111 protein-coding genes (2 of these 111 running past the window's edge) are annotated in these 113,949 nt (G+C 67.6%); 29 read left to right on the forward strand and 82 right to left on the reverse strand.

What is annotated here, in order from left to right:
- From SLQ33_RS18350 to SLQ33_RS18360, 3 genes are all read right to left on the reverse strand, one after another.
- Positions 1-498, reverse strand: the 5' portion of a protein-coding gene (locus SLQ33_RS18350) for a polyribonucleotide nucleotidyltransferase (RefSeq protein WP_319455291.1). Its footprint begins 1,797 nt before the window's first position; 498 of the gene's 2,295 nt are visible here — the first part of the coding sequence; the start codon lies at positions 496-498; its stop codon lies off the left edge, out of view.
- 329 nt (positions 499-827) lie between these two features.
- Complete coding sequence (gene rpsO, locus SLQ33_RS18355; protein ID WP_319455292.1) at positions 828-1,097, reverse strand: 30S ribosomal protein S15; 270 nt, start codon at positions 1,095-1,097, stop codon at positions 828-830.
- 97 nt (positions 1,098-1,194) lie between these two features.
- Positions 1,195-2,169 carry a bifunctional riboflavin kinase/FAD synthetase gene (locus tag SLQ33_RS18360; RefSeq protein ID WP_319455293.1) on the reverse strand — a complete coding sequence of 325 codons (975 nt, stop codon included), beginning with the start codon at positions 2,167-2,169 and terminating at the stop codon, positions 1,195-1,197.
- 81 nt (positions 2,170-2,250) lie between these two features.
- Between SLQ33_RS18360 and mntR the strand changes: the two genes are divergently transcribed.
- Complete coding sequence (mntR, locus tag SLQ33_RS18365; protein ID WP_319455294.1) at positions 2,251-2,958, forward strand: manganese-binding transcriptional regulator MntR; 708 nt, start codon at positions 2,251-2,253, stop codon at positions 2,956-2,958.
- A 10-nt stretch (positions 2,959-2,968) separates the two neighbouring features.
- Here the strand turns inward: mntR and SLQ33_RS18370 are convergent, their stop codons facing one another.
- The 5 genes from SLQ33_RS18370 to SLQ33_RS18390 form a co-directional block, all read right to left on the reverse strand.
- Complete coding sequence (locus SLQ33_RS18370; RefSeq protein ID WP_319455295.1) at positions 2,969-3,523, reverse strand: helix-turn-helix domain-containing protein; 555 nt, start codon at positions 3,521-3,523, stop codon at positions 2,969-2,971.
- Positions 3,524-3,754: 231 nt separating this feature from the next.
- Positions 3,755-4,414: a TetR/AcrR family transcriptional regulator gene (locus tag SLQ33_RS18375; RefSeq protein WP_319455296.1), complete on the reverse strand. Its 660-nt coding sequence runs from the start codon at positions 4,412-4,414 to the stop codon at positions 3,755-3,757.
- Positions 4,415-4,506: 92 nt separating this feature from the next.
- Positions 4,507-5,397, reverse strand: a complete 891-nt coding sequence (gene truB / locus SLQ33_RS18380) for a tRNA pseudouridine(55) synthase TruB (RefSeq protein WP_319455297.1) — start codon at positions 5,395-5,397, stop codon at positions 4,507-4,509.
- A complete protein-coding gene (locus SLQ33_RS18385; RefSeq protein ID WP_319455298.1) occupies positions 5,394-6,056 on the reverse strand; it encodes a 4'-phosphopantetheinyl transferase in 663 nt (220 codons plus the stop codon). The genes truB and SLQ33_RS18385 overlap by 4 nt, the downstream gene beginning before the upstream one ends.
- A gap of 31 nt (positions 6,057-6,087) precedes the next feature.
- Positions 6,088-7,044 carry a metallophosphoesterase gene (locus SLQ33_RS18390; protein WP_319455299.1) on the reverse strand — a complete coding sequence of 319 codons (957 nt, stop codon included), beginning with the start codon at positions 7,042-7,044 and terminating at the stop codon, positions 6,088-6,090.
- A 154-nt stretch (positions 7,045-7,198) separates the two neighbouring features.
- On the opposite strand from SLQ33_RS18390, the gene SLQ33_RS18395 reads away from it, so the two are divergent.
- Positions 7,199-7,783 carry a DUF3558 domain-containing protein gene (locus SLQ33_RS18395; protein WP_319455300.1) on the forward strand — a complete coding sequence of 195 codons (585 nt, stop codon included), beginning with the start codon at positions 7,199-7,201 and terminating at the stop codon, positions 7,781-7,783.
- Here the strand turns inward: SLQ33_RS18395 and SLQ33_RS18400 are convergent.
- Positions 7,780-8,844 carry a hypothetical protein gene (locus tag SLQ33_RS18400; protein ID WP_319455301.1) on the reverse strand — a complete coding sequence of 355 codons (1,065 nt, stop codon included), beginning with the start codon at positions 8,842-8,844 and terminating at the stop codon, positions 7,780-7,782. The genes SLQ33_RS18395 and SLQ33_RS18400 overlap by 4 nt on opposite strands.
- An 8-nt stretch (positions 8,845-8,852) precedes the next feature.
- Complete coding sequence (locus SLQ33_RS18405; RefSeq protein ID WP_319455302.1) at positions 8,853-9,995, reverse strand: sulfotransferase; 1,143 nt, start codon at positions 9,993-9,995, stop codon at positions 8,853-8,855.
- A 113-nt stretch (positions 9,996-10,108) separates the two neighbouring features.
- On the opposite strand from SLQ33_RS18405, the gene SLQ33_RS18410 reads away from it, so the two are divergent.
- On the forward strand, positions 10,109-11,749 hold the full coding sequence (locus tag SLQ33_RS18410; protein ID WP_319455303.1) for a CocE/NonD family hydrolase: 1,641 nt from the start codon (positions 10,109-10,111) through the stop codon (positions 11,747-11,749).
- On the opposite strand, the gene SLQ33_RS18415 is transcribed toward SLQ33_RS18410, so the two are convergent.
- Together SLQ33_RS18415 and SLQ33_RS18420 are read right to left on the reverse strand one after the other, a co-directional pair.
- A complete protein-coding gene (locus SLQ33_RS18415; protein WP_319455304.1) occupies positions 11,738-12,286 on the reverse strand; it encodes a DUF1802 family protein in 549 nt (182 codons plus the stop codon). The two genes, SLQ33_RS18410 and SLQ33_RS18415, sit on opposite strands and share 12 nt — an antisense overlap.
- Positions 12,287-12,322: 36 nt before the next feature.
- Positions 12,323-12,592 carry a DUF2277 domain-containing protein gene (locus SLQ33_RS18420; RefSeq protein WP_319455305.1) on the reverse strand — a complete coding sequence of 90 codons (270 nt, stop codon included), beginning with the start codon at positions 12,590-12,592 and terminating at the stop codon, positions 12,323-12,325.
- Between the two features lie 30 nt (positions 12,593-12,622).
- Here SLQ33_RS18420 and SLQ33_RS18425 point away from each other — a divergent pair, with 30 nt between their 5' ends.
- The 5 genes from SLQ33_RS18425 (at position 12,623) to SLQ33_RS18445 (ending at position 17,037) form a co-directional block, all read left to right on the forward strand.
- A complete protein-coding gene (locus SLQ33_RS18425) occupies positions 12,623-13,390 on the forward strand; it encodes an enoyl-CoA hydratase (protein ID WP_319455306.1) in 768 nt (255 codons plus the stop codon).
- Positions 13,390-13,953, forward strand: coding sequence for a class I SAM-dependent methyltransferase (locus tag SLQ33_RS18430; protein ID WP_319455307.1), 564 nt, complete (start codon positions 13,390-13,392; stop codon positions 13,951-13,953). The genes SLQ33_RS18425 and SLQ33_RS18430 overlap by 1 nt, the downstream gene beginning before the upstream one ends.
- A gap of 227 nt (positions 13,954-14,180) precedes the next feature.
- Complete coding sequence (locus SLQ33_RS18435; RefSeq protein WP_319455308.1) at positions 14,181-14,873, forward strand: hypothetical protein; 693 nt, start codon at positions 14,181-14,183, stop codon at positions 14,871-14,873.
- 109 nt (positions 14,874-14,982) lie between these two features.
- On the forward strand, positions 14,983-15,618 hold the full coding sequence (locus SLQ33_RS18440; protein ID WP_319455309.1) for a hypothetical protein: 636 nt from the start codon (positions 14,983-14,985) through the stop codon (positions 15,616-15,618).
- A 66-nt stretch (positions 15,619-15,684) separates the two neighbouring features.
- Positions 15,685-17,037: a sigma-70 family RNA polymerase sigma factor gene (locus SLQ33_RS18445; RefSeq protein WP_319455310.1), complete on the forward strand. Its 1,353-nt coding sequence runs from the start codon at positions 15,685-15,687 to the stop codon at positions 17,035-17,037.
- 5 nt (positions 17,038-17,042) lie between these two features.
- On the opposite strand, the gene SLQ33_RS18450 is transcribed toward SLQ33_RS18445, so the two are convergent.
- The 7 genes from SLQ33_RS18450 to rimP all read right to left on the reverse strand — a co-directional run bounded on the left by SLQ33_RS18450 (position 17,043) and on the right by rimP (position 24,695).
- Complete coding sequence (locus tag SLQ33_RS18450) at positions 17,043-18,341, reverse strand: MATE family efflux transporter (protein WP_319455548.1); 1,299 nt, start codon at positions 18,339-18,341, stop codon at positions 17,043-17,045.
- A 47-nt stretch (positions 18,342-18,388) separates the two neighbouring features.
- Positions 18,389-19,396 carry a bifunctional oligoribonuclease/PAP phosphatase NrnA gene (locus SLQ33_RS18455; protein WP_319455311.1) on the reverse strand — a complete coding sequence of 336 codons (1,008 nt, stop codon included), beginning with the start codon at positions 19,394-19,396 and terminating at the stop codon, positions 18,389-18,391.
- On the reverse strand, positions 19,371-19,874 hold the full coding sequence (gene rbfA / locus SLQ33_RS18460; RefSeq protein ID WP_319455312.1) for a 30S ribosome-binding factor RbfA: 504 nt from the start codon (positions 19,872-19,874) through the stop codon (positions 19,371-19,373). The genes SLQ33_RS18455 and rbfA overlap by 26 nt, the downstream gene beginning before the upstream one ends.
- Positions 19,875-22,637, reverse strand: a complete 2,763-nt coding sequence (gene infB, locus SLQ33_RS18465; protein WP_319455313.1) for a translation initiation factor IF-2 — start codon at positions 22,635-22,637, stop codon at positions 19,875-19,877.
- A gap of 75 nt (positions 22,638-22,712) precedes the next feature.
- Complete coding sequence (locus SLQ33_RS18470) at positions 22,713-22,946, reverse strand: DUF448 domain-containing protein (protein WP_413467659.1); 234 nt, start codon at positions 22,944-22,946, stop codon at positions 22,713-22,715.
- A 172-nt stretch (positions 22,947-23,118) separates the two neighbouring features.
- Entirely contained in the window at positions 23,119-24,150 is a 1,032-nt protein-coding gene (gene nusA, locus SLQ33_RS18475) for a transcription termination factor NusA (RefSeq protein ID WP_319455315.1), read from the reverse strand.
- Positions 24,147-24,695: a ribosome maturation factor RimP gene (gene rimP / locus SLQ33_RS18480; RefSeq protein WP_319455316.1), complete on the reverse strand. Its 549-nt coding sequence runs from the start codon at positions 24,693-24,695 to the stop codon at positions 24,147-24,149. The genes nusA and rimP overlap by 4 nt, the downstream gene beginning before the upstream one ends.
- A 191-nt stretch (positions 24,696-24,886) precedes the next feature.
- Here rimP and SLQ33_RS18485 point away from each other — a divergent pair, with 191 nt between their 5' ends.
- The gene (locus SLQ33_RS18485; protein WP_319455549.1) at positions 24,887-25,345 is read left to right on the forward strand and encodes a hypothetical protein; all 459 of its coding nucleotides are present in this window, start codon (positions 24,887-24,889) and stop codon (positions 25,343-25,345) included.
- The gene (locus SLQ33_RS18490) at positions 25,342-25,821 is read left to right on the forward strand and encodes a ferritin-like domain-containing protein (protein WP_319455317.1); all 480 of its coding nucleotides are present in this window, start codon (positions 25,342-25,344) and stop codon (positions 25,819-25,821) included. Before SLQ33_RS18485 ends, SLQ33_RS18490 begins: the two co-directional genes overlap by 4 nt.
- Positions 25,822-25,826: 5 nt before the next feature.
- On the opposite strand, the gene SLQ33_RS18495 is transcribed toward SLQ33_RS18490, so the two are convergent.
- From SLQ33_RS18495 to mqo, 10 genes are all read right to left on the reverse strand, one after another.
- Positions 25,827-27,572, reverse strand: a complete 1,746-nt coding sequence (locus tag SLQ33_RS18495; RefSeq protein ID WP_319455318.1) for a proline--tRNA ligase — start codon at positions 27,570-27,572, stop codon at positions 25,827-25,829.
- A gap of 33 nt (positions 27,573-27,605) precedes the next feature.
- Positions 27,606-28,340 (reverse strand): VOC family protein, encoded by a 735-nt coding sequence (locus SLQ33_RS18500; RefSeq protein ID WP_319455319.1) that lies wholly within the window; start codon positions 28,338-28,340, stop codon positions 27,606-27,608.
- The gene (locus SLQ33_RS18505; protein ID WP_319455320.1) at positions 28,337-29,818 is read right to left on the reverse strand and encodes an MFS transporter; all 1,482 of its coding nucleotides are present in this window, start codon (positions 29,816-29,818) and stop codon (positions 28,337-28,339) included. The genes SLQ33_RS18500 and SLQ33_RS18505 overlap by 4 nt, the downstream gene beginning before the upstream one ends.
- A gap of 67 nt (positions 29,819-29,885) precedes the next feature.
- Positions 29,886-31,403 (reverse strand): MFS transporter, encoded by a 1,518-nt coding sequence (locus SLQ33_RS18510; protein WP_319455550.1) that lies wholly within the window; start codon positions 31,401-31,403, stop codon positions 29,886-29,888.
- 117 nt (positions 31,404-31,520) lie between these two features.
- A complete protein-coding gene (gene cobA, locus SLQ33_RS18515) occupies positions 31,521-32,717 on the reverse strand; it encodes a uroporphyrinogen-III C-methyltransferase (protein ID WP_319455321.1) in 1,197 nt (398 codons plus the stop codon).
- Positions 32,714-34,081, reverse strand: a complete 1,368-nt coding sequence (locus tag SLQ33_RS18520) for a cobyrinate a,c-diamide synthase (protein ID WP_319455322.1) — start codon at positions 34,079-34,081, stop codon at positions 32,714-32,716. The genes cobA and SLQ33_RS18520 overlap by 4 nt, the downstream gene beginning before the upstream one ends.
- A 217-nt stretch (positions 34,082-34,298) precedes the next feature.
- Positions 34,299-34,913, reverse strand: a complete 615-nt coding sequence (gene cobO / locus SLQ33_RS18525) for a cob(I)yrinic acid a,c-diamide adenosyltransferase (protein ID WP_319455323.1) — start codon at positions 34,911-34,913, stop codon at positions 34,299-34,301.
- Complete coding sequence (locus SLQ33_RS18530; protein ID WP_319455324.1) at positions 34,914-36,746, reverse strand: magnesium chelatase subunit D family protein; 1,833 nt, start codon at positions 36,744-36,746, stop codon at positions 34,914-34,916.
- Entirely contained in the window at positions 36,743-37,201 is a 459-nt protein-coding gene (locus tag SLQ33_RS18535) for a GNAT family N-acetyltransferase (RefSeq protein ID WP_319455325.1), read from the reverse strand. The genes SLQ33_RS18530 and SLQ33_RS18535 overlap by 4 nt, the downstream gene beginning before the upstream one ends.
- 10 nt (positions 37,202-37,211) lie before the next feature.
- Positions 37,212-38,714 (reverse strand): malate dehydrogenase (quinone), encoded by a 1,503-nt coding sequence (mqo, locus tag SLQ33_RS18540; RefSeq protein ID WP_319455326.1) that lies wholly within the window; start codon positions 38,712-38,714, stop codon positions 37,212-37,214.
- Positions 38,715-38,857: 143 nt separating this feature from the next.
- Between mqo and SLQ33_RS18545 the strand changes: the two genes are divergently transcribed.
- Together SLQ33_RS18545 and mtr are read left to right on the forward strand one after the other, a co-directional pair.
- Positions 38,858-39,886: an alpha/beta hydrolase gene (locus tag SLQ33_RS18545; RefSeq protein ID WP_319455327.1), complete on the forward strand. Its 1,029-nt coding sequence runs from the start codon at positions 38,858-38,860 to the stop codon at positions 39,884-39,886.
- A 5-nt stretch (positions 39,887-39,891) separates the two neighbouring features.
- Positions 39,892-41,289: a mycothione reductase gene (gene mtr / locus SLQ33_RS18550; RefSeq protein ID WP_319455328.1), complete on the forward strand. Its 1,398-nt coding sequence runs from the start codon at positions 39,892-39,894 to the stop codon at positions 41,287-41,289.
- Between the two features lie 30 nt (positions 41,290-41,319).
- Here the strand turns inward: mtr and SLQ33_RS18555 are convergent, their stop codons facing one another.
- From SLQ33_RS18555 to SLQ33_RS18605, 11 genes are read right to left on the reverse strand one after another with little or no spacing between them, the layout of a single operon-like run.
- Positions 41,320-42,423, reverse strand: a complete 1,104-nt coding sequence (locus SLQ33_RS18555) for a HoxN/HupN/NixA family nickel/cobalt transporter (RefSeq protein ID WP_319455329.1) — start codon at positions 42,421-42,423, stop codon at positions 41,320-41,322.
- Positions 42,424-42,482: 59 nt separating this feature from the next.
- Positions 42,483-42,809: a metalloregulator ArsR/SmtB family transcription factor gene (locus tag SLQ33_RS18560; protein WP_319455330.1), complete on the reverse strand. Its 327-nt coding sequence runs from the start codon at positions 42,807-42,809 to the stop codon at positions 42,483-42,485.
- 9 nt (positions 42,810-42,818) lie between these two features.
- Positions 42,819-43,988, reverse strand: coding sequence for an imidazolonepropionase (hutI, locus tag SLQ33_RS18565; RefSeq protein ID WP_319455331.1), 1,170 nt, complete (start codon positions 43,986-43,988; stop codon positions 42,819-42,821).
- Positions 43,985-45,376: a formimidoylglutamate deiminase gene (locus SLQ33_RS18570; RefSeq protein ID WP_319455332.1), complete on the reverse strand. Its 1,392-nt coding sequence runs from the start codon at positions 45,374-45,376 to the stop codon at positions 43,985-43,987. The genes hutI and SLQ33_RS18570 overlap by 4 nt, the downstream gene beginning before the upstream one ends.
- The gene (locus SLQ33_RS18575; protein WP_319455333.1) at positions 45,373-46,599 is read right to left on the reverse strand and encodes an allantoate amidohydrolase; all 1,227 of its coding nucleotides are present in this window, start codon (positions 46,597-46,599) and stop codon (positions 45,373-45,375) included. The genes SLQ33_RS18570 and SLQ33_RS18575 overlap by 4 nt, the downstream gene beginning before the upstream one ends.
- A complete protein-coding gene (gene hutU, locus SLQ33_RS18580; RefSeq protein ID WP_319455334.1) occupies positions 46,596-48,263 on the reverse strand; it encodes a urocanate hydratase in 1,668 nt (555 codons plus the stop codon). The genes SLQ33_RS18575 and hutU overlap by 4 nt, the downstream gene beginning before the upstream one ends.
- A gap of 28 nt (positions 48,264-48,291) precedes the next feature.
- The gene (locus tag SLQ33_RS18585) at positions 48,292-49,215 is read right to left on the reverse strand and encodes an ABC transporter substrate-binding protein (RefSeq protein ID WP_319455335.1); all 924 of its coding nucleotides are present in this window, start codon (positions 49,213-49,215) and stop codon (positions 48,292-48,294) included.
- Positions 49,212-49,946, reverse strand: a complete 735-nt coding sequence (locus tag SLQ33_RS18590; RefSeq protein WP_319455336.1) for an ABC transporter permease — start codon at positions 49,944-49,946, stop codon at positions 49,212-49,214. Before SLQ33_RS18590 ends, SLQ33_RS18585 begins: the two co-directional genes overlap by 4 nt.
- Complete coding sequence (locus tag SLQ33_RS18595) at positions 49,943-50,587, reverse strand: ABC transporter permease (RefSeq protein ID WP_319455337.1); 645 nt, start codon at positions 50,585-50,587, stop codon at positions 49,943-49,945. The genes SLQ33_RS18590 and SLQ33_RS18595 overlap by 4 nt, the downstream gene beginning before the upstream one ends.
- The gene (locus SLQ33_RS18600) at positions 50,584-51,708 is read right to left on the reverse strand and encodes an ABC transporter ATP-binding protein (protein WP_319455338.1); all 1,125 of its coding nucleotides are present in this window, start codon (positions 51,706-51,708) and stop codon (positions 50,584-50,586) included. The genes SLQ33_RS18595 and SLQ33_RS18600 overlap by 4 nt, the downstream gene beginning before the upstream one ends.
- Positions 51,705-52,385: an IclR family transcriptional regulator gene (locus SLQ33_RS18605; RefSeq protein ID WP_319455339.1), complete on the reverse strand. Its 681-nt coding sequence runs from the start codon at positions 52,383-52,385 to the stop codon at positions 51,705-51,707. The genes SLQ33_RS18600 and SLQ33_RS18605 overlap by 4 nt, the downstream gene beginning before the upstream one ends.
- A gap of 165 nt (positions 52,386-52,550) precedes the next feature.
- Here SLQ33_RS18605 and SLQ33_RS18610 point away from each other — a divergent pair, with 165 nt between their 5' ends.
- A complete protein-coding gene (locus SLQ33_RS18610) occupies positions 52,551-53,996 on the forward strand; it encodes an aromatic amino acid lyase (protein ID WP_319455340.1) in 1,446 nt (481 codons plus the stop codon).
- A 5-nt stretch (positions 53,997-54,001) separates the two neighbouring features.
- Here the strand turns inward: SLQ33_RS18610 and hutH are convergent, their stop codons facing one another.
- From hutH to SLQ33_RS18640, 6 genes are read right to left on the reverse strand one after another with little or no spacing between them, the layout of a single operon-like run.
- Positions 54,002-55,546 (reverse strand): histidine ammonia-lyase, encoded by a 1,545-nt coding sequence (hutH, locus tag SLQ33_RS18615; protein WP_319455341.1) that lies wholly within the window; start codon positions 55,544-55,546, stop codon positions 54,002-54,004.
- A gap of 29 nt (positions 55,547-55,575) precedes the next feature.
- Positions 55,576-56,295, reverse strand: coding sequence for a FadR/GntR family transcriptional regulator (locus SLQ33_RS18620; RefSeq protein ID WP_319455342.1), 720 nt, complete (start codon positions 56,293-56,295; stop codon positions 55,576-55,578).
- Between the two features lie 4 nt (positions 56,296-56,299).
- Entirely contained in the window at positions 56,300-57,073 is a 774-nt protein-coding gene (locus tag SLQ33_RS18625) for a 3-oxoacyl-ACP reductase (protein WP_319455343.1), read from the reverse strand.
- Positions 57,074-57,075: 2 nt separating this feature from the next.
- Complete coding sequence (locus SLQ33_RS18630) at positions 57,076-58,434, reverse strand: aldehyde dehydrogenase family protein (protein WP_413467667.1); 1,359 nt, start codon at positions 58,432-58,434, stop codon at positions 57,076-57,078.
- A 2-nt stretch (positions 58,435-58,436) separates the two neighbouring features.
- Positions 58,437-59,183, reverse strand: coding sequence for a gamma-glutamyl-gamma-aminobutyrate hydrolase family protein (locus SLQ33_RS18635; RefSeq protein ID WP_319455345.1), 747 nt, complete (start codon positions 59,181-59,183; stop codon positions 58,437-58,439).
- Complete coding sequence (locus tag SLQ33_RS18640) at positions 59,164-60,525, reverse strand: glutamine synthetase family protein (protein WP_319455551.1); 1,362 nt, start codon at positions 60,523-60,525, stop codon at positions 59,164-59,166. Before SLQ33_RS18640 ends, SLQ33_RS18635 begins: the two co-directional genes overlap by 20 nt.
- Before the next feature lie 194 nt (positions 60,526-60,719).
- On the opposite strand from SLQ33_RS18640, the gene SLQ33_RS18645 reads away from it, so the two are divergent.
- Positions 60,720-62,297, forward strand: a complete 1,578-nt coding sequence (locus SLQ33_RS18645; RefSeq protein WP_319455346.1) for an amino acid permease — start codon at positions 60,720-60,722, stop codon at positions 62,295-62,297.
- A 24-nt stretch (positions 62,298-62,321) separates the two neighbouring features.
- On the opposite strand, the gene SLQ33_RS18650 is transcribed toward SLQ33_RS18645, so the two are convergent.
- From SLQ33_RS18650 to SLQ33_RS18670, 5 genes are all read right to left on the reverse strand, one after another.
- Positions 62,322-62,885 (reverse strand): alpha/beta hydrolase, encoded by a 564-nt coding sequence (locus SLQ33_RS18650; protein ID WP_319455347.1) that lies wholly within the window; start codon positions 62,883-62,885, stop codon positions 62,322-62,324.
- A gap of 65 nt (positions 62,886-62,950) precedes the next feature.
- Positions 62,951-63,607 carry a hypothetical protein gene (locus tag SLQ33_RS18655; protein WP_319455348.1) on the reverse strand — a complete coding sequence of 219 codons (657 nt, stop codon included), beginning with the start codon at positions 63,605-63,607 and terminating at the stop codon, positions 62,951-62,953.
- Entirely contained in the window at positions 63,600-65,096 is a 1,497-nt protein-coding gene (locus SLQ33_RS18660; protein WP_319455349.1) for a cobyric acid synthase, read from the reverse strand. Before SLQ33_RS18660 ends, SLQ33_RS18655 begins: the two co-directional genes overlap by 8 nt.
- Before the next feature lie 25 nt (positions 65,097-65,121).
- Positions 65,122-65,979 (reverse strand): type I methionyl aminopeptidase, encoded by an 858-nt coding sequence (gene map / locus SLQ33_RS18665; RefSeq protein ID WP_319455350.1) that lies wholly within the window; start codon positions 65,977-65,979, stop codon positions 65,122-65,124.
- A 16-nt stretch (positions 65,980-65,995) separates the two neighbouring features.
- A complete protein-coding gene (locus tag SLQ33_RS18670) occupies positions 65,996-66,580 on the reverse strand; it encodes a TetR family transcriptional regulator (protein ID WP_319455351.1) in 585 nt (194 codons plus the stop codon).
- A gap of 41 nt (positions 66,581-66,621) precedes the next feature.
- On the opposite strand from SLQ33_RS18670, the gene SLQ33_RS18675 reads away from it, so the two are divergent.
- From SLQ33_RS18675 to SLQ33_RS18690, 4 genes are read left to right on the forward strand one after another with little or no spacing between them, the layout of a single operon-like run.
- Complete coding sequence (locus SLQ33_RS18675) at positions 66,622-67,692, forward strand: DUF1214 domain-containing protein (protein WP_319455352.1); 1,071 nt, start codon at positions 66,622-66,624, stop codon at positions 67,690-67,692.
- Positions 67,689-68,861, forward strand: a complete 1,173-nt coding sequence (locus SLQ33_RS18680; RefSeq protein WP_319455353.1) for a sulfotransferase — start codon at positions 67,689-67,691, stop codon at positions 68,859-68,861. The genes SLQ33_RS18675 and SLQ33_RS18680 overlap by 4 nt, the downstream gene beginning before the upstream one ends.
- Positions 68,862-68,907: 46 nt before the next feature.
- On the forward strand, positions 68,908-69,291 hold the full coding sequence (locus tag SLQ33_RS18685) for a PaaI family thioesterase (protein WP_319455354.1): 384 nt from the start codon (positions 68,908-68,910) through the stop codon (positions 69,289-69,291).
- Between the two features lie 34 nt (positions 69,292-69,325).
- Entirely contained in the window at positions 69,326-69,772 is a 447-nt protein-coding gene (locus SLQ33_RS18690) for a nuclear transport factor 2 family protein (protein ID WP_319455355.1), read from the forward strand.
- Here the strand turns inward: SLQ33_RS18690 and SLQ33_RS18695 are convergent.
- The 9 genes from SLQ33_RS18695 to dxr all read right to left on the reverse strand — a co-directional run bounded on the left by SLQ33_RS18695 (position 69,769) and on the right by dxr (position 81,745).
- Positions 69,769-70,371, reverse strand: a complete 603-nt coding sequence (locus SLQ33_RS18695) for a DUF1707 domain-containing protein (RefSeq protein ID WP_319455356.1) — start codon at positions 70,369-70,371, stop codon at positions 69,769-69,771. The genes SLQ33_RS18690 and SLQ33_RS18695 overlap by 4 nt on opposite strands.
- Before the next feature lie 39 nt (positions 70,372-70,410).
- Complete coding sequence (locus SLQ33_RS18700) at positions 70,411-72,234, reverse strand: penicillin-binding transpeptidase domain-containing protein (protein ID WP_319455357.1); 1,824 nt, start codon at positions 72,232-72,234, stop codon at positions 70,411-70,413.
- A 202-nt stretch (positions 72,235-72,436) separates the two neighbouring features.
- Positions 72,437-74,224: a PE family protein gene (locus SLQ33_RS18705; RefSeq protein ID WP_319455358.1), complete on the reverse strand. Its 1,788-nt coding sequence runs from the start codon at positions 74,222-74,224 to the stop codon at positions 72,437-72,439.
- 227 nt (positions 74,225-74,451) lie between these two features.
- Positions 74,452-75,699 carry a DUF1501 domain-containing protein gene (locus SLQ33_RS18710; RefSeq protein WP_319455359.1) on the reverse strand — a complete coding sequence of 416 codons (1,248 nt, stop codon included), beginning with the start codon at positions 75,697-75,699 and terminating at the stop codon, positions 74,452-74,454.
- A gap of 11 nt (positions 75,700-75,710) precedes the next feature.
- Positions 75,711-77,024: a DUF1800 domain-containing protein gene (locus SLQ33_RS18715; RefSeq protein ID WP_319455360.1), complete on the reverse strand. Its 1,314-nt coding sequence runs from the start codon at positions 77,022-77,024 to the stop codon at positions 75,711-75,713.
- 250 nt (positions 77,025-77,274) lie between these two features.
- Positions 77,275-78,129, reverse strand: coding sequence for a GNAT family N-acetyltransferase (locus SLQ33_RS18720; protein ID WP_319455361.1), 855 nt, complete (start codon positions 78,127-78,129; stop codon positions 77,275-77,277).
- A 51-nt stretch (positions 78,130-78,180) separates the two neighbouring features.
- A complete protein-coding gene (ispG, locus tag SLQ33_RS18725) occupies positions 78,181-79,353 on the reverse strand; it encodes a flavodoxin-dependent (E)-4-hydroxy-3-methylbut-2-enyl-diphosphate synthase (RefSeq protein WP_319455362.1) in 1,173 nt (390 codons plus the stop codon).
- Positions 79,354-79,361: 8 nt separating this feature from the next.
- Positions 79,362-80,585 (reverse strand): M50 family metallopeptidase, encoded by a 1,224-nt coding sequence (locus tag SLQ33_RS18730; RefSeq protein ID WP_319455363.1) that lies wholly within the window; start codon positions 80,583-80,585, stop codon positions 79,362-79,364.
- Positions 80,582-81,745 (reverse strand): 1-deoxy-D-xylulose-5-phosphate reductoisomerase, encoded by a 1,164-nt coding sequence (gene dxr / locus SLQ33_RS18735; protein WP_319455364.1) that lies wholly within the window; start codon positions 81,743-81,745, stop codon positions 80,582-80,584. The genes SLQ33_RS18730 and dxr overlap by 4 nt, the downstream gene beginning before the upstream one ends.
- 201 nt (positions 81,746-81,946) lie before the next feature.
- On the opposite strand from dxr, the gene SLQ33_RS18740 reads away from it, so the two are divergent.
- Positions 81,947-82,630, forward strand: a complete 684-nt coding sequence (locus SLQ33_RS18740; RefSeq protein ID WP_319455365.1) for a fasciclin domain-containing protein — start codon at positions 81,947-81,949, stop codon at positions 82,628-82,630.
- A gap of 112 nt (positions 82,631-82,742) precedes the next feature.
- Positions 82,743-84,488 (forward strand): cytochrome c biogenesis protein DipZ, encoded by a 1,746-nt coding sequence (locus SLQ33_RS18745; protein ID WP_319455366.1) that lies wholly within the window; start codon positions 82,743-82,745, stop codon positions 84,486-84,488.
- On the opposite strand, the gene sigI is transcribed toward SLQ33_RS18745, so the two are convergent.
- A complete protein-coding gene (gene sigI, locus SLQ33_RS18750; RefSeq protein ID WP_319455367.1) occupies positions 84,479-85,321 on the reverse strand; it encodes an RNA polymerase sigma factor SigI in 843 nt (280 codons plus the stop codon). The genes SLQ33_RS18745 and sigI overlap by 10 nt on opposite strands.
- Positions 85,322-85,402: 81 nt before the next feature.
- On the opposite strand from sigI, the gene SLQ33_RS18755 reads away from it, so the two are divergent.
- The 4 genes from SLQ33_RS18755 (at position 85,403) to SLQ33_RS18770 (ending at position 90,334) form a co-directional block, all read left to right on the forward strand.
- Positions 85,403-86,242, forward strand: a complete 840-nt coding sequence (locus SLQ33_RS18755) for an NAD(P)H-binding protein (protein WP_319455368.1) — start codon at positions 85,403-85,405, stop codon at positions 86,240-86,242.
- Positions 86,243-86,257: 15 nt separating this feature from the next.
- Positions 86,258-86,719, forward strand: a complete 462-nt coding sequence (locus SLQ33_RS18760) for a nitroreductase family deazaflavin-dependent oxidoreductase (RefSeq protein WP_319455369.1) — start codon at positions 86,258-86,260, stop codon at positions 86,717-86,719.
- An 18-nt stretch (positions 86,720-86,737) separates the two neighbouring features.
- Positions 86,738-88,888 carry an Rv1355c family protein gene (locus SLQ33_RS18765; protein ID WP_319455370.1) on the forward strand — a complete coding sequence of 717 codons (2,151 nt, stop codon included), beginning with the start codon at positions 86,738-86,740 and terminating at the stop codon, positions 88,886-88,888.
- Positions 88,889-89,023: 135 nt separating this feature from the next.
- Entirely contained in the window at positions 89,024-90,334 is a 1,311-nt protein-coding gene (locus SLQ33_RS18770; RefSeq protein ID WP_319455552.1) for a cytochrome P450, read from the forward strand.
- An 18-nt stretch (positions 90,335-90,352) separates the two neighbouring features.
- On the opposite strand, the gene SLQ33_RS18775 is transcribed toward SLQ33_RS18770, so the two are convergent.
- From SLQ33_RS18775 to SLQ33_RS18820, 10 genes are all read right to left on the reverse strand, one after another.
- On the reverse strand, positions 90,353-91,096 hold the full coding sequence (locus SLQ33_RS18775) for a dienelactone hydrolase family protein (RefSeq protein WP_319455371.1): 744 nt from the start codon (positions 91,094-91,096) through the stop codon (positions 90,353-90,355).
- Between the two features lie 409 nt (positions 91,097-91,505).
- Positions 91,506-91,808: a DivIVA domain-containing protein gene (locus tag SLQ33_RS18780; protein ID WP_319455372.1), complete on the reverse strand. Its 303-nt coding sequence runs from the start codon at positions 91,806-91,808 to the stop codon at positions 91,506-91,508.
- 58 nt (positions 91,809-91,866) lie between these two features.
- On the reverse strand, positions 91,867-92,631 hold the full coding sequence (locus SLQ33_RS18785) for an SDR family oxidoreductase (RefSeq protein WP_319455373.1): 765 nt from the start codon (positions 92,629-92,631) through the stop codon (positions 91,867-91,869).
- Complete coding sequence (locus SLQ33_RS18790) at positions 92,628-93,449, reverse strand: MerR family transcriptional regulator (RefSeq protein WP_319455374.1); 822 nt, start codon at positions 93,447-93,449, stop codon at positions 92,628-92,630. Before SLQ33_RS18790 ends, SLQ33_RS18785 begins: the two co-directional genes overlap by 4 nt.
- Before the next feature lie 40 nt (positions 93,450-93,489).
- Positions 93,490-94,218, reverse strand: a complete 729-nt coding sequence (locus SLQ33_RS18795; protein ID WP_319455375.1) for an Rv3717 family N-acetylmuramoyl-L-alanine amidase — start codon at positions 94,216-94,218, stop codon at positions 93,490-93,492.
- Between the two features lie 24 nt (positions 94,219-94,242).
- Positions 94,243-95,046 carry a DUF4097 family beta strand repeat-containing protein gene (locus SLQ33_RS18800; protein ID WP_319455376.1) on the reverse strand — a complete coding sequence of 268 codons (804 nt, stop codon included), beginning with the start codon at positions 95,044-95,046 and terminating at the stop codon, positions 94,243-94,245.
- Between the two features lie 36 nt (positions 95,047-95,082).
- Complete coding sequence (locus tag SLQ33_RS18805; RefSeq protein ID WP_319455377.1) at positions 95,083-95,565, reverse strand: histidine kinase; 483 nt, start codon at positions 95,563-95,565, stop codon at positions 95,083-95,085.
- Positions 95,566-95,623: 58 nt separating this feature from the next.
- Entirely contained in the window at positions 95,624-96,520 is an 897-nt protein-coding gene (puuE, locus tag SLQ33_RS18810; protein WP_319455553.1) for an allantoinase PuuE, read from the reverse strand.
- A gap of 48 nt (positions 96,521-96,568) precedes the next feature.
- Positions 96,569-97,438 (reverse strand): TIGR03619 family F420-dependent LLM class oxidoreductase, encoded by an 870-nt coding sequence (locus SLQ33_RS18815; RefSeq protein ID WP_319455378.1) that lies wholly within the window; start codon positions 97,436-97,438, stop codon positions 96,569-96,571.
- 41 nt (positions 97,439-97,479) lie between these two features.
- The gene (locus tag SLQ33_RS18820; protein ID WP_319455379.1) at positions 97,480-98,313 is read right to left on the reverse strand and encodes a mycofactocin-coupled SDR family oxidoreductase; all 834 of its coding nucleotides are present in this window, start codon (positions 98,311-98,313) and stop codon (positions 97,480-97,482) included.
- 103 nt (positions 98,314-98,416) lie between these two features.
- Between SLQ33_RS18820 and SLQ33_RS18825 the strand changes: the two genes are divergently transcribed.
- Positions 98,417-98,671 (forward strand): DUF2631 domain-containing protein, encoded by a 255-nt coding sequence (locus SLQ33_RS18825; RefSeq protein WP_319455380.1) that lies wholly within the window; start codon positions 98,417-98,419, stop codon positions 98,669-98,671.
- On the opposite strand, the gene SLQ33_RS18830 is transcribed toward SLQ33_RS18825, so the two are convergent.
- Entirely contained in the window at positions 98,672-100,102 is a 1,431-nt protein-coding gene (locus SLQ33_RS18830) for a wax ester/triacylglycerol synthase family O-acyltransferase (protein WP_319455381.1), read from the reverse strand.
- Positions 100,103-100,249: 147 nt separating this feature from the next.
- On the opposite strand from SLQ33_RS18830, the gene SLQ33_RS18835 reads away from it, so the two are divergent.
- Positions 100,250-100,957 (forward strand): DUF427 domain-containing protein, encoded by a 708-nt coding sequence (locus SLQ33_RS18835; protein ID WP_319455382.1) that lies wholly within the window; start codon positions 100,250-100,252, stop codon positions 100,955-100,957.
- A 69-nt stretch (positions 100,958-101,026) separates the two neighbouring features.
- Here SLQ33_RS18835 and SLQ33_RS18840 read toward each other — a convergent pair whose 3' ends face one another.
- Positions 101,027-101,200, reverse strand: coding sequence for a hypothetical protein (locus tag SLQ33_RS18840; protein WP_319455383.1), 174 nt, complete (start codon positions 101,198-101,200; stop codon positions 101,027-101,029).
- Positions 101,201-101,326: 126 nt separating this feature from the next.
- On the opposite strand from SLQ33_RS18840, the gene SLQ33_RS18845 reads away from it, so the two are divergent.
- The gene (locus tag SLQ33_RS18845; RefSeq protein ID WP_319455554.1) at positions 101,327-103,963 is read left to right on the forward strand and encodes an AAA family ATPase; all 2,637 of its coding nucleotides are present in this window, start codon (positions 101,327-101,329) and stop codon (positions 103,961-103,963) included.
- A 90-nt stretch (positions 103,964-104,053) separates the two neighbouring features.
- Here SLQ33_RS18845 and SLQ33_RS18850 read toward each other — a convergent pair whose 3' ends face one another.
- The 4 genes from SLQ33_RS18850 to SLQ33_RS18865 are packed head-to-tail and all read right to left on the reverse strand — an operon-like array spanning position 104,054 to position 108,408.
- On the reverse strand, positions 104,054-105,238 hold the full coding sequence (locus SLQ33_RS18850) for an acyl-CoA dehydrogenase family protein (RefSeq protein WP_319455384.1): 1,185 nt from the start codon (positions 105,236-105,238) through the stop codon (positions 104,054-104,056).
- 1 nt (position 105,239) lies between these two features.
- Positions 105,240-106,307 (reverse strand): acyl-CoA dehydrogenase family protein, encoded by a 1,068-nt coding sequence (locus tag SLQ33_RS18855; RefSeq protein ID WP_319455385.1) that lies wholly within the window; start codon positions 106,305-106,307, stop codon positions 105,240-105,242.
- A 39-nt stretch (positions 106,308-106,346) separates the two neighbouring features.
- Positions 106,347-107,480: a hypothetical protein gene (locus tag SLQ33_RS18860; protein WP_319455386.1), complete on the reverse strand. Its 1,134-nt coding sequence runs from the start codon at positions 107,478-107,480 to the stop codon at positions 106,347-106,349.
- A gap of 10 nt (positions 107,481-107,490) precedes the next feature.
- The gene (locus SLQ33_RS18865) at positions 107,491-108,408 is read right to left on the reverse strand and encodes a metal-dependent hydrolase (protein ID WP_319455387.1); all 918 of its coding nucleotides are present in this window, start codon (positions 108,406-108,408) and stop codon (positions 107,491-107,493) included.
- Between the two features lie 88 nt (positions 108,409-108,496).
- Between SLQ33_RS18865 and SLQ33_RS18870 the strand changes: the two genes are divergently transcribed.
- The gene (locus tag SLQ33_RS18870; protein ID WP_319455388.1) at positions 108,497-109,087 is read left to right on the forward strand and encodes a TetR/AcrR family transcriptional regulator; all 591 of its coding nucleotides are present in this window, start codon (positions 108,497-108,499) and stop codon (positions 109,085-109,087) included.
- On the opposite strand, the gene SLQ33_RS18875 is transcribed toward SLQ33_RS18870, so the two are convergent.
- Positions 109,068-109,532, reverse strand: coding sequence for a nuclear transport factor 2 family protein (locus tag SLQ33_RS18875; protein WP_319455555.1), 465 nt, complete (start codon positions 109,530-109,532; stop codon positions 109,068-109,070). The genes SLQ33_RS18870 and SLQ33_RS18875 overlap by 20 nt on opposite strands.
- Before the next feature lie 65 nt (positions 109,533-109,597).
- Between SLQ33_RS18875 and SLQ33_RS18880 the strand changes: the two genes are divergently transcribed.
- Positions 109,598-110,077, forward strand: coding sequence for an SRPBCC family protein (locus tag SLQ33_RS18880; RefSeq protein WP_319455389.1), 480 nt, complete (start codon positions 109,598-109,600; stop codon positions 110,075-110,077).
- Here SLQ33_RS18880 and SLQ33_RS18885 read toward each other — a convergent pair.
- The 4 genes in view from SLQ33_RS18885 to SLQ33_RS18900 are tightly spaced (each overlapping or abutting the next) and all read right to left on the reverse strand, a layout consistent with a single transcriptional unit that may run on beyond the window.
- Positions 110,070-110,984, reverse strand: coding sequence for an alpha/beta hydrolase (locus tag SLQ33_RS18885; protein WP_319455390.1), 915 nt, complete (start codon positions 110,982-110,984; stop codon positions 110,070-110,072). The genes SLQ33_RS18880 and SLQ33_RS18885 overlap by 8 nt on opposite strands.
- On the reverse strand, positions 110,981-112,450 hold the full coding sequence (locus tag SLQ33_RS18890; RefSeq protein WP_319455391.1) for an NAD(P)/FAD-dependent oxidoreductase: 1,470 nt from the start codon (positions 112,448-112,450) through the stop codon (positions 110,981-110,983). Before SLQ33_RS18890 ends, SLQ33_RS18885 begins: the two co-directional genes overlap by 4 nt.
- Positions 112,447-113,172, reverse strand: a complete 726-nt coding sequence (locus SLQ33_RS18895; RefSeq protein ID WP_319455392.1) for an SDR family oxidoreductase — start codon at positions 113,170-113,172, stop codon at positions 112,447-112,449. Before SLQ33_RS18895 ends, SLQ33_RS18890 begins: the two co-directional genes overlap by 4 nt.
- Positions 113,172-113,949, reverse strand: the 3' portion of a protein-coding gene (locus tag SLQ33_RS18900; protein WP_319455393.1) for an HpcH/HpaI aldolase family protein. The gene runs 17 nt beyond the window's last position; only the last 778 of its 795 coding nucleotides appear in the window; its start codon lies beyond the right edge, outside the window; it ends in the stop codon at positions 113,172-113,174. The genes SLQ33_RS18895 and SLQ33_RS18900 overlap by 1 nt, the downstream gene beginning before the upstream one ends.

The following is a 113,949-nucleotide window of genomic DNA, read 5'->3' on the forward strand; positions in this document are numbered from 1 at the left end:
GACGCGCACGCCACCGACGGGACCGTTGAACGGCAGCCCGGAGATCTGCGTGGACGCCGACGCGGCGTTGATGGCCAGCACGTCGTACAGGTCCTTCGGATCCAGGCTCAGGATCGTCACGACGACCTGGATCTCGTTGCGCAGCCCACTGACGAACGTGGGACGCAGCGGCCGGTCGATCAGGCGACAGGTCAGGACGGCGTCGGTGGACGGCCTGCCCTCGCGGCGGAAGAACGAGCCGGGAATGCGGCCCGCGGCGTACATCCGCTCCTCGACGTCGATCGTCAAGGGGAAGAAGTCGAAGTGATCCTTGGGGGTCTTGCTGGCCGAGGTGGCCGACAGCAGCATGGTCTCGTCGTCGAGGTACGCGGCGACCGCGCCCGCAGCCTGCTGCGCCAGCCGGCCGGTCTCGAAGCGAATGGTGCGGGTGCCGAAGCTCCCGTTGTCGATGACGGCGGTTACTTCGAACGCGCCGTCGTCATTGCGTGTTGCAGACATGACGTACGTCAGGCCTTTCTGAGATCTCTATGGTTCTCGTTTGTACTTTTTTGCGTCGTCACGCGAGCACCCGAGAAATCCCGACGGCCGTCGATCGAAGCGGCCGGAATCCAATACTCCGACCGCCACTACCGAAGACCGCCCAAGCGAAGGCCGAGTCTCCTGGTGACGCACTGGAACGGTGCACGCGGATGTGCGCAGACCGCACCCGATGTTCGAGCCGAACAGGCTCAAAACAAGTTCACTTTACACGGACGCCGACGAACGATTACCGACGCCCCGTCCTACGACAAGTCCTCCACACACACCGTGAACTGGCGTTCGTGGTGTCAGCGACGCAGCCCAAGCCGGCCGATGAGCGTGCGGTAGCGCGCGACGTCAACCTGCTCGATGTACTTCAGCAGCCGCTTGCGGCGCCCCACCAGGAGCAGCAGCCCGCGACGCGAGTGGTGGTCGTGCCGGTGCACCTTGAGGTGCTCGGTCAGGTCGGAGATCCGCTTGCTCAGCATGGCGATCTGCGCCTCCGGAGAACCGGTGTCAGTGTCATGCAGGCCGTACTGGCCGAGGATTTCCTTCTTCTGGGCGGTAGTGAGCGCCACGAAACAACTCCATCTATTTCAGTCCGCGAGGATGAATGAACGCACGGCCGCCGCGAACTGCAGCACGCGCTTGGTCGTCGGAGAGTCTAACAGTGCACTAGTGCGCAGACAGAATCGTGCGGGCCTTGTCGGTGTCCCCGCCCATCGCGGTGACCAGATCGTCCACCGAGTTGAACCGCTCCTGGCCCCTGATGCGGGCGACGAAGTCGACGGCGACGTGCTGACCGTAGAGGTCGGCGTCGGTGTCCAGCACGAATGCCTCGACGGTCCGCGTGCGGCCCGAGAACGTCGGGTTGGTGCCCACCGAAACGGCGGACTGATAACGCTCCCCAGGGATGACGGTGCCCATTACGGGTCCGTGGCCCAGCACCGTGAACCAGGCCGCGTACACGCCGTCGGCCGGAATGGCCGAGTACCCCGGCGGCGCGACGTTGGCGGTCGGGAAGCCCAGCCCCTTGCCGCGACCGTCGCCACGGACCACCACGCCCTCGACGCGATGCGGACGGCCGAGCGCCTCGGTGGCGGCCACCATGTCACCGGCGTCCACGCACGAACGGATGTAGGTCGACGAGAACGTGACGCTCTCGTCGCGGTGATGTTCGGCCACCAGCGACATGCCCTCGACGGCGAAGCCGAACCGCTCGCCGGCCTTGCGCAGCATCGCGACGGTGCCAGCGGCCTTCTTGCCGAAGGTGAAGTTCTCCCCCACCACGACCTCGACGACGTGCAGGCGCTCGACGAGCAGTTCGTGGATGTAGCGCTCCGGGGTCAACTTCATGAAGTCCGGGGTGAACGGCACGACCAGGAAGACGTCGATGCCCATCTCCTCGACGAGCTCGGCCCGGCGTGTCAGCGTGGTCAGCTGCGCGGGGTGACTGCCCGGGAAGACGACCTCCATGGGATGGGGGTCGAACGTCATCAGCACCGTCGGTACCCCGCGTGAGCGACCAGCCTTGACGGCGTGGTTGATCAACTCCGCATGTCCACGGTGAACCCCGTCGAACACACCGATGGTGACGACACATCTGCCCCAGTCCGTGGGGATCTCATCCCGGCCCCGCCAGCGCTGCACGACCGCTAGCCTACGGCGCGGCCGTCGCCGCGGCGGCGCGAGATCCCCAGATCAAGTGATGATTGCCTAAACTTTGTGAGCGTGAGTCCTGACGGTAACCAGCGCGACCTCTCGACGGTGGCCCAGGACTATCTGAAAGTCATCTGGACCGCCCAGGAATGGTCACTCGAGAAGGTCAGCACCAAGATGCTCGCCGAGCGCATCGGGGTGTCGGCGAGCACGGCCTCGGAATCCATTCGCAAGCTCGCCGACCAGGGCCTGGTCGACCATGAGAAGTACGGCGCGGTGACGCTGACCGACGCGGGCCGCGATGCGGCGTTGGCGATGGTGCGCCGCCACCGGCTGATGGAGACGTTCCTGGTGCGCGAACTCGGCTACAGCTGGGACGAGGTGCACGACGAAGCCGAGGTGCTTGAGCACGCGGTCTCCGATCGGATGCTGATGCGCATCGACGCGAAGCTGGGCTTTCCCACCCGCGACCCGCACGGCGACCCGATCCCGGCCGCCGACGGGAGGGTGCCCACCCCGGACGCCCGGCAGCTGTCGGTGTGTTCGGACGGTGAGGTGGGCGTCGTCGCCCGGATCTCGGACGCCGACCCCGAGATGCTGCGGTATTTCGACAGCGTGGGCATCAGCCTGGACTCGCGGCTACGGGTGCTGGCGCGCCGCGACTTCGCGGGCATGATCTCGGTGGCCGTCGAAAACAAGGCGGCACAGGGCAACGTCACGGTGTCGACCGTCGACCTGGGAAGCCCTGCCGCACAAGCGATCTGGGTGGTAGCAAGCTAGCGAGTGGCAGTCAGCCCCGACGGGCGACCAGGCCGTCGACCAGCAGGTCGAGCAGCCGGGAAGACTGTTCGCGCGAACCGCTGGCCAGGAAGATGCCCAGCAGGCTCGCCACCACGTCGTCGGCCCGCACGTCGGCACGCAGGCTTCCGTCCGCATGGCCGGCCCGCAGGAGTTCGTCGGCGGCGCCGAGCACGCTCGCCCGGGTCTCCGCGGGTTCCACCGCACCCGACTCGAAGACCGCCCGCAACGACTCGGCCATCCCGCGCTTGGCGGCGACGAACTCTGCGCAGCGGTCCATCCAGCGGCGTAGCGCCGCCGCGGGCGGATGGTCGCCGAGCAGTTCGGATGCCGACGCCGAGACCTCGGCGAGCTCCGCGCGGTACACGGCCTCGACGAGCGCTTCGCGGTTCGGGAAGTGCCGGTACAGGGTGCCGATGCCCACTCCGGCATCGCGGGCGATGGCCTCGAGCGACACCTGGCCGTCGGCGGCGGCGAAGGCGGCAGCCGCCGTCGCGAGTAGGCGCTCGCGGTTGCGGCGCGCGTCGGCCCTGACCCGGTCGGCCATGGCTGAGGTTCCTCCGGTTTCGCTAGCGTCGATCCAAGGGGAGATTCCTCCCGCCTAGCGGCAGTATCTCACCAGGGAGCGCGCGAAACCGGTGACGATTCGACTGATCAAGAATTGCGGCCCCCAGGGGTCGGGGGCACCGCCAAGGGCGGCACCCCCGATCCGGGCGGCACCTCCCCGCTGCCACCCCAGTAACATACCTTCAGGTTGGCATCTAAGCAACGCCAGGCGTTAGCTGCCGGCGCCAGTCGACAGGGCCGCCTCAATGTCGCCGCGAAGGTGCGATCGCGCTCTGGCCCAGCGCCTCTGCAACCGGTCCTGGTCGCCGTCGACGAAGCTGGAAATCAGGAGGCCGCGGATCGCGTCCATCGTGGTGTAGGCGGCGTGGCGCAATTCCTTCTGAGCCGCTTGGTCGGGCAGGATCTGGACGATGGCGGCGAACACGCCTGCGGTGACAACCGGCTCCACTCGCTCGATCTGAGCCGCAAGCACCCTGTCGGTACGCGACGCGATCCATAGCTCGATGGTGGCGACGAACACTGGGCCTTGGTGAAGCGACCATAGAAAGTCCAGAATCGCCGTTGCGGTGTCGGGGTTTTCGCGGATCATCCAGAGGTCACCGATCGCCTTTTGCGCCCGTTGATGGGCCAGGTGCTCGATCGCGGCGACCACCAGATCCTCCTTCGCCCGGAAGTGGTGGATCTGCGCTCCCCTAGTGACGCCGGCTTGTTGCGCGATGCGGTGGGTGGTGGTGCCCGCGTAGCCGTACGTGACGAGACAGTCGATGGTGGCGTCGAGTAGCCGTTGCCGCATCGCGGCGCTGCGTTCGGCCTGTGTTCGCCGCCCGCTGCGCGTCTCGACTGGATCAGGGGTGCTGACTGGGCTTCCCATCGTCGGCTGACAACCTCGGCACCGAGCGTACCTTTCAAATCGAGCACCGCCGCGCGTGGCCGAAAAGCTTTGCCGAAGCGAAACCTTCGCCGTTACAACGTCGCAGGACGCAGGACGACCACCGAGCGGGTGCGCGGCCCGTCGTCGGCCAACAGCGCGACGACGCTGCCGTCGGGTGCCGTCGCCGCGTACACACCGTCGACACCGGCCGGATCGAGGGCGCGGCCGTGGCTCACCGACTCCGCCTCCTCGGCGCTGAGGTCCCGACGCGGATAGGTCAGCAGACACGCCTCGTCGAGCGAATGGCTCAGCCGCGGAGAGTCGGCAAGCTCGTCGACGGTGTGCGCCTCGTCGAGTCCGAAGCGTCCAACCCTGGTGCGCCGCAACGCCGTCAGGTGGCCGCCGACCCCGAGCGCGGCGCCGACGTCGCGGGCCAACGCCCGGATGTAGGTGCCCGACGAGCAGTCCACCGCGACGTCGACGTCGACGAAGTCGTCCACGCGTCGGATGCCCAGTACGTCGAATCTCTCGATGCACACCCGGCGCGAGGCGAGTTCGACGGCCTTGCCCTCTCGGACCAGCTTGTACGCCCGCTGGCCGTCGACCTTGATGGCGCTGACGGCAGACGGGATCTGGTCGAGGTCGCCGCGGAGGGCGGACACGGCCGCCTCGACTCCGGCATCGGTCACGTGTCCGGCCGGAACCGTCTGCAGCGCTTCGCCTTCGGCGTCCTCGGTGGAGGTCGTCTGGCCGAGCCGGATGGTGGCGTCGTACGACTTGTCGGTCGCAATCAGCAGGCCGAGCAGCTTGGTGGCCCGCTCGATGCCGATCACCAGCACTCCGGTCGCCATCGGGTCGAGCGTGCCGGCGTGTCCCACCTTGCGGGTGCCGAAGATGCGACGACACCGGCCCACCACGTCATGGCTGGTCATGCCGGCGGACTTGTCGACGATCACCAGACCCGGCGAGACCGTCGCGGTCACAACGCGATCGCCGTCAGGGCCAATCCGCGGCGGACCGTCCAGCGCCCGGCGAGCGCGGTCAAGGGCGGACCGGATTCGGCGGCGGGGTCGATGAGGATCTTCGATCGGAAGGTCCCTGCCGATCCGGACCCGTCGACCTCGAACGTGATGTGCGCGTCCTCGAAACCTAGCCAACGGTGCGTCAGCGGGAACCACGCCTTGTACGTTGCCTCCTTGGCGCAGAACAGGATCCGGTCCCAGTGCAGCCCGCCAGGCAGCGCCTCGAGCTCCGCGCGCTCGACGGGCAGGCTGATGGCCCCGAGCACGCCCTTCGGCAGGACGCCGTGCGGTTCGGCGTCGATGCCCACCGACCGCACCTCGGCCCGCCTACCGACGACGGCGCCGCGAAAGCCCTCGCAGTGCGTCAGGCTACCCACGATGCCGTCGGGCCAGCACGGTTCGCCCTTGTCCCCCTTGAGGATCGGCACTGGCGCCACGCCCAGCTCGCCGAGCGCCTCGCGGGCGCAGTAACGCACGGTGACGAACTCGTTGCGGCGCTTGGCCACCGACCGGGCGATCAGCGGTTCCTCTTCCGGTAGCGGCGCGAGGTCCGATGGGTCGTCGTACAGTTCGGCGGTTGCGACCACCGTGGGCAGCACCCCCGACAGCATCGAGCTCATGCGCGGTGCCCTCTGCTCTTCGCGCAAGCCCTCATCGCCTGTCCCGAATGCGCTGCTGCATCTTCTCCGCGCCTGCGCGCATCTCGGAGGTGATCTCGAAGTGGCCGCCGAACTCGTTGAGGTATCCGGGCGAGTACTTGGGGTCCGGCAGGATCTGGCGCAGCCACCGATACGGCTTGCGGCGCCGCCACTCTCGCGGGTAGCCGACCGATACTTCCTCGAACCGCACGCCGTCGTACCACGTGGTCCGCGGGATGTGGAGGTGCCCGTAGACCGAGCACAGCGCGTTGTAGCGCGTGTGCCAGTCCTTGGTGGCCGTGGTGCCGCACCACAGCGAGAACTCGGGGTAGAACATCGCGTCGCACGGTTCGCGCACCAAGGGGAAGTGGTTCACCAGGATCGACGGCGTCAACCAATCCAGGTCCTCGAGCTTCTCGCGCGTCTGCTTGACGCGGTCGCGGCACCACGCGTCACGGGTCGCGTACGGCTCCGCCGACAGCAGGAACTCGTCGGTGCCGACGACGTTGCGTTCGCGGGCCACCGCGAGCCCCTCGGCCTTCGTGGCGGTGCCCTCCGGCAGGAAGGTGTAGTCGTACAGCAGGAACATCGGCACGATCGTCGCGGGACCACCCTCGTCGGTCCACACCGGAAACGGGTGCTCCGGCGTGACGATGCCCATCTCGTCGCACATGTTGACCAGGTAGTCGTAACGCGCCTGGCCGAAGATCTGCATCGGGTCCTTGTTCGTGGTCCACAGCTCGTGGTTGCCGGGCACCCAGATCACCTTGGCGAAGCGCTTGCGGAGCAGATCCAGCGACCAACGGATGTCGTCGGTGCGTTCGGCCACGTCGCCCGCGACGATCAGCCAGTCGTCGGGCGTGGCCGGATGCAGGGATTCCGTGACGGGTTTGTTGCCGGTGTGCCCGATGTGCAGGTCACTGATCGCCCAGAGCGTGGGAGCGCGACGTTCGCGGGACGGGCTGGACACAACTAGCCAGCCTACTCGTGAGCTGTGCAAGAAGCCGCCCGGCAACTAGAACATGTTCTCGTTTCCTGTCCGATCGTCCGCCGCGGACTTGTACACTCCCCGCAATGGCCAACCAATGCGCGCGGCGGAGCCGCCCAGACGGTAGGGGGACGTGATGGCCGCCAAACTGCGGCTGCTGTCGGCGATGTGCGCACTGGTCGCGGCGGTGATCGTGGTGTGGCAGACCAACCCGACCGGCGCGCTCGGCACTGGTGGCGTCGACCTGCGGTCCACGTCAGCACCCCTGAGCAATGTCTCCACCAGCATCAAGTGGCCGGTGATCGAGACCGTCAACCCGCGCCCGTTCGACGCGTGCGAGGACGTCCCGCTCGACGTCATTCAACGCATCGGGCTGGCCTTCACTCCGCCCGAGCACGAGGACGGACTGCGCTGTCACTACGACGCGGGCAACTATCAGATGGCCGTCGAGGCGTTCGTCTGGCGCACCTATGAGGCGACGCTGCCCCCCGACGCCGTCGAACTCGACATCGCCGGGCACAGGGCCGCGCAGTTCTGGATCATGAAGCCCACCGACTGGAACGACCGTTGGTGGGTCACTTGCATGATCGCGTTCAAGACGAGCTACGGCGTGCTTCAGCAGTCGTTGTTCTACTCGCCGGTGTACGCCGCCGACAACGTCGACTGCCTGCAGACCAACATGCAGCGGGCGAACGAGCTCGCGCCGTACTACAAGTTCTAGTCGGCGACGAGCTGGTCGGTGGGGATCGACCGCTCCAGCATGCCCATCGTCTGCTCGCCGTCCCACGTGTAGCGCACCCCGGCCTGCTGCAGCGCGGGGAAGGTCCAGTTCGCCATCAGCGCGAGCTGGTCGGGCGGTATGTCGCTGGGGTCGGTGATGTCGTGCGTGGACAACACCGTCTCCCCCGCGATCCGCACCGTGCCGTCCGCGGTCTCCAGAACGACCGACACGTCCTCGCCGAGCGGCTGTAGCCTGCGCAGCCACGGTGCCTCGACGACGCGCGCGGGGATCAACTCACCGTCGCCGGAGAATACGTAGCCCTCGTTGAACGTGGGTTGGCCGTCGGGCCGCGGCGGATACGCGATGTAGCCGAACGCCCGGCCACTCGGAAACAGAGCGGACTGCCAGCAGTGGCCCCAGAAGCCCTCGAGCTTGCGGACGCCCTGACGCCGGATGCGCAGGCCGCTGCCCGAGAACGAGTGTTGGTCGTCGCCCACCCGGAGCGTGCCGCGCGCCCGAAACAGCTGCTCGTAGCGGGGCCCGCCCATCAAGTCGCCTTCGACCGACTCCTTCAGCTGAGTGGCCGACTGCGCGTCGAGCGCACCCTGGATCCACGGCGGGACGGCGAGTTTGGCCTCGACGTCGAACTTCACGTCGACCAGCGGCCCTGTCTTGCGGCCCTCGATCAGGTTGGCCGACGACGTCTCCATCAACTTGCCATCGAAAGTCACGCGCCACGTGTCGAATTCGCGCACGCATTCGAATCCGAGCGGGCCGCCGCCGAGCACGGTCGGGCGCCCCTCCGGCCCCGTCGTGGGCCAACTCGGTCCGTCCTCGCGGGTCCGGTAGACCCTGCCGTCCGGGAACGCCACGTTGACCTGTACGGCATGCGCCTCCCACTGGGATGCCAGCGCTTCGATGCCGACGCGCGGCAGGCCCATCTCGCCGCGTTCGTCGAACACCCAGAAACTCACCGAGTCGCGCATCTCGGGGTTGTCGGGCCGCTCGGCGAAGGGGAGTTCGCGGTTCGGGTCGATGCCGCCGGTCAGATCGATCGCCATGTGTGGGGTCACCCTTCTCGGTTGGTCCAGCGTTGCGCGTGCTCGACGTAGCCGGCGAACATCGGCCGGAGCGCATCGAGGTCGAGCCCGAAGTCGGCGGGATCGGCGTGTCGACTCGGCTCGCGGTTGGCTGCATTGTGCTCCCACCAACTCGTCATCTGCTGCTCGAACTCGGCGCCGACCGGTTCGCCGAGCCACGCGTACAACCCGCGCACCTCGCCGATCGGATCGTCCGCCATGGCGCGGAAGTCGATGTCGTAGAACCGGTGGTCGGCGCCGCCAGCTTGACCCGGTGAGCGAAACTCGACCGCCCGGTCCATGCCCACCGACCAGTGCTCGACGTTGAGCCGGCCGAGGTAGTGGCGGTCGAGGTCATCGCTGAAGCCGCCGACCATGTCGGCGTACAAGTCGACCACCGACAGCAGCACGTCGGTGGGATCGCGGTGCGTCATGACGAACCTCGCGTCGGGAAAGACGCTGTCGAGCGCGTCGAGCGACAAGACGTGTGACGGCGACTTGAGTCGCCATGGCCGCGGCCGCTCCCCGAACTGCATCAGCTTGAGCACCCGCTTCTCGAACAGGTAGGTCGACGTGAAGTCGGCGCCGGACACCAACCAGTCCGAGTACTCCGGGATGCTCGCAAAGGCTTGGTAGATCTGCGATTTGAAGTCCATCGCCATGATGTCGAGGCATTCCATTGGATCGTGCGTGTTGTGCGGCACGTGGAAGCGGCTGCCGACGACGACCTGCTCGTCGGAGGGGATGCGTGGGTCGACGCCCTGCACCGTCGACGCCGGCGGGCACGGTTCGGAGGATTCCCAGCGGCGCACGTAGCGGACGTCCGGGTCCTGGGCCAGCAGGCACGACAGCGCCGTCGACCCAGTGCGCGGCAGGCCGAGCCCGAACAATGGTGCCTCGATCAGGATGTCGTCGATCTCGGGATGGCGGCGGTACCAGTCCTCGACGTGCAGTCGCTGCTCGAGATACCCGGCGATGCGGGCGTAGAGGAACCCTTCGCCGCGGGCGTTGAGCCGCGCCGCGTCCAGCGCCCGCAGCAGGATCTCCAGCCCCTCGCGGAACGCGTCGTCGCCGAAGTCGTCGAGACCGGTGCGGGCGACGGCCGCGCTCACGAGTTCGTCGGGTGACGCCACGCCGCACCTCCTCGAGATATTCGAGACAGTACCCTGCCTCTAATTCAGGGCACCGTCAAGGGCGCCGGACCCGCCGCCAGGAATTTTTGTAACCTGCAGATGTGCCCCTCCGAATGAGTGCCAAGCGGCTCGCCTCCCACGGGTTGGCCCGGCTGTTCCGCGTTCCTCCCCCGACTTCGGACTTCACCGTTCGGCGCGATGTCCGAGTCCCCATGCGCGACGGCGTCGACCTGCTCGCCACCCACTACTCTCCGAGCACGCCCGAACCCGCGGGCACACTTCTAGTGCGATGCCCGTACGGGCGCGGCTTCCCGTTCGCGACGTTGTTCGGCGCCATCTACGCGGCCCGCGGCTATCACGTCGTAATCCAGAGCGTCCGAGGCACTTTCGGGTCGGGCGGCGAGTTCAACCCCATGGTCAACGAGGTCGCCGACGGGGCCGACACGGTGGCCTGGCTTCGCACCGAACCATGGTTCACCGGGTCGTTCGCCACCTTGGGGCTGTCCTACCTCGGCTTCACCCAGTGGGCGCTGCTGATGGACCCGCCGCCCGAACTGAAGGCGGCGATCATCAGCGTCGGACCGCACGACTTCAACGCGTCGACGTGGGGCACCGGCTCGTTCTCGCTCAACGACTTCCTGGGTTGGAGCGACATGGTGTCCCACCAGGAGGACGGCAACCAACTTCGCGCCGGGCTCCGCCAGGCCCGCGCCGGGCGCATCGTCAACCGCACGTCCAACCAACTTCCGCTCGGCGAAACCGGCCGGACCCTGCTGCGCAGCGGCGCACCCTGGTACGAATCCTGGCTCGAACACCCCGACGCCGACGATCCGTTCTGGGAACCGATGCGGCTGACCGCGGCACTCGACCGCGTCGAGGTCCCGGTGCTGCTGTTCAGCGGGTGGCAGGACATCTTCTTGGCGCAGACGTTCGAGCAGTACCGCCACCTGCGTGGGCGGGGCGTCACCACCGCGCTGACCGTCGGGGCGTGGACCCACACCCAGCTGATGTCCAAGGGCGCACCCGTCGTGGTCCGGGAGACCCTGTCCTGGCTCGACGCGCACCTGCGCGGGCGACCCGTACCGCCCCGCAGCCCCGTTCGGGTCGAGGTCACCAAACACGGCTGGGTCGACCTACCCGACTGGACGCCGGCCACGACGGAGCGGATCCTGTATCTGCAACCCGCCCACCGGCTTTCGGAAACCCCGGCAGACGCCGCGGCGGCTCCGTCGACGTTCACCTTCGACCCGGACGACCCCACGCCCACCATCGGCGGTCGGCTACTGTCCCCCGAGGGCGGCTACCGCGCCGACGGCGCGCTGGCGAAGCGCGCCGACGTGCTCGACTTCACCGGCGATCCGCTCCCGGCCGACCTGTACGTGGTCGGCACCCCGGTCATCGAGCTCGCCCACACCTCCGACAACCCGCACAACGACGTCTTCGTGCGGGTCAGCGAGGTCGACGCCAAGGGCCGGTCCCAGAACGTCACCGACGGATTCGTCAGGCTCACAACCGATTCCGGATCGGTGCGACTCGAGCTCGACGCCGTTGCGCACCGCTTCAGTGCGGGTTCGCGGATTCGGGTCATCGTCGCGGGCGGGTCGCACCCCCGCTTCGCGCGGAACCTTGGCACGGGTGAACCCGTCATCAGCGGGCGATCGACGAAACCGGCCACGCACACCGTATTCCACGGCTACGGAGGTCAGTCGCGGCTGACCCTGCCGACGGGAACCCGGCCGCCGTCAGCCGACTGAGTCGCGGACGCGGTCGACCACGTCGGCGAGCGCCGCGTCGTCGTGCACGGGATCGGCCCACTGCGGGCGCAGCGGCAGGTCGACCCAGCTGACGCAGCCCGCGTACTCGGGGGTGCGCGCCAAGCGCGTCGGAACGGCCAGCGGAATCGCCTGCACCACGAGCGCGGTGAGGCGATGCCGAGGCCGGAAGTCCACCCGGTCGGCGCGGACCGACGCCGCGGTCCAGATGTGCAGGTCGGCGATCTCCTCGAGCGCCTCCGGCCGGTTCACCTCAACGGCGGCAACGACCTTCGCCCCGCCCCGGATCACTAAGGCCTCCTCGGTACTGTCGGCTGCGGCGGCGTCGAGCAGGGCGCGGTACTCGGGGCGCACCCGCTCGAGGTGACCGTGTGCGACCGTCGGGAAGAACACGAACTCCGGGGCGCTCAACGCGAACCGCTTCTCGTGAATGCCGCCCTTGCGCAGCAGCACCGTCTGACGGCCGTCGAGCATCGCGTGGACGGCCGCGCTCCACTCCTTGAGCGCGGGTGTGCTCATCCCAATCCCCTGGTCGCTTCGCTCCTGCCCGCCGAATCAGCCCCTGGCCGCGATCCGCGCCCGGACCTCGGGACGGCGCAGCGGCGGCACGGTCTTCGGCGGCTGTTTGCGCGGCGCCAGCTGCGACAGCAGCCGCGTGGTGGTCGCCGTGACCTCTGCGACGGCGGCTTCGAACGCGGCCTCGTTGGCGCCGGTCGGGCGGGTGATCCCGCTGACCTTGCGGACGTACTGACGCGACGCGGCCTCGATCTCTTCTTCGGTGGCGACTGGCTCGAGCCCGCGCAGCTCGGTGATGTTGCGGCACATGCCTCAACCATAGGTGGATACGGTGAACCCATGCCCGACACCGATGACGACGCCGTCCTGCTGATCGACACCACCGACCGCGTCCGCACGCTGACGCTGAACCGCCCGAAGGCACGCAACGCGCTGTCGTCGGCGCTGCGCACCCGGTTCTTTCGCGCCCTGCGTGATGCGCAGGCCGACGGCGACGTCGACGTGGTGATCGTGACCGGGGCCGACCCGGTGTTCTGCGCGGGACTCGATCTCAAGGAGCTCGGCGACACCACCGAACTGCCCGACATCTCCCCCAAGTGGCCGCCGATGACGAAGCCGGTCATCGGGGCGATCAACGGTGCGGCCGTTACGGGCGGCCTCGAACTTGCGCTGTACTGCGACATCCTCATCGCCTCGGTGCACGCCAGGTTCGCCGACACCCACGCCCGCGTCGGGTTGCTCCCGACGTGGGGCCTGTCCGTGCGGCTGCCGCAGAAGGTGGGCGTCGGGCTGGCCCGCCGGATGAGCATGACCGGCGACTATCTGTCCGCGTCCGACGCCCTGAGGGCCGGCCTCGTCACCGAGGTCGTCGCCCACGACGAGCTGCTGCCCACCGCGCGGAAGATCGCCGCGTCGATCGTCGGCAACAACCAGCGGGCGGTACGGGCTCTGCTCGAGTCCTACCACCGCATCGACGACCGGCAGACCAGCGCCGGACTATGGATCGAGGCGGCGTCGGCCACCCAGTGGATGAGCGTGGCCAGCGGTGACGACATCGCCGCCAACCGCGCCGCGGTCATCGAACGCGGCCGGACGCAGGTGCGCTGATGAACGAGGCACATCAGATGTGTGGCAGCGACGAGTGGCGCCAGGCGATGCGCGAGGTGATCCTGCCATGGGCGTTGGGCGACACCGACCTTGGTGACGACGTGCTCGAAGTCGGGCCAGGCTACGGCGCCACCACCGACGTGCTGAGCCAGGCGGTGCCAAAGTTGACGTCTGTCGAGATCGACCCCGAGCTCGCCGCGATGCTGCGTGAGCGGTTCGCTGACGTGCGATCGGTCGAGATCGTCAACGCCGACGCCACCACGCTGGCGTACTCAGACAAAAGCTTCACTGGCGCAGCGTGTTTCACCATGTTGCATCACGTTCCGACTGTCGCGTTGCAGGATCGGCTGTTCGGCGAGATCGCCCGGGTGCTGCGGCCGGGTGCTGCGTTGGTGGCCAGCGACAGCCTGGCCAGCGACGAACTGGCCGCCCATCACACCGACGACACGTACAACCCCGTCGACCCCGCGTCGCTACCGGACCGCCTCGCCGCGGCCGGATTCGAGCGAATCGACGTGCGCACCAACCCCTTCGGATGGGCAGTCGTCGCACATCGCGGCTAGCTAGGGATTCACCCTTGCCAATAACGGTCAAATGATAGGGAAACACCCGATGAGTCGGACCGCCTCCGCGCGCTAGCTTTGGCACCTCATCAGCTCGTTGGGGGCGCATTCACGGCGCCCACTGTCGACTACCAGGGGGACCTGCCATGCTCAAAACACGGGTATCAGCATCACTTGCCATCGCGGGTGCCTTCGCCGGCGCCACTATCGCTTCGGGGATCTTGGCGATGCCGGTCGCATCCGCGGACACACTGCCCAACGGGCTCACGGTGACCTGTAGCCCAGATAGCGACATCCACGCGACTTGCATCATCGGCGGCTGCCCGCGAGTGAACGGCGATTACGTCGTCGACGCCCTGCACGTGATGACCCAAGCCGGCGGTCAGCGGGAGTTCGACTTCAAGTGCATCAACGGTCAGACCCACAGGCATGGCTTCGACGTTTACGGCCCGACTACGTTTGGTGTCCAGGCGTGCCGCAAGAAGGACTTCGAGGGTGATTGGTGCACCCCGTATGCGGACTACACCTACACACCGCCGGTCAAGGCCGCGCCGCCGCCGCCGCCACCCGTTGTTGTACCGCCCCCGCCGCCGCCACCGCCCGTCGTCGTCCCCGATCCGCCGAAGGTGGCGCCGACGAACGCCGTCACGATGAACATCTCCGTTTCGATCGGCAGCGCGAGCGTCGACATTGCGAGCAGCGCGGACATCCCAGGCAGCTGCACGTACAACGCGACGGCACCGCTGCTTCCGTCAGTCAACAAGAAATTCGACCTTGCCCCCAACGGGTCGACGAGCTTCACGACGCTCTCGCCGCCGCTGCTCGCGACGTACCACGTGGTGCTGTCGTGCAAGGGTCAGTTCGACGGCAAGACCGTTGAGTTCGGCCACGTCGAGCAGGACGTGACGGCCGCCGGCTAGGAAGACGTAGCAACTAGTCGCGCAGAAAAGTGTGCGACTAGAGGCCGATGGTGGCTCCTACCTGTGAACGCCTGCAAATTGCAGGCCGAACAGAGCTAGGAGCACCATCGTGAGCACAACGTTTTCCACCGATCCCGACGCCAGCACCGTCGCGGCCCCGTGGTCGTCCGCACCGTCGGAGGATCCGACCTTCGCCGACGATCCGGACGCACGGGCAAAGACCGGCGCGCTGAAGCTATTCACCGCGTCCTGCCTGATCGCCGGGGTGGCGGCGCTCGGCGCCGTGCTCTTCGCTGGGTCCGCCCCGGTGGACGTCGTGATACCGGGCGTGACCGGGACCGACCTGGCCCCTGCTGCCCCGACGTTGCCGTCACCGATCGTCGCCGCGCCGCCCGTCTCCGAAGCACCTGCGGCGCCCACGCCGCAGCCCAAGCCAGTCGCATCCGGACCCTCGGCACCGGCCTCCCCCGCGCCCGAGGCCCCCGCGTCGCCGCCCGAACCGAGCGTTCCCGCGTTCGACGACGTCATCGTCCTGCCCCCGCTACCGCCGCTGCCGCCACTTCCTCCCCTGCCCGACCCCAAGCCGCCGATCATCAAGACGCCACCGCCGAACGACGTTCCGCCGATCATCAAGACGCCGCCGCCGACGTTCGTTCCGCCCATCATCAAGACGCCCATGCCGCCCGTGCCGCCCGATCCGCCCAAGCCCACATTCAAGGGGCCGACCGACCTGACCGATCAGTGACCCTTGTCCGCCCGACGACTTGGTGTTGCAATGACCGAACGACGCAGGTCGCCGGGGAGTGTGGTGATGACCGCAGCAATGAGTCCGAGTCCGGGACGGCCGCCGACAGACGCCGAACTCGCGACTGCGGCCGCGCATGGCGACCGGCGGGCGTTTGCGCTCATCTACGACAGGTACGCCGACCGGCTGCACGACTACTGCGTGGGCATGATGCATGACCGCGACGCGGCGGCCGACTGCGTGCAGGACGCGTTCTGTACGGCGGCCGATGCGCTCGGCGGGCTGCGCGACCCCGACAAGTTGCGACCCTGGCTGTACTCGATCGCGCGGAGCAAGGTGCTGCACCACATCCGCGACCACCGCCGCGAAACGCTGGTGGCCGAACACTTCGACTCGTCGTCGGACGATCCCGGGCCCGACACGATGGCCGGTCGCGGCGAACTGGCGATGCTGGTGGCCGAGGCCGCGGGCGGACTCAGCGAACGCGATCAGCAGGTGCTCGACCTCACCTACCGGCATGGGCTGGACGGAGCGGAGCTCGCAGAAGTGCTCGGAGTCAGCCAGACCAACGCGAACACGATGGTGCACCGGCTGCGCGACACCGTCGAGCGGTCCCTCGGGGCGCTCTTGGTGTCTCGGCGAGTGCGCAACACCGGCGGCTGTGAGGAACTTGCCACGATCCTCGCCGGGTGGGATGGCCACTTCAATGTCCTTATGCGCAAACGAATCTCACGACACATCGAGGCGTGTGACGTCTGCGACGAGGAACGGCGGCGACTAGTGACCCCCGCCGCACTCTTGGGCGGCGCACCGGTGTTCATCCCCGCACCCGAGTGGCTGCGCGAGGCCACGCTAAGGGACGTCGAACTCGTCAGCCACAACACGTCGCTGACCACGAGCGCGGATCGCGGGGAGCGTTCGTCGTGGCTGCCGTTGTCCCTGTTCGCCGCCGCGCTGGTCGCCGTCATCGGGGTGAGCGCCCTGTGGCTGACGCGCGACGACCCCGTCACGCCCGTCGACGACAGCACGACCCTGCCGCAGTCGGCGACGCTCCCGCCGCTGGCGCCCGCCATTCCGCCACCGACCATCGCTCCCGAGCCGACGTCGACCCGACGGGCCGTGCCGACCGCGGCGACCACGCCGGTGTGGACCCCCACCCCGACGCCACCACCCGTGACTCCGGAACCTGCGCCGCCCGCACCGCAACCCGACCCATCGACGCCCCCCGCGCCGGAGCCCGAAGTGCCACCGGTGCCGCCGGTCATCGTGGACCCGCCGCCCCCACTCGACCCGGGCCGGCTACCTGGGGTCACCGACCCCACGCCACCGAACCCGAGACCGGGAGGCAGCGGTCCCACGGGTCTGGCACCGATCCCGGCCACGCTGGTAGTACCGCCGCCGCGGTCGCCGGCGCCCTGACTGAATCACGCCGTGCCGGCCACGAGCCATCGCCCCGACCATGTGCGCCAGCCGACGAACACCAGCCTCAGCACCATGAACGTGGTCAGCCCTGACCAGATGCCGAACAGGCCCCAGCCGAACACCAGTGACAGCCAGATCAATGGGAGGAACCCGACCAACGCGCTCGCGAGGGTCGCGTTGCGCATGAACTTCGCGTCACCAGCACCGAGCAGCACCCCGTCTAGCGCGAACACGATGCCCGCGACGGGCAGTTGGGCCACCAGGAACCACCACGGCACGCCGATTTCGTCGAGCACCGAGCGGTCGCTGGTGAACAGCGTCGGCAACACCGCCGCGCCCACCGCGAACGCCGACGCCAGCACCGCCGCGGCCAGCATCGAGAACGCCGTCACCCGCCAGGCCACCGACTTCGCATGCGCCAACTGGCCCGCGCCGAGCGCCGCACCCACCAGCGACTGTGCAGCGATGGCCAGCGAATCCAGCACCAGCGCAAGGAAACTCCACAGCTGCAGCACCACCTGGTGTGCGGCAACGGCGGCCACCCCGAAGCGCGCCGCGACGGCCGCGGCCGAGACGAAGCACGCCTGGAACGCCATGGTGCGCACTACCAGGTCGCGGCCCATCACCACCTGCGCGCGCAGTACGTCCGGACGCACGCGCAGCGGAACCCGTTCAGCCAGCAGCGCGCGGCAAAACAACAGCCCCGCCAGCCACTGACCGACCAGGTTGGCCACCGCCGAGCCGGCCAACTCGAGCCGCGGCAACCCCAGCCACCCGTAGACGAGCAGCGGGCACAACACGGCGGACACCGCGAAGCCGAACACCACGTAGCGCAGCGGCCGCGCGGTGTCCTGAACGCCGCGCATCCAGCCGTTTCCCGCCAGCGAGATGAGGATGGCCGGCGCGCCAAGCACGGCGATCCGAAGCCACGGCTCCGCCTCGGCCGCAATCACGCCGCCGTCGGCGATCACGGCGAGTAGCGGCACCGCGGCGGCCTCGACCACGACGACGACGAAGAGCCCGAGCCCGACGGCCAGCCACGTCGCCTGCACGCCCTCGCCCACGGCCGACGCTCTGTCCCCCGCGCCGAAGAACCGGGCCGCCCGCGCCGTCGTCCCGTAGGAAAGGAAAGTCAGCTGCGACGCGACGAGCGACAGGATCAGCCCACCGATGGCCAACCCGGCGAGCGCCAGCGCACCGAGGCGGCCCACGACTGCGATGTCGAACAGCAGGTAAAGGGGTTCGGCGGCCAGCACCCCGAGCGCGGGCAGGGCCAGCGCCGCGATGCGCCGACTGGTCACCGCATCGGGCTGGTCGGCCGACTCAGCCAAAGCGCGCGCTGACGGAGTCAGCCAAGGACATCAGTTAGTGCCTTCACCACGTCCTTCGCGGAGCCCGTCGCCGAGTATCCGGCAGCGAGCCGATGTCCGCCGCCCCCAAAGGAACTCGCGACGGCCGCGAGGTCGAAAGACTTGGCCCGCATCGACACCGACCAACGCTCCGGCTCGATCTCCTTGAATACCGCGGCCACCTCGGCCTGCTGCGTGGTGCGGACGATGTCGACGATGCTCTCGACCTCTTCGGGCCGGGCGTTCGCCCACTCCTGGTGTCCGACAACGGCATACACGAAGCCACGGCCGCCCAACGCCTCGGGCACCAACTGCGCCGACGACAGCACCCGCGCCAGCATCGGCAGCCATGAGAACGGATGATTGTCCATCAGCGCGCGGCTGACGGCAGCGTTGTCGACGCCGAGCTCCACGAGCCTGGCCGCAAGCCGGTGCGCCCGCGCGCTGGCCCAACGGAACGAACCGGTGTCCGTGGTGAGCCCGGCGTAGAGGCAGTGCGCGACGCCAAGGTCGATGGGCTTGTCCCATGCATCGAGCAGTTCGGCGACGAGCATCGTGGTGGAATCCGCCGACGGGTCGACGTAATTGGCCGTCCCGAACAACAGGTTCGACGCGTGGTGGTCGATCACCAGCACCCGACGGCCGGACTCGGCGAGCTCCTGCAGTGCACCCAGCCGGTTGACGCTGGGAATGTCCACGGTGACCGTCAGGTCGGGGTCGCGGCGCATCCGCGCGGGCGCGACCAGCAGATGACCGCCGGGCAGCGACTGCAGCGATTCAGGAAGCTCGGCCGGTGCGGCGAAGCCGACCTCGACGTCCTTGCCCGCCCGTTCCAGCACCAGCGCCAGCGCCAGCCCCGCGCCCAACGTGTCGGCGTCCGGGTACACGTGGCACACCACGCTGACGGTGTCCGACGCATCGAGCAGCTCGGCGGCTCCGCGCGCATCGACGCGGCTTCCCGGCGCGGCCTGGGCCGCTAGCTCAGTCGTCGGGTCGATCGTCGTCACCGGTGTCCTCAGCGTCAGGCAGGTCTTGCTCCCCGTCGGACCCCTCCGCCCCAGTCACACGGTACGGGTCGGCGTCCCCTGCGGGTTTGGCACCCTCCCGAATCCGCGCCACGTCGGCGTCCGCCGCGCGGGCACGGGCCAACAGCTCCTCCATGTGCTGCGCGGTGTCTGGCACCTTGTCCAGTACGAACGCCAGCGTCGGGGTAAAGCGCACCCCGGTGGCGGCGCCGACCTTGCTGCGCAACGTGCCCTTGGCGCGCTCCAAGGCCGCCGCGGCGCCCTCGTAGTCCGGTTCCTCCTGCAACGTCGAACCGCGCACCGTGTAGTACACGGTGGCGTCGTGCAGGTCCCCCGTGACCTTCGTGTCCGTGATGGTCACGAAGGCCAGCGGCGGATCCTTGATCTCGAACTCGATGGCTGACGCGACGACGGTGCCGATGCGCCGGGAGAGTCGGCGCGCCCGGCCCACGTCGACCATCTACGTACGCTCTTTTTCAACGAGCTCGTACGCCTCGATGACGTCGCCTTCCTTGATGTCGGAGTAGGTGAGCGTCAAACCGCACTCGTAGCCGTCGCGCACCTCGGTGGCGTCGTCCTTCTCGCGCTTCAGCGACGAGATGGTGACCGTCTCGGCCACCACGACGTTGTCGCGGAGCAACCGGGCCTTCGCGTTGCGCCGGAGGATGCCCGAGGTGACCAGGCAGCCGGCGATGTTGCCGACCTTGCTGCTCCGGAAGATCGCGCGGATCTCGGCGCGGCCGAGCTCCTTCTCCTCGTAGATCGGCTTGAGCATGCCCTTGAGCGCGCTCTGGATCTCGTCGATGGCCTGATAGATCACCGAGTAGTACCGGATGTCGACGCCCTCGCGGTTGGCGAGCTCAGTGGCCTTGCCCTCCGCGCGCACGTTGAACCCGATGATGATCGCGTCCGACGCCGAGGCCAGGTTGACGTTGGTCTCGGTGACGCCACCGACGCCGCGGTCGATGACGCGCAGTTCCACCTCGTCGTCGATCTCGATGCCCAGCAGGGCTTCCTCGAGCGCCTCGACGGTGCCCGAGTTGTCGCCCTTGAGGATCAGGTTCAGCTGCGACGTCTCCTTCAACGCGGCATCCAGATCGTCCAGGCTGATGCGCTTGCGCGTGCGTGCTGCGAGGGCGTTGCGCTTGCGCGCGCTGCGCCGGTCCGCGATCTGGCGGGCGATCCGGTCCTCGTCGACGACCAGCAGGTTGTCACCCGCGCCCGGCACCGACGTGAAGCCGATGACCTGGACGGGACGCGAAGGCAGCGCCTCCTCGACATCCTCGCCGTGCTCGTCGACCATGCGCCGGACGCGTCCGTAGGCGTCGCCGGCCACGATCGAGTCGCCGACCCGCAGTGTGCCGCGCGCAATGAGCACGGTGGCCACGGGGCCACGACCACGGTCCAGGTGCGCTTCGATCGCCACGCCCTGGGCTTCCATGTCGGGGTTGGCCCGCAGGTCCAGCGAGGCGTCGGCGGTCAGCAGCACCGCCTCGAGCAGCGCGTCGATGTTGGTGCCCTGCTTGGCCGAGATGTCGACGAACATGGTGTCGCCGCCGTACTCCTCGGCGACCAGGTTGTACTCGGTGAGCTGTGCCCGGATCTTGCCCGGGTCGGCACCTTCCTTGTCGATCTTGTTGACCGCCACCACGATCGGCACGTCGGCCGCCTGTGCGTGGTTGATGGCCTCCACCGTCTGCGGCATGACGCCGTCGTCGGCGGCGACCACCAGGATGGCGATGTCGGTGGCCTTCGCACCACGGGCACGCATGGCGGTGAACGCCTCGTGGCCCGGGGTGTCGATGAAGGTGACCAGTCGCTCGTTGCCTTCCAACTCGGTGAGGACCTGGTAAGCGCCGATGTGCTGGGTGATGCCGCCGGCCTCGCCCTCGCGGACGGAGGCGTTGCGGATGGTGTCCAGCAGTCGGGTCTTGCCGTGGTCGACGTGACCCATGACGGTGACGACCGGCGGACGGAACTCCAGATCGTCCTCGCCGCCCTCGTCCTCGCCGTAGGTGAGGTCGAAGGACTGCAGCAGTTCGCGGTCCTCGTCCTCGGGGGACACGACCTGCACGACGTAGTTCATCTCGCCGCCGAGCAGCTCGAGCGTCTCGTCACCCACCGACTGGGTGGCGGTGACCATCTCGCCGAGGTTGAACAGCGCCTGCACCAGCGCAGCCGGGTTGGCGTTGATCTTGTCGGCGAAGTCCACCAGCGACGCGCCGCGGGCCAACCGGATGGTCTCGCCGTTGCCCTGCGGCAGCCGCACGCCACCGACGACCGGCGCCTGCATGTTCTCGTATTCGGCGCGTTTCGCCCGCTTCGACTTGCGACCACGCCGGACCGCGCCGCCGGGACGACCGAACGCGCCTGCGGCGCCACCGCGCTGGCCGGGACGGCCACCGCCACCGCCGGGGGGGCCACCACCACCGGGCCTGCCGCGGAAGCCACCGGCACCACCGGCTGGGGCACCGGCAGCGCCGCCGCCTGCGCCACCACCGCGGTAGTTACCGCCACCGCCACCACCGGGACCGCCGGGACGACCGCCGCCACCTGGGCCTGCACCGGGTCCGCGACCACCGGGGCTGGGCCGCGGGCCACCGGGTCGACCGGGGGCGCCTGGCCGGGCACCGGGCGGGCGGGGCGGCATGTTGCCGGGGGTAGCCCCTGGACGAGGTCCGCCACCGGGACGCGGGCCACCGCCAGGACGAGGCGGGGCGCCCGGAGCAGGCCGCGGGGCCGGACGCTCGACTGGCTGCTGGGACGAGAACGGGTTGTTGCCGACACGCGGGGTCCGCGCGGCGGGCTTGGGCGCTCCGGGAACCGGGCCGGGCCGGGGGCCGGGCGTCGGACCTGCGGCGCTTGCGGGTTCAGCCGCTGGAGCGGGGGCCGGGGCCTCGGGCGCGGCCGGCGCCGCAGCTGCAACGGGCGCGGGAGCTTCCGGTGCCGCGGGCGGCGGAGCGGGCGGCGTGGGCTTCGGACCGGAGGGCTTGGGCGCACTCGGGCTCGGCCGGGCGGCCGCGGGGGTGGGCGCGCCGTTACCTTCGGACTTTGCCGGCTTGGCGCCGCCCAATGCCTCGCGCAAGCGGCGCGCGACGGGCGCCTCCACAGTGGAGGACGCCGACTTTACGAATTCGCCCTGTTCACTAAGTCGGGCGAGCACTTCCTTGCTGGTGACACCGAGTTCTTTGGCCAACTCGTGTACACGGGCCTTACCTGCCACTACATCTCCTCATTAGGAGGCACAGCGGTGGTAGGCCGCGCCTCGGTTCAGCTATGACGCATGGTCATCGGAACTTCACGGTGTGCTCATGTTCTTCGCTACCTGTTCTCTTGCCGCCTCGACCGAGTCGTAGAACTCGACCACCGCGGAGGTGTCCGGCGTACCGGTGATGCGCAACGCTCGAGCGAACGCTCGCCGCCGGATTGCTTCGTGTAGGCACTTCTCGTCGGGATGCAGCCATGCACCCCGCCCGGGAAGATTACCCGCTGCATCGACGGTGACGGCGCAGTCGCCGTTCCCGTCGTGCACAGCCGCTACTCGAAGCAGTTCGACGGCCAGCTCTCGCCTTCGGCATCCCACGCACGTCCGCACCGGTCCGACGGGATCGTCGGGGTGACGGCGCGCGTGAGCAGACGAAGTCTCGCGCTGGATCACGGTTCAGTCTAGCGTCACTGTTCTCGCAGACAGAATCGCGTGTCGGCTACGCCTCCCGGGCCGGTTCGGCCGGCGCATCCGCACTGGGATGCGGCGCCGCGTCGCTGCGGATGTCGATGCGCCATCCAGTGAGCCGAGCGGCCAACCTGGCGTTTTGGCCTTCCTTGCCGATCGCAAGCGACAGCTGGAAGTCCGGAACCACCACGCGGGCGGCGCGCCCGGCCTCGTCGATCACCGACACCGCCACCACCTTCGCCGGAGACAGCGCGTTGGCGACGAAGCGAGCGGGGTCCTCGTCGTAGTCGATGATGTCGATCTTCTCGCCGGACAACTCGCTCATGACGTTGCGGACCCGCTGGCCCATGGGCCCGATGCACGCGCCCTTCGCGTTGAGCCCCGACACCCGCGAGGTGACGGCGATCTTCGAGCGGTGCCCGGCCTCACGGGCCACGGCGACGATCTCCACCGAGCCATCGGCGATCTCTGGCACCTCGAGCGAGAAGAGCTTGCGAACCAGGTTGGGGTGGGTGCGCGACAAGGTGATCATCGGCTGACGGGCCCCCCGTTGGACGCCGACGACGTAGCAACGCACCCGGTCGCCGTGTTCGTACCGCTCGCCGGGCACCTGCTCGGCGGCGGGGATCACGCCTTCGGAACCCTTGGTCTCACTGCCGATCCGCACGATGACCAGCCCGCGGGCGTTGGCGCCCGCGCTGCGCTGGATGACCCCGGCAACGATGTCGCCCTCGCGGGCGGAGAACTCGCCGTAGTTCTTCTCGTTCTCGGCGTCGCGGAGCCGCTGCAGGATCACCTGTCGCGCCGTCGTCGCCGCGATGCGGCCGAAACCCTCTGGGGTGTCGTCCCATTCGTTGATGAGGTTGCCGTCTTCGTCGGTCTCGCGGGCCATCACCTTCACGACGCCGGTCTTCTTGTCGATGTCGATGTGCGCCTCGGCCTCGTGGCCCTCGGTGTGCCGGTACGCGGTCAACAGGGCCGTCTTGATGGTGTCGATGACGACGTCGACCGTTATCCCCTTGTCGGCCTCGATGGCATGCAATGCCGCCATGTCGATGTTCACGTCTCGGCCTCCTCTTCAAACTTCCCCGCCAACTCCAGTTCCCGTCGACTTGGCGCCGAGAACTCCACCTGGACAATGGCTTTCGCGATGGCCTCGAGCGGCAGTTCGCGAATCGAATAGTTCCCCGTCTTTCCCACCGGAACCACCACGGCCGCCGCGCCGTCCTTGAGCTCCCCAAGCCGCCCGGTCAGCCGCTCGCCGCCGGAGAGCTCGAACTCGACCTTGCGGCCTCTGGCGCGACGGTAGTGCCGCTCGGCGGTCAGCGGGCTCTCCGCGCCTCGCGAGCTGACCTCGAGCACGTAGGGCGCCGAATCGTCCAGTGCGTCCAGCAGTTCGGAGGCCGATCGCGACAGCGCGGCAATCGAGTCCAGGTCGGGCGGTTCGTCACCGTCGGCGATCACGACGATGCGCGGAGGCCGTGCCGCGGCATCCACGACGACGTCCTCGATGTCGAATCCGGCGCGCGCGAACTCGACCTCGAGTAGCTCGATCACCTGCTGCTGCGACGGCAATCGCGCTGACCGTAGCGGTGCGTCCGATGCCACGGCGAGCTCCTCGTCTTGAGTTGTGCTGACACGATCCCGGGTTCAGTGATTCGTCGAACCGAGTATCAACGATACGCCAGCGGCGTAGGACCGATCGGCAAACGCGCGGTGGCCTCCGGCTAATCGCGGGCACGGAGCAATGGCAGGATGTTGCTGTGCCGAGCCCGTTCCCCACCGTCAGCAGACGGTGCATGCTGGTCGGTACGGCGGCGCTGGCGCTGCTCGGAGCGGCGGCAACGGCGTGCGGGGAGCCCGCGCCACGACCCGACGTCGACGCCCTCGTCGCCCAGCGCGAGCGGGCTCGCTCGGACAGCGAACTGGCCACCGCGGTCGCCGCCACCGCTCCTCCGCCCGTCGCCAAGGCGCTGAATACCGTCGCCGCCGAGCGGGCGGCCCACGCCCAGGCACTCACCGACGAGCTCACCCGGATGAACGGTGCGCCGCTGCCAACGCCGACCACCACCACGCCGTCTCGCGAACCGCCGCAAGCCCCTACTGCGAAGGACGTCGTGGCCGCCCTGCGGCAGTCGGCCGACGCGGCCGGTGCGTCGGCGGCTCTGCAGTCGGGCTACCGCGCCGGACTGCTCGGTTCGATCGCGGCGGCATGTACCGCGGCGTACACCGTCGCACTGGGCGGGCCGGATTCGTGACCTCTCCGTCGAGCACTCCGTCCCCGAGTCCCACGCGGCCCGAGCAACCGGCCGATGCAGCACTATTCGATGCGGTCGCAGCCGAACACGGAACCATCTACGGCTACGGGCTGGTGTCCGCGCACTCCACCCCGGACGTCAACGACCTGGTCTCCGACGCGATGGCCGAGCATCGCGGGCGACGCGAGGAAGCGATAGCCCGGCTCGCCGCCCGCAACGTCGCGGCGCCCCTGCCCGCCCCCGGCTATCAGCTGCCCATCGAAGTCGACAGCCCCGCGGATGCGGCGAAGTTGGCGGTGCGCATGGAGGAGGACTCCGCCGTCGCGTGGCGAGCGGTGCTGGAGCGGGCGAGCTCCAACGAGGACCGCGCGTTCGCCGTCACCGCGCTGACGGAGTCGGCCGTCACGGCCGCGCAGTGGCGACAGGTCGTCGGCACGGAGCCGAGCACGGTCGCATTCCCCGGCGGTTCCGAGTAGCGGGGCTAGCCCGCCAACGCCTCGACGATGGCTGCGGCGGCCCCGTCGGCCGCGACCTCGCGAGTCTCGCCGCTGAAGCGGTCGCGCAGTTCGACCACCCCGTCGGCCCAGCCGCGGCCCACCACCACGATCCACGGCACGCCGAGCAACTCGGCGTCCTTGAACTTGACGCCGGGTGACGCCAGCCGGTCGTCGAGCAATACCTCGACGCCCAGGCGGTCGAGGTCGGCGGCCAACTGCTCGGCTCCGGCCCTGGCGTCGACGTCCTTGTTGGCGATGACGACGTGCACGTCGAACGGCGACACCGATGACGGCCACCGCAGGCCCTTGTCGTCGTGGTGCTGCTCGGCGATGACGGCGACCAGCCGGGACACGCCGATCCCGTAGCTACCCATGGTCAGTCGCACCGGCTTGCCGTCCTCGCCGAGCACGTCGGCGTTGAAGGCGTCGGCGTACTTGCGGCCCAGCTGGAACACGTGGCCGATCTCGATGCCGCGGGCGGCGACCAGCGGGCCGGCACCGTCGGGTGACGGATCCCCTTCGCGCACCTCGGCGGCCTCGATGGTGCCGTCGGGGGTGAAGTCACGGCCTGCGACGAGGCCGACGACGTGACGGCCCGGCTGGTCCGCGCCGGTGATCCACGCCGTTCCGTCGACGATCCGCGGGTCGACCAGAAAACGAACACCGTTGGCCAGCAAGGCCTTCGGTCCGATGTAGCCCTTCACCAGGAAGGGATTCTTGGCGAAGTCGGCGTCGTCGAGCATCGCGTACTCGGCTGGCTCGAGCGCGGCGCCGAGGCGCTTGTCGTCGACCTCGCGGTCACCCGGCACGCCGACGGCGAGCAGCTCCCACTCCCCGCCCGGCTCGCGCACCTTCAGCAGCACGTTCTTGAGCGTGTCCGCGGCTGTGATCTCGCGACCTAGCCCAGCGCCGTTGGCCCAGTCGACCAACGTGGCGATGGTCGGGGTTTCGGGGGTTTCGTGCACGACGGCCTCCGGCAGCCCGTCGAACGGAATCGCCTCCGGCACCGCGGTGATGACCGCCTCGACGTTGGCGGCGTAGCCGGATTCGACGCAACGCACGTACGTGTCCTCGCCCGCGTCGCTCTCGGCCAGGAACTCCTCGGACGCGCTGCCGCCCATCGCCCCCGACACCGCCGAGACGATGACATAGCGCACCGCCAGCCGGTCGAAGATCTTCTGATACGCCTCGCGATGCGCGTGGTAGGCGTTCTTGAGGCTGCCCTCGTCGAGGTCGAACGAGTACGAGTCCTTCATGATGAACTCGCGCCCCCGCAGGATTCCCGCCCGCGGCCGCGCCTCGTCGCGGTACTTCGTCTGGATCTGGAACAGCACCAACGGGAAGTCCTTGTACGACGAGTATTCGCCCTTCACCGTCAGCGTGAAGAACTCCTCGTGCGTCGGCCCGAGCATGTAGTCGTTGCCGCGCCGATCCTTGAGCCGGAACACGCCGTCGCCGTACTCCGTCCACCGGTTCGACGTCTCATACGGTGCGCGCGGCAATAGCGCCGGGAACAGGATCTCTTGCCCCCCAATGGCATTCATCTCGCTACGCACGATTCCTTCGATCTTGCGCAGCACCTTCAAGCCCAGCGGCAGCCAGCTGTACAACCCAGGGCCGACGGGCCGGACGTAGCCGGCTCGGATGAGCAGCTTGTGGCTCGCCACTTCGGCGTCGGCCGGGTCGTCGCGCAGCGTGCGCAGGAACAGCTCGGACATGCGGGTGATCACAGCGGCAACCCTATCGAGTCGCCACAATCGAATTCAGTCACGCCCCTGCCAGGTACAGATGCACGCCTCGTTGCCCTCGGGATCGGCCAGCACCCAGAAGGCCGGAGCCTCGTCGGTGTAGACGAGCGTGCCGCCCGCGGCGAGCGCGGCGTCGATCCTGGGCTGCGCGAGCTCCGGGGGCACGTCGACGTCGAGGTGGATCCGATTGCGGATGACGCTCCCCGGGTCGCTGCGCTCCTGCCCGCCGATGCGGCCACGGGGCTCGTCCATCTGCTGGAACCAGATCGCTGGCCCGCGCCGGAGCGGATCCAGCAGCGCGGTGTCGCCGAGCTCCGACGGACCGGACTCGTCGACGTACCCGGTGACGACCTGCCAGAACGGCCGAACCCTGGGGATGTCCATCGCGTCGATGGCGATCTCGATGGCCTGCGGCACCGCGAACGCGTCACCCGGTTCGGTGTGCAGCGCCCGGTTGGCCAGCGCGGCGCTGACGCGCGGCAACAGCCTTAGGTCGTGGCCCGTCACCGCACCGACCGCGACGGTGTGCAGGCGCAGCACCACGCGGTCCGCGTGCAGGTCGACGCTGAGGTGGCCGTCACCCTCGGCGCCCACGGACTCGACGGCGATCCGGGCCGCCTCCGCTGCCTCGACGAGCGACGACACCGGCACGTGGGCGATCAGGACGCCGAGGATCAGCCGCCAGCCCAACGGGTCCGCCAGCTCCGAGAGCTGACCGCGCGTCGGGGTGGCGTCGTCCGGGTACGTCACAGCTCGCCCGCCTCCACCGCTTCACGGGTGTGTTGGGCGGTGGCGATCTGCCGCGCCGAGAAACCGATCCAGAACGCCGCGGCGCCGACGATGATCGCGATCCCCGCGACCCACAGCAGCGAGTAGGTGTAGCCGTATCCGAGCGCGTCGAGCTGCGCGGGCGTCATGTCCTTCACCGGGCCGGTGGTGCCACCCAGGTACAGCGTGCGCGACGTCTGCACGGCCATGACGACCACCAGCACGACGGGGCCACCGAGGTTCTGCACCATCAGCGTGATCGCCGACACCGGCCCGATCTCACGCGGACCGACTTCGGCGACGGCGCACAGCGGCAGGATCACCGCGATGCCGCCGATGCCGAATCCACCGATCACGATGGGCGCGAACAGGTCCGGGAAGTACGGGATGTCGCGCGTCAGCGTGGAGCCGTAGAGCATCGCCGCGAGCACGAACAGTCCCCCGCCGATGATCAGCCAGCGGGGTGCGACGTGCGGGGCCAGCTTGGCCGCCACGACGGTGCCCAACCCGAAGGCGATCGCAAACGGAATGAAGCAGATCCCGGCCTTCAGCGCGGAGTAGCCGAGCACGTCCTGAACCAGCAGCCCGATCATCACCGTCAGCGTCAGCAGCACGCCGCCGGCGAGGAACAGCGTGACGAACGTCATGACCCGGTTGCGGTTGTCGAACACCGAGAACGGCACCAGCGGATGGTCGGCGGCGCGTTCGACGAACAGGAACGCGACGAGGAACACCACCGCCGCAACCGCCGCGCCGATGACCCATGGGTCGACCCAGCCGCGCGGCGGGCCCTGGGTGAACACCAGCACGGCCGACGCGCAGCCGAGCGTGGCCAGTAGCGCGCCGGCGATGTCGAGCTTCAGCCGCTCGTGACGGGTCTCGTTGATCCGCAGCACCGCGACGACGATGATCACGATGCCGATCGGCACGTTGATGAGGAACGCCAGCCGCCACGAGATGACCGTCAACGCTCCGCCGAGCACCAGTCCCAGCACCGAACCCATGCCCTGCATGGCCGCGGAAACGGCCAGCGCCTGGTTCCTGGCGTGCCCGACGGCGTACGTCGTCGCGATGAGCGCCAACCCGGTCGGAGCGGCCACCGCGGCGCCGGTGCCCTGCACCGCCCGGGCGACGACGAGCGTGATGCCGTCGTTCGCGAGCCCGCACACCAGCGACGCGATGGTGAAGACGCCGACTCCCGACAGGAACGCCCGCTTGTGCCCGATCGCGTCACCGACGCGACCGCCGAGCAGCAGCAGGCCACCGAAGGCGAGCACGTAGGCGGTGATCACCCAGCTCTTGGTGGCGTCGGAGAGGTCGAGGTCGGCCTGCATCCGCGGGAGGGCGACGATCACGATGGTGCCGTCCAGCGTCGACATCAGCTGCATGCCGGTGATCGCGACGATCACCACGCCAAGCACCGACGACGACAGCGGTGTCGTACTGCGCTCGGCAGACATGGAACGCCACCCTACCGACAGCAGCCGACGCGACTGGCGGGGAGGATGTTGGCCAGTGCAGGCCCTCTTAGGGCGTGGTGGTGAGCTCGCCCGAGTCGATCGCGTCCTTGACGTCCTGCGCCTGAGCGACCTGCGAAGCGGTGTAGCCGATGAACAACGCGACGACGCCGACGATCACGGCGACGGCCGCCACCCAGAGCAGGCCGTAGGTGTAGCCCTGGTCGAGCGCGTGAAGCTGCTCGGCGTTCATGTTGCGCACCGGGCCGGTGGTACCGCCCAGATACAGCGTGCGCGACGTGATGACGGCCTGGATGACGGCGAGCACCACGGGGCCGCCGAGGCTCTGCAGCATCAGCGCGATCGCCGACACCGGACCGATGTCGTCGATGCCGACGCCTGCGATGGCCGAGACCGTCAGGGGCACGACGATCATGCCGATCCCCAAGCCGCCGACCGTGATCGGGATGACGAGGTTCGGGAAGTACGGGATGTCGCCGTGCAGCGTCGAGCCGTAGACCATGGCCGCGAGCACCAGTACTCCGCCCGCGATGACGAGCAGGCGCGGCGCGAAGATCGACACCAGGTGAGACGACAGGCCGAGCCCGATGCCGAGCGCGATGACGAATGGGATGAATCCGATGCCAGCCCGCAACGCGCTGTAGCCCATGATGTCCTGCACGTACAGGCCGATGAGCACCGTCAGCGTGAACATGACGCCGCCGGCGAGGAATACCGCCGCGAACGTGGCGACCCGGTTGCGGTCGCGGAACAGGCTGAACGGCACGACGGGGTTGATCGCGGTGCGCTCGACGTAGAGGAACGCACCGAAGAACATCAGTGCCGCCAGGCAGGAGCCGAGCGTGAGTGGGGTCATCCACCCCTTCTCCGGGCCCATCGAGAAGCCGAAGACCGCCGCGGTGCAGGCCAGCGTGGCGAGGATCGCGCCGGTGGCGTCGAGCTTCATCCGCTCGCGGTTGGTCTCCGTCAGCGTGGTGCGGGCGAGGTAGATCATGACCAGACCGATCGGCACGTTGACGAGGAACGCCCAACGCCACGAGACCTCGGTCAGGGCGCCGCCGACGACGAGCCCCATGACCGATCCGACGCCGGTCATCGCGGCGAAGACCGCCGTGGCGATGTTGCGCGGAGGACCCTTGGGGAACGTGGTGGCGATGAGCGCCAAGCCGGTCGGTGAGGCGATCGCAGCGCCAACGCCCTGTAGCAGTCGCGCGGTGACCAGGGTGGGCTCGTTCCAGGCGATGCCGCACAGGATCGAGGCGATGGTGAACAGCCCGACGCCGACGATGAAGGTGCGCTTGCGCCCGATGGTGTCGCCGAGCCGGCCACCCAGCAGCATGAGCCCGCCGAACGTCAGCACATACGCCGTGATGACCCAGCTGCGACCTGCGTCGGAAAGCCCGAGCTCGTCTTGAATCTTAGGAAGCGCGACGATCGCGACGGTGCTGTCCATGGTGGCCAACAGCTGCATGCCGCCGATCGCGATGACCGCGGCCAGGAACCGCTGCGAGGGCAACCAGGTCGGATACCAGCTGGTTCGCTCGACGGCGGTCTGTTCGACGTGCATGGGAAGTGCCCGATTGCTGGCGCCGCGAACATCGCTACCGTCATGCTGGGCCGCTGCGCGCTCTGCATCATTGAGAGCCGTCATGCCGGGTTACCTTACAGTAATCTTAATAATCCTTTAACTGGCGAAGGCCGCAACGGCGCCGATCACGATGATCGCGGGCGGTCGAATTCCCTCCGCCCGGATCTGATCCGCCGCCTCGGCGAGCGTGGTGCGCAACGTCCGTTGGGCGGCCGTCGTGCCGTGCTGGACCACGAGCACGGGAGTTTCCGCAGGTCGCCCGCCGTCGAGCAAAACCCGCGCGAAGAGTTCGATGCGTTCGACGGCCATCAGCAACACGAGCGTGCCGCTCAGCGCCGCCAGCGCATTCCAATTCACTAACGATTCCGGATGGTCGGGGGCCACATGCCCGCTGACCACCACGAACTCGTGTGTGACGTGCCGATGAGTCACGGGCACGCCGGCGAGTGCAGGAACCCCTATGGCACTCGTCACGCCGGGCACGACGGTGACCGGAATCCCGGCTTCGGTGCATGCGAGCACCTCTTCGTAGCCGCGCGCGAAGACGAATGGGTCACCGCCCTTGAGCCGGACGACGAACTTGCCCGCCTTCGCGCGGTCGACGAGCACGGCGTTGATGGCGTCCTGGGCCATGGCCCGCCCGTACGGGATCTTCGCCGCGTCGATGACCTCCACGTGCGGGCCGAGCTCGGCGAGCAGTTCGGGCGGCGCGAGCCGGTCAGCGACGACGACGTCGGCGTGGGCCAGCATCCGTCGTCCGCGCACGGTGATCAGTTCGGGGTCGCCTGGACCACCGCCGACGAGTGCCACGCCGGAGTACGGGGCGTCGGGCGAATCGGTGGCCACCAGTCCCTGCTGCAGGGCCTCCCGAAGCGCCGAGCGGATGGCCGCCGAGCGCCGGTGCTCGCCACCGGCGAGCACTCCGACCGCGAGGCCTTCGTACTCGAACGATGCGGGCGTGACGGCCGAGCCGTCGCGGGCGACGTCGGCGCGCACGCAGAAGATCCGGCGCCGATCGGCTTCGGCGACGACCGCGGAGTTGACGGCCGCGTCGTCGGTGGCGGCGATGGCGTACCAGGCGCCGTCCAGGTCACCGTCGCGGTAATCGCGCAGATCTAGCGTGATGCCGTCCATCGCCTCGACGGCCGGCGTGGCCGCGCGGGCGATGACATGGACGTCGGCCCCGTTGGCGAGCAGCAGCGGAAGCCTGCGCTGCGCGACGGTGCCCCCACCGACGACGACGACCTTTCTGCCGTTGAGGCGGAGGCCGACGAGGTAGGCGTTCTCACTCACCGGGCGAGCTTAGATGTTGCGGCAGCGGCGACGAAGCGCGATGCCGCCTCGGGGTGGGCCGCGGCGTGGACGTGGAGGTAGGCCCCGTGCACCCCGCCGTGCACCGCACCGTCGGCGACGTTCACCGCACCGGCGCCCCGGAACGCCCACGCCGGCTGATACTGCTTCGTGAAGGTCACCGCCGTGCGGTGGAATTCGTGGCCCGCGACGCGCGCACCCGCTACGTGAAGCGACGAGTCCGCCGGCGCCACCGCGTCGCGATAACCGAGGGTGAGCCGATCGGTGAAGTGGGCCGATCCGGCCAGCACGCCGCACATCGGTTGGCCGTCGAGCTCCTCGACCAGATAGGTCAGGCCAGCGCACTCCGCGTGGATGGGCGCACCGGTCGCGGCGAGCGCCTTGAGTTGCTGGCGCACAACGTGATTGGCCGACAACTCCGGCCCGAACTCCTCGGGGAACCCACCAGGCAGCACCACGCCAGCGGTGCGCTCGGGCAGCGTGTCGGTCAGCGGGTCGAATGCCACCACGTCGGCGCCCGCGGCGCGAAGCAGTTCCGCATGTTCCGGGTAGCCGAAGCTGAAGGCCTTGCCCGCGGCGAGCGCCACCGTTACTCCGTCGGCCACGGGTTGGACGACGTTGGGGTCCCACGGCGGCGCGTCAACGTGAGTAGAGGCCGCTTGCACGACGGCGGCGAGGTCGACGTGGCTGGCGACCAGCTCGGTCATGGCGTCGATGGCCTGGTGCGCGAGCCGCCCGTGTTCGACCGCCGTCACCAAGCCGAGATGCCTTGACGGAACGGCTAATTCGTCGGACCGCGGTATAACGCCGAGCACGGGCACGCCCGCGTGTTCGCAGGCCTGACGCAGCACGTCGGCGTGGCGCGGCGAACCGACCCTGTTGAGAATCACCCCGACGACTCGAACTGTTGAGTCAAAGGTCGTGAATCCGTGCAGCAGCGCGGCGACGCTGTGACTCTGGCCGCGGGCGTCGACGACCAGGACCACCGGCGCGCCGAGGATTCCGGCGACGTGCGCGGTAGAACCGCGTGCGATCCCCCCGCCGTGCGGATCGATGCGGCCGTCGAACAGTCCCATCACGCCCTCGACGATCGCGATGTCCGCGCCCGCACTGCCGTGCCGATAAAGCGGGCCGATCAGCTCGTCGCCGACGAGTACCGAGTCGAGGTTGCGGCCGGGCCTTCCGGTCGCGAGTGCGTGATACCCGGGGTCGATGAAGTCGGGGCCGACCTTGAACGGCGCCACGGTGTGACCGGCCCGGCGCAGCGCACCCATCAGCCCGGTGGCCACCGTCGTCTTGCCGCTCCCCGACGCCGGGGCCGCGACGACGACGGCCGGAACGGTCACCGGCTCACCACTCCCCGCGAGCGCGCGTGTCTGCGGGCGACACGCCGGGCAAAACTCGCACTATTCGCGCGCTCGCGCAGCAACGAGCCGCACGCGATTTGCGCAGGGTGGCTTGGCGGTTCGGCGTCGTCGGGCCGAACTAAAGCGCGCGACCGCGCGCAAACTAGCGAAACTCGACGGCGTGTCGGCCGCAAACACGCGCGCTCGCGGGATGGGGTTACCACTCGATGCCTCGTTGGCCCTTGCGACCCTCGTCCATCGGGTGCTTGACCTTGGTCATCTCGGTGACGAGGTCGGCCGCGTCGAGCAGACGTTTGGGGGCGTCGCGCCCTGTGATCACCACGTGCTGGGTTCCGGGCCGTGACGTCAGCGTGTCCACCACCTGGTCGACGTCGACCCATCCCCACTTCAGCGGGTAGGTGAACTCGTCGAGCACGTAGAAGTCGTGGGTTTCTGCGGCGAGCCGCCGCGCAATCTCGGCCCAGCCGTCGGCGGCCGCAGCGGCGTGGTCGACCTCGGTGCCGTCTTTGCGCGACCAGGACCAGCCCGAGCCCATCTTGTGCCATTGCACGGGACCGCCGACCCCCTGTTCGTCGTGGAGTCTGCCGAGTTCGCGAAAGGCGGCTTCCTCCCCCACCTTCCACTTGGCGCTCTTGACGAACTGGAACACCGCGACGTCGAAGCCCTGATTCCAGGCGCGCAACGCCATGCCGAACGCGGCGGTCGACTTGCCCTTCCCCGGCCCGGTGTGCACGGCGAGCAGCGGAGCATTTCGCCGGGCCTTGGTGGTCAGCCCGTCCTCGGGAATGATCGGCGGTTGGCCCTTTGGCATCTAGGCCGCCTCGGTCTTGACCACCTGGGCCAGTGCGTCGGCCCTCAGGTGCGCAAGGCGAACGGCGGGCGCTCCGAGTTGGCGGGCCAGCTCCTCCGCCAAACCCAGTCTCACGTAGGACGTCTCGCAGTCCACCACGACGGCGGCGGCCCCCTCGGCGACCAGTCGGGCTGCGGCGGAGCGGGTCCGGCCCAGCGGGTCGGGCCCTCCGGTGGCCCTGCCGTCGGTGAGCACCACCACCAGGCTGCGGCGGGCCCGGTCCCTGGCCTTCTCGCGCATGACGAGGTCGCGCGCGACGAGCAGTCCCTTGGCCAGCGGCGTCTTCCCGCCGGTATCGAACCGCGCCAGCCTGCGCCCCGCGACGTGCACCGAGGACGTCGGCGGCAACAAGACCTGCGCCTGCTGCCCGCGGAACGTGATGACCGCGACCTTGTCCCGACGCTGGTAGGCGTCGCGCAGAAGCGACAGCGCCGCCCCGCCGACGGCCGCCATCCGGTCACGGGCGGCCATCGAGCCGGACGCGTCCACGACGAAGATCACCAGATTGCCCTCGCGGCCCTCCCGCACCTCGCGGCGGACGTCCGACGCACCGATCGTCAACCCACCGGGGCGGCGCGCTCGGCCCGCGGCGGCGAGCAGCGTGCCGAACAGATGCACGCCATAACCACTTTCGGGGTCGACGGTGGCCGCTACCGACTTGCCCGCGCGATTGCGCGCCAGTGAACGCCTGCCAGGAGCGCCGTCTCCGATACCGGGCACAGTCAATGCCCTGGTGCGAAACGTCGCCGCAGGCGGTGCACTGGTGCGCGTGCTCGACGAGCCCGAATTCCGTTTCTGCGCAGGCTGATCCGGAGCCTCGCCGGACTCACCGCCACCCCCTGGCGGCTCTGGGTCGAGCTCCGGCTCGTTCGCGGATTCGTCGGCCGCCGAGAGCGCCTCGTCCAGCTGGTCGGGATCCAGCCCGGGATCGTCGAACGGGTCGCGTCGACGCCGGTGCGGCAGCGCGAGTTCGGCCGCCACCCGGATGTCCTCTTCGCCGACCGTCGCAGAGCCACGCCAGGCCGCGTGGGCCACCGCCGTGCGCGCGACCACCAGGTCGGCGCGCATCCCGTCGACGTCGAAGGCGGCGCACAGGGCCGCGATGCGCCGTAACTCGTTGTCCGGCAACACCACGTCACCGACTGCGGCCCGCGCGGTGGCGATGCGTCGGGCAAGTTCGGCGTCGGCCTCGGCGTAGCGGGCCGCGAACCCCTCGGGGTCGGCCTCGAAGTCCATCCGGCGCCGGATGACGTCCACGCGGACGTCGACCTCGCGAGAGGCCCGCACGTCCACCGTCAACCCGAATCGGTCGAGCAGCTGTGGACGCAGTTCGCCCTCTTCGGGATTCATGGTGCCGATCAACGTGAACCGCGCCTCGTGGCTGTGCGAGATGCCGTCGCGTTCGACGTGCACCCGGCCCATCGCCGCGGCGTCGAGCAGCACGTCCACCAGGTGGTCGTGCAGAAGGTTCACCTCGTCGACGTAGAGCACCCCGCCATGGGCACGCGCCAACAGTCCCGGCGAGAACGCATGCTCGCCGTCGCGCAGCACCCGCTGCAGGTCCAGCGACCCGACCACCCGATCCTCGGTGGCGCCGATCGGCAGTTCGACGAGCCTGGCGTCGGCGTCGAGCGTGGCCAGCACGTGGGCCAGCCCGCGCACGGCCGTCGACTTCGCGGTGCCCTTCTCGCCGCGGATCAGCACACCGCCGATCTCGGGCCGCACCGCGTTCAGCACCAGCGCCAGCCGAAGCTGGTCCTGCCCGACGAGCGCGCTGAACGGGTAGCCGATCACAGGTTCACGGGGTTGCGCAGCATGGGCACGTGGGGAATGCCGTCGTCGAGGAACTCGTCGCCGTCGCGGACGAAGCCGTGCTTGATGTACATCTCCTGGAGGTAGGTCTGCGCGTCGATGCGGCACGGGTAGTCGCCGACCTCGGCCAGCGCGGCCTGCATCAGCCGATTGGTGTGCCCGTGGCCGCGCTCGGTCTTCTGGGTGCAGACCCGGCCAATGCGGAAGACCTTCTCGCCGCCGGGGTGCTCCTCCATCAACCGCAGGGTCGAGATGACCTTGCCGTCGGGACCCTCGAGCCAGAAGTGCCTGGTCTCGGCGAGCAGGTCACGGCCGTCCAACTCCGGATACGGCGTGGCCTGTTCGACGACGAACACCTCCACCCGCAGCTTCAGCAGCTCGTACAGTGTCGCCGCGTCGAGATCCTTGGCCCAGCTGCGCCTCGGCACCAGCGTCACGGCGAGCCCCTCATACGGACGCGGGCAGCGCGGTGGGAGCCTTGTCGAGCTTGAGGATCTTGCTGCCCCAGTCCCAAACCTCTTCGTACAGTTTGGGTTCGTCGGACAGTTCGATGCCAAGCGAGGGCACCATCTCCTTGAGCTTGGGCTCCCACGACGCGTACCGGTCGGCGAAGCACCGCTGCATGACGTCGAGCATGGCTGGCACCGCGGTCGACGCCCCGGGGGATGCCCCGAGCAGGCCGGCGATGCTGCCGTCGGCGGCCGCTAGCACGGTGGTACCGAACTCCAGTACGCCGCCTGCGCCCTTGCGTCGGATCACCTGTACGCGTTGACCCGCGACGTCGAGCTCCCAGTCGCCGTCGACAGCGCCGGGCGCGAACTCCCGCAACGCGTCGACGCGGGCAGCCGGGCTCAGCAGCAGCTGGCTGATCAGGTACTTCAGCAGGCTCGTCTCGGTGAGCCCGACACCCAGCATCGAGGCCAGGTTGTTGGGCTTGACGGAGAACGGCAGGTCGGTGACCTTGCCCTGCTTGAGGAACTTCGGCGACCAACCGGCGAACGGACCGAACAGCAGCCAGGAGCGGCCATTGATGACGCGGGCGTCCAAGTGCGGCACCGACATCGGAGGCGCGCCCAGCGGCGGCTGCCCGTACACCTTGGCCCGGTGGCCGTCGGTCAGAACCGGCTTGCCGGTGCGCAGGAACTCGCCGCCGACCGGGAAGCCACCGAAGCCCTTGGCCTCCTTGATACCCGCCTTCTGAAGCAGCGGCAGCGCGCCGCCACCCGCTCCGACGAACACGAACTTGGCGTTGAGCTTGCGCTTCTGCCCGGTGCGACGGTTGGTGACCTTGAGCGTCCAGCTGCCGTCGGATTCCTTGTGCAGGTCGCGGACGTCGTGGCCGAACAGCGTCGACATGCCGCGCTGGGCGGTGTACCCGATCAATTGCTTTGACAGCGAACCGAAGTCGACGTCGGTACCGTCCTGGGTCCAGTTCAGCGCAACGGGTTCGGAGAAGTCGCGGTTCGCGGCCATCAACGGCAGCCTGCGGGCGAACTCGTCGTCGTCGTCGATGAACTCCATCGACGCGAACAGTGGGTTCTTCACCAGCGTCTCGCGGCGCGTCCTCAGGTAGTCGATGTGCTCGGCTCCGTGGACGAAGCTCACGTGCGGAATCGGGTTGAGGAAGCTGCGCACGTCGGGCAGCACACCGTTCTCGACCGCGTGCGCCCAGAACTGACGCGACACCTGGAACTGCTCGTTGACGTGGACGGCCTTGCTGATCTCGACGGTGCCGTCGGCGCGTTGCGGGGTGTAGTTCAACTCACACAATGCGGAGTGCCCGGTACCCGCGTTGTTCCACGGATCGCTGCTCTCTGCGGCCGCCCCGTCGAGCCGCTCGATCAGTGTGATGGACCAGTCGGGCTCCATGAGCCGCAGCAGGGTGCCCAGCGTGGCGCTCATGATCCCCGCGCCGACCAGTACGACGTCCGTTTTCGTGGTTTCAGACACGCTGATCGTTCGTCCTTCGTGGTTGCACGTCCGCTCATCACGGCTTATCGGGTTACCAGGTTATCCCGCCCGCCCGCGGTCACGTATTCGCACCACTGCCCGCGGTGCTTCGGCGCGCAGGCCGACGACGCTAAGGTAGCCAGGTGACCTCGAGGCAGGCCGGGTGGGAGCCCGACGTGCTGCCCGGGTACTGGCAGCGCACCCTCCCGCTTGGCCCGGATCCCCACGGCGAGGGCGACCTCGTCGCGACGCTGGTGCGCCGGGGCGAAGCCGGCCGCGTGCAGCATGCGGTGGTGGCCCTGCACGGCTACACCGACTACTTCTTCAACACCGAGTTGGCGGATCACTTCGCCGCGCGCGGATTCGCCTTCTACGCCCTGGATCTGCACAAGTGCGGCCGGTCCCGCCAGGAGGGCCAGACCCCGCACTTCACCACCGACCTGGCCAACTACGACGCCGAGTTGGCGCGTGCGCTGGCCGTCGTCGCCGAGGACACTGGCGACGCGCGGGTCTGCATGTACGGCCACTCGGCGGGCGGATTGGTCGCCACGTTGTGGCTCGATCGAGCGCGCAAGCAGGCGGCGTCCGCCGTGACGAACGTCGGCGGGCTGGTGCTGAACAGCCCGTTCTTCGACCTGCCTGGTCCGGCGATCCTGCGGACCGTGCCCACCTCGGCGGCGCTCATCGCGTTGGGCAGATGGCGCAAGCTGCACGTGGTTCGCAAGCCGACCGAAGGCGGCTACGGCACCACGCTGCACCGCGACTACGCCGGCGACTTCGACTACAACCTCGACTGGAAACCGCTCGGTGGGTTCCCCGTCACGTTCGGGTGGATCAACGCGATCCGGCGCGGACACGCGAGGCTGCACCGCGGCCTCGACGTCGGAGTGCCCAACATGATTTTGCGGTCCGATCACAGCGTGCGCGAGGCCCCCAACCCGGAGGCCATCCAGCGCGGCGACGCCGTCCTCGACGTCAACCAGATCGCCCGGTGGGCAGGCTGTGTCGGGAATCGCACCACCATCGCGCCCATCGTCGACGCCAAACACGACGTGTTCTTGTCGCTACCGGAGCCGCGGGCGGCCGCCTACCGCGAACTCGACGCGTGGCTGGACTACTACTTGACCTTGCACCCCAACGCGACCAACGCGGCGCGGACCGAACGGAGCTGACGGGCGTGGAGCACTTCGACCTGACGATCATCGGGACCGGATCGGGAAATAGCATCCCGGACCCCTCGGTCGACGCCCGGTACGGCGACATGCGGATCGCGATCTGCGAGCAGGGCACGTTCGGGGGTACCTGCCTCAACGTCGGGTGCATTCCGACCAAGATGTTCGTCTACGCCGCGGAAGTCGCCGAAACCATCAAGGCGAGTTCGCGATTCGGCATCGACTCGACCATCGACAAGGTGCGTTGGCCCGACATCGTTGCGCGAGTGTTCGACCGTATCGACCCAATCGCCGCTGGCGGCGAGCAGTACAAGCGCGGGCTGCCCAACGTGGCTGTGTACGCAAGCCACACCCGGTTCGGTCCCAACCAGCCCGACGGCCGCTACACGTTGCGCACCGACGCCGGGGACCAGTTCACGTCCGACAAGGTCGTGATCGCCGCCGGTTCGCGCATCCGCATTCCGCCGGCGATCACCGAATGCGGTGTCGCATACGAGACCAGCGACACCATCATGCGGATCCCCGCGCTCCCGGAGCATCTGGTGATCGTCGGCGGTGGCTTCGTGGCAGCGGAGTTCGCGCACGTCTTCTCCTCGCTCGGAGTACACATCTCGATCGTCGTGCGCGGCGCCGGGTTGCTCACCCACTGCGACGAGTCGATCTGCTATCCCTTCACCGAGCTCGCGGCCGACAAGTGGGACCTGCACACGCACGAGAACGTCGTCGGGTCACACCAGGACGGCGAGAAGATCGTGCTCGAACTCGACGACGGCAAGACGCTGTCGGCCGACATGCTGCTGGTGGCCACCGGCCGCATTGCGAACGGGGACCTGCTCGACGCCGAGCTTGCCAGGGTCGAGGTGGACGCCGACGGCATGGTGGTGGTCGACGAGTTCCAGCGCACCACGGCCCGCGGGATCTACGCGCTCGGGGACGTGTCGTCGGCTTACCAGCTCAAGCACGTCGCGAACCACGAGATGCGTGTGGTCCGGCATAACTTGCTCATCGACTGGGACGACACCGCGGCGATGGTGGCCTCCGATCACCGGTTCGTGCCGTCGGCGGTGTTCACGGACCCTCAGATCGCGACGGTTGGGCTCACCGAGGAGGAGGCCAGAGCGGCCGGATACGACGTCTCGGTGAAGGTGCAGAACTACGGCGACACCGCCTACGGCTGGGCGATGGAGGACCAGACCGGCATCGCCAAGGTGATCGGCGACCGGGCCACCGGCAAGATCCTAGGCGCGCACTTCATGGGCTACCAGGCGTCGTCGCTCATCCAGCCCATCATTCAAGCGATGAGCTTCGGGCAGACCGCCAAAGAGGTTGCGCACGGCCAGTATTGGATCCACCCGGCACTGTCGGAGGTCGTCGAGAACGCGCTGCTGGGCCTCGAGGACTAGCGGGCTGCCGGGGCTTCGAGGACTAGCGCGTCACTCGACGGCGGCGGTCCAGCGGTCTTCGACCCGCCCGAAGCGCCACACCGCCAGCGCGATCAACCAGGCGGCCACGAACAACCCGACGATCATGAAGCCAACGAACTCCAGGTCCAGCGATCCGATCGCCGCGATCGGCCCGGAATCGATGCCGAGGCGGTCAGCGAGCAGACCCGCGAGCACGATGATGCCGATGACCAGCGCGACGATCACGGACAGCACCGTCACCGTCAGGTTGTAGTAGACCTTGCGGACCGGGTGCAAGAACGCCCACCCGTAGGCCCGCGCCATGAAGATTCCGTCGAGCGCGTCGAACAGGCTCATGCCCGCCGCGAAGAGCACGGGCAACACCAGGATCGCGTACCAGGGCAGCGTGAAGGCGGCCGCCCCGGCGGCGAGCACCAGAAGGGCGACTTGCGTCGCGGTGTCGAAGCCGAGTCCCATCAGCAGCCCGACCGGGTAGAGGTGCCAGGGCTTGTTGACGCGCCGCATGACCCGCCCGAGCAGTCGGGCTAGGAACCCGCGCTGCGACAGTTGCCGTTCGAGTTCGGCCTCGTCGAGCTCGCCGGTGCGCATCTGGCGGAACACCTTCGCGATGCCGACGGCGGCGAACAAGTTGGTCAAGCCGATCAGGATGAGGAACGTTCCGGCGACGAGTGACCCGATCAATCCGAGCGTCTGCAACATCGGCGAGCCCTCGTCCTGCACGGGGCCGACGAGCGCCCGCACGCCGATGGCCAGCAGGAACGCCAGGCCGAACACCACGCTGGAGTGGCCGAGCGAGAACCAGAATCCGGCGGACAGCGACCGGGTGCCCTCTCCGACCAGCTTGCGGGTGGTGTTGTCGATCACCGCGATGTGGTCGGCGTCGAAGGCGTGCCGAACGCCCAACAGGTAGGCAGTGACGCCGAGGCCGATTCCGAACACACCCGCCGATCCGAGGGTGATGTGTTGGGGCGCAACGCCGAAGATCAGCACACCCCACCCGAACAGGTGCAGAAAGAGGACCACGGCACCGATCACCACGATCGACGTCCAGTCGGTCCGGTCGAAGCGGGGGGGCTTGGCGTCGGGTTCGGTGGCAGTGAACGAGGCGCTCATTCGGCCAACCGTATGCCCTCCGGAAACATCTGTCTAGCTGTTCAGATGTTCAGTCGTGCTCAGCTGTGCCGGGCACCGATCCAATGCAAGAGGTCGTGCACGATCTCGTCGTCGAGCCGGTAGTTCACCGTCCGACCCACCCGGGTGCTCGTCACCCAGCCCTGCTGACGCAGCACCCGCAGGGCCTGGGACACGGCATTTTCCGAGCGGCCCAGCGCAGCGGCCAGATCACCAACGCAGATACCCGGTGCCCTGTGCAGGCCTAGCAGGATCTCCAGCCGATTGGGATCGGACAGCAAATCGAAGCGCTGCGTCCAGCCGGTGGTGTCGACGTCGGCAAGCGCCGACGACGCACGTCGTACCACCGCCTGGTCACCGGGCTCCATACCTGCAATTTAGTCCACGGGTCGTCCGCCGAGCACGACATCGCGCACTAGCGGAACCCCGGGCCGGTAGGCCAGATGGACGTACGAGGGCGCATCGAGGCGAACGAAGTCGGCACGCTTGCCCGGGGCCAGCGCACCAATGTCGGCTCGTCGAAGGGCAGCGGCACCGCCGGCGGTCGCTGCCCACAACGCCTCGGCCGGGGTGAACTTCATGTCTCTGACGGCCACCGCGACGCAAAACGACATGCTGGTGGTGAACGAACTCCCAGGGTTGCAGTCGGTCGCGATCGCGACGGTGGCGCCGGCGTCGATCATGCGACGGGCGTCCGGCCAGGGCGCCCGGGTCGAGAATTCGGCTCCGGGCAGCAGCGTCGCAACCGTGGAGCCGGCCGCCAATGCGTCGATGTCCTCGTCGGAGACGTACGTGCAGTGATCCACCGATGCCGCCCCGAGCTCCACCGCCAGCCGAATCCCCGCGCTTGGTCCGAGCTGCCCGGCGTGCACGCGCAGTTGCAGTCCAGCGGCCGCACCGGCGGACAGGATGACGCGTGACTCGTCGACGTCGAACGCTCCGCGGTCGCAGAACACGTCGATCCATCGGGCGAACGGGGCACACGCGGCGAGCATCGGGCCGGTGACGAGCTCGACGTAGCCCTCGCGGTTGTCGCGGAACTCGGCGGGCACCACGTGGGCACCGAGAAACGTTGTTTCATCGGTGAATTGACGAGCCACGGCCAACGACCGCGCCTCGTCGGCCACGGTTAGGCCGTACCCACTCTTCGTTTCGAAGGTGGTCACCCCTGCACTGAGCAGTTCGCCGGCCAGCCGCTTGACCCCAGCGGTCAGCGTCGCGTCGTCGGCGGCGCGCGTGGCCGCCACGGTTGTCGCGATTCCGCCAGCTTCATAGGGTTCGCCGCTCATCCGGGCCGCGAACTCGGCTGACCGTTCGCCGGCGAACACCAAGTGGGCGTGGCTGTCGACGAAGCCGGGAATGACGCTCGAGCCTCCCCAGTCGACCCGCTCATCGGCGGCCGGTGCATCGGCCCGGCGACCCACCCATTCGATCGTGTCGCCTGCGACCAGCACCGCACCGTCGGAGACGATGCCAAGTGCGGTGCCATCGCCCTGGGTCGGATCATTGGTGACCAGTTCGGCGATACCCGTGTACAGCGTGCTCATGGATTGGCCTGCAACGCTTCTGGTGCAACGTCCATCAGGTCGCAGATGGCGGAGCGCAAGTCGGCGGCTACGTCGACGCGGACGTGGCGGCGGTTCGCCACGACGACCCGCCCGTCGATCACCACGTCGGTCACGTCTGCGGCCGATGCTGCGAACACCACCGTCTCCGGCGTCGCGTCACCTCCCGCGGTGCGTATCGAGTTCAGGTCGACGGCCACTAGATCCGCTCGATGGCCGACCCGGAACTGCCCCGCATCAGTCCACCCGAGCGCGTGCTGTCCGCCGACGGTCGCGGCGTGCAGCAGCGTCGGCGCCCCGATGATGCCGCGCTCCTGGCGCGCAAGCCGCTCATCGAGTTCGACGGCGCGGGCCTCCTCGAACAAGTCGATCACGGCGTGGCTGTCGGATCCGAGGCTGAACACGCCCTTCGTATCGAGAAGCGCAGGCGCCGGGCCGATTCCGTCGCCCAAGTCGCGCTCGGTGGTCGGGCAGAAGCACACCCCCGTCGCGGTGTCGTCCAAGTCGCCGATGTCTTGAGGGGTCAAGTGCGTGGCATGCACGGCGGTGGCCCGTGGTCCGAGCACACCTGCATCGCGCAGGACCGCCGTTGGGGTACGCCCATGCGCGGCAATGCACTGGTCGATTTCGGCTTGCTGTTCCGACGAGTGGACGTGCAGGGGCGTCTGGTGGGCCTCCGCCCATTCGACGACGGCGGGCATCTCGGCGACCGGGACCCCGCGCACGGAATGCAACGCCGCGCCGACGAGCACGTCCGGCCCCGATCGCGGGGCCGTTTGCACCTGCTGGTGCAGCGCCTCGACACGCTCGGACCAGCCCGCTCCGCTGCCGTCCCCGAAGCGTTGTTGAGCACCGTCGTTCAACGGCGTCCCGTCGGGAGCCGAACTGAGATAGCAGGTATCGAGCAACGTCAGGCGCAGGCCCGCCTCGGCAGCACCGTCGATCAGCGCGTGCCCCATCGCATTCGGGTCGGAATACCGACGGCCGCCAGCGTCGTGATGCAGGTAGTGGAACTCGCCGACCGAGGTGATTCCGGCAAGTGCCATCTCGGCGTAGACACCACGAGCCAACTGTCGGTAGCGGTCCGGATCGAGTCGGTCCGCCGCACGGTACATCAGCGCCCGCCAGGTCCAGAACGATCCCCGATCGCGTTCCGTCCGTGCCCTCAGCGCGCGGTGAAAGGCATGCGAATGTGCATTGCCCATCCCGGGTATCACCAAGCCGTACAGGCGATTCGACGTGGCGGCCGGGGCAGCGTTGGACCGTAGCGACGCAATCCGGCCGTCGACCACGGAAATCAGCACCCCGGAATCGACGGTATCCCCGCCGAGCCAGGCGTGCTCGCACCACCAGGTCGCGGCGGTCGTCATCGCGAAACCCAGTCGGCCATGACGTCGGCCAACGCCACCGCGCCTTGATTGCAGTCGTCGGGCTCGGCGTGTTCCTCGGGTGAGTGCGAAACGCCGGTCGGGTTGCGGACGAACAGCATCGCGGTCGGCACTTTGGCGGAGAGAATGCCTGCGTCGTGGCCGGCCTGGGTGGGCAGGACCGGGATGTCGCCGAGGCGGGCCAGCGCCCGCTGCAGGCGTGCGCGCGGCGCTTCGGGGAATTCCACAATGGGAGTGATGGATTCGGCTGTCACCTGCAGGTCGATACCGTCCTGGGTAGCGTGACCGCGCGCTTCGGCGCTGATCTGATCGACCAGCGCGGTCAGTGTCGCCTCGTCGGCCGCGCGGGCATCGAGCCAGGCCCGAATCCGCGATGGTATCGCGTTGGCTCCGTTGGGTGAGACGAGGACCTTCCCGAACGTGGCGACCGCCTTGTGCCGCGCGGCCGCGGTGCGCGCCGAGTGCACCGACGATGCAAACGCAAGCATCGGGTCGTGGCGGTCGACCAAACGCGTCGTGCCGGCGTGGTTCGCCGCACCACAGAAGGTGAACTCCCAACGCCCGTGGGGCCAGATCGAGGAAGCCACCGCGATCGGGCGGTCGACGAGATCGAGCGCACGGCCCTGCTCGACGTGGAGTTCGACGTACACGCCGACGCGGTCGGTCAGGGTGTCGTCGACACCGAGGCGCTCCGGGTTGCGCCCGGCGCGGGTGAGCGCCTCGGCGAGCGTGATGCCGTCGATGTCACGAAGCCCGCGGGCCCGGTCGGCGCTCAGCGCACCGGTCGACAGCTGCGACCCCACGCAGGCGACACCGAACCGTGCGCCCTCCTCGTCGGAGAACGCGGTGACGGCCACCGGGACCTTCGGATTCACACCTCGTTCACGCAGGATGTCGATTGCGGCGAAGGCGGACACGACACCGAGCGGCCCGTCGAACGCTCCCCCGTCGGGCACCGAATCCAGATGGGAGCCAGTGACGAAGGCGTTCCGCGGGTCGCCGGTCCATCCCGGCGGCATCCACCAGGCCCACAGGTTCCCGTTGCGGTCCTCCTCGACGTCCATTCCCCGCTCATCGGCGCAGCCGCGAAACCATTCGCGCAGCGTCAGGTCCGCATCGGACCAGGCGAACCGGCGATAGCCCCGGGTGTCCTTGTCCTGGCCGACGTCGAGGATGGCGGTCCACAGTGAATCGAATGCCGTCATTCGGTCTCCTGCATGGGAATTCGCACCCCCCGTTCGGCGGCGACCGCGATGGCGTGCTCGTATCCGGCGTCGGCGTGCCGGATGACGCCCATGCCGGGGTCGTTGGTCAGCACGCGTTCCAGCTTCTGGGCCGCCAGCGCGGTGCCGTCGGCGACGGAGACCTGGCCGGCGTGGATGGACCGGCCCATGCCGACGCCGCCACCGTGATGGATCGATACCCAGGTGGCACCGGAGGCGGTGCTCAGCAGTGCGTTGAGCAGCGGCCAGTCGGCGATCGCGTCCGAGCCGTCGATCATGGCTTCGGTTTCGCGGTACGGCGAGGCCACCGAACCCGAGTCGAGATGATCGCGGCCGATGACGATCGGAGCCGACACCTCACCGGAGGCGACCATCTCGTTGAACTTCAAACCCGCACGGTGTCGTTCGCCGTAGCCGAGCCAGCAGATGCGCGCTGGGAGCCCTTCGAACTCGACCCGCTCACCGGCCATGGTGATCCACCTCCGCAGGTGCTCGTTGTCGGGGAAGAGTTCGAGGATCGCCTTGTCGGTGGCGGCAATGTCCTTGGGGTCGCCGGACAGGGCGGCCCACCGGAACGGACCGAGGCCCTCCTCGAACTGCGGGCGAATGTAGGCGGGCACGAAGCCGGGGAAGTCGAATGCCCGGTCGTAACCGGCCTTTCGGGCCTCGTCGCGGATCGAGTTGCCGTAATCGAAGACCTCGGCGCCCTTGTCCAGGAATCCGACCATGGCGGCGACCTGCTTGGCCATCGATTCCTGAGCCTGCTCGGTGAAGTAGGCGGGGTCCTTCTCCGACATCTTCTTCATGTCGTCGAAGTCGATGCCAATGGGCAGGTAGGACAGCGGGTCGTGCGCAGACGTCTGGTCGGTGACGATGTCGATGGGCGCACCTCGTTCGAGCAACGCCGGAAACAGCTCCGCCGCGTTGCCGACCACGCCGATGGACAATGGCCGCTTAGCATCTCGCGCCTCAATGGCCAGAGCGACAGCGTCGTCGAGATCCTTGGCCTTGACGTCGAGATAGCGCTTGGCGATACGACGGTCGATGCGGGTGGCATCCACGTCGACGCAGATCGCGACACCGTCGTTCATGGTGACCGCCAGTGGCTGCGCGCCACCCATGCCGCCAACACCACCGGTGAGCGTGATGGTGCCGGCCAGGGTGCCACCGAACCGCTTCTTGGCGATCGCCCCGAAGGTTTCATAAGTGCCCTGCAGGATGCCCTGGGTGCCGATGTAGATCCATGATCCGGCCGTCATCTGGCCATACATGGTGAGCCCTTCGGCCTCCAGCTTGCGGAACTGCTCCCAGTTGGCCCAGTCGCCCACCAGGTTGGAGTTCGCGATCAGCACACGTGGCGCCCAGACGTTGGTCCGGAAGACCCCGACCGGCTTGCCGGACTGCACCAGCATGGTCTCGTCGTCTTCGAGACCGCGCAGCGTGCGAACGAGTGCATCAAAGGCGGGCCAGCTGCGCGCGGCTCGCCCGGTGCCACCGTAGACGACGAGCTCATCGGGATGCTCGGCGACTTCGGGGTCGAGATTGTTCATCAACATGCGCAGGACGGCTTCCTGTTGCCAACCCTTGCAAGAGATTTCGGTTCCGCGCGCAGCACGGACGGGACGGGGACCAGCGATTGTTGCCATGAGCGATGAAATCCTTAACGAGTGGTGCTTACTGTGCGCCGAGGCCTGCGCCGGCGAGCCACTTCTTGGCGATGTCGGAGAGGTTGGTGCCCTTGGCGGCTTCGGCATTCATCGAAATGAGGTCGGCGGTGGTCAGCTTCGCCGACACGTCGTCGAGCGTCTTGGTGACCGTGTCGTTCTGCTTGGCCGCCTTGATCAACGGCACTACGTTCTCGGCGGCGAACAACGACTTGTCGTCCTCGAGGGCGACGAGGTTGTTCGCAACGAGACCGGGGTCGGTGCTGAACAGATCTCCGGCTTGAATCTGACCGTTGGTCAGCGCCGTCATCGTCAGGGTGCCACCGGCGTCGAGCGGAACGAACTCCTTGAAGTTGAGCCCGTACACGTCACGGAGGCCGACCACGCCGTTGACCCGGGTCTTCCATTCCGGCGGTCCGCCGAGCACGAGTTCACCGGCGACCGGCGCGAGGTCCGAGATCTTCGTCAGCTTGTACTTGTCGGCGGTGGCCTTCGTCACCGCCAAGACGTCCTTGTCCTCCGCGGACGACGGCGTCAACATCGCGATCCCCTCCGGCAGCTTGGTCGCGAGCTCGGCCTGCACCGCGTCGGTCGTCGAGGCGGTCGACTTTTCGTCGAGGTACTTCAGTAGCGCACCGGAATACTCCGGAACCAGATCGATCGACCCGTCCTTGAGGGCCGCGATGTAGACCTCTCGGCTTCCGATGTTGAACTGTTCCTTGACTTCCACGCCTTTGGCCTGCAACGCCTGGGAGTAGATGCTTCCGATCAGCTGACTCTCGGTGAAGTCGGCGGAGCCGACGATGATTTGCGAACCCGAGGATCCGCTGTCGTTCCCGCCTCCAGAGAGCGGGTCACCGCCGCCACCACCACATGCGGACAGCGCGAGTATCGACGCGACGGCCAGGGCTGAGCGGATTGCGTTCTTCTTCATGATGCTTCTCCTACTGGTGTTGGGACGGTAGTGGCGACTGGTGACGTGGACTTGGACGCGGCGCGCCGCAACCCGGGCGAGATGATGAACCGGCCCAGCCCGGCAAAGCCGAACTCGAGCACGATGGCGAGGATCGCGACGAGCACAGCACCACCAGCCATTTCGCTGAAGTTCGCCGTCGCCCGGCCATCGAGAATGAACCGGCCGAGCCCCTGAAGTCCGAGGTACGCCGCGATGGTGGCGGTCGAAATGATCTGCAGCGTCGAGCTTCTGACCCCGGAGATCAACAGAGGCAACGCACACGGAAGTTGGACGCGCAACAGGATCTGACGCTTGGTGAACCCCATGCCGCGGGCCGCTCCCACCGCGTCCGGATCGGCGCTCTGAATGCCGGCGTACGTTCCGGTGAGAATCGGTGGAACGGCCAGGAGCACGAGCACAACGATGGTCGGCAGCACGTACACGGTCTTCCCGGTGACGACCGGCGCGATGATCAGGAAGAGCAGCACCAGCAGCCCCAGCGACGGCAACGCGCGCAAGGCGTTCGCCAACCCGGCGATCAGGGCTTCACCCCTTCCCGTGTAGCCGATGACGATTCCAAGTGGGACCGCGATGGCCAATGCGGCCAACAGCGCGATCACCGAGTACAGCAGGTGGTAGCCGATTTGGCTGGGGATGCCACCCGTACCCGTCCAGTTCGCCGGATCGGTGAACCAACCGAGAATGTTCACGACGTCACCGTCCTTTGCCGCCAAGGGGTTAGCAGCTTGTTCAACCAGATGATCAAGCCGTCGAAGACGACCGCGAGCACCACGCACAGGACGATCCCCGTGACGAGCGGAACGTACAGCCGAAGTTGAAACCCTTGCGTGAATAGCGATCCCAGCTGCGGGATGCCAAGCAGGGCTGCCATGGTGACGATGCTGACGTTGGACACGACCGCAACGCGCAGGCCCGCCGCAATCACGGGTACCGCGACGGGAAGCTCCACCAGGATCAGTCGCTGCCAGCCGCGATATCCCATCGCTTCAGCGGCCGCCACGGTGTCGTGCGGCACCGAGCTCAGCCCGTCGGCGACGACTCGCACCAGCAGCGCCAAAGTGTAAAGAGTAAGCGCGACAACGATGTTGATCGGATCGAGGATCTTGGTACCGAGCACTGCCGGCAGCAGGATGAACAACGCCAGAGACGGAATGGTGTAGAGCAGGCTGGTGGTGCCGACGATGGCCGCGTAACCGCGCCCCGAACGGTGGGCCCACCACCCGAGCGGTAACGCAAGGATGAGCCCGACGACCGTCGGTACCAGGGTCAGCCAGACGTGACTGATGGTGAGCTCGACGATGCGATCGATGTTGGACGAGATCCAGTTCATGCCGATTCGACCTCCCGCTGGGCAGACCTCGCGTCCTTGGCGCGTCTGATGGCGTCGATGACGTCGTGGTCGGTGGCGGTGCCGAGCAACACTCCGGACTCATCGGTGACCACACATCGCCCGCTGGGACTCGACAGCGCCGAGTTGAGTAGGTCTCGCAACGGAGCGCCCCGGCGCGCCGAGGTGGCACACAGGTTGACGTCGCTGGCTACGACCTGATCGCCACGCACGGTCGGGGTTTCGACCCAGCCGATCGGCGCATTGTTGGCGTCGACCGCCAGGATCCAGCGTCCGGACACCGCCGGAATCGTCGAAACCGCCTGGCCCACGGTGATGGTCGGCTCGTCCGTGAGCGTGAGCAGCTCATCCGAAGTGTGGAAACCGAGCGCCCGATAGCCTCGCGCGGAGCCGACGAAGTCGGCCACGAACACGTCATTCGGCGCCGCCAGCAGCTCGGCAGGAGTCGACGCCTGGGCCAGCGTTCCGCCCTCACGTAGCACCACGACCTGATCGCCAAGCTTGAGGGCTTCGTCGATGTCGTGCGTGACCATGACGATCGTCTTGGAAATGTCGGCTTGCAGGCGTAGAAACTCGTCCTGCAGCTGACTGCGAACTATGGGGTCGACGGCGCTGAACGGTTCGTCCATCAGCAGGAATGGCGGATCCGTTGCGAGCGCACGCGCGACTCCGACGCGCTGCTGTTGGCCACCGGAGAGTTGCCACGGATAGCGGCTGGCGAACTTCGCGTCGAGACCGACACGCTCCAGGAGTTCCATTGCCGCCGAACGCGTTTCCTTCTTGCCGCCGCCGAGCAATCGCGGCAAGGCGGCCACGTTGTCGACGACGGTGCGATGGGGAAACAAGCCGGCATTCTGGATGACGTAGCCGATTCTGCGGCGAAGCGTGACCCGGTCGAGGCTCTGGGTGTCGACACCGTCGAGTTCTATGGTCCCCGAACTCGGCTCGATCAGACGGTTGATCATGCGCATCGAGGTCGTCTTTCCACAGCCAGACGGACCGACCAGGGTGGTGATCTTGCCGTTGGGCGCCGAAAGGGTGAGTTTGTCGACGGCGACGGTGCCGTCGGGATACACCTTGGAGACGTTGTCGAATGTGATCATGACTGTCCTTGTGGCAGGCTGGATTTCGGAGAACTACTCAATCGGGCGGAGACGTCCGCCGTAGCGGTGACCAACATCCGGCCGTAGCGCTTCGCTTGCGAAGCGGTGAGCCGGTAACTCGGAATGACCAGGCTCAGCGCGGCGACGATTCGAGCCTGGGAATACACGGGGCAGGAGATCGCGGTGACGTCGGTCTCGACGCCGCGCTCAACGACGACATAGCCTTCGTCGGGGACCTTGCCCCGAAGCGCGTGGCCCGCCGCTGACGTGTCCAGCGGTACGGTGCGACCGACCCAGCTGGCGTGCCGGACCGAGTGCGTGCCCTCGACGATGCTGATGTACAGCGCGGTCGACGCGTGCCCTTCGACGCTGAGGTAGACGGACTCACCGGTCTCGGTGGCAAGCTCCTCCATCGCCGCCCCGGACAGGTCGATCAACGACTCGTCACTCAGTGCTTGGGCGCCGAGTTGGATGATGCGACTTCCGGGCCGATAGATGCCTGACTCGTCCTTGCTGACGAAGCCGGTGCTTTCGAGTGTGCGCAGCAGCCGCAGCGCGGTGCTTGGTGCAAGGTCGCAGTCCCTGGCGCTGTCGACGAGATTCGCGCCGCCGCGCTCGCAGATGGTCGCGAGCAAGGCAAGTGCTCGTTCGACAGTCCTGGTAGACGGTTCGGCCACCGTGACCTCCTTTCGTCGAGTCGGAATCTACGACCTCGACGTTTCAGGCAACGCACTCCATGTTTCCGTCAGATGAAATTCAGTTTCCGTCTAGTGGAAACATGGATCTTCGGTGATGATAGAGCCTGTCGCTCCCGCGCGATAGAGAAACCGAGGAGAAACTTCATGATCGTGCTGAACGGGACGGGCAGGATCGCCGACGTCGTCGCGCTCGCAGACCGGCGCGATCAGGTATCGGTAGCGCCGACGATCCTCGAGGCCGTCGCGCGCGTATACGAGCAGGCGGCCGAGCTCAGCACCCGATTCGCCACCTACGGCCGCACCACCGGAGTAGGCGCGAATCGCAGCACCCCGGTGCTGGCCAGTGACGAGGACTACGGGATGCGCCTGCTGCGCAGCCACGCGGCCGACGCCGGCGATCCACTCGACAACAGGACGGTTCGCGCGATGCTCGCGGTGCGACTCGTTCAACTGTGTGTGGCCGGAGCGGGGCTGGATCCGCGGATCCTGGGCGGGCTCGAGCGGATGCTCAACGATGACACCGTGCCGGAGCTGCTCCACTACGCATCGATCGGCACCGGTGACCTGGCGGCGCTCGCCGGAACCGCGCTGACGTTGATCGGCGAGCGGCCGGCCACGGGCCCGTTGACGCCGATGGAGCCCTGGGGGGCGGACAGCGCGCTGCCCTTCATGAGCAGCAGCGCACTGACCGTCGGCCGTAGTTGCCTCGCAGTGGCCGAACTGGCCAGACTCGAACGCGCATCGAGCGTGATCTACATGCTCAGCTTCCTCGCGCTCGACGGCAACCCGTCGGCGTTCTCGGCGGCAGCCGCACGGGCCGCGGCCGCGCCGCAGGTGGATGCGGTCGCTTCCCGATTGCGGTCGTTGTTCACCGACGCCGGGCGGCCCGATCACATCCCGGCACGCATCCAGGATCCGTACGGGCTGCGGGTCTACCCGGTCGCCCAGGCAAGTGTCGTCGCAACGCTGAATTCGCTTGTCGGGCAGCTGGAGCGGACGCTGAACACGGCGCAGGAGAATCCGCTGTTCGACCCCGAGGGTGACCAAGTGGTCCACCACGGCGCCTTCTACCAGGCGTCGTTGTCGCTCGAATTGGACGGCACCACCCTGGCGATGGCCTTGACCGCACCGATCACCCATTCCCGAATCCGAATGCTCAACGACCCGGAGACCAACGGCGGCAATGCCTTTCTGGCCGCCGCCCAGGACGGATCGTCCGGCCTGATGATGGTCGAATACGTCGCCGCGGGTGCGATCGCCGAAATCCGCGCGGCGGCGCAACCCGCGTCGGTCGGCACGCTCGTGCTGTCGAGGGGTATGGAGGAGGACGCCACTTTCGCCTCCCAGAGTGCGCTTCAACTCGAACGTTCGGTGGCGGCCTACCGGGTCCTGTTGTGCTGCGAACTGGTCGGGGCGGTACGCCTGCTGCGGCAACGTGGTCTGCACGACCGCTTCACAGGTGTCGCCGGCCAGGCCGTCGCGCTGGCCGCGAACCTGCCGTGGGACGACGACGACCGGGATCTCCGTGGCGACCTCGCGGCAGCGGGGGCGCTGCTCGACGACCTCGGCAGGCTGCTACCCGATGACTGACAACGTCACGCCAGTGGGCCGGTAACCGATTCGGCGGCTGCGACGAGTGCTCCGTCGCGCGCGAGCTCGAAGACCGCTTCGATTTCGGGGGCGAGGTGGCGGTCGGCGCCTGGGCCTGCCACCCGGGTACGCACGGCCTCCACGACGGCGCCGGTCGCCGGCGCCGGCGCCAGGGGCGCGCGCATGTCGATTCCCCGTGCCGCCGTGAGGACTTCGATGGCGAGCACGCGGGTGAGTCCGTCGATCGCCTTGCGGAGCTTGCGCGCCGCCGACCAGCCCATCGATACGTGGTCCTCCTGCATCGCCGAGGACGGAATGGAATCGACGCTCGCGGGTGCGGCCAATCGCTTGAGCTCCGAAACGATCGCGGCCTGGGTGTACTGGGCGATCATGTGGCCGCTATCGACACCGGGGTCGTCGGCGAGGAACGGGTTGAGCCCATGGCTGCGCGACGCGTCGAGGAATCGGTCTGTGCGCCGCTCACTGATGCTCGCCAGATCGGCGACCACGATGGCGAGGAAGTCGAGCACGTAGGCGACGGGCGCCCCGTGGAAGTTTCCGTTCGATTCGACCCGCCCGTCGAGGGTGACGACGGGGTTGTCGATGACGCTGGCCAGTTCCCAATTCGCGACGTTGCGGGCGTGCACCACCGTGTCGCGGGCGGCCCCTGCGACTTGAGGTGCGCACCGCAGCGAATACGCGTCCTGGACCAGGGTGCAGTCGGGCCCACTGTGGCTCGCGACGATGGGCGAATTGGCGAGGATCCGCAACATGTTCGCGGCCGCGACGGCCTGACCCGGTTGTGGCCGCAGCGCCTGGAGGTCTGGTGCGAAGACCTTGTCGGTGCCGAGCAGGCCCTCGACGCTCATCGCCGCCGACACGTCGGCCAGCACGAGCAGCCGATCGAGATCCGTCAGCGCCAACGCCAGCTGACCAAGCATGCCGTCGGTGCCGTTGATGAGTGCCAGGCCCTCCTTCTCGGCCAGCACGACCGGGGCGAGGCCGTGGGCGGCCAGCGCGTCCGCGGACGGGACGAGCTCACCGGCAGTGGTGCGGACGTGCCCCTCCCCCATGACCGCGAGTGCGACGTGAGCCAGCGGCGCCAGATCGCCGGAACAGCCGAGGCTGCCGTACTCGTGGACCACCGGTGTCAGGCCCGCGGACAGCAGCTTCGCATATGCCCCGGCGACTTCGGGCCGTATCCCGGTTCGACCGGTGGCCAGGGTCGACAATCGCAGGAGCATCATCGCGCGGACGACTTCCCGTTCGACCTCGGGCCCGGATCCGGCCGCGTGGGAGCGAATCAGGCTGCGTTGCAGCTTGGTTCGGAGCGCAGGGGGGATCTGGCGAGTGGCAAGCGCGCCGAAGCCGGTGGAAATTCCGTACGCAGGCGCGGGATCGTCGGCTAGCGCCTCGATGCGGGCGCGACTCGCGGCCATCGCAGCGAGGGCATCGTCCGCAAGCTCGACCGGGGCGTTCTCACGAGCCACGCGTACGACGTCGTGGACGGTAACGGGCGCGATGCCAAGGACAACGGGTGCGGGATTCACGAGGCAAGGCTCCAACTGTCGAGGGTCAACTAATCCAAGAATCCGTGCAGGAGGGCGGCGGAACCCCACACGTGGGCGGTCATCGATTCGGCGGCGCTGTCACCGTCACCGGCGAGAATCGCCATCACGATGGCTTCGTGCTGCTCGTCGGAGTGGGCGATGTTCCTTGGCAGCAGGGGAATGTGGTCGAGCATCTCGTTGAGGCGCATGCGGTTCTGGGCGACCATTTGCACCAGTGATGGGACGCCAGCCGCCTCGGCGATCGCCAGGTGCAGCCGCGAGTCGAGCCGTCGGTAGTCGTCGGTCGGCGTGCCGCGCACGTCGACCAACTTGGCCCACAGCGCCTCCCGCTCGGCCGCAGTCAGCGTCCGGCCCGCCGCCATCCGCGCGGCACCCACTTCGAGGATCTCCCGCAGCCGCAGCGCATCGTCGATATCGGCACGGCTGAACCGAATCCCGTCCGCACTGGGCGCAGGCAGTGCGTCGGCCAAGAAGGTTCCGCCATAGCGACCCCGGCGCGAAACCAGGTAGCCAGCCTCGGCGAGTGACTTGATCGCCTCGCGGACCGTATCGCGACTGACCCCGAGCCGGGTGGCGAGTTCCCTTTCCGGAGGTAGGGATTCACCCGGCGCCAGGAGGCCCAGTTTGATGGTCTCCAGCAGCCGGCCGACGGTGTCCTCGAAGGCGTTGCCGAGCCGCACCGGACGCAGCAAAGCCTCAGAGGTCGGCTGCGGGTCCGGCTCGGTCATGACGTTAGAGCGGTGTCACGTAGTGGCCGGTGATGCCGCCGTCGACCAGGAACGTCGACCCGGTGATGAACGAGGCGTCGTCGCTGGCCAGGAAGGCGACCGCGGCGGCCAATTCCTCGGGTTCGGCGAACCGCCCGATCGGCACGTGCACGAGGCGTCGCGCGGCGCGCTCCGGATCCTTCGCGAAGAGCTCCTGCAGCAGTGGGGTGTTCACGGGGCCGGGGCAGAGCGCGTTGACACGAATGCCCTGGCGCGCGTACTGGATTCCGAGTTCCCGCGACATCGCGAGCACGCCGCCCTTGGACGCTGTGTATGAGATCTGCGATGTCGCCGATCCGTTCACCGCCACGAACGACGCGGTGTTGACGATCGAACCCTTCTGCGCGGGCACCATGTGGCGCAGTGCGGCCTTACAGCAGAAGAACACCGACTTGAGGTTGATGTCCTGGACACGGTCCCACGCATCGATCCCGGTGACCTCGATCAGGTCGTCCTCGGGAGGGCTGATGCCGGCGTTGTTGAAGGCGATGTCGACGCCACCGTGCACCTCGACCGCGGTGTCGAACAATCGATCAACCGCAACCGGATCCGAGACGTCGACCTGAACGAAGGTCACGTTCAGGTCGTCCGCGACCGACTGGCCGGTGGTCGGATCCACGTCCCCGATGACGACGATGGCGCCTTCGGCTTGCATGCGCTTGACCGTTGCCAATCCGATGCCGCTCGCGCCGCCGGTGACGACGGCGACCTTGTCCTTCAGCCGCTGGCTCAGATCCATGTCTAGTTCTCTCCGATCGCAAAGAAGACGTTCTTGGTTTCCGTGAAGTGCAGCGGAGCATCCGGACCGAGTTCGCGTCCCAGTCCGGACTGCTTGAAGCCACCGAATGGCGTGGTGTAACGCACCGAGGAGTGCGAATTCACCGACAGATTCCCGGATTCCACGGCGCGCGACACCCGCAGCGCACGGGACAGGTTATCGGTCCATATCGAACCGGACAGCCCGTAGGCGGAGTCGTTGGCCAGCGCGATGGCGTCGGCCTCGTCATCGAACGGCAGCACCGTGACGACGGGCCCGAAGATCTCCTCGGTGACGGTGCGATCGGTGCGCTCGGGAGTGAGCACGGTGGGTGGGAACCAGTAGCCCGGCCCGGTGGGTGCGGACCCACGGAAGGCGACGGGCGCGTCGTCGGGCACGTACGCGGCGACCGACTCCCAGTGCGGCTTGGACACCAACGGTCCCATCTCGGTTCCCTTGACCGTGGGATCGCCTACCACCACGCCCTTGACCGCGGGTTCGAGCAACTCCATGAATCGTTCGTAGACGTTGCGCTGCACCAGGATCCGGCTGCGCGCGCAGCAGTCCTGGCCAGAGTTGTCGAACACGCCGTATGGCGCCGTCGCGGCGGCCTTCTCGAGGTCGCAGTCGTCGAACACGACGTTGGCGCTCTTGCCCCCGAGTTCGAGGGTCACCCGCTTCACCTGCGCAGCCGCACCGGCCATGACGCGGGTGCCGACCTCCGTCGAGCCGGTGAAGACGATCTTGCGGACGTCAGGATGGGTGACGAAGCGCTCGCCGATCACCGAGCCTCGGCCCGGCAGCACCTGGAACAGGTCGGGGTCGAGTCCGGACTCGACGGCCAACTCGCCCAACCGAATCGTGGTCAGCGGCGTCCATTCCGCCGGTTTGACCAGCACCGCGTTGCCCGCGGCGAGCGCGGGCGCGAACCCCCAAGAGGCGATCGTCATCGGGAAGTTCCACGGCGTGATGACGCCCACGACGCCCAGCGGCTCGTGGAACGTGACGTCGAGGCCGCCCGCCACCGGGATCTGCTTGCCCGCCATCCGTTCCGGGCTCGCCGAGTAGAACTGCAGCACGTCCCGGACGTGGCCGGCCTCCCACTCCGCATTGCCGATCGGGTGACCCGAGTTCGCCACCTCCAGCGCCGCGAGTTCGTCGACGTGTTCGCCGACGATCGCCGCGAACGCACGCAGTGCGCCCGCTCGCTCGGCCGGAGCGAGCTTGGCCCAACGCTTCTGGGCCGCGCCTGCGCGCGCGACGGCGTCGTCGACCGCTCCGACGTCGAGGTGGTCGATGGTGCGGATCACCTCTTCGGTCGCCGGATTGATCAGGGTCGTCATACTCACGCGGTCACTCTTTCTGTTGCATGGGTGCGCGCCGCGTCCACCACTGCGGCGAAGAGGCGCAGGTCGTCGAGTCGTTCCTCGGGATGCCATTGCACGGCCAACGTGAAGTTCGCCCCAGGCATTTCGACGGCTTCGATGACACCGTCGGCGCTATCCTGCGCGCTGATGATCAGACCTTGGCCCAGCTGGTCGATCGCCTGGTGGTGATAGCACTGCGCATCGGTGGACTCGCCGATCAAGGCCGCAAGCCGCGTACCCGGCACCGTACGAATGCCCGACGTGGTGAACACCGCGTTGCCCGCCTGATGTTTGGTGTGGCCCAGCACATTCGGTAGATGCTGATGCAGCGTCCCGCCAAGCGCGACGTTGAGCACCTGGGCGCCGCGACAGATGCCCAGCACCGGCAGCCCCCTGGCCAACGCGCCACGCACCAGGGCGAACTCGAACGCGTCACGGTCACCGGCCGGTTCGTCGGTGGTGGGGTCCCGATCCTGGCCGTAGGCAGCGGGGTCGACGTCGCGCCCACCGGTCAGCACCAACCCGTCGAGGCCGTCGAGCACCCGCCCGGCGATCGCTTGATCGACCGGCTGCGGGGGAAGCAATGTCGCGATGCCGCCGGCCCGGGTGACGCCCTCGACGTACATCGCGGGCAGGAAGCTGGCCCTCACGTCCCATATGCCGGTCTGCGCTTGCTGAAGGTAGGTCGTCAGGCCGATGACGGGGCTAAAGGCGTTCGAAGCCACGGCGCCTCTCCCAATCGGTGATCGACGAGTTGAACGCGTCGAGTTCGACGCGGGCGTAGTTCAGGTAGTGATCGACGACGTCGTCGCCGAAGGCCTCCCTGGCCACGGCCGAACCCTTGAACAAGGCGGTCGCCTCGGCCAGGGTCGTCGGAAGTCGTTCGGCGCCACTGGTATAGGCGTTGCCCTCAAGCGCATCCGGCAGCTCGAGCCCCTGATCGATGCCGTAGAGCCCGCCCGCGATGAGTGCCGCGACGGCCAGGTACTGGTTGACGTCACCACCCGGCGCCCGGCACTCCATGCGCATGCCGTGCCCGTGTCCGACCACCCGCAGTGAGCAGGTGCGGTTGTCCAGCCCCCACGCGACGGCGGTCGGGGCGAAGCTCCCGTCGACGAACCGCTTGTAGGAGTTGATGTTCGGCGCGTAGAAGAGGGTGAATTCGCGCATCGTGGCGAGCTGGCCTGCGATGAAGCTGCGGAACATCTTGGACATGCCGAGCGGATCGGAATCGTCGGCGAACACCGCAGTCCCGTCGGTCCCGCGGAACGAGATGTGGATGTGACAGCTGTTGCCTTCGCGCTCATCGAATTTCGCCATGAAGGTCAGGCTCTTGCCGTGCTGGTCGGCGATCTCCTTGGCGCCGTTCTTGTAGATGGTGTGGTTGTCACACGTCACCAGGGCGTCGTCGTAGCGGAATCCGATCTCCTGCTGACCGAGGTTGCACTCCCCCTTGACGCCCTCGCAGTACAGGCCGGCGCCTTCCATCCCGATGCGGATGTCGCGCAGCAATGGCTCCATGCGCGTCGACGCCAGCATCGCGTAGTCGATGTTGTAGTCGGTGCCGGGCGTCAGATTGCGGTAGTCGGCCTTCCAGGCATCGCGGTAGGTGGTGTCGAACACCATGAACTCGAGCTCGGTGGCCGCGACCGCACCCATGCCGCGTTCGGCGAGCCGGTCGAGCTGCGCGCGCAGGATGCCGCGCGGCGCCTGCGTGACGGGCTTGCCGTCGGTCCATGACAGATCGGCCATGACGAGCGCGCTGCCCGGCAGCCACGGCAGCAGCCGCAGCGTGGAGAAGTCGGGTGTCATGACCATGTCGCCGTATCCGGTCGCCCAACTCGAGATCGAATAACCGTCGACGGTGTTCATGTCGACGTCGACGGCGAGCAGGTAGTTGCAGCACTCGGCGCCGTGCGCGGCGACGTCATCGACGAAGAGCCGGGCCGATATGCGTTTGCCGGTCAATCGGCCCTGCATGTCCGTGAACGCCACGATCACGGTGTCTACGTCTCCTGCGGCGACAAGGCGCTCCAATTCGGTTTGCGACAACATCCCTTGCCGCATCCCTCGCGGACTCGCGGATCCTGCGTTCACAGGGCCTCCCTTGTCAGACATGTCGAAAAGTCAACCATTGGAGCTCGCGCCAACCGTCGATCCGGACCCACATTTACACAACTGTCACTGCCAAAGGTAGGACACCAGACCTTTGGCATTCTATTGTCCCTCTAGACCGGGGGGCCGCCGATAAGGAGAACACCGTGCCAGAGGGTCACGAAACACTCACCGAAGACGAAAGACACCTTGCCTCGCTGGGCTACACCCAGGAGCTGAACCGCTCTTGGTCCGGGTTCAGCAACTTCGCGATCTCGTTCTCGATCATCTCGATCCTGGCGGGCTGCTTCACGTCGTTCGGCCTCGGCTGGAACAACGGTGGACCGGCCGCGATCGCGTGGGGCTGGCCCATCGTGTCGGTCTTCATCCTGATCATCGGGCTATGCATGTCGGAGCTGGTCTCCGCGTACCCGACGTCTGGCGGCATCTACTGGTGGGCGAGCAAGCTCGGCGGAGCCAAGGCCGGCTTCTACACCGGCTGGCTGAACCTGATCGGCCTGATCGCCATCCTGGCGTCGGTGGCCTACGGCTGCGCGACGTTCCTGGACCTCACGCTGGGCACGTTCAGCGAGACTTGGCTGGCCGGGTACAGCCTGACCAGGACGTTCATCCTGTTCGTGATCATTCTCGCGATCTCGGCGCTCATCAACATCTTCTCGTCGCACCTGCTGGCCGTCATCAACAACATCTCGGTGTGGTGGCACGTCGCGGGCGCCGCGGCCGTCATCCTGATCCTGTTCCTGCTGCCCGAGCAGCACGCCAGCTTCGGTGACGTGTTCGCCAAGACCATCAACAACAGCGGAATGTTCGGCGGTGAGATGTCGGGGATCGGCGTGCTGCTGTTCGTGCTGCCGATCTCGGCGATCCTGACGCAGTACACGATCACCGGCTACGACGCGTCCGCCCACTTGTCGGAGGAGACCATGAGCGCCGCCGACGGAGCGGCCAAGGGCATCTGGCGGTCCATCTTCTATTCGGCGATCGGTGGCTGGATTCTGCTGCTGTCGTTCCTGTTCGCCGTCAACGACTCCGATGCGGTGTCGAAGGGCGGCGGCGCCGTCGTCGGGATCTTCAACCAGGCGCTCGACTCCCAGTGGGTTGCCGTCATCCTGTTGATCTCGACGGCGGGCCAGTTCTTCTGCACCACCGCGTGCCAGACCAGCGCGTCGCGCATGCTGTTCGCGTTCAGCCGGGACCGCGCCGTTCCGGGCCACCAGCTGTGGTCGAAGGTGAGCCAGCACAAGATTCCCGCCAACGGCGTGATCATCACCGCGGTGCTCGCGGCGACCATCACCCTGCCCGCGCTGGTCGAAGTCGACATCAACGGTGCACCGGTACCGATCGCGTTCTTCGCCGTCGTCTCGATCGGCGTCGTCGGGCTGTACCTGTGCTTCGCCGTACCGATCTACTACCGCTGGAAGGCCGGCGATTCCTTTCCGGTCGGCAAGTGGAACCTTCGCGGCCACCACAAGTGGATGGCGCCGGTCGCGATCGTCGAGATCGTCATCACCTCGATCATTGCGATGTTCCCAACGTCATCCGGCGGCGTGCCGTGGGGCGACGCCTTCGAGTGGAAGTTCGTCAACTACACCCCGCTGCTCGTCGGCGGCGTGCTGATCCTTCTGTATATCTACTGGCACGTGTCGGTGAAGAAGTGGTTCACCGGCCCCATCAAGCAGGTCGAGCTCACCGAGTCGGGCGAGGAAATCATCCTCGAGAACTGAACCCGTGGCAGCAGGCCGCCGAGGTCACCAGGTGCTGGTACGCAGCACGATCTCGGCGGCCAACTGCGCAGTGGACTCCTGCGCGTTGCGCCGGCCGAGTAGCTCGACCACTCGGTAGTCGCCGTAGACGTAGCGCTGGCTGGCCTTCGCGACGGCGCGGGCCGCAGGCGTGCTGACCAGCGCCGTGGTGTTGACCTCCACTGGCGGGCAGTGGTCGTCGCGCACGATCCCGGCCTGGTCGGCGACGCACGGGTGCCCGCGGTCGATGACGACCAGCCCGATGAAGCGGTCCAGCCTGGTGGCCGCCAGTTCCCAGGCCAGCTCGCCGCCGACGCGGTCGCCGACCAGCAGCGCCCAGCGGACATCCAGCGTGTCGAGGATTCCGACGACCGCCTTGGCGCTCAGCCGCGGATCGGGGCCGATGACTACAGTCCGCAGCGACGCGGTGTGGAGCCGCTGACAGACGGCGTCGTACGCGGCCGGACTCTGCTGCGCCGCGGCGAGCAGCACAACGACCGACCCCTTGTCGGGGCCCGACACGTCGATGGTCGCCGGGAACCCGTCGACGGTGACCATGGTCGAAGGCATTGAGCCACGTTAGCGCCCATGATCAGCTTCGGTACCGGTTTTCGGTCGTATCCGACCCCGAGTCCTCAGCGCGGTTCCAGCCGCTGCGCCTGTTTGCCTGCGACGTCCAGAAAGGTCTGCGGCAGTGTCCCTTTGACGGTGATCGTGGGATTGGCCGTGGGGAACGCGATCCCGAATACCGCAGAGTCGCCGACGTTCTCGAACGAGAAGTACACGCTGTTGCGCATACCGCCCAGAGTCATCGACTGCTCGTACGCCAGCGCGTCCCGTCGTGGCGTCTCGAGCCGGTCAGTGGTCACCGGAAGGCCTGGGGCACTTGGGTCGAAGAACGTCACGTACGCGGCGCAGCGGTCCGCCACGGCGGCCAACGCCTCGAGGTCAAGTCGCCACGACAGCACGGTCATCACCATGCGCGCCCCGTCGTAGGCGACGACGTACTTCTGCGCGCTGCCAGGGCCACGTTCGGCCGAAGCGGCGATCACCCGGGTCAACCCATCCGAGCAGCCCTCCGGACGGGACGGCATGGCAGGCGGGCCGCCCTGGCCGTCTTGCTGGCCGGCGTTCTCACTGATGCGGTCGTACTGGACGCCCGAGGGGAAGTCCGCGGCGGTGAGCGTGTCCCGTTCGAGCCGGGCCCCGCGCCAGGTCGCAGTCCCCTGGACGACGCCGGCGCAACCGCTGAGCGCGACGGCGAGCGCGATCGCCAGCGCTGCCCTACTCACGGCTCAGCCCCGTCGTGATGATCGGCCGCGGCGGCGGGCCGCCGTCCAGCAGATCCATCACGGCGTCGACGTCGAGGTGTGCGGCCAGCAGGTCGGCCATCAGGTCCAGCTGGCGATCGCGCGCCTGTGTCACGTCGACGTCGTCGGCGACCACGAATCCCGGTCGCCCGGTCGCCGCCTCGGTCAGCCAGGCACGACGTATGTCGTCATTGTCGAGCAGCCCGTGCCAGTGGGTGCCGAACACGACGCCGCGTCGCAGGCCCACGCCCAACCAGTCCGCCTCGGCACTCCGCGTCACCCGACCGTGATGGATCTCGTAGCCCCGCAGCGGCGTAGTCCCGTGTCCGTCCCAAACTTTCAACGTCTTGTCCGCGTCGAAGACGATGTCGGCATCGAGCAGGCCGAGCCCCTCGACGACGCCAGCCCCCGACTCCACCGGGTCGTCGATGACCCGGCACAGCATCTGGAATCCGCCACACACCCCGAGCAAGGGACGGCCCGCGGTCGCGTGCCCGACGATGCCGTCGGCCAGGCCGGTCTCGCGCAACCACGCGAGGTCGGCCACCGTGGACTTGCTGCCAGGCAGTACGACAACGTCGGCGTCGGGTAGGTCGGCGGGGTCGGTGACCCACCGCACCAGCACGCCCGGCTCACACGCCAGCGCCTCCACGTCCGTCGAGTTGGAGATGCGGGGCAGCCGGATGGCCGCCACCTTCAGCCACGCGTCCCCGCGCGGGGGTTGCGGTTCGCCGACGATGCGGTGCGGCTGCACGGACAGGGAATCCTCTGCGTCCAACCACATTTGGTCGGCGAACGGCACGACGCCGTACGTCGGCCTGCCGGTGAGCTCGGCCAGCTGTTCGAGTCCGGGAGCGAGCAGTGCGGGGTCGCCGCGGAACTTGTTGACCACGAAGCCCGCGATCAGTCGCTGATCGTCGGGCTCCAGCACCGCGACGGTGCCGAACAGATGTGCCAGCAGGCCGCCGCGGTCGATGTCGCCAACCAGCACCACGGGCAGCTCCGCCGCGCGGGCCAGTCCCATGTTCGCCAGATCGGTTGCGCGCAGGTTGATTTCCGCGGGTGACCCCGCCCCTTCACAGATGACGGCATCGAATTCGCGGCGCAGTGAGGACAGTTCGGCGTGCACGACCTCGGCCAGGTGGGCGCGGTGGGTGAAGTAGTCGGCGGCGCTGACCGACCCCGCGACCCGGCCGCGGACGACGAGCTGCGACGTCCGGTCCGACCCGGGCTTCAGCAGGACGGGGTTGAACCGGACGCTGGGCGCCAGCCCCGCCGCCCGGGCCTGCATCGCTTGCGCGCGGCCGATCTCGCCGCCGTCGGCCGTGACCGCCGAGTTGTTCGACATGTTCTGCGCCTTGAACGGTGCGACGCGAATTCCCTTGCGCGCCAGCAGCCGACACAGCCCAGCGACCACCATCGACTTGCCCGCGTCGGACGTGGTGCCTGCGATCAGCAGCGCGCCGCTCATGTTACTTCCGCAAGCGGGGAAGGTCTCACAGCTGGGTCAGGATGTCGGCGCCGTCGTCGGTGACCACCAGGGTGTGCTCGAACTGCGCGGTCCACTTCTTGTCGATTGTGGCGACGGTCCAGCCGTCGTCCCAGATCTCGTAGTCGAGCGCCCCGAGGTTGATCATCGGCTCGATGGTGAACGTCATCCCGGGTTCGAGGACCGTCTCGACGGCTGGCTGATCGTAGTGCAGCACGACGAGCCCGTTGTGGAACGTGGTGCCGATGCCATGCCCGGTGAAGTCGCGAACCACGTTGTATCCGAAGCGATTCGCGTACGACTCGATGACGCGACCGACGATGGACAACGCCCGACCCGGTTTGACCGCCTTGATGGCGCGCATGGTGGCCTCTTGGGTGCGTTCGACGAGCAGCCGGTGCTCGTCGGACACGTTGCCCGCCAGGAAGGTCGCGTTGGTGTCGCCGTGGACGCCGTCGCGGTAGGCGGTCACGTCGATGTTGACGATGTCGCCGTCCTCGATCACCGTCGAGTCCGGGATGCCGTGGCAGATGATCTCGTTGAGCGACGTGCAGCAGGACTTCGGGAAGCCCTTGTAGCCCAGCGTCGACGGGTAGGCGCCGTGGTCGAGCATGTAGTCGTGAGCGATGCGGTCGAGCTCGTCGGTGGTGACGCCGGGCGCGACGGCCTTGCCCGCTTCGGCCAGTGCGCCCGCCGCGATGCGTCCGGCAACCCGCATCTTCTCGATCACGTCCGGCGACTGAACCCAAGGCTCGCTGCCTTCGCGCACCGTCGGCTTCCACGCGTACTCGGGACGCGGAATCGACGTGGGTACCCGCAGGGTCGGGGACAGGTCGCCTGGGGACAGTGCGGTGCGAACGGCCATTGGACAAGCCTAAACGTCACTCGACCGATATGGCCGACAGCGCCGTGCGCACGCGCTGCGGCAGCGATCCACCGTGCCGCAGCCAGTCGTCGAGCGCGATGCGCACCGACGCCATCGCCAGCGCACCGATGAGCCGAGGGCGGGGATCGTCGGGCGCGAGGTCGGGCAGCCGGGGTGCCACCAGGTCGGCGATGGCCGACTCGTAGCCGACGTAGATCTGCAGCGTCCAGGCGCTGAGCACCGGCGACGACCGGGTGAGCGTGGCGAGGTCGCGGACCTGAGCGCTGATCGCATCGAATCCGTCGCCGAGGTCGCGAAACGCCGCCGCGACGGCTTCACGGGCCGACAACTCCGGCGGCTGGGCTGCGAGTTGCGCCGTGATGACGTCGAGCCAGTGCCTCGTCATACCGTCGGCGACCGCGTCCTCCTTGGAGGCGAAGTACCGGAAGAACGTGGCACGTCCTACTTCGGCCTCTGCGGCGATCCGCTCGACGGTAGTGCCTGCCAGCCCACCCTCGGCCACCAGCGCGGCCGCCGCCGCTGCGATGCGGTCACGGGTGGCTTGACGCTTGCGCACGTTCAGCGCGACGGATTCGCTCATTGTCTTGTAAGACTACGTCTCAAATGAGATTATGTCTCGTTATGAGCGAAGAACACGCCCGCAAGACGCTGGAAGCCTGGCAGTTCGTCCAGAAGATGATCGGCGACGTCACCGCGATCGTGCTCGCGGACGCACAGGACGAACGCGAACTGCTCGACGGGCTTCGGGTGGTGTCGCGGGTGACCGCGCTGTGCTCCGAACTGTCGGTCGAGGCCGACCAGGAACTGCCGTGGTTCTTCGACATGTGCTCCCCCACCCGCTTGATCGGCGGCCCCAACCCCGACGGCCGCTACCTGCTCGCGATGATCCGTGGCGACCGCCGCTACCGGATCACCGGGACCCGCGGCACGTCGGCCTACCTCGGCTTGCAGGTGCTCGCGGGCGCCGGGATGACACCGCGCCGGATGGCCGCCTATCTCAGCGACACCGACCTGAAGCTGGACGCGGGCTCCTTCACCGTGATCGTGGCCGCCGACGAGCCGTCCCCGGCCGAACTCGACGGCGCCCAGTGGCTGAAGATCCCCGCAGACGCGACGTCGATCGTCGTGCGCGAATACGTCGGTGATCCGGCCGACGAGATCCCCGCGACGCTCGACATCGAAACGCTTGACGCGGGTCCGCCCCAACCGCTGACGGATTCCGAAGTGGCCGAACAGTTCACCGCGATGGCGTGGACGCTGATGAAGCTGACGACGCTGCACCGCACCATCAAGCCGGAGTTGCTCGACCAACCCAACGTGCTGCTCACCGCCGAGGCCGCCGATCTCGGCTCGGCCGACACCACCCCAGACAACCTGTACATGATCGGCACGTTCGGACTCGCCGAGGACGAAACCCTGCTGCTGGAGATCACCCCACCCGACACCCGCTACTGGAACGTCACGTTGGAGAACATTTGGCACGAATGCATCGAGCCGCGACGCAGGCACAGTTCGGTCACCAACAAGGGCGTCACGCCGGACCCCGACGGAATCGTGCGGATCGCCATCGGCGCCAAGGACTTCGGGCACGGACACTGGCTCGACACCGCGGGCCACCACCGCGGCTTCGTGGTGCTGCGCTGGCTCGACAATCCCGCGGCCCCCGACGTCACGGTGAGCGTACGACGATGAACGCGGATCGGTTCGACCCGGACGTGCTCGTCGCGCAGGCCTGCGAGCTGGCGGGCAGCGACGACTTCGGTGCGCCCGACGGCTGGCGCGACGACCTCGCGCTGCTGGCCGACGGATTGGTCACCGAGGCACACCTGTCGGACCTGGGCGTCGAGATCGCCGTCATGGACCTCGTCGGCCCGCTGACCAACAGGCTGCGGATCACGCAGTGGCGCAAGGAGAATCCCGATATCGCCGCGGCGCCCATCGAGCGGCCCATCTTCATCGTCGGCCAGCCCCGCACCGGCACGACCATCCTCTTCGACCTGCTGGCCCAGGACCCCGACCTGCGGCCGCCGCTGACGTGGGAGGTCGACGCGCCGTGGCCGGTGCCGAGACCCGAGACGTACGGCACCGATCCCCGCATTGCGCAGATCCAGGCCAACCTCGAGATGTCCGAGCAGATCGTGCCCGGGCTTCTGACCCATCACCCGATGGGTGCGCTGCTCCCCCAGGAGTGCGTGCGCATCTGGGCCGGGCAGTTCTGCAGCATGATCTTTCCGGTGCAGTACCGACTGCCGACGTACTCGCGGTGGCTGTTGTATGACGCCGACCATCGCAACGCCTACCGCTACCACCGAATCTTCCTGCAGCACTTGCAGTCCGGTGTTTCCGGCCAATGGCTGCTGAAGTCGCCCGCACACCTGTGGCAGCTCGACACCCTGGTCGGCGAGTACCCCGACGCCGTGATCGTCCAGACCCACCGCGATCCGCTGAACGTCATCTCGTCAATCGCCGCCCTCACGCAACACGTGCGGCGGCTGGCGTCGGACCACAGCGACATCGGCGAGTGCGCCAGGCAGTCCTGCGAGGAGATCGTCGTCGGCCTCGAACGCTCGATGAAGGTGCGCGACTCCGGCGTGCTGGCCCCCGGTCAACTCATCGACGTCCAGTTCGCCGACTTCATCCTCGATCCGTTCGCCACCATCCGCGAGCTATACGTCGCCATGGGGCGCGAGCTGACGCCGCTCGCCGAGCAGCGCATGCGCGACTTCCTCGCCGCGCACCCCGGCGATGGCGGCGGCGCCAGGTACAGGTGGTCGGACACCGGGCTGGACGCCGACGAGGTGCGGGAACAGGTGGCCGGCTACCAGGCCCGGTTCGGGGTGCCCACCGAAGCGCTGAAGTGACCAAGGGCATCCAATCGATCTGCGGTAATGATGTTACCGTACGGCTGTGATCGATCCTGAACACCTGCTGAGCCGCTTGGGCATGCGAGACATCAAGGACACCGATGAACAGCTGATCATCGAGATGGACAACCGCCCCGACCTGACCAATGTCCGCGGCGCCATCCAAGGTGGCCTCGTTGCGACGCTCATCGACATCGCGGCGGGCCGGCTCGCGGGCAACGCCAGCGGGCATGGGCATGCGGTGACCACCGCGGACATGAACGTGCACTTCCTGGCGCCGATCATCGAGGGGCCGGCCCGCGCGGAGGCCACCATCGTGCGAGCGGGACGACGGCTGATCGTCACGTCGGTCGACGTGTTCGACGTGGGCCGCGGCCGGCTGGCGGCGAAGGCGACGCTGACCTTCGCGGTGCTCGAACAGCGCTAAACGTTGTCGGACATCGTGACTACGTTCTCAAGCCATGAGCATCGACGAGGTTGACGAGCAGTTCGCCGCGGGATTCGCCCAACGATTCGCCGACGCCTGGCGGACGCCCTCGATGGACACGTTCGAGGCGCTGTACAGCGACGAGATCGTGCTGCGCCAGCCGATGATGGGCACCCTGCGCGGCAAGCAGGCCTGCCGGGCGTCGTTTGAGCAGTTGTTCGCCCTGGTGCCCGACCTGCACGCCGACGTGCACCGAGTCGGCCACGGCAAGCGCGAGATGTTCATCGAATTCACGCTGAGCGGAACCTACGGGGGCAAGCCGATCAGCTGGGACGCGGTCGACCGGTTCACATTCACCAACGGGCTGATCGCTGAACGGGTTTCGTACTTCGACTCCGCGCCGCTGGTGGCCAAGCTCGTCGGCCGGCCACGCGGATGGAATCGGCTGGTGCGCACCGGGGCGCAACTGTTCAAGCGCTAGCTGCCGCGCTTCAACCAAGACTTGCGCCGGCCACGGATGTCGATCGAACAGCACACGCTGCGACCCGTGAGCACGACGTGGGGCGTGCCGTCGGCCGGCGCGTCCTTGCGGTGGTCGCGGGCGCTGCCCACGATCACCTCGACATCGTCGATCGACGCGCTCGCGCCGTCGGGCAGCCGAATCTCGACGGAGCCGAACTTCATGTCGAGCTCGATGACGACGATGGGTCCCGCAAAACGAGCGCGCGTCAGGTCGAGGTCCACCGAACCCATCCGGCGGTGGATGGCCAGCCGGGTCGGCACCGTCCACTCTCCTTGGCGCTTCAGCGATCCCATCACGCCGCGTAGCTCGACGCGGTCGGTCGCGGTGGTGACGATCGCGCCGGGTCCGGGCAGGTCGCCGACGAGTGCGTCGAGGTCCGAGTCCAGCCGGGCCGTGGATACCAGCACCGACCGTTCCTCGAACTCGTCGATGTCGATCAGGCCAAGCGCCACCGCGTTGTGCAGGCGGCGCAACGTGCCGTTGCGGTCGGCGTCGGAGATCCGCAACACGGCAGCGACGTCCGTCACGCTGTTGGTGCTCTCGTTGATGCTCGTCATGGCTGCTCCTTCAAGGAACAGGTTACTCAAGCCGGCTACTCAGGCCAGAAAGTCGGGCGGCAGTCCGTTGAGCATGTCCCTGCACATCCGCACCGCGTACTCCGAGCTCCCGCCGGCGACGATCAGGGCCGCGAAGGCCATGTCACCGCGATATCCGGCGAACCACGCGTGCGAACCGCCGTTGAACTCGGCCTCTCCGGTCTTGCCCCGGACGTCGCCGTTGCCGTTCAGATCCTTCGCCGTGCCGTTCGTCACGACGAGCTGCATCATGGGCCGCAGCGCGTCGACCATCTTGGGCGAGATGGGCGTACTGTCGCCGGTCGTCTCGGTGGGTCGGCCCTCGATCAGCTGCGGCACAGGGGTTTTGCCCGCGGCGACGGTAGCCGCGACCATCGCCATGCCGAACGGGCTCACCAGCACCTTGCCCTGGCCGAAGCCGTCCTCGGTGCGCTCGGCGAGGTCGACAGTCGGCGGCACCGATCCGGTCAGCGTCGTGATGCCGTCGATCTTGTAGTCGAGCCCGATCCCGTACTGGGCGGCGGCCGTCGTCAGCCCCTTCGGCGGCATCTTGCTGGCGAGTTCGGCGAACGTGGTGTTGCACGAGCTCGCGAACGCCCGCGACATCGGAACGGTGCCAAGGTCGAAGCCGCCGTAGTTCGGGACGACGCGCTGACCGATCTCGGCGGTGCCTGGGCAACCCAAAAGTGTGTTGGGCGTGGCCATGTCGCGGTCGATCGCGGCGCCGGCAGTGACGATCTTGAACGTCGACCCCGGCGGGTAGAGCCCGGTGGTGGCGGCGGATCCGTCGCCGTCGGCGGCGGCGTTCTGTGCGACCGCCAGAATCTCGCCCGTCGACGGCTTGATCGCGACGATCATCGCCTTCTTGCCGACCATGTTGACGGCGTCCTGGGCGGCGTTCTGCACCGCGCGGTCGAGGCTGATGGTCACCGACGGCGCTGGCGCACCGGCGACTTCGTTCAGTACGTCGACGTCGCCGCCGTTCTGATTGACGCTGACGACGCGCCAGCCCGCCTGACCGTCGAGTTCGTCGACCACGGACTTCTTGACCTGGCTGATGATCGCGGGCGCGAACCGGTCATCGGTGGGCAGCAGTTCGGCCTGCGGCGTGATGACCACGCCGGGCCGGTTGGCCAGCGCGGCCGACACCCGTTCGTGGTCGGCCTGCCGCAGCGTGATGAGGTCCAGTGCGCCCTTCGACGAGCTGGCCTGCTCAGCGAGCCGCTGCGGGTCCATGGTGTCGTCGAACGGCCGGAGTGCGTCGGCGACGGCCCTGGCGGTTGGCATCAGTTCACCCGCGGCGGTCTTCGCGTCGAGCGCGTAGTGGTAGAGGTATCCCGGCACCAGCACGTCGGTGCCGCCGCGCTCGTTCACCGACGCGCGGCGCGGTTGATCGGCCCGCAGCGCAAACGTCTGGTTGTCGCCAAGGTTGGGGTGCAATCCGGTTGCGCTCCAACGGACTTCCCACTTCCCCTCGTCGCGCATCATGTTGAGTTGGCCGTCGTAAGTCCAGATGCGGTTCTTCGGAAGGTGCCACGTGTAGCGGTACGCGACGCTGCCGGTGTCCTCGGCGTACTTGCTGCTCAACACCATGGCGTCGAGTCCGGTCGCCTGCAATCCGGACCAGGCTTGGTTGAGTGCGGCCCGCGCGTCGGCCGGATGGTCGCTGAGCTCGGCCGCCGATGCGGTGTCGCCCTTGGCGAGCGCGGCGAAGAAGGCCTGCGCCGTCGGTTCCGGGCCCAACGGCTTGGGCGTGCAGGCGCTGAGCAGTCCACCCGCTCCGACGACGACGGCGACGGTGAGCAGCCCAGTGACGCGCGTGACGAATGATGTTTGAGTTGCCATTGGGGCTGATGTTAGAAGCGGTGGCCACCAACCTGCCGTAGGCGCACCGAGATCAGCCCGTGATCCCGCCGAAATGGAATTCCCTGTCGTTGAGCCACGCACTCAACGACCGTGTGTGCTGTCTCGGCGTTTCGGCCTTGCGGCGTCAGGTCGGCGAGTGTCCCGTGGTTCGCTCGCCGACCGTCGCCCGGTGCCGGTTCGGTTAGTCGTCGCCGTCCGAGCCGTTGCTGCCGTTGCTGCCGTTCGCACCGTTACTGCCGTTCGCACCGTTGCCACCGGCGGCGCCGGGTTGTCCGCCCAGCCCGGTGCTCCCCCCGGCACCACCGGTGCCGCCCGTGGCGCCGCTGCCACCCGTACCGCCCGCACCGCCACTGCCCGCAAGGCCAGGCAGGCCCGGGACCTTGACGCCTGGGCCGGAGGGTTGGGTTACTACTGCATCGCCGGCGTCGCCGCCGTTTCCGCCGTTGCCGCCGGTGTCGCCGTTTCCGCCGCTGCCGCCACTGCCGCCAGTGCCGCCGGTCCCGCCGTTTCCGGTCAGCAATCCGCCGCGACCGCCGCTACCGCCGGAACCTCCCGTGGTTCCGTCGCCACCGGGTGCACCGACACCGCCTTCACCGCCGCTGCCGCCTATGCCACCGATTGCGAGGTCAAACTCGGTGCGACCACTGCCACCGTCACCGCCGTCGCCTCCGTCAGCGCCGACCCCGCCCGTACCGCCGTTTCCGCCGTTGCCGCCCACAGCAACGCCGCTCGTGCTAACGCCGTGGCCACCATCGCCACCGTTACCGCCAGGAGCGCCCGCTCCGCCGCTGCCGCCGTCGCCGCCGTTGCCGGCAACACCGGTGTTGTTGCCTAACACCTCGGCACGGCCACCGGTGCCTCCGGCGCCGCCTGCAACACCGGGTCCGCCGTCGTCGCCAGGGCCACCCTTACCTCCGATGGCGTCGCAGTCACCGCAGGAGGCGTTGCCGCCTCCACCACCGGGAGCGGCGGTGGTGCCATTCGGAGTGGGATTGACCCCGTTTGCTCCTGGCGCCCCCGCACCGCCTGCACCGCCGGCGCCGCCGTTGCCGATCAGCAATGCGGCGTTTCCGCCGTCACCGCCGGCCTGTCCGAGTGCGCCGGCCCCGCCCGCGCCGCCGTTGCCCAACAGCAGTCCGCCGTTGCCGCCGTTGCCACCGTTTCCGCCCGCTGGCCCGAGGCCGCCGACCCCGCCGGCCCCGCCGTTGCCGAAGAACAATCCGCCGTTGCCGCCGTTGCCGCCGTCGTGTCCGAGTGAGCCAGCCCCACCCGCGCCGCCGTTACCCCACAGCAGTCCGCCGTTGCCGCCGTCTTCGCCGAATCCACCGTCGAGACCGTTGCCGATCAACAAGCCACCAGGGCCGATCAGACCCAGGAAGGCCTGGCCGCCGGCCGGGCTCGCCGCCGCCAAGGCCCTCAACGCCGTCAGCGCCTCAGCACGGTCTCCTGTCCCCCCGGCTGGGTGGGCCGGCCTCAACGCCGCAGCGCCGCCGCCTGACCCGCCAACCGATGCCGCCGCCAACCGGATTGGGTTGGGCGCGAAGAAGTTTGGCCCAACAACGTGCCCGGTGGCGCCGCCGCTGAATACCGTTGCAGCGGCTGGTCCCCCGAGCTGACCGAACCCGCTGCCTGCATCGTTCCCGCCGATCCCGCTGTCGCCGGGTGCAATCAGGCCGAGCACCACCAACGGCGCTAGTGCGGCGTCTCCTCCCTCGGCGAGAGATGTATCCGACGCGGCCAGCACCGGTGCCGAGGACGAATCGCCGAACTGGGCGCTGGTGTCACCGGTACTCCCCGCGACGCCACCACCGACGACGAGCGCACCAACCGCCAGGGCGGCGGTGATCACAGACTTCTTCTTTGCCGCCGCGACCGTCGGCTGCGCGACGCGGACGCCAGGATTTGCGGCGTGGACCCCGGCCGCGTTCGGACCTACCCGACCGTCGTTGTCAGCGAGATGACGCGTCATGATTGATTCCTTTTTTGGGTTGGTTCGGCTTGTTTCGCCTCATTTGCTTGTGCGTTTGACGCTATTGGGCGCGGGCTGCCGTTAATTCGGGTGTTTCCCTATGAATTGCCCGTTGCGTGACTAGGGGTGCGGCCCCAAGCGGTATCGAGCCGTCGCCACATGGGCATCACCAACTCGGACCGTCCGACAACGCGGAACACCGCCGCGCGCTTCTCACCGAAATGAACTCAGAGGAAGCCGAGCGTGCGACGGTTGCCGCCGACGGACGGCTCGGGGTCGGTGGCCAGCGTGCCGACGAGCAGTTCGTGATAGACGTCGCGGAAGTCGACGGACCCCTTGAGATCACCGTCGTCCAGGTCAGTCAAGCTCGGCTGCTCGCCGTAGAAACCGCCCTGCACCGGCACGCCCGCCAGCAGGACGGGTCCGGCGGTGCCGTGGTCGGTGCCCTGCGATGCGTTGGCCGCCACGCGGCGGCCAAACTCGGAGTAGACCATCGCGACCACGTTGCGGCCGTAGCGGTCCTGGCTCATGTCACGCAGGAACGGCGTCAAGGCCGCATCGACGAGGCCAAGCAGCTGTTGTTGTGGACCGCGCTCGTCGGAATGCGTGTCGAAGCCGCCGAGCGCCACCATGTACACCCGAGTGGGGACGCCGGCCTTGACGCACTTGCCGACGACCGCGAGTCGATCGGCCAGCGGGTTCTCGCCCTGCCCGGGGCTGCCGGTCAAGCTCAAGCCGCCTGCGTTCGGATCGAGCGACAAGGTGGGATCGCCGGTGCCCAGGACCGGGGCCATCGCGGCACCGACGGTCTTCGTGGCTCGGTACGCGGAGCAGATCGCCGACATCTGCGACGTGTCGTCGGGGTCGTCGGTGCCCAGCGCCGACAACACGCCCTCGAGCGGCGCGGACACCGGTGAGGAATCCCCCATTAGGGCCGAGGCGGTCTGCTTCTCCCCGACCGCCATCACCGGTAGGACGGCGCCGACGTTGATCGCGCGCAGCGGGTCGTCGCCCGTCGCGTCGAGCCACCGTCCGATCCACCCGGTGGACACGGGCTCATCCGGTGAGGCCGTCTGCCAGATGTCCATGGATCTGAAGTGGCTACGGTCCGGCTTCGGGTAGGTGACCCCGCGGACGACCGCCAGCCGCTGTTCGCCCCACAGGCCCGCCAACCCCGTCATCGCCGGATTGAGCCCGAGTTCGCCGTCCAGCGGCAGGACCTCCGATGGCGCGTAGGCAAGTTCGGGTCGCGCATCGTGATATCGGTTGTCGGCGTATGGAATTACCGTGCTGAGGCCGTCATTGCCGCCGTAGAGGGTGACGATCACCAGGATGCCGGCATCGTCGGCGATCGGCGTGTGCTCACTGGCTCGCTGCAGCGCAGGCCAGCTCACCGCGGCGACACCACCCAGTAGGCCGGCCGCGCCGACGCCGGCACCTGCGATCAGGAACTTGCGACGGTTGATCTCGGTCATCTCGAATCTCCTTACGCAGTAAGGTATTCGGGGGCATTCACCGCGGCGGTGAACAATGCCGCAGGATTGCCGAGATACGGCTTCAGCGCCGCAGCGCTCCGGTCGGACCAGGCGCCGACGCCGATGAAGTAGCCGACCGCGTCGACGCGGTCGGCGATGGGCGCGCTCTCGACGGTGGAGAGGTTGCCTCGCTTGGCGAGTTCGGTTGCCGCCCAAGCCTGCGTGGTGATGCTCGCAGTTGACACCCAGACCCGACCGCGCGGCCAGCCCGAGACATCCGGCGGATAGAACGGCCGCTGTCCGAGCCCGGTCAGTAGCCCGTCGATGGCGTAGGCAACCTCCGGCGAATCGACCGGGATGGACAGTGTTCGGATCACTCCGATCAGCCACTCCGCGGGCGTGATGATGGAAGCCCCGCTGACGAACTCGGGGTCCAACAGGATCGCCTTCGTCAGCGCCTTGAGGTCGCGGTTGGGCCCATAGGCGTCGATGAGCCTCGCCAGCGTCGCCGACGAGGGTGAGGCATCCGAGGCGAGCTGCTGCCACAGCCGTGCCACAATGTGCGTCGCCGATGCGGGATGTCCGAGCACCGCATCGCAAAAGGCCGCTGCGTCAAGGCTTCCCGTCACACCCAGCACCGTCTTGTCAGCGGAGTCGTGCCTATCGGGCCGCACGGACGACCGCCCGACGTCGTCGGTCATCCATCCGCTCAGCGCCCTCGCACCTTCCCGCACGTCGTGCTCGGTGTACCCGCTTCCATGGCCGAGGGCGAAGAGTTCCATGAACTCGCGAGAGAGGTTCTCGTTTGGCGACGCGGCGACGTTGTCCTTGCCGTCCAGCCACGACAACATGGCGGCATCGGTCAGCATCGCGTACGCGAATTCGCGGAAGTCGCCGAGCTTCATCCTGCGCAGCTTCTCGTTCTGCGCGCCCATGTAGACGGCGAACCGCACCTTGGCCGCCGACGTTGCAAAGTGGTTGTGCCACAACCAGGTCAGCTTCTCGTGAATCGGCTCGTGGACGGAGATCATGCGGCTGAGCCACCAGTCGGCCAACCAGAGCATCTGGTCATCGACGGTACGGTTCCACCGGTCCATCGCCTCCTTGGTGGCATCCCCGCTGGGGTAGGGCGGCACCGGTGTCAGCGGCGGCATCGGCGTCGCGACGGCGCCGGGGTCGGTCTCGGGGTCCGCGTCGAGCAGTCCGTCGAGGTACCGCGACCAGTCCTGACCCACCACCGCATCCACCTTCGCGCCGGTGGTGCCGAAGCCGGTCCGGCGCAGCAAACGGGCGGTGGCGATCCACTGCGGTGACTGGGTCGACATCTGCCCGCCCCTACTCCGCCGACTCGAGCCGACACGGGGCCAAGATTTGCGCCCGCAAAGATGGCTTGCCGATGACACAAGGTGCCGGGCCGTTCACGTCGGTCAAGGAGTTTGCTGAAATCGCATCGTCGGTCGCAGTCGTTCGATACACGAAAACACCTCCTGACCAGCGGAAATAGTCTGATTTCAGCTAGAGGTTAAGTGATTTCGGCGCGCCCCGCAGCGCGAGCCCGAGGGCCCGCGTGCCGAGTCAGTCGAGCAACACCGTGGCGAAGGTGCCGACCTGTTCGAACCCGATGCGCGTGTACGTCGCGCGGGCGACGGTGTTGTAGTTGTTGACGTAGAGGCTGGCGGTGCGGCCACTTCTGACGACCGCGGCCGCCAACGCTGCGGTGCCCGCCGCGCCGAGCCCGCGGCCGCGCCAGTCCGGATGCACCCACACGCCCTGGATCTGTCCGACCGCCGGGGACTGCGACCCGACCTCGGCCTTGAACACCACCTGCCCGTGCTCGAACCGGGCCCAGGCGCGGCCCGCGGCGATGAGTCCCGCGACGCGCCGACGGTACCCGCGTCCACCGTCGCCGAGCCTCGGGTCGACCCCGACCTCGCCGATGAACATGTCGATGGCGGCGATCAGGTAGGCGTCGAGTTCGTCCATCCGCACGGGGCGGACCGCGGGGTCGACGGCGCACCGCGGCGCGACGTCCAACGTCATCAACGGCTGATGTTCGCGCACGTCACGCGCAGGGCCCCAAGCGGTTTCGAGCCGTCGCCACATGGGCATCACCAACTCGGACCGTCCGACCAACGAGGAACACCGCCGCGCGCTGCTCATCGCCTTGTCGGCGAACGCGTTCAGGTCACCGACCTCGCCTCGCAGCGGAATCAGGTTGGGCCCGGCGTAGCACAGCGACTCGCTGGGCTGTCTGCGCGTCCACAGTTCGCCGCCGATCGCGGTCGGATCGACTCCGTGGTCGGCGACCCGCGACGCCACCATGCAGGAGCCCACCGGGTCGTCGTCCAATACGCGGCGCACGACTGCGGCATCCCGCACTACCGTGACGCGTCGCTCGTCGGCGAGGCGAAACAGCGGAGGAGCCGACATGGGGACTCTTTCTGGCGACCTGGCGGGTGACCCCGCTCACAGGGTCAATGCTCAGCTTACGGTGACCACCGGGGAACCGCTTGCACTTGCCTGTGGACCAAGCTCTGTGTCCATCTGGCTGGCGATCTTCATCGCCTCTTCGATCAGCGTCTCGACGATCTGCTGCTCGGGCACTGTCTTGATGACCTCACCGCGAACGAAGATCTGGCCCTTGCCGTTGCCGGACGCAACGCCGAGATCGGCCTCGCGCGCCTCCCCCGGCCCGTTGACGACGCACCCCATCACGGCGACGCGCAGCGGGACTTCGAGTCCCTCGAGGCCGGCGGTGACTTCGTTGGCCAACTTGTAGACGTCCACCTGGGCTCGCCCACACGACGGACAGGACACGATCTCCAGTCCGCGAGGCCGCAAATTCAGCGACTCCAGGATCTGGTTGCCGACCTTGACCTCTTCGACCGGCGGCGCCGACAGCGACACCCGGATGGTGTCGCCGATGCCGCGGGACAGCAAGGCGCCGAACGCAACCGCCGACTTGATGGTGCCCTGGAACGCCGGCCCGGCCTCGGTGACGCCGAGGTGAAGCGGGTAGTCGCACTGCGCCGCCAACTGCTCGTAGGCGGCGACCATGATGACGGGATCGTTGTGCTTCACGCTGATCTTGATGTCGCCGAAGCCGTGCTCCTCGAACAGCGAGGCCTCCCACAACGCCGACTCCACCAACGCCTCGGGGGTGGCCTTGCCGTACTTCTTCATCAACCGCGGATCCAACGAGCCGGCGTTGACGCCGATGCGGATCGGGATGCCCGCCGCTCCGGCAGCCTTGGCGACCTCCTTGACCCGGCCGTCGAACTCCTTGATGTTGCCGGGGTTGACGCGCACCGCGGCGCAGCCCGCGTCGATGGCGGCGAAGATGTACTTCGGCTGGAAGTGGATGTCCGCGATCACCGGGATGTTCGCCTTCTTGGCGATCGTGGCCAGCGCGTCGGCGTCCTCCTGGCGCGGACAGGCGACGCGCACGATGTCACAGCCGGACGCCGTGAGCTCGGCGATCTGCTGCAGCGTGGCGTTGACGTCGTGGGTCTTGGTGGTGCACATCGACTGCACGGCGACGGGATAGTCGCTGCCGACGCCGACGTCGCGCACCATCAGCTGACGGGTCTTGCGCCGCGGCGCCAATACCGGCGGCGGTGGCGACGGGATGCCCAATCCGATGGACGTGGCCATGGTGTCTCCTATTGGAAGAGGCTGATGGGGTTGACCAGGTCGGCGGTGACGGTCAACAACATGTACGCGGCGCCCACGATCACGACGACGTAGGTGGCGGGCATCAACTTCATGTAGTCCACCGGCCCCGCGGGCAACAGCCCACGCGCCTTGCGGAGCATGTCGCGCACCTTCTCGTACGTCGCGACGGCCATGTGGCCGCCGTCCAACGGCAGCAGGGGCAGCAGGTTGAAGGCGCCGAGGACGAAGTTCAGCTGCGCAAGCAGGAACCAGAAGATCACCCACAGATCGGCCGCGACGGCCTCACCGCCGAGCCGGCTGGCACCGACCACGCTGATCGGCGTCTCCGGATCGCGCTCGCCGCCGCCGATCGAATGCACCAGCGCACCGATCTTCGTCGGGATCTTGAGGAGCGCCTCGCCCAGCTTCACGGAGAGCTCACCGGTGAAGGCGAACGTGGCGGGCACCGCGGACACCGGGTTGTACTGCGTCGGCTCGACCCTGGGGGTGCTTGCGCTGATGCCCACCGCTCCGACCGTGGCCGGCTCCGTGGCGTCCTTCGACGTGAACCGTTGGGTCTGCTGGACGGCCACGTTCAGCGTCAGCTGCTCGCCCTCGCGTTCCACGACGACGGGGACGGTGCCGCGCTGCGGCTGCAGGGCGGCGACGACCTCGTCGGGGCTGTTGACGTCCTTGCCGCCGATCTTCACGATCTGGTCGCCGGTGCGAATGCCGGCCAGCGCCGCGGGCCCGGGGTCCTGGCACGTGCCGTACTTGCCCCGCTCGAGCTCGGGCGCCACACACGACGTCTTGCTGACCACCGGCGTGGTGGGCGGGTTCAGGTCGGGCAGCCCCCACACGTTGGCGATGCCGTAGATGACGACGAGGCCGACGATGAAGTTCATGCCGGGCCCGGCGAAGAGCACCGCGACCCGCTTCCACGTCTTCTGCTTGTACATCGCGTAGGGCTCGTCTTCGGGCGCGACCTCGTCGACCGCCGTCATGCCCGCGATGTCGCAGAAGCCGCCGAGCGGGATGGCCTTCACGCCGTACTCCGTGTAGCCCAGCTTGTTGGGGCGCTTGGTCGACCACAGGGTCGGGCCGAAGCCGACGAAGTAGCGGCGCACCTTCATCCCGGTGGCGCGCGCCGCCCACATGTGACCGCACTCGTGCAACGCCACGGAGATCAAGATGCCCAGCGCAAGCAGCACCAGGCCTACTACGTACATCATCGAGTGGGAACTACCTCCTGTGCGACGGCACGTCGGGCCCGGTCGCGGGCCCAATCTTGCGCATCGAGTACGTCATCCACGGTAGCTGGTTCTTTGGCCCACTGATCTGAGGCGTGCAGCACGTCGGCGACGGTGCGCACGATGGCAGGGAATCGAATACGGCCCGCCAGGAACGCCGCGGCGGCCTCTTCGTTGGCGGCGTTGTACACCGCCGTCAGGCAGCCGCCACGGCTACCGGCCTGCCTGGCCAGGGCGACGGCGGGGAAGACGTCGTCGTCGAGGGGCTCGAACTCCCAGGTCGACGCGGTGGCGAAGTCGCAGGCCAGCGCCGCGCCGGCGACCCGCTCGGGCCAGCCGAGCGCCAGCGCGATGGGCAGCTTCATGTCCGGTGGGCTGGCCTGGGCGATGGTCGACCCGTCGGTGAACGTGACCATCGAGTGGACGATGGACTGCGGGTGGACGACGACGTCGATGCGGTCGTAGTCCACGCCGAACAGCAGGTGCGTCTCGATGAGCTCGAGGCCCTTGTTGACCAGTGACGCCGAGTTGAGCGTGTTCATCGGACCCATCGACCACGTCGGATGGGCACCGGCCTGCTCGGGGGTGACGTCCTCCAGGGCATCGGCCGACCAGCCGCGGAAGGGGCCGCCCGACGCGGTGAGCACGATCTTGGCGACCTCGTCGGCGGTGCCGCTGCGCAGGCATTGCGCCATGGCCGAGTGCTCGGAGTCGACGGGGACGATTTGGCCGGGTGCCGCGGCCTTGAGCACCAATGGCCCGCCCGCGACGAGCGACTCCTTGTTGGCCAGGGCGAGCCGGGCTCCGGAGGCAAGTGCGGCCAGCGTCGGGCGCAGGCCGAGTGCCCCGACCAGCGCATTGAGCACCACGTCAGCCTCGGTGTCCTCGATCAACCGGGTGACGGCTTCGTCGCCGGCATACGGCACGTCGCCGAGTTCGGCGGCGACGGCTGCGTCGGCGACCGCGACGTTGGTGACCCCGGTTTCGGCGCGCTGACGGGCCAGCAGTTCGGGGTTGCCGCCACCTGCGGCCAGCCCGACGACCTCGAAGCGGTCGGGGTTGGCGGCGACGACCTCCAGCGCCTGGGTACCGATCGACCCGGTGCTGCCCAGGATCAAGACCCGGAGTCGGCCGCTGCTCACGTGTCCATTGTGCCGTCAAGAGGCGGAATCCCGGCATCGGGACGAGTGAATTCTGCGGACGGTGTCGTGTGCGCGAGCTGGATGTGACGCATCTATGACGCGCCACGTCACGTGCCATCCGTGACCGAGCTCACCGCGAATCCCCGATGTCAGAGCCGAGGGCGGCACCCGCGTCGTCCCAGAAACATTGGAGTCGAAGTCATGAAATCAAGTCACCGCAAGGCCGTTGCAGCGGCGGGTCTGAGTGCGATCGCGGTGCTCGGCCTTTCCGCGTGTTCGAGCGATATGTCCACGGAGGCCTCCAGCAGCTCGGCTGCCACCTCGTCGAGTTCGGCGATGACCGCCGCGCCGGCGATGCCGTCGGCAAGCGCGATGGGCGATCCCGCCGCCGATCTGGTCGGCACCGGCTGCGCCGGATACGCCAAGACCGTCCCGTCCGGACCCGGTTCCGTCACGGGCATGGCACAGGATCCGGTCGCCGTCGCCGCGTCCAACAACCCCGTGCTGACGACGCTGACGTCGGCGCTGTCCGGGAAGCTCAATCCGAACGTGAACCTGGTCGACACGCTCAACAGCAATCCCGGCCTGACGGTGTTCGCGCCGACCGACGACGCGTTCGCCAAGATCGACCCGGCCACGATCGAGAAGCTGAAGACCGACTCCGACCTGCTGACCAAGATCCTGACCTACCACGTGGTCGAAGGCCAAGCCAGCCCAACCGCGGTCGTCGGCGATCGCACGACGCTGGAGGGCGGCACCGTGACCGTCACCGGCGCAGGCCCGGAGCTCAAGATCAACGACGCCGGCCTGGTCTGCGGTGGCGTCAAGACCGCGAACGCCACGGTCTACATGATCGACACCGTGTTGATGCCGCCCGCGATGTAGGTCACCGTCCACCGCGAGCAGACGCAAAATGCCCTGAATCGCGCTGATTCAGGGCATTTTGCTGGGCCCCCGCTTGCGGGGACTGCTCACGCAAGAAAGAGAGCACCCAGCAATGACCACACTGATCCTCATTGGCTTCATCGGCGGGCTGATCACCGGAATTTCCCCGTGCATCCTGCCCGTCCTGCCCGTCATCTTCTTCTCGGGCACGCAGAGTGCGCGCGCCTCCGAACCGCAACCGGAAGGCGGCGACGGCGCGGTCGCCATCAAGACCCCGCCCAAGCGCACGCTGTCGGACACCCTGCGGCCCTACCGCGTGATCGCGGGTTTGGTGCTCAGCTTCAGCGTCGTGACGCTGCTCGGCTCGGCCTTGCTCTCGCTGCTACACCTGCCCCAGGACGCGATCCGCTGGGTCGCGCTGGTCGCGCTGGTGGCGATCGGGCTCGGGCTGATGTTCCCGCAGTTCGAGGCGCTACTGGAGAAGCCGTTCTCACGGCTACCGCAGAAGCAGTTCGGTTCCGGCCGAAGCGGATTCGGATTGGGGTTGGCCCTCGGCGTGCTGTACGTCCCGTGCGCCGGACCGGTGCTGGCCGCGATCGTCGTCGCCGGCGCGACAGGAACCATCGGCCTGTCCACCGTGGCGCTGACGCTGTCGTTCGCGGTGGGCGCCGCCCTGCCGTTGTTGTTCTTCGCCCTGGCCGGGCAACGGGTTGCTGAGCGGGTAGCGGCATTCCGGCGGCGGCAGCGTGAAATCCGCGTCGTCGCAGGCCTCGTCACGATCCTGCTCGCCGTCGGATTGGTGTTCAACCTGCCCGCCGTGCTGCAGCGCGCCATCCCCGACTACACGAGCGGCCTGCAGAGGCAGGTCGGCGGCGAGGAACAACTACGCGAACTGAACCTGGGCGGCCTCGTCAACGAGCAGAACGCCGAACTGTCGAACTGCTCCGACGGCGGCCCCGAACTCCAGAGCTGCGGAACGGCCCCCGACATCAAGGGCATCACCAAGTGGCTCAACACCCCCGGAAACGCGGCGGTCGACCTGAAGTCGTTGCGCGGCAAGGTCGTATTGATCGACTTCTGGGCATATTCCTGCATCAACTGCCAACGCGCGATTCCGCACGTCGTCGGGTGGTATGACGCCTACCGCGACAAGGGTTTCGAGGTCATCGGGGTGCACACGCCGGAGTACGCCTTCGAGAAGGAGGAGGCCAACGTCGTCAGCGGCGCAAAGGATCTCGGCATCACCTACCCGATCGCCATGGACAACGGCTTCTCGACGTGGACCAACTATCGCAACCGGTACTGGCCCGCCGAGTACCTCATCGACCAGCAGGGCACGGTGCGTCACGTCAAGTTCGGCGAGGGCGGCTACGACGACACGGAACGGCTTATCCGCCAACTACTTTCAGAAGGCGACGCGGAGCTACCACCCGCCACCGAGGCACAGGACACGACTCCCACGGAGCAGCTCACTCCAGAGACGTACTTCAGCGTCGGCAAGGAGGTGAACTACGGTGGCCAGGGCGCCTACGACCAGGGCACCCGGACATTCGAATTCCCGGCACGACTCGCCGACGACAGCTTCGCGTTGCGTGGCCCGTGGGCGCTGGACTACCAGGGCGTCACGGCGCAGGCAGACGGTGCTGCCATCGCGCTGAACTACCACGCCCGCAACGTGAATCTGGTGGTCGGCGGCACGGGCACCGTGACCGTGACGAGGGCTGGCCAGACCACCAGCATCTTCGTCAGCGGGCCGCCCAACCTGCGTCAGCTCGTCACGAATGACGACGACGGCAACGGCAGCGTGGAAGTTGCGCTGTCCAAGGGCTTGCAGGCGTTCTCGTTCACCTACGGCTGACGAGGCGCGAAGCGGGCCGACGGATCCGCGGTGGCTTCGATCTTCAGGATCCGGCCATCGCGGATCGTCAGCACCACCACGGCGAACAACCGCCCCTCGGCGAAGGCCAGCAGCACGGGCTCTCCCGGCGCACCGACGACCAACGTCGCACCCGGTCCCAGGTAGCGCAGCAGGTTGGTGGCGACGTCGTGCGGCCCATGGTTGACCTGCGGCGGCGGCGCCGGATCGGCGAGCACGGTGCCGACTCCCCACACCGCGGGATCGAGCACGGACGCCAGCGCCGCAAGGTCGCCGTTGGCGCATGCGGCGATGAACGCGTCGGTGACGCGCTGATGTTCGTCGGGAGCTACGGCGGCGGGTCGCGGACCGGCACCCCTGAACTTGGCCCGGCCACGACGGGCGAGTTGTCGGCACGTGCCCACGGGTCTTCCGACGGTCTCGGCGATCTCGTCGAACGGCAGCGCGAACACGTCGTGCAGTACGAAGGCCACCCGCTCCCCCGGGCTGAGTAGGCGAAGTGTCTCCATGAGGGCGTGGCTGACTTCGTCGTCGAGGGTCACGCGGTCGGCGGGATCGGCGGCGACGGGGACGTCGTGATCCGGTGGCAGGCTCGTCTCGTGCCGGGTTCGCGCCGACCTGAGTTGGTCGAGGCACAGCCGTCCCGCCACCACCGTGAGCCAGCCCCGTTCGTCGTCGACGTCGTCCGTTCGGGAAAGCCGCAGGAATGCCTCCTGCGCGACGTCCTCGGCCTCCCCGACGTCGCCGAGCATCTGATACCCGAGGTTGACGAGGTAGGCGTGGTGGTCGCGCCAGGCAGCGCTCAGCTCGGTCATGGTGATACGACGAAACGGCGGCCGGAAAAGTTACGCGTTGGGATTCGTAACTTTCTGGATGGCTGCCCCGTCCTTGATGACATGTTCACGATTCTCGTCACAGGCGCCACCGGCAACGTCGGCCGCCCCCTCGTCACCCACCTCACCGCCGCGGGCGCCGACGTCCGAGCGGTCACCCGCAATCCCGACGACACGGGCCTTCCTCCGGAGGTCGCCGTCTACCGTTCCGCCGTCGACGCGCTATCCGGGTGCGACGCGGTGTTCCTCAACTCGCGTGCGCTCGGGGAGGCGCTGGCCGACACCGTCGAGGCGGCGCGTGCAGCTGGCGTGCGGCGACTCGTCGCGCTGTCGGCCATCAACGCCGACGACGACTTCTCCCGTCAGCCGTCGCGGGTCCGCGGCGACCGCAACAAGGAGGTCGACGAGCTCGCCGCCGGTTCGGGGCTGGAGTGGGTCAGCCTGCGGCCCAGCGTGTTCGCGTCCAACTTCGGCGGGATGTGGGGTGCACAGCTCCGGGCCGGCGACGTGGTCAGCGGGCCGTACGCGACCGCGTCCACCGCACCGATCGCCGACGGCGACGTCTCCGCCGTGGCGGCCCGCGCGCTGCTGACCGATGACCTGGTGGGCCAACGCATCCCGATGACAGGGCCTCAGTCACTCACCAACGCCGAGCTCGTCGAGACGGTCGGTGCGGTGCTCGGCCGCACGCTCGAGTATCACGAGGTTCCGCCGGAGTTGGTCCGCCAACGGTTCATCGGCATCGGGTTTCCCCCGGCGTTCGCCGACGCCTACATGGGACTGCTGCTCGAGACGGTGGGACGACCGGCACTGGTCACCCACGACGTCGAGAAGATCCTCGAGCGCCCGGCGACGCCCTTCGCCGCGTGGGTGTCCGACCATCGTCAAATGTTCACCGATTAACAAGGGAGTCAACACATGTCGAGTACAACCAATCCCAGCCCGCCCGCGTGGCTGAAGCAGATGAACAAACTGGTGCTCGCCTTGGGGCGCATCGGCGTCCCCGCTGGCCCGTCGCAAGTGCTGACGGTGCCCGGGCGCAAGTCGGGGCAGCCGCGCAGGACGCCGATGACGCCGTTCGACCACGAGGGCGGGCTCTACACCGTGGCCGGCTATCCGGGGGCCGACTGGGCGGCCAACGCGCGGGCCGCCGGCGAGGGCACACTGACCCGCGGCCGCCGCTCACGCCGCGTCCGGATCGTGGAGCTTTCCGCAGCCGAATCCGGGCCAATACTACGGTCTTTCGCCGTCAAGGTGCCCGTCGGTGTCGGGTTCGCCAAGCGCAGCGGGCTGGTGGTCGACGGCACGCCCGACGAATTCGAGGCGCTGGCCGGACGCCTTGCGGTGTTCCGGTTCGATCCGATTCATCCACGGGGGTAGTTGCACTAGTCTGGCGCCGTGACCGAGCCCGACGCGACCGCTTACGCGGCGCAGATTCTGGACCCGAATGAGGCCACCGATCGTGCGGCGTTGGAGCGGTTGCGAGCGGACCCCGGGATCGAGTTCCTCGACCACCGCGACGCACAGCTATCAGGTCTGCGCAGTCTTCGTCCGGCGCCCGATGAAGAGTTGCTGGCCGAACCAGGTCGGTGGGCTTACTACCCGTGGCGGCGCACCGTCGTTGCGGTGCTGGGCCCGCGCGGGTTTCGAGCACTACGACTTGATCGCAACAGAAACAACATCACCACTCAAGAACAGGCCCGGTTCAACTCGCTGACCATCGGAGTCGCTGGTCTTAGTGTCGGCCACGTCATCGCTCATACCCTGGCGTTGCAGGGATTGTGTGGTGGACTTCGGCTGGCTGATTTCGATCACCTGGAACTGTCGAATCTGAATCGGGTACCGGCCACGGTGTTCGACCTCGGGTTCAACAAAGCTCACGTGACAGCACGCAGGATCGCTGAGCTTGACCCCTACCTCGTCGTGGAAGTGTTCGACGCCGGGCTCACCGTCGACACGGTCGACCCATTCCTGGATGGACTCGACGTCGTCGTCGAAGAGTGCGATTCGCTCGACATGAAGGCTCTCCTGCGCATCGGCGCTCGTGACCGGCACATTCCAGTGGTGATGGCTACCAGTGACCGTGGAATAGTCGATGTAGAACGTTTCGATCAGGAACCTGAGCGTCCGATCCTGCATGGACTCCTGGGCCAGCTGGATGTCGGCCTGTTGCCTGGCATGAGTAGTCGGGAAAAGATCCCCCACATGCTGCGCCACCTCGAGGCTGAACGAATATCGCCCCGCGCGGCCGCATCTCTCATCGAGGTTGACCGGTCGCTGTCGACCTGGCCCCAGTTGGCATCCGACGTCGTCGTCGGCGCCTCGGCATTGGCCGAAGCCGTGCGCAGAATAGGTCTGGGTGAAACCCTACGATCTGGTCGGTGCCGCATCGATATTGGTTGGGCGCTCGACCAACTCACCGAGCCCGAGATGGCCCAGCGGCGTCCCGCTCCCGAAGTCGAGCACACCAACGCCCCGGTGCCTTCGACGGCGGACGACACCATCATCACTGCCGCTATGCGCGCACCGTCTGGCGGAAACCACCAGCCCTGGCGTATCGACGCGGAACCGACCAAGGTCACCATCAGCGTTGCCGCAGAACACAAGTCAACGATGGACGCCGGTTTCCGTGGCAGCGCTGTCGCATTGGGCGCAGCCCTGTTCAACGTCAGAGTCGCCGCTGCCGCCCGCGGAATGCTCGGTCCGGTGAGCATTGTTGAGGACGTGGACGGATCCCCGCTACGGGCCACCATGACCTTCGAGGACGGCAGCGACCCTGCCCTTGCCGATCTGTACGAACCGATGCTTGCGCGCGAGACCAACCGCCATCACGGAACGCCTCAAACGCTTGACGACGAGACGATCAAGTTACTCACCGCCGCCGCCGAGTGGCAGGGGGCGCAGCTGCATCTGCTCACCGGGCAAGCCGATCTTGCTCGGGCCGCAGCGATTTTCGGTGCAGCCGACCGCATCCGGTTCTTGACGCCGCAGCTGCACACAGAGCTGGTCACAGAGCTCCGCTGGCCCGGCGATCCCGACCCCGACACCGGAATCGACATACGCACTCTCGAACTCGATGCCGCCGACGTGGCGTTGCTTGATGTCTTGCGCCGGCCTGACGTCATGGCTCACCTGGCGGAATGGAACGCCGGCAGCGCGCTGGGCGACGACATGCGCGACCGCGTCCTCGCCAGCTCCGCGCTGGCGGTGATCACCGTAACCGGAGATAGTCTCGGCGACTACGCGAGGGGAGGGTCAGCCGTTGAGGCGGTATGGATCCTCGCGCAGCGCGAAGGCCTCAGCGTTCAGCCGTTGTCACCTGTGTTCTTGCATGCTCGCAGTACCGCCGATCTCAACGAGTTGTCGGAGCGCTTTGCCGACGAATTAGGGCAGTTGCAAGGCGATTTCGTGCGCCTCACCGGAATTGATCCCGAGGAAGCCATCGTGCTGGTGCTGCGGTTCACCGCCGCACCGCCGGCGTCAGTACCGAGCCGTCGCACTCTGAGCCGAGTCCGTGTGCAGCAGCAGGTCGAATGGCTGTCGCCGTGAACGGCATACCCGTTGCTCGGTAAGCTTCGAACTTGATCGGCGTGCGTAGCGCTATCCCAGGAGGAAGACGTGGTTCAGGTTCAGGTCCCTTCGGGCGATGGGCTCACGTCACTGCCCCTGCCGCCGGTGAACCCGATGCCTTTTCGGCAGCGCGTCTCGGCAGTGAGGGAATTCAGCACGGGGACGGAGCGGCTGCGTGATGCCGGCGGACCAGTTACCGCCTTCACGTTGGGGCCGCGCTGGCTAATGCCTCCGATGGTGCTGGCGACGTCGCCGGGTGCTATTCGCGACGTCCTGAGCACCAAAGATGACTCCGTTGACAAGACGACCCCGGTCTTCGACCAGATGCGCCGCATCATCGGCGCCAACCTGGCCACTCTCCCTTTCGAGCCGTGGAAGTCGCGTCGGCGCACCCTACAACCCGTGTTCACCAAGCAGCGTGTGAACGAGTTCGGTGGTCACATGGCGCAGGCGGCGCAGGCGGTGTACGAGGGGTGGCGCGAGGATGCTGACGTCGATTTGGACGCCGAGTGCCGCACGCTGACCTTGCGCGCACTTGGCCGATCGGTGCTCGGGCTCGACCTGGAGGAGCCGGGCAACGAGGTCGCCGAGCCGTTGCGAGTCGCGTTGACCTATGCGATCAGGCGCGCGACGCGCCCGCTGCGCGCTCCACGTTGGTTGCCGACACCGGCGCGTCGGCGTGCGCGCGCGGCGAGCGCCAAACTGCACGCTTTGACGCAGAAGATTTTGCGTGAGTGTCGCGCGGATCCGACGCGAGTTGCGCCGCTGGTGAGGGCACTGATCGCCGCCGAGGATCCGGAAACCGGAAATCGGTTGTCCGACGAGGAGATTTGCGACGAGCTGATCATATTTCTGTTCGCCGGCCACGACACCACCGCAACGACCTTGACGTATGCCCTGTGGTCGTTGGGTCATCACGCCGACTACCAGGACCGCGTCGCGGCAGAAGTTGCGGCACTACCGGATCGGCCGCTAACGCCCGACGACATTCCGCAGCTGGGCTACACCGTGCAGGTGATCCGGGAGTCGCTTCGGCTGTGCCCGCCAGCGCCCACCGGGACGCGCATGGCGTGCCGCGACATCGAAGTAGGCGGGTATCTGGTGCCGAAAGGCACCATGGTCGTGGTCGGGAGAATGGCCGTACAGCGCGATCCGACACTCTGGGACGACCCGCTTCGCTTCGACCCCAACCGGTTTAGCCCCGAGAACTTCACGGCCCTCGATCGCTGGAAGTACCTGCCGTTCGGCGGCGGACCGCGGTCGTGCATTGGCGACCACTTCGCCATGCTCGAAGTCACACTCGCCTTGGCGACCATCGTTCGTGGAGTCGAAATCCGTTCTCTTGATGACGAATTCCCGCTTGCATTACATTTCACCATGATTGCCGGTGGTCCGATCCGTGCCCAGGTTCGACCGCGTCGCTAGCACGCGGCGCGGGCCAGCTCAGGCTTGGCCGGTGGTGTTGAGATCGCCGTCGGTTCCGGTGAGGTGTTCGGTGAAGAAAGTGATGATGCGCCGCCACGCGTCTTCGGCCTCGGGCTCGGAGTAGGACATCCCGGCGATGCCGGCGACGAGGCGAATCGGAGCGGGCACAGCGTGGTCGTTCATGAAGCTATGGCCGACGTGGGGGTATTCCCTAACGTCATGTGCCACCTGGCCACCTGCGAGCACAGCCTCAAGCCTGGCTGCGGTGCCACGCGCCACAATGGGGTCTTTGGCGCCGAAGCTGGCCACGACCGGGCAGGATTGCTGGAGTTTTTCGACGTCCTTGGGAAGGACGGCATAGCTGGGTGCGGCCGCGTCGAACAGGCCGCTGGGGGCCAGTTGTAAACAGAATCCTGCGCCCATGCAGAAGCCCGCCAGGCCGACTTTTCCGGTGCACCGGGCGTCGGCGATGAGGTGTTCGCGGGCGGCAAGCAGGTCGCCGTAGGCGGCGCCGCGGCCGGTGAAGTGCGCGCGGATGGTGCTGATCATGCATTTGATCTTGGGGCCGTGGCTGTCGTAGAGCGCGGGTGCTAGTGCCAGATAGCCGCTGGCGGCAAAGCGGTCGGTGATCCGTTTCAGGTCGGTTGTCATGCCGAGAACGTCTTGGACGACCACGACGCCGGGCCAAGGGCCCTCGCCTTCAGGGATGGCGAGATGGCCGGAAACGTGGCCTTCAGCAGCCGGATAGGTGATATCTGGCATCGAGTGTCACCGTTGATTCTTTGGTAGAGGAGGGCTGGCGGGGACGTCGTCGAGCAGCGCTGCATGAGCGGTGGGATCGAGGGGATGCGGTCTGGGCAAACACCGCGCTTGACGCAAGAGCGCAAGCGGGTGCATGCAATGCCTCCATATCGATGCCCCGAACAATACAGCAGTATTGTGCCTTGGTCCCCGGCGGAACTGGCTGAGCCGCTCGCCGCCGTCAGACAAGATGTTTGGCTTGCCCCGGACGCTGCTGCCATGTCCCATCGGCGACCGACTGAGCGATCTCCCGGATGCGTCGCTGCGACCTGATCCAACCGCGTACGCGCTCGGTGCACTGCTCGTTTCCGTCGCGCTTGATCACGATCACCCACGGCCCTGAAGGATCCTTGGGAAGCTAGGCAGCGTTCTAGTGCTGTCCGCCGGTCCCCCTCAGCTGTTGCGCGACACGCTCGAGGAATTCGTCGACTTCGCCTGCGTGGTAACCGCGCCGTCCGAATGGAGGCTTCGAGAAGGCCCATTCGTCGACCTCGACGGCCGTCAGTCCACCCACCGCGTGCGGGTTTCTGAGCGTTTGTTCGACAAGGGTGAGGAACGCGTCGACTTCCTCTTCGTAGTAGCTCTTGCCGATCAGCGGCCTAGAGAACGCGACGCTGCTCACGTCGTCGGCGGTCAGTTCGTCGTATGACGCCCTCGGCTGCTCCTGGTCCATCACCGAATCGTTGCAGCCACCAGCCGCCGCTGCAGCGAATCGCGCACACCACCAACAGCTATATGGTCCGGACGGTCCCTCCGTCGACGATGACGTCGGCACCGACGATCGACGACGCGGCGTCCGAGACCAGGAACCCGACGACTTCGGCGACCTCCTCGGGTCGCGCCGGGCGGCCCAGCGGGATGCCACCGAGCGAGTCCATCAACGACTGCAATGCTGCGGACTCGTCGGATCCGCTCGCCGCCGCAATCCGTTCGACCAGCGCATCGGCTGCTTCGGTCTGGATGAAACCCGGCGACACGGTGTTCACGCGAATCCCCTTGGGGGCCAGTTCGTTCGCCAGTCCCTTGCTGTACGTGCGCAGCGCGGCCTTGGCGGCTGCGTATCCGAGTGTGCCGTCGTACAGCGGCATGCGGCTCTGGATTGAAGCCGTGTGGACGATCGCACCGCTGCCGGCGGCGATCATCTCGGGCACCAGCGCGCGGTCGAGCCGTACCGCGCCGAGCAGGTTCAGTTGCAGCTCGGCGAGCCAATGCTCGTCGGTCATCATCGCGAATCCGCCTGCCGGCGTGCTCGATCCGCCCGCGACGTGGACCAGGATCTGCGCACCGCCACGCTCGGCGACGTGCTGTGCCACGGTGTCGGTGCCCGCGCGAGTCGTGATGTCGGCCGCGACGAAGTCGACCGACGGATCAGCGTCCGGTCGGTTGCGTGCGACCACGGTGGTCGATGCACCCGCCGCGCGCAGTCGCGCGACCACCGCGGCGCCCGCACCCTTGCTTCCGCCCGTGACCACCGCGTGGCGTCCTTCGAGGTTCATCGGTTCGTCCCTTCGCGATCGGACCGGAACACCGGCCAACACAGGTCGGTCACCCATCGCGACGAGTCGTCGGTGTCCCAGGAGAAGACCTGGTAGTACTCGCGCAGCGGAGCCTCGACGCTGATCTCGTGCTGCGTCGCGTAGTCGCCGAGTTGGGTGTAGGCAAGATCGACGTCGTCGTGCGGTCCGTGGTGTTCGACCACGACGAGTTCGGCTGCAGGCACCACGAATTGGTCGATCCGGCCGGTGGGCACGACGGCACCCTCGACGGGCACGAACACCGTCGCGGGCCCGCGGTCGCGCGCGAAGACGTCGAAGCCGTACAACCCAGCGGGCGGTCCGGTCCGGGTGAGGGCCTGCTCGTCGACCGCGACCAGCAGTTCGGTCACCGCGCCAAAGAACCACTCGGGCAACTCGTCGCGATCGACGTCGGCGTGCACGGCGATCGACGGCACGGCGGGAACGCTGCGATGTCGTACTTGCGGCCCATCGACCGGCGGGTCGAGGATCGCGCGCAACGCCGCGACGGCGGCGCGGGTCTCGGCCAGCTGCGCTTCGAGCCTGCCGAGGTGCGCTGTGATCGCCGTGTTGCGGTCATCGGGGCCGACGGCCAACACCGACTTCACGTCGGCCACCGGCATGTCGAGCTCCCGCAGCCGGCGCACCACCTGCGCGGTGGGTACCTGCTCGCGCGTGTAGTAGCGGTAGCCGGTGACCGGGTCGATTCGATGCGGAACGACGAGGCCGACGTCGTGGTAGTGCCTTAACGTCTTGACGCTCAGTTGCGTCATACGGGAGAAGTCGCCGATCGAGAGCATGCAGTCAGTGTGGAGTCTCCCGCTGCGGGAGAGTCAAGCCTCAACCCGTGAGGTACGCCTCGACGCCCCGCACGACTGCGGCCGCATACTCCGCCTGGCCCTGCGGACTGGTCATGCGGGCCGCATCGTCGGCGTTGCGCATGTTGCCCAACTCGACCAGTACGGCGGGATAGTCGGCGAGGTTGAGCCCGGCGAGGTCGGCCCGCCCGTACAGCCCGTTCGACCCGATGTAGGTCGACGGAGCCAGGCCGGATGCGACCAACTGGTCACGCATCACGTTGGCCAACCGCATCGCCGCGCCGGACTGCGCGTCGTTCAGCGGCGGGCTCGAGTAGTTGACGTGAAAGCCGTGACCGGACGCCGGTCCCCCGTCACCGTGGATGCTGACGATCGCGTCGGGATGCGCCGCGTTCGCGGTCGCGGCCCGCTGATCGACGCACGGCGCTGGCCCGGTGTCGTCGGTGCGGGTCAACACCACGTTGGCGCCGAGTTGGGCGAGTTGGCTGCGGATCACGGACACCACGTCCCACGTGAACGTGTGCTCGGGAAAACCGTCGTTGGTGGACGTTCCGGTGGTCTGGCAGTCCTTGGTGCCGCCGCGGCCGTTGGGCACCTGGCGGGTGAGCGCACCGTCGACGGAGGCACCGTGGCCGGCGTCGAGGACGACGGTCTTGCCCGCGAGGTCAGCGGCTTCCGCGTGCGGGGCGGGCCCGGCCAGCAGCCCGCCCCCGGCCAACAGGACGATCGCCACCAGCACCGAGGCACGCACCGCGAAAGGCTAGCAAGGCCTGCATCAGGCGGCCGCCGGACCCGTCGCGCGCTGGACGACCACGTCACCCGATCCCGTCCGCGCGTGCACGACGAGCGTCTCGTCACCCTCGGCGGGTCCGTCTGACTGCGCCAAGGTGTTGCGCACCGCGCCCGAGCGGGTCCTCAGATCCAGTTGCGCGGCAGTGCCTTCCGCGATGCCGACCGCGACCTCGCCGCTGCCGGTCTGCGCGGAGATGTTGCCCCTGACCGCGGCGGAGACGGTGACGTCGCCCGACGCCGTCTGGGCGCTGAGGCGGCCCGCCAACCTGCCGACCACGAGCGAACCGCTGGCCGCGCGGAACTTGACGTCGCCATCGAGTTCCCCAAAGGACGCATCGCCCGACGCGGTCGACACGGACACCGAGTCCTTGGCGGCGTGCACGGTGATGCCGCCAGAAGCCGTGTCCGCCTTGAGGTTTCCTAGCACAGACCCGACTGACAGGTCACCGCTGGCGGTGGCGAACTTGCAGTCGCCGTACTCGCCGTCGGCGGTGATTTGCGCCGACGCGGCCGAGGCGTCCAGCCGCGAGCCCGACGGCAGCGCGATGTCGACGACCACCGCTCCCCTGCGCGGAAAGGAGAAGCCGCGGCCGCTCGCCACCGCGAGGGTGCCGTTCTTGAAGTCGACGCGGACCTGTTCGGCGGCCTTGACGTCGTGAGGCCGTGACTCGTCGCGCGGCCGAACCTCGACGACCGTGTCGGCGCGTTCACTGGCGATGAGTCTGACGGCACCGGCGGAGATCTCCACCGTCGCGGTAATGGGTTGCGGTGTATCGAAAGTGGGCATCATTCCTCCAGTTGTTGTGTTGTTGTTTCTTCGTGGCTAACGGACCCAGCCGCTGAAGTGCGTGCTGGAATCGCCCGGTGGTCGTCGGGGCCGACCGGCGCCGAGCGCCGCCGACACGGCACGGACCAGCCAGGCGTTCACCGACAGCCCGTCGCCTCGCGCAGCCGCGTCCACGCGGGTCCGCACGTTCTCCGGCAGCCGCAGCGTGACGCGCCAAGTGCCGCCTTCGTCCTCGGGTTCGCCGACCGGGACTGCAGGCACGTCGGGCAGTTCCGACGGACCCGCATCGACGGTGAATTCGGGATCGCGCCCGCGGAGCCGCACCTCGACCGAGCCGGGCGCGAGGTCGCGGGTGATCATCTCCGCCGCCTCGGACAGCGCCTCGAGCATGGCCAGGCGGATGGCCGACTCCAACGGCGCGGTCAACCTTTCGGCCAGCGCTTGCGCGTCGGGTCCCCCGGCGGCGGCTGCGACGCTCAGTTCGTGGCGTACCGCGTCGACGTACGGTTGCAAGTCCATGGTGTCATGGTGACATCACTTTGACGTCATGGCAAGTGTCATTCTGACGCCGTCGGCGTCAGCGGCTCAAATCGGCTGGTGGGAAGTGTTCGATCCAGTGCCGCGCGATGTCGACCCGGCGCGCAATCCACACCTTGTCGTGCTGTTGCACGTGGTCGAGAAAGCGTTCCAGCGCCGCGATGCGCGCCGGACGCCCGACGATCCGACAGTGCAGTCCGATCGACAGCATCTTCGGTGCACCTGCCGCGCCTTCGGCGTAGAGCACGTCGAACGCATCCCGCAGATACGTGAAGAAGTCGGTGCCGCTGGGGAATCCGCTGGGCGAGACGTACTTCATGTCGTTGGTGTCCAGCGTGTACGGCACCACCAGGTGGTCCTGGCCTGCGACGTGCGTCCAGTAAGGGAGATCGTCGGCGTACGAGTCGGAGTCGTACAGGAAACCACCGTGCTCGACGATGAGCCTGCGGGTCTGGGGGGAGTCCCGGCCGGTGTACCAGCCCAGCGGCGCCGACCCGGTCAACTCGGTCATGACGCGGACCGCTTCGGCCAAGTGTTCGCGCTCGACCTCGGGTTCGACGAGCTGGTAACTGAGCCAACGCAATCCGTGGCAGGCCAGTTCGTCGCCGCGCGCGGTGAATGCGGCGACCGCCTCCGGGTTGCGGGCCAGCGCCGTGGCGACCCCGAAGATGGTCAGCGGCAGGTCTCGCCGGTCGAACAGCCGCAGCACCCGCCAGAGCCCGGCCCGGGAGCCGTACTCGTAGAGCGATTCCACGCTCATGTGTCGATTCGGGAATGCCTGCGCCCCAACCACATCGGAGAGAAACGTCTCGGACTCCTGGTCGCCGTGCAGAACGTTGCGCTCGCCGCCCTCCTCGTAGTTGAGCACGAACTGCAACGCGACGTTGGCGCCGCCCGGCCAGCAGGGATCGGGTGGGACGGGGCCGTACCCGACCATGTCGCGTGCGTAGTCCTCAGTGCTCACGCGTTGAATTCTGACAGCGGATCACCGTACTTTCGCGATGACGGTCTCGGCGAAGCGTTCGATGGGCGCGCGGAAGGATGCGACGTCGGTGGGATCGACGCCCTCGGCCCCCATCCACGGGGCCGCCATGACGGCCGTGATGCCGATGTCCTCCGCGCGTTTGTAGAGGTCGGCGCTCGGTATCTCCATCAGCGCCAGCATGATCTCGAACGGTTCGTCGGCCCGCCCGTACTCGCGGCGCAGCGCGTGGAGCCGCTCGACGTAGGGCACTGCGGCATCCCAGGTGTAGGCCGTGCCGACCCAACCGTCGCACAGTCGCGCGGCCCGGCGCAGCGCCGCATCCGACTCGCCACCGGACATGATCGGCACGGGTCCAGGAGGATGGGGCTCGAGCATCAGTTCCGGCACCTGGTAGTGCTCACCGCTCCACGACACCCAGCCGCCCTGCCACAGCGCACGCAGCGCGGGGATCATCTCGTTGAGCCGCTTGCCGCGGTTCTCGAACGGCTGGCCAAGCAGGTCGAATTCCTCCCGCATCCAGCCGGCCCCGACCGTCAGCGCCACCCGGCCCTCGGAGATGACGGCCGCGGTGGCGACCTGCTTGGCCACTTCGAGCAGCGGACGCGACGGCGCGATGTAGACGGCATTGGTGAAGCGCAGCCGACTGGTGGTGGCCGCCATCGCGCCGATCATCACCCAGGAATCGGGCCATGCCGTCTCCGGTTCCCATGGCGGCTTGTCCGCGCCCGACGGGTAGGGCGAGCTGAGCTCCCGCGGATAGATCAGGTGGTCGGCGCAGATCATCCCGTCGAATCCGGTTTCGTCCAGCATGCGCGTGACGGCCAATGCGTCCGCGGTGTCGAGGAAGGCCGTACCGGACCAGAATTGCATTCCCTCACACTGCCGCATCGCGAGGTCTCAGGTGATCGGTTCTACCTCAGCTGGAGGCCGCCGTCGATCGGCAGCGTGACACCGGTCAGGAACCGGCCCGACGGGCCGCACAGGTACACCATCGCGTCGCTGACGTCTACGAGGTCGACGACCGGGATGGGCAACACCGGCTGCTGGCCAACGCCGAACCCGCCGGTCTCCTCGACGAAGCGGCCGGCCGCCTCGTTGATGACCATCGGGGTCGGCACTCCGCCGGGATGCACCGAGTTGACGCGAATGTTCTTCTCCGCCAACGACGTCGCGAAGTAGCGCATCAGGCCCACGACACCGTGCTTGGCGGCGTTGTACCCCGCCGCTCCGGCGCTCATCGTGTCGAAGCCCGGACTGATCGACTTGAGTCCGGCCGCCGAGCTGGTGATGACGATCGCCCCGCCGTCGCCGTGCTGCAGCATCGCGGGCAGCGCCGCCTCGACCGTGTAGTACACGCCGTTGAGCATCACGTCGATGGCGTCGACGAACGTGGCGGGCTCGCGCCGCCGATCACCGATCCCGGTCAGGATCCCCGCGTTGGCGAGCACGAAGTCGATCCGCCCGAACGCCTCGACGCCCTTGGCCACGGCTGACTTCAGGGCCTCGAGGTCGCGGACGTCACCCTGCTCGGCGACGATGCGCCTGCCGGTCTTCTCGACCAGGTTGACGGTCTCGTCGAGATCCTCTGGAGTCGCCATGGGGTATCCGACGCTGGCGATCTGGTCGCAGAGGTCGAACGCGATGATGTCGGCGCCCTCTTCGGCGAACCGGACGGCGTGTGCGCGGCCCTGGCCCCGCGCGGCGCCGGTGATGAACGCGACCTTGCCCTCGAATGGCTGTGACACGACGATCACCCTAGTCAAGCCGTCCGCTGCCACTGCATCGGCTACGACGGCACGTCGTATGCCAGAATGTGGCCAGTTGACACTCACCACCCGAGGAGCAGCCGTGGCCAACACCGAGGTCGAGCGACACACCGGCGTCGACGTCGAGGAAGTGCCCTCCGCGAACTGGGGCTGGTCCAAGGAGAACCACCGCCTGCTTCAGATCTGCGGCATCCTCTCCGGGATCTTCATGCTGTGCATGCTGCGCGGTAACCACGTGGGCCGCGTCGAGGACGTCTTCCTCATCTTCTTCGCCGTCGTGATCTTCTTCATCGTCGGGCGCGACTGGTGGCTGCGCCGCCGCGGGTGGACCCGCTAGCTAGCGCGCCGCCGCCAACGGTAGGACCGCACCGACTTCGGTGAGGTGCTCGGAAAATCCGGCGGCCCTGCGGATATCGACGAAGGCCTGCACCATTGCGTCGGTCATCTCGTGCGGATCATCGGTGGTCAGATCGTCGGTCAACACCGAGATGCTCAACTGGTCGACGTAGCTCCACACGGTGATGTTCATGCCACTGCCGACCACCAGCGGGCCCACCGAGTAGATCTCGCTGATCGTCGCGCCGCTGAAGTGTCCGCGTTCGCGTGGACCGGGCACGTTGGAGACGGTCAAGTTCATGATCGCGCTGGACCCCATCCGCTTGGACTGCCAGCGGAAGGCCGAAGGTGCAATCGCCGGCGGCAGGTAGTTCATCCACGCCGGGATCAGGCTGGGGCCGAGCAGCTGGTGGTTCTCCTTCGCGATCCGCGTCGACGTGGCGGTCAAGCTGACGCGCTCGAGCGGATCGTCGCGGTGGATGGGCAGCGACGGTGTCAGGTAGGTGAATTCGTTGCCCACCAACCGATCCAGGTTGCCGTAGTTGATCGGCACCCCAGCGATCAGCGGTGACTCCGCAGCCCCGTCGTAGCGCAGCGAGAGCTCGCGTAGCGCACCCGCCGCCGTCGCCAGCACGACGTCGTTGAGCGTGACGCCGAGCGCCTTCGCGACCTCCTTGACGTCGGCGAGCGCCAGCGGCGCGGTCGCGAACCGGCGAACGGGCGACACCACGTGGTTGATGAACGACGGCGGCGGCGCGAAGTTCGACGCCAGTTCTGGGTGCTTGCCACGCTCCTTTCCCCGACGACGCACGCGCGTCACACCACGGCCCGTCTCGGCGACGAGCCCGGGCAGCCGGCGCAGCTGACGCACGTGGTCCCGGACCGCGGCCCTCAGCAGTCCGATCGTGGTGCGCTCGGCGTCTTCGGTGCGAATGGCGGTCGACGGAAGCTCCGGCGGGTCCGGCTGGATGGCCCAGCCCATCTGATTCGCCGACGCGACGCCGTCGGCCAGCACGTGGTGCACCTTGTGGATGACGGCGATCCGGTCACCCGTGAGCCCCTCGGCGACGTACATCTCCCACAGCGGGCGGTTTCGGTCCAGCGGTGTGCCGGCGAGCTCGCCGATGAGGTGGTCGAGTTCGCGACGGCCGCCCGGCGCGGGCACCGTTACCTGCCGCACGTGGTAGTCGAAGTCGAGCTCGGCGTTCTCGATCCACATCGGGTGGTGCAGCTTGAACGGAATGTTCACCAACTGGTACCGCAGCGGCCGAAGCGCCAGCAACCGGGGCTCCGCAATCTCGCGGAACATCTCGAAGGTGAACCCGCCGTCGAGTCCGGAGACATCGAGGATCCCGATCTTCATCGTGTGCATGTGGATCTGCGGCGCCTCGCTGTACAGCAAGAGGGCATCGACACCGTTGAGTCGCCTCACTGGACCTCCCCTCGCCGCGTGGCGCAGCTCGATTTGACTCCCCCCAGGGGACCTAGCCGACCACTTCGACCAAACCGTCACAAGCCGAGCCGGTGGACGTCACAGCCGGGCGTGACATTCTTCGTTGACTTTGTAAGCCTTGGTGCCATGAGTCTCGTCGCGGGCCGCGGGCCGTTCGGACAGGATCCAGCCGGCTGGTTCACCCCGCCGGTGCCGGCCCAGCCGGTCTACGTCGAACTGCACCCCCGCCGCATTCAGGCGCTGGTGGACGGCCAACCGGTGATCGACACCGAGCGGGCGTTGATGGTGCACCGGCTCGGCCAGCCGCTCAGCTACGCGTTTCCGGCCGACGAGGTCGGGCAGCTGCCGCACGAGCCGGTTCCGGAAGCCCCCGGATTCGTCCGCGTGCCCTGGGATGCGGTGGACGCGTGGGTCGAGGAGGGTCGGCGGCTGGTGCACTATCCGCCGAACCCGTATCACCGGGTCGACTGCCGCCCCACCTCGCGGGGCCTGCGCGTCTCAGTCGGCGATGTCGTTCTCGTCGACACCAGCGACACGGTCATCGTGTTCGAAACATCGCTGGAGCCAAGGCTCTACGTGGCACCAGCCCTAGTCCGGATGGATGTGCTGAGGCCGTCCGAGACGTCGAGCTACTGCAACTACAAGGGGACGGCGACGTACTGGACCGCCGCCGTCGGGGACCTCGTCGTCGAGGACGTGGCGTGGAGCTACCCGGAGCCGCTGCCCGAGACCACGCCCATCGGGGGCTTCCTGAGCTTCGACGCGACCCGGTGCGACGTCATCGCCGAGTTGCCGAGCGCCGACGGCGCCTCGTCGTGTGGCTGCGAGGTCTGAGTCGGTCGGGCCTGCCCCACACGGGTTGGCAGCAAAACGGTCTCGCGAAATAGACGAATGCCAAGAGTCTCAAATCCCTGCCTTATCACGGGCATCGGGATGAACGCGCAGATCGACCGTCATTGGGCTGTGGTCGCTGTGTTTAATCCACTCGGCATAAGCGCCTACCGAGACAGTTTCGATCGCATCGGGCGGCGACACGAAGGTGTAGTCGATGTGGTAGGTGGTTTCGGCGTTCTTCATCCACCAGAGAGTCTCAAAACACACGGCATACGAGAGTCTCGAAAGTCAGTCACGATTGCAGCATTGAACTGGGAGTTTGTGTGACATCCTGTGCCAGTGTCCACGGGGTACGCACCTACGGGCGTGGTGACGTTCCTGTTCACCGACATTGAGGGTTCGACCCGTCGGTGGGAAACAGATGCGGAGTCGATGCGGGCGGACCTGTCGAAGCACGATCAGGTGTTGCGCACGGTGATCGACGCCCACGATGGTTTCATGTTCAAACACACCGGCGATGGTGTGTGCGCCGCGTTCGCGTCGCCGAAATCTGCTGTAGATGCTGCAGTAGACGCACAGCGTGCACTGGAGTTACCCGTGCGGATGGGACTGGCGACCGGCGAGGCCGAACTGCGCGACAGTGACTACTTCGGAGCAGTGCTCAACCGGGCTGCGCGGGTAATGGCTGCCGGGCACGGCGGTCAGGTCCTGCTGGCCGACTCGACAGCGATACTTCTCAGTGAAGTCGATCTGGTCGATTTGGGACCGCGCCGTTTGCGTGATGTGTCAGCGCCGGTGGGGTTGTTCCAGGTCCGAGCGCCCAGCCTCCAGACGGACTTTCCGCCACTACGGGCGCTGGATACGAGTCCGGGAAATTTGCGACCAGGGACCGCGAGCCTGATCGGACGCGAGACCGAGGTCACCGAGGTCCAAGCCGCAGTGCGCACACATCGGTTGGTGACCCTGACCGGAGTCGGCGGGGTCGGCAAGACGCGCCTCGCATTGGAAGTCGCGGCACAACTGAACGATGAGTTCCCCGACGGGGTTTGGGTTTTCGAGCTTGCGGCGGTTACTGATCCCGCAGCGGTGCCCGACGCGGTCGCGGCGGTCTTGGGCATCACTCAGCAGCCGGGTAAAAGCGTGACCGAGTCGGTGGCCGCCGCGCTGGAGGGCAGAGTCCGGCTGTTGGTGTTGGACAACTGCGAGCACCTGCGCGACGCAGTCGCCGATCTCGTCGAGGCCATCCTCGCGCGCTCTCCCACTGTGAAGGTTTTGGCGACCAGCCGCGAAGGTTTGGGGGCTGCTGACGAGCAGCTGTGGCTGGTGTCCTCACTGGACGTTGACGCCGGTGCCGACTCGGCTGCGGTGACACTGTTCATCGAGCGCGCCCGTAGCGTGGCGCAGCGGTTCTCTTTGGCCACAACTGATCAGACGGCGGCGGTCATCGAGATTTGCCGCCGCCTCGACGGTATCCCGTTGGCCATCGAGCTGGCCGCAGCGCGTCTGCTCTCGATGACGGTCATCGAGCTGCGGGATCGCCTCGATGACCGGTTCCGCCTGCTGGTCGGGTCTCGGCGCGGGCTAGAACGTCACCAAACACTACGCCACGCGGTGGCATGGTCATATGACCATCTGAACGATGTCGAAAAGTCTCTACTGGCAAGGTGTTCGGTGTTCGCTGGCGGGTTCGACCTCCCCGCCGCATGCGCCGTCGCCAATTCTGGTGACGACCTCGCCACACTGGATCTGCTGGATGCGCTCGTGCGCAAGTCGCTTGTAGTCACCGATCGGACGTCGGAGCAGACCCGGTTTTCGATGTTGGAGACGATTCGCCAGTTCGTCGAAGAACAACTCATTGGTCGCGGTGAAGCCACCGAGGTCCGGACCGCCCATGCTCGCTACTTCGCCGAGCGTGAAACAGACATCATGGCCGTGTGGGACAGCCCCCGACAGCGCGAGGCCTACGACTGGTTCACCGCCGAGCTGGCCAATTTGCGCGCCGCCTTTCGGTGGGCCGCTGACCACGGCGAGCTCGACGTGGCCATCCCGATCGCGGTATACGCGACAGTACTTGGCGCTCTAACCGAGAATTACGAGCCGATAGCCTGGGCCGAAGAGCTGATCGAACCTGTCCGCGCCGTCGACCATCCCCGGCTGGGGGACCTGTACGAAGTGGCGACACGTTGCCAAATGTTGGGACGTGTCGAAGAAGCCGTCCGCTACGGCGACGCCGGGAAAATCGTTGTAGAACGCAGCGGCTACGACGCGCTATCGGGTTTCGAGAGTTGGCTTGTCGGTGTGAATGTCAGGCAGGGGATCGCCCAGCCCGAAATCGAATGGATACGTGGCCTGCTTGCACGCGGTCACGACCCTTACGCAGTGACCAGGACCGCACTGGTGTTGGGACTGATGAGGGCCGGTTCGCACGCAGAGGCGATGGCCACCGCCAAAGGACTGATTGACGCCGCTAACGCCTTGTCAAACCCGTGGGCGCACTCACATGCACTTCTCACTTGCGGCATCGCCTGTCTCGATGCCGATCCCGTCGGCGCACGTAACGCTTTGCGCGAGGGCCTGCTGATCGCCCAACACAGCGGAAACCACTACAACGAAACCCACCTCGTGACCGTCCTTGGTCGTCTCGAGGCCCAACACGGCGAGCCGCTGACCGCACTCGACTATCTCAATCTCGCCATCCGCAACTATCACGATTCCGGAAATGTCCTAGTCATGTGTGTACCGCTAACTGTCCTAGCGACGCTTCTTCAAGAGTTGGGACGTGAAAAACAAGCCGCCACCATTTCGGGCTATTCAGTCAATCCCTTTACCGCATCGTGGCTCCCCGAGATCGGCTCAGGGGTCGCCCACCTGCGCGAGGCCCTCGGCGAATCCGCCTACGAATCACTGGCGGGCCAAGGCGAGACCATGAGCACCGCCGAGATCGTGATATACGCCTACGAGCAGATCGACCAGGCCCGAGCAGAACTCAATGCTGTCTCGAAATAGACCACATTCGAGACACCGACTTCTGCGACCCGCATATCCGTATCACCCGAGGTGATGCCGTCTCTGAAGTCCGTCTCAGAAGTGCTCAGCTTAAGACTTGGCGGGCGAGTAGTTGGGGCGCCCCAGCCCCAGTGCGTGCTGAGCGATCATGTTGCGGAACACCTCCAGCGTGCCGCCGTAGATGCCCGTCGGACCCGCGAGCCGGAAGACGTACTCGACGCCACCGTCGTCGGCGGCGCCCTCGGTGCCCACCGGGAGGCTGGCCGCGGAGCCCAGCAGGTCCATCAGGTCGGGGGTCACGTCGCGCATGGTCTGCGCGATGGCGACGCGACCGAACATCTCCGGAGTGCTCATCGCCGCCTCCATGCGTGCGATGCCGACGCCTAGCCGCAGCTTCACCGCGTCGTCGTCGAGGAGGCGGTGGCCCGTCTCGTCCTCGGTCGCAACGACCGCGGCGACGTGGTCGACCGCCTCGGCCATCACGTTGATGTGTTCGGTCATCACGGCGATCTTCTCCAGGCCGTCGGAGCCGCGCTCGTACGTTCCATGTTCGGCGTCGAGGGCCTGCCGCAGGACCGCCCAGCCGCCATGGACGTCACCGACGCGGTAGCGGTCCGGGATCCGGACGTCGCTGTAGTAGGTGATGTTGGTGCGGTCGCCGTCGACGGTGCGGATGCCCTGGATCTCGACGCCCGGCGTATCCAAGGGCACCAGGAACATGGTCAGGCTCTTGTGCTTTGGCTCGTTCGGGTCGGTGTTGGTGATGAGGAAGACGTAGTGCGCGTTGTGCGCGTTGGACGTGAACATCTTGGAACCGTTGATGATCCAGTGATCACCGTCGCGTACGGCTCGGGTCTTGCACGTCGCGATGTCGGAGCCGCCATCCGGCTCGGTGTACCCGAGGCACAGTCGCGTTCGGCCCGCGAGCACGCCGGGTAGCACCTCGTTGGCCAGGTCGGGCGCGGCGAACTGCGCGACCGACTTCGCCACCATCGCCGTCGTCCCCCAGTGGAACCACGGGGTGTGCGCCCGGCTGATCTCGAGCTCCCAGATCCGGCGGCGCACCGCGTTGAATCCGCCTTCGGCTGCGGTCTTCCAGTCCGATTCCAGGTATCCCGCGCCGCCCAACGCCAGATGTACCTCCTCGTCGAAGTTCTCACCCGTCTCGCGGTCGCGCCGGATCACCTCGTCGGTCACCAGCTCGGCGAGGAACGACCTCAGCTCTTGCTGGAACTCCTGGTCCTCGTCGGACAGGGCCACTCGGGAGAAGTCCACGTCAGATGCTCCGTCCCGCTTGGGCTTCCCGAGCACAGACGAGCTCGGCGATCCGTTTGGCGCTGGCTGCGGGATCGCCGCCGGCCAACGCCCAGCCCCTGGCCCGCAGCAGGTACGCCGACGAGGCTGCCTCCGCCGAGACCCCGAGACCGCCCTGAACGTGGACGGCCGTGGTGGCAGCCCTTGGCGCCTCGTGGGCCATGAAGACGAACGCGGACGCCGCGAGCTCGGGCCGTTCGTCGGGCTCGTTGTCCAGGAACCACGCGGCGCGACGGGCGAGATTGCGGCCGCCTTCGACGGTGATCGCGACGTTCGCCAACGGGTGCGAGATCCCCTGCAAGGTGGCGATGGGCACACCGAGCGTGTACCGGGTCTTGGCGAATTCGGCCGCCGCAAGCATGGTGGCCTCCACAAGGCCGGTCAGGGCCGCAGCCATCAACACTCGCCATTCATCCAGAGCCCGTTGGTAACTCGCGACGGCTTCGGCACCGCTGGCGAGCACTAGCCGGTGATCGGCGGACGCCGGGTCGACCCAGGCCATCGGGAGCCGGCCGATGTTGTCTACCTTCGTCGGCCTGGTGTCGAAGGACAGTCGGACAACGTCGTCGCCCTCGCGGATCACGACGTGGTCGGCTACCGCCCCCGCCGGGATCAGCCGCTTGCCGCCACGACCGTCGACCCGGGGGTCGAGACAGGCGACCTGCTCACCGTTGATCAGTGCGGCCGACTGCGCGTCGTCACCCAGTGCACCCAGTGCGGCGAGCAGCCGGGTGGCGCAGACGTGGTCGATCCAGGGCACCGGGGCGATCGCCCGGCCCACCTCCTCGGCGACCAGCGTCAGGTCGACCAGCGTCGCGCCGTCGCCGCCGACGGCGTCGGGCAACGCCATCGTCGTGGCGCCCGTGACGCACAGTCGCTCCCAGAGACTCTTGTCGAAGCCGGAACCCTCTGCGGCCCAAACCGTCTCGATGCCGCACTGGGTCTTGAAGAACTGTCGATACGCGGACTGAAGGTCGTTGTGGTCCTCCGACAGGCTGTAATCCAGCCTGCGCAACTCAAATCGATCCATCGGCGCGCTCCGCTGTTCCCGCTGCCATCACGGCAACTCCTACAGCGAGCGTGACATTTCCTCACTATTTTGTAAAGTCGCGCCGCCGATCCTCGACGGCCAGGCGGCGGCGACGGCGAGGCCTGCGATGACGAAGCAGGCGACCGCGTAGGAGAGCGTGCCGGTGGGCGTGCCGTCGCCTGTCACTCCGTCGACCGCCCCGAAGTAGGCGGGCAGTGCGCTGAGCCAGAGCAGAGCCAGCACACCCAGGTACAGGGGTCCGAAGAGCTGGACGAAGGGGTTCGCGGCGACTGGTCGCTCGTCGAGCCGCCGGCGCACTAGCACCGGGACGGCGACGATTGCGAAGAGGGCCAGGTAGCCGGCGAACACGACCGCCTGCGCGGTGGTGTTGGGCTCGTCACCGCCGAACACCGACGAGGGCACGGACAAGATCCCCACGCCGACCACCACGAGCGCGCCGGCGACCAGGGTGCGCCACGTCAGGCTCACGCCAGTGAAGCGGCGGCCGGCTTCGACGTGACGACCGACGAGCAGCATCGTCAGGAAGGTCAGCACCGCGGGCCCCAGCGTGGCGAAGATGACCACGCTCGTCATCGGTACGGAACTGAAGAACGGATGATTGAGCGGGTTGTCGGTGTTCCACTGCCACCAACGCAGTTGGGGCCCAAGCTGATCGAAGACCTCGTAGAAGCAGTGATGGACGAACCCGACACAGACGGCGCCGACCACGATGCCGTGCCTGCGGAACGTGCCGAGGCTACGCACGATCTCGAAGGCCAGGGTCGTGACGGCCGGATACAGCGCAACGATGTAGAGCGGCAGCCGTTCGTAGAGGAACTGAACGGTGAAGACGTTGTGGTCGAACACCACGCCGATCTGGTCCTGGATGCCGAAGACGTCCGGGAAGTACAGCGGTATCTCGGTGACGAGCAGGTACACGATCGAGCCGACCCACAGCACCAGGTTGGTCGGATCGCCCTCCCGCCGCAGTCTGCGAATGGCCCACCACAGCGCCAGCACCGCGCCGAACACCATCATCGCCTCGAGTACCGGCAGAGTCCAGTTGGTCAGCGCCAGCGGATTGCGGAGGTGAATCACCGAAGGTGCGTCGTGGCAGGTGAATCCGCCCAACTCACCGGCGATCCGATCGAACGTCTCGTTGCATTGCGACATGGGCTCGACCTCAGCCCGCCACGGTGGAGCCGTACCAGTGGGCGACGTCGCATCCCTCGTCCCACCGTGTGAACCACTCGTCGGCGAACCGTGGCAGCCGGTCCTCGGCCGGATCGTGGAACGGCGTCTGACTCAGCAGCACCCGCACACCGGCGACGAGCTTCTGACTGAGCGGGACCCCCGCGAACGCGGGCGGCCCCGCATCGGCTTCGTCGCGCCCGGACGGGCGCAGCTTGCGCATCGACTGCCGAATTCCGTACGACGGCAGCAGGGTACGTGCGTCCACCTGACGATCCTCGAACGGCACGTGCTCGTTGACGCCGTCGGCGATGACCTCCATCACCCGCAGCATGTGCTTGACGACGCCGGGTAGCGCGCGGATCCGGTACCACCGCTTGCCGACCACCGCGTCGTAGATGACCAACGCAGAGCTGCGGTGCTCGACCTCCTCGACGAAGTGCCAGAGGAACAACGACGCGACCCGGTCGTCCCCGGGCCGGAACAGCACGTCGGAGTTGTCGAGCATCAACTTGAAGCTCGGGGTGAACGTCGCCTCGAGGTCGGCGACGTAGGCCAGCCGGAACTCCAACGACCTGGTGGCGGTGACCTCGTCGAACAGCGCCAAGCTGTCGTCGAACGCCTTCTGCAGCCCCGGATACCGCTTGATCAGCGCCATCACGTGCTTGCGGTGCGACGCCGAATGCTGGGCCTCCTGACGCAGGAACGCCGTCGCCTCCTCGGCGACCGCGGGGTCGGTGATCAGCGGCTTGGCCTCCGTCACGGCCGCGACGATCATCTGCTCGAACCCGATGGCGAGGATCGACGTGGCGTTCATCGAGAAGGAGAACGCGGGATTGCGCGGGTTCCAGACGAACGGCACGTCGTCGGTGAAGTCGAACCGCGGCCGTCGCACCTGAAGGTCCGTCATGGGTCCACCCCTTCGCCGTAGTGATTACACACCATTACAGATTGTGTAACTTCTGAATGATCGACCACCGAGCGCATAGAGTCAAGGAATGGGACGCAAGGGTTGGGCCGGATCGCCGCCCGCCGACGACGACGAGGCGCGCAAGCGCATCATCGACGCCACCTTGCACTGCATCGAACGACGCGGCACGGCGCAGACGACGCTGTCGAACGTCGCTGACACGCTTGGCATTACCCGGCGCACCATCTACCGCTACTTCTCGGGCACGGACGACCTCTTCGCCTCCGTCGCCGAGGTCGCACTCGGGGGCTTCGTCGCCCGCATCGAGGCCGTCACCGCCGAATTGGACGTCACCGAGCAGCTGATCGAAGTGGTGGCCTACATCATCGAGCAGCTCCCCCACGAGCCTCAGCTGACCCTGCTGCTCGCCAACGACCACACCCACCTGTTCAGCCGCCGCATGTTGATGCCCGACGAGATCGCCCGCTGTCGGGCCACCCTTCAACACACTCACATCGACTGGGCGGCAATGGGCTACACCGAGGAGACGCTCGACGAGCTCGTCGAATTCCTGCTGCGCATCATTCAGTCGATGGTGATCGCCCCACGCGAACCCGCTCGGTCCGGCACCGAACTCCGCGCGTTTCTGCGCCGGTGGATCACACCGGCAATCTCTTGAGCAGGCGGCTGACCCGATCCGACACGTACACAGAGACCAGCCCGTTGAAGAAGTCGACGCGAAGCCGAGTCAGCTTGGAACTCTTGATCTTCCACTGGCCGCCACTCTTGACGTACGTCTCGTGGTAGTGACCGTACCCGCGCATGTTCACCCCGGGAGCCATCCGCACGACGTCCTCCAGCGCCCAGACTCCCCTGGCGGTCGTCTCCGAGGTCAGTTCGATTTCAGGTGCGTGCACCTGATGCGCGGTGACTTGTGAGGGCTTTCCGAGCGTCTTGCGGAGGAAGGCGATGAACTCGTCGGCGCCCTCGATGACCTTGCCGCCCGCTTCGGACGTGTCACTGAGGAAGTCATCAGTGAAGATGGCGCGCCACGCGGTCCAGTCCTTGGTGTCGAGCAACCGGCAGTACCGCGCCTTGAGCTGCTTGAGCGACTCAATCTCCATCAACCTCGAAGCGTCATCCACTAGTCGAGCGTGACACTTTCGCACGACTCTGTAAAGCTAGTGCCATGGGCATCGTGACCACCAGTTCGGAGACCGCGTTCACTCAGTCCGCAGAGGAGGTCTACGACTTCGTCACCAACCCGGCGAACTGGACCAAGACGTATCCCGGGAGCGCGCACATCGAGGGGCTGCCCGACGAGTTACCCCTCAAGGTGGGTGACACGTGGACCGAAGCGGGCCCAGCGGGCGACCGGATCTTCACCTGGCACCTCGCGATTGCGATGAGGCCGAGAATGTTCGTCTTCAACTCGGTCGGACGGCTCGGCCATGACCGCGACGGCAATGGCGGCATGGAAGGCCGCATGACCATCCAGTATCAGTTCACCCGACCACGTGCGGACATCACGCTGTTTACCAGGACGATGACGATCGAGGCGTACAAGGGCGTCGCCATGCCGGACAAGTTCTTTCAGATCGTCAACCCTGCCAACATCGACGACTACCACGCCGCCGTCGCACGGGAACTCGCCGCCGCCGCTACCTGAGGGGCGGGTGGAGGGCGCGTCGCAGTGCATCGCCCTGCATCGCGAAGAGCCGCTGGCTGAGCTCCCAGTCCGGCAGCAGTGAGTCGAACCCGTGGCACGTCCCGGGGATCACGTGCAGTTCGGTCGCCACCCCCATTCGCAGCAGAGTCGTCGCGTAGCCGATGGCCTCGTCGCGCAGCGGGTCCAACTCCGAGCAGGAGATGAAGGCGCTCGGCACGCCGCTGAGGTCGCCCGCACGGGCGGGCACGGCCTCCGCAGGCACCGGTGCCCCACCCGAATAGTGTTGCCACATCGCACTACACGCGGGCCCATCGAACCCCGGCGTAGTGAGGAATTCCTCCTTCGACGGCGTCGAGCGGTCGTCGAGTACGGGCTGGTGCAGTAGCTGGAACACCACCGGTGGCGCCTGGCCCCGTGCGGAATGCTGGGCCAACAGCGCGGCCAACGCTCCCCCGGCGCTGTTGCCCGCCACGGCGACTCTGGCCGCGTCGACCCACCGCAGCACGGCCAGCGCGTCGTCCAGGCCTGCGGGATAGGGGTTTTCGGGTGCCAGGCGGTATTCGAACGAGACGACGGTGCACTGGGCGCGCCGGGCGAGTTCGGTGCACTGGCGATGGTCGATGTCGAGGTTGCCCAGCACGAACGCACCCGAGTGGCAGTAGACGACCACGGGCGCGGGTTCTGCTCCGCCGTGGTAGATCCGGACCGGAATCGTATGCGAACCCGCCGGGACGGCGTCGTCGACGATGTCCACACCGGTGGTGTCGAGCGCTTCGACGGCGTCGGCCCTGCGCTCGTTCAGGGCCTGCCGCAAGACATTGATGCTGTTGGCGGACAAGTCGGTTCGTGCCTCCGCGAACGGGTGCAGCGCCGGGTGAAGCCGAGCGGTCAACGTTTCGTCACTCACGGGGCGTCGAAGGCGTAGTCACCGCGCTTGAACCGCCGGGTCATGGTCCAGAACACCCGCGCACTGCGCGGCCACTGGGTCACTACGCGACCGTTGGCGGCCCGAAAATAGTTGCTGCACCGCGTGGTCCACACCGTGCCCTCCATCCACCGGTCGATCTTGGCGAGGAAGTCGGTCATCGCGTGCGGATGCACCGCCACGTATCGCTTGCCCTTGCGCCGCATGTACTTCAGCATCCGCACGACGTAGTTGGCCTGCGCCTCGAGCATGAAGATCACGCTGTTGGAGCCGACGTTGGTGTTCGGGCCGTACAGCATGAAGAAGTTCGGGAAGCCGGGCACCGCCATGCCCATGTAGGCGTGGGCGCCGTCGTGCCAGGTGTCGCGCAGTGAGACGCCGTGCTCGCCGACCACGTCGACCTGCCCGAGGTAGTCGGCTGCGGCGTACCCGGTGGCACACACGACGAGATCGACGTCGAGCTCGGTGCCGTCCTCGGTCACCAGCGCGCGGCTGCGCAATGCCTTTGCGGGACTGGAGATCACCTCGACGTTCCCCTGCGTCAGCGCCGGAACGAAGTCCGAGGAGAACACCAGGCGCTTGCAGCCCATTGGATGGTCGGGGGTGAGCTTGTCGCGCAGCGCGGGATCGTCGACGGTGGCCTCGAGGTGCTTCAAGGCGATGGCCTTGAACTCCTGGGTCTTGTCGCTGCCGTTCTCGATCACCGAGATGTTGCGCTCGCTGCGCAGCCACATCCTGGTTCGGTGGACCTTCTTGGCAAGCGGAACGTGTGCGAAGACCCACTTCTCGCGGTCTGTGTAGGGCCGGTCTGGCTTCGGCAGAATCCACGTCGGCGACCGTTGCACCGAGTACACCTGCTTGGCCACCTTCGCCAGTTCCGGAAGGACCTGGGACGCAGTGGAACCGGTGCCGAGCACGGCGACGCGGGCGTCCTCCAGCGGCACGGAGTGGTCCCATCGCGAGGTGTGCATCACCGTACCCGCGAACGGCTCCTCCTCCAGAAGCACAGGCATCACGGGCTGAGCGAACAGCCCGACCGCGGAGACCACGACGTCGAACACGTGGCACTCGCCGGTCGACGTGGTCAGCTGCCACGTATCGGTGGCGGAATCCCATGCCACCGAGGCGATCTCCGTGTTCAGCACGAGATGCGGGCCGAGTCGGTAGCGCTCGGCACACTGCTCGAAGTAGCTCAGGATCTCCGGCTGGCCCGACCATAGCCGCGACCAGCCGGGGTTGAGGTGGAACGAGAACGAGTAGAGGTGGCTCTTCACGTCGCAGGCGAGCCCGGGATAGGTGTTGATCCGCCACGTTCCGCCGACGCCGTCCTCGCGGTCGAAGATGGTGAAGTCGCGAAAGCCGGCCTTCTGCAGGAAGATCCCGAGGGCCAGCCCACCGGGTCCCGCGCCGATGATCCCGACGGACAACTTCTTCGACACGTTTCTCATCCGATCTGGAGGCTCTGGCCGCCATCGACCACGAGCTCGGATCCCGTGATGAAGGACGCGTGCTCGGACACCAGGAACGCCACCGCGTCGGCCACCTCAGCGGGCTTGCCCAGCCGGCCGCTGAACGCACGCTCGACGAGCCGGCTCTGTGTGGCCGGGTCGAGCATGGGAGTTTCGATGGGCCCGGGAAACACTGCGTTGACCCTGATTCCGGCTGGCGCGAGTTCGGCGGCCGCAATTTGCGTCAGACCGCGCAGCGCCCACTTCGACGACCCGTAGGCGGCGTGGTTGGGAAACGGCCGAATCGCACCCGTACTGCAGGTGTTCACGACGGCGGCCCCATCGGCGCGCCGGAGCTGCTCGAGAGCCGCCTGGATGCCGAGGAACGGGCCGAGGCAGTTGACGCGCCAACTGCCCTCGAACCCGGCGACGGTTTCGTCGGCGAGCGAGGCGCGGTGCAACACCCCCGCGTTGTTGACCAGCGAGGTGAGCGCCCCGAACCGCTCGACGGCGACGGCGACGGCATATTGCCACTGTTCAGCCGAGGTCACGTCGAGCGGGACCGCGATGACGCCATCGCCGAATCCTTCGACACTGGCGCTCAATTCGTCGGCGAGCAGGTCGCATGCCGCCACCCGCACCCCGTCGTCGGCGAGCCGTTTGACTATCGCGGCGCCCTGGCCACGGGCGGCTCCGGTGACCAACGCGACACGATCGCCCATCAGCTGTACCCCTTCGCCGCGGGGTTGCTCGAAGCGTCGGCCGATCCGGTCGCCTCACGCAAGTGGTCGGCGGCGCCGCGGCGAAGCGCCTGCGACTCCGAGGCCAGGGTGATCATTCGAAAGCCCCTTTGCGCCATGATGTTTCCGATCTTCCCGTCGCCCGCGTGCACGCCCGCGATCAGGCCTGCAGCCGACGCCACCGTGGCGACGCGCACCATGGCGTTGACGACCGCCGGTTCCGTCCACGCCTGCGCCAGTCCGTACCCCATCGAGATCGCCAGGTCGGCGGGGCCGACGTAGAGCCCGGCCAGTCCCCCGACCGCGGCGATCTCGTCGAGTGCCGCCAAGCCGCGGGCGGTTTCGATCATCACGAACACGCTGGCCCGCGCCTCGAGTGCGGCCGGGTCGTGGCCGAGGCTGGCCCGCAGCGGCCCGAAGCTGCGCACCCCGTCGGGCGCATAGCGGGTGGCGGCCACCGCGGCGGCCGCCTGTTCCGCGGACTCGACCATCGCGACGATGACCGCGTCCGCGCCCGCGTCGAGCACGCGGCCGATGGGCGCCGCCTCCGCCGTCGGCAGTCGGACCGCGGTGGCGATCGGAACGTGCTCGAGCCGACGGATCAACCGAGCGGCATCGGCATCGCCGAGATACCCGTGCTGCACGTCGAATCCGACGTATCCGTATCCGGCGCGGGCGAACTCCTCGGGGCCGATGTCGGTGGGGCCGACGACCCAGCCACCCCAAACCGGCCCCGGCTCCGCGAAGGCCGCCTGCAGC

Source organism: Mycobacterium sp. RTGN6, assembly GCF_033804605.1.
Classification (GTDB): domain Bacteria; phylum Actinomycetota; class Actinomycetes; order Mycobacteriales; family Mycobacteriaceae; genus Mycobacterium.

What these genes read in the sequence shown, in the direction of transcription:
- SLQ33_RS18650 (WP_319455347.1), bottom strand. Translation starts at nt 62,885, where the DNA reads ATGCCTTCGACCATGGTCACCGTCGACGGGTTCCCGGCGACCATCGAC.
- SLQ33_RS18510 (WP_319455550.1), bottom strand. Translation starts at nt 31,403, where the DNA reads ATGCACGTCGAACAGACCGCCGTCGAGCGAACCAGCTGGTATCCGACC.
- hutU (WP_319455334.1), bottom strand. Translation starts at nt 48,263, where the DNA reads ATGGCAACAATCGCTGGTCCCCGTCCCGTCCGTGCTGCGCGCGGAACC.
- SLQ33_RS18740 (WP_319455365.1), top strand. Translation starts at nt 81,947, where the DNA reads ATGAAATCAAGTCACCGCAAGGCCGTTGCAGCGGCGGGTCTGAGTGCG.
- SLQ33_RS18600 (WP_319455338.1), bottom strand. Translation starts at nt 51,708, where the DNA reads ATGATCACATTCGACAACGTCTCCAAGGTGTATCCCGACGGCACCGTC.
- SLQ33_RS18790 (WP_319455374.1), bottom strand. Translation starts at nt 93,449, where the DNA reads ATGCTCTCGATCGGCGACTTCTCCCGTATGACGCAACTGAGCGTCAAG.
- SLQ33_RS18715 (WP_319455360.1), bottom strand. Translation starts at nt 77,024, where the DNA reads ATGTCGACCCAGTCACCGCAGTGGATCGCCACCGCCCGTTTGCTGCGC.
- SLQ33_RS18485 (WP_319455549.1), top strand. Translation starts at nt 24,887, where the DNA reads ATGCTGGTCGGTACGGCGGCGCTGGCGCTGCTCGGAGCGGCGGCAACG.
- SLQ33_RS18560 (WP_319455330.1), bottom strand. Translation starts at nt 42,809, where the DNA reads ATGGAGCCCGGTGACCAGGCGGTGGTACGACGTGCGTCGTCGGCGCTT.
- SLQ33_RS18745 (WP_319455366.1), top strand. Translation starts at nt 82,743, where the DNA reads ATGACCACACTGATCCTCATTGGCTTCATCGGCGGGCTGATCACCGGA.
- SLQ33_RS18780 (WP_319455372.1), bottom strand. Translation starts at nt 91,808, where the DNA reads ATGGACCAGGAGCAGCCGAGGGCGTCATACGACGAACTGACCGCCGAC.
- SLQ33_RS18620 (WP_319455342.1), bottom strand. Translation starts at nt 56,295, where the DNA reads ATGACCGAGCCGGACCCGCAGCCGACCTCTGAGGCTTTGCTGCGTCCG.
- puuE (WP_319455553.1), bottom strand. Translation starts at nt 96,520, where the DNA reads ATGGTCGGGTACGGCCCCGTCCCACCCGATCCCTGCTGGCCGGGCGGC.
- SLQ33_RS18660 (WP_319455349.1), bottom strand. Translation starts at nt 65,096, where the DNA reads ATGAGCGGCGCGCTGCTGATCGCAGGCACCACGTCCGACGCGGGCAAG.
- SLQ33_RS18800 (WP_319455376.1), bottom strand. Translation starts at nt 95,046, where the DNA reads ATGCCCACTTTCGATACACCGCAACCCATTACCGCGACGGTGGAGATC.
- SLQ33_RS18640 (WP_319455551.1), bottom strand. Translation starts at nt 60,525, where the DNA reads ATGCGGCAAGGGATGTTGTCGCAAACCGAATTGGAGCGCCTTGTCGCC.
- SLQ33_RS18815 (WP_319455378.1), bottom strand. Translation starts at nt 97,438, where the DNA reads ATGCAATTCTGGTCCGGTACGGCCTTCCTCGACACCGCGGACGCATTG.
- SLQ33_RS18570 (WP_319455332.1), bottom strand. Translation starts at nt 45,376, where the DNA reads ATGACGACCGCCGCGACCTGGTGGTGCGAGCACGCCTGGCTCGGCGGG.
- SLQ33_RS18890 (WP_319455391.1), bottom strand. Translation starts at nt 112,450, where the DNA reads ATGAGAAACGTGTCGAAGAAGTTGTCCGTCGGGATCATCGGCGCGGGA.
- SLQ33_RS18700 (WP_319455357.1), bottom strand. Translation starts at nt 72,234, where the DNA reads ATGGCAACTCAAACATCATTCGTCACGCGCGTCACTGGGCTGCTCACC.
- SLQ33_RS18670 (WP_319455351.1), bottom strand. Translation starts at nt 66,580, where the DNA reads ATGAGCGAATCCGTCGCGCTGAACGTGCGCAAGCGTCAAGCCACCCGT.
- SLQ33_RS18400 (WP_319455301.1), bottom strand. Translation starts at nt 8,844, where the DNA reads ATGGCGATCGATCTGACCGGCGGCATCGACCCGAACCGCGAACTCCCC.
- SLQ33_RS18420 (WP_319455305.1), bottom strand. Translation starts at nt 12,592, where the DNA reads ATGTGCCGCAACATCACCGAGCTGCGCGGGCTCGAGCCAGTCGCCACC.
- SLQ33_RS18865 (WP_319455387.1), bottom strand. Translation starts at nt 108,408, where the DNA reads ATGACGGACCTTCAGGTGCGACGGCCGCGGTTCGACTTCACCGACGAC.
- SLQ33_RS18445 (WP_319455310.1), top strand. Translation starts at nt 15,685, where the DNA reads ATGACCGCAGCAATGAGTCCGAGTCCGGGACGGCCGCCGACAGACGCC.
- SLQ33_RS18555 (WP_319455329.1), bottom strand. Translation starts at nt 42,423, where the DNA reads ATGAGCGCCTCGTTCACTGCCACCGAACCCGACGCCAAGCCCCCCCGC.
- SLQ33_RS18705 (WP_319455358.1), bottom strand. Translation starts at nt 74,224, where the DNA reads ATGACGCGTCATCTCGCTGACAACGACGGTCGGGTAGGTCCGAACGCG.
- SLQ33_RS18415 (WP_319455304.1), bottom strand. Translation starts at nt 12,286, where the DNA reads ATGAGCACACCCGCGCTCAAGGAGTGGAGCGCGGCCGTCCACGCGATG.
- SLQ33_RS18855 (WP_319455385.1), bottom strand. Translation starts at nt 106,307, where the DNA reads ATGGATCGATTTGAGTTGCGCAGGCTGGATTACAGCCTGTCGGAGGAC.
- SLQ33_RS18755 (WP_319455368.1), top strand. Translation starts at nt 85,403, where the DNA reads ATGTTCACGATTCTCGTCACAGGCGCCACCGGCAACGTCGGCCGCCCC.
- SLQ33_RS18690 (WP_319455355.1), top strand. Translation starts at nt 69,326, where the DNA reads ATGAGCATCGACGAGGTTGACGAGCAGTTCGCCGCGGGATTCGCCCAA.
- SLQ33_RS18675 (WP_319455352.1), top strand. Translation starts at nt 66,622, where the DNA reads ATGAGCGAAGAACACGCCCGCAAGACGCTGGAAGCCTGGCAGTTCGTC.
- SLQ33_RS18610 (WP_319455340.1), top strand. Translation starts at nt 52,551, where the DNA reads ATGATCGTGCTGAACGGGACGGGCAGGATCGCCGACGTCGTCGCGCTC.
- ispG (WP_319455362.1), bottom strand. Translation starts at nt 79,353, where the DNA reads ATGGCCACGTCCATCGGATTGGGCATCCCGTCGCCACCGCCGCCGGTA.
- SLQ33_RS18385 (WP_319455298.1), bottom strand. Translation starts at nt 6,056, where the DNA reads ATGAGCTCGATGCTGTCGGGGGTGCTGCCCACGGTGGTCGCAACCGCC.
- SLQ33_RS18835 (WP_319455382.1), top strand. Translation starts at nt 100,250, where the DNA reads ATGAGTCTCGTCGCGGGCCGCGGGCCGTTCGGACAGGATCCAGCCGGC.
- SLQ33_RS18375 (WP_319455296.1), bottom strand. Translation starts at nt 4,414, where the DNA reads ATGGGAAGCCCAGTCAGCACCCCTGATCCAGTCGAGACGCGCAGCGGG.
- SLQ33_RS18720 (WP_319455361.1), bottom strand. Translation starts at nt 78,129, where the DNA reads ATGTCGGCTCCTCCGCTGTTTCGCCTCGCCGACGAGCGACGCGTCACG.
- SLQ33_RS18840 (WP_319455383.1), bottom strand. Translation starts at nt 101,200, where the DNA reads ATGAAGAACGCCGAAACCACCTACCACATCGACTACACCTTCGTGTCG.
- SLQ33_RS18370 (WP_319455295.1), bottom strand. Translation starts at nt 3,523, where the DNA reads ATGGCCGACCGGGTCAGGGCCGACGCGCGCCGCAACCGCGAGCGCCTA.
- SLQ33_RS18730 (WP_319455363.1), bottom strand. Translation starts at nt 80,585, where the DNA reads ATGATGTACGTAGTAGGCCTGGTGCTGCTTGCGCTGGGCATCTTGATC.
- SLQ33_RS18595 (WP_319455337.1), bottom strand. Translation starts at nt 50,587, where the DNA reads ATGAACTGGATCTCGTCCAACATCGATCGCATCGTCGAGCTCACCATC.
- SLQ33_RS18575 (WP_319455333.1), bottom strand. Translation starts at nt 46,599, where the DNA reads ATGACGGCATTCGATTCACTGTGGACCGCCATCCTCGACGTCGGCCAG.
- SLQ33_RS18770 (WP_319455552.1), top strand. Translation starts at nt 89,024, where the DNA reads ATGCCTTTTCGGCAGCGCGTCTCGGCAGTGAGGGAATTCAGCACGGGG.
- hutI (WP_319455331.1), bottom strand. Translation starts at nt 43,988, where the DNA reads ATGAGCACGCTGTACACGGGTATCGCCGAACTGGTCACCAATGATCCG.
- SLQ33_RS18895 (WP_319455392.1), bottom strand. Translation starts at nt 113,172, where the DNA reads ATGGGCGATCGTGTCGCGTTGGTCACCGGAGCCGCCCGTGGCCAGGGC.
- sigI (WP_319455367.1), bottom strand. Translation starts at nt 85,321, where the DNA reads ATGACCGAGCTGAGCGCTGCCTGGCGCGACCACCACGCCTACCTCGTC.
- SLQ33_RS18435 (WP_319455308.1), top strand. Translation starts at nt 14,181, where the DNA reads ATGCCGGTCGCATCCGCGGACACACTGCCCAACGGGCTCACGGTGACC.
- SLQ33_RS18505 (WP_319455320.1), bottom strand. Translation starts at nt 29,818, where the DNA reads ATGTCTGCCGAGCGCAGTACGACACCGCTGTCGTCGTCGGTGCTTGGC.
- SLQ33_RS18760 (WP_319455369.1), top strand. Translation starts at nt 86,258, where the DNA reads ATGTCGAGTACAACCAATCCCAGCCCGCCCGCGTGGCTGAAGCAGATG.
- SLQ33_RS18585 (WP_319455335.1), bottom strand. Translation starts at nt 49,215, where the DNA reads ATGAAGAAGAACGCAATCCGCTCAGCCCTGGCCGTCGCGTCGATACTC.
- SLQ33_RS18680 (WP_319455353.1), top strand. Translation starts at nt 67,689, where the DNA reads ATGAACGCGGATCGGTTCGACCCGGACGTGCTCGTCGCGCAGGCCTGC.
- SLQ33_RS18695 (WP_319455356.1), bottom strand. Translation starts at nt 70,371, where the DNA reads ATGACGAGCATCAACGAGAGCACCAACAGCGTGACGGACGTCGCTGCC.
- map (WP_319455350.1), bottom strand. Translation starts at nt 65,979, where the DNA reads ATGGCCGTTCGCACCGCACTGTCCCCAGGCGACCTGTCCCCGACCCTG.
- SLQ33_RS18710 (WP_319455359.1), bottom strand. Translation starts at nt 75,699, where the DNA reads ATGACCGAGATCAACCGTCGCAAGTTCCTGATCGCAGGTGCCGGCGTC.
- cobO (WP_319455323.1), bottom strand. Translation starts at nt 34,913, where the DNA reads ATGCCAAAGGGCCAACCGCCGATCATTCCCGAGGACGGGCTGACCACC.
- rbfA (WP_319455312.1), bottom strand. Translation starts at nt 19,874, where the DNA reads ATGGTCGACGTGGGCCGGGCGCGCCGACTCTCCCGGCGCATCGGCACC.
- SLQ33_RS18410 (WP_319455303.1), top strand. Translation starts at nt 10,109, where the DNA reads ATGAGTGCCAAGCGGCTCGCCTCCCACGGGTTGGCCCGGCTGTTCCGC.
- SLQ33_RS18430 (WP_319455307.1), top strand. Translation starts at nt 13,390, where the DNA reads ATGAACGAGGCACATCAGATGTGTGGCAGCGACGAGTGGCGCCAGGCG.
- SLQ33_RS18785 (WP_319455373.1), bottom strand. Translation starts at nt 92,631, where the DNA reads ATGAACCTCGAAGGACGCCACGCGGTGGTCACGGGCGGAAGCAAGGGT.
- SLQ33_RS18875 (WP_319455555.1), bottom strand. Translation starts at nt 109,532, where the DNA reads ATGGAGATTGAGTCGCTCAAGCAGCTCAAGGCGCGGTACTGCCGGTTG.
- SLQ33_RS18860 (WP_319455386.1), bottom strand. Translation starts at nt 107,480, where the DNA reads ATGTCGCAATGCAACGAGACGTTCGATCGGATCGCCGGTGAGTTGGGC.
- SLQ33_RS18880 (WP_319455389.1), top strand. Translation starts at nt 109,598, where the DNA reads ATGGGCATCGTGACCACCAGTTCGGAGACCGCGTTCACTCAGTCCGCA.
- SLQ33_RS18630 (WP_413467667.1), bottom strand. Translation starts at nt 58,434, where the DNA reads ATGACGACCCTGATCAATCCGGCGACCGAAGAGGTGATCCGCACCATC.
- SLQ33_RS18425 (WP_319455306.1), top strand. Translation starts at nt 12,623, where the DNA reads ATGCCCGACACCGATGACGACGCCGTCCTGCTGATCGACACCACCGAC.
- SLQ33_RS18625 (WP_319455343.1), bottom strand. Translation starts at nt 57,073, where the DNA reads ATGGATCTGAGCCAGCGGCTGAAGGACAAGGTCGCCGTCGTCACCGGC.
- SLQ33_RS18870 (WP_319455388.1), top strand. Translation starts at nt 108,497, where the DNA reads ATGGGACGCAAGGGTTGGGCCGGATCGCCGCCCGCCGACGACGACGAG.
- SLQ33_RS18395 (WP_319455300.1), top strand. Translation starts at nt 7,199, where the DNA reads ATGGCCGCCAAACTGCGGCTGCTGTCGGCGATGTGCGCACTGGTCGCG.
- SLQ33_RS18775 (WP_319455371.1), bottom strand. Translation starts at nt 91,096, where the DNA reads ATGCCAGATATCACCTATCCGGCTGCTGAAGGCCACGTTTCCGGCCAT.
- SLQ33_RS18805 (WP_319455377.1), bottom strand. Translation starts at nt 95,565, where the DNA reads ATGGACTTGCAACCGTACGTCGACGCGGTACGCCACGAACTGAGCGTC.